Raw genomic sequence first — 115,343 nt, 5'->3', positions numbered from 1 at the left:
ACACCGTCGTGACCCTCTCCAACAACGGCACCACGGTCAACCTGCCGCACACCGTCGCCGACGACGCCTTCACCATCACGCTGCTGCCACCGGGCAACACCACCCCACCGCCCACCACCCCCGCGACGACGCCACCGACGACCTCGCCGCCACCCAACCCCTCCGGCTGTACCGCGTCGGTGTCGCTGAACTCGTGGACCGGCGGCTTCGTCGCCACCGTCCGCGTGAGCGCCGGCTCGACCCCGCTCACCGGCTGGCGGGTCACGGCCGCCCTCCCGGCCGGCGCGTCGGTCACCAACACCTGGGGCGCCACTGCGTCCGCCAGCAGCGGCACCGTCCAGTTCGCCAACGTCAGCTGGAACGGCAGCGTCGCCGCCGGCCAGTCCGTGGAGTTCGGCTTCCAGGGCAGCGGCAGCGCCGCCGGCCTGACCCCCACCTGCACCACACCCTGACCACCCCGCCCGGGATGGGCGGCGCACCCACCGCCCATCCCGCGCGATCTAGAGCCTTTTCGGAGTCGAGGTGGCGGGGCGCTAAGTTCCTTTAGGACAAAGATATGAGCTACCGCGATGTCCGTCGTGGTCCAGACCGCCGCTCCCGCGGCCTCACCCGTCCGCCGCTGGTCGCGCTCACCCCTGTTGGGCCGCCGCGACGGTCGCTGTTCGTCCACAATGTCCGTTCCCGGATCGGCGCTCTGGGAAAGCTGCGGATTTTCGTCGCCGCCGGTAACCGCCGCGACGGGGTGAGCGGCGCGAGATTCGAGATCTCGGAGAGTTAGGGCGCTATTTCAACCCCACGTCTCCTAGATCTCGAAGTCTCGTCCCCTTTGGCTGGTGACGCTGCGTCAGGATGGCGGAGGTAGGCCCCGCGAAGGCCCCCTTCGGGGCTTGTCTCGCGGACCTGGCAGTGGACGGCCGGGGGTTTCGGCGAGCGCTGCGAGCCGCCGGCCGGGAGCGGTGCCCGCGGGAGCGTACGGTCTCCAGCTGACGCGGACGGGGGAAAATCTGCCGGGGCGCCGCCACGCGCGTAACCCCGACTCCGAAAGGGCTCTAGATTGTCGGGCGCGGTCATCCGCGCGGCCCATAGGTACTCGGGTCTGCGGGAAGTTGATCGTGGACAGTAGACTCCCGGCCCGTGGCATGGTTGCGCGGTAAAGAAGAGGCCGGTCCCCGGGTGCTGCGGGTCGACGGGCGCCGTTACTCGGCGATCGGCGCGGCGGTCCGGGACGCCCGGGACGGTGACGTCGTCGAGGTCGTCGGTGGCACCTACATCGAGCAGGTGGTCGTCGACAGGGCCATCGAGCTGCGGCCGGTCGAGGGCACGGGCACCGTGGGCCTGGCCAACAACGACGGGCCGCTTACCGTGCGCGCCAATGCCGCCGTGCGTGGCATCACGATCGCCGTCGGCGACGACGGGTGGGGCAACGCCCTGGTGGTTGAGGGTCCGGGTGTGTCCCCACTCGTCGAGGGGTGCCTGATCGGGTCGGGCAGCGCGGCCGCGGTCAAGGTCGCGGCGGGCGCCGCTCCCACATTCCGGGGCTGCCGGGTCGAGGGGTCCTACCGGGCGTTGGAGATCGAGGGCGCGGGCGGGCGGTACGAGGGGTGCGAGTTCGTCGAGTCCTCCTCCGACGCGGTCGTCGCGAGCCGTGGCGCCGCACCGGAGTTCGTCGGCTGCACCGTGTCGCAGCCTCGAAACAACGGGTTGCTGTCCTCTGACGCCGGGACGGTGGTGACCCTGCGTGACTGCCTGGTCGAGCAGGCCGCCGGCTACGGGATCGAGGTCACGGGAGGTGGCCGGGTCGTGCTCACGGGCACGACGCTGCGCGACATGGACCTGGTCGCCGTCTCGGTCAGCGACCGCGAGTCCAGCGTCGAGCTGACCAGCTGCACGATCAGCGGCGAGGGCGGCGACGGCCTGGACATCCGCGCCCATGCGGCGGCGACCCTGACCGACTGCACGATCACGGGCCTGGACTGGGCGGTCAAGACGCTCGGCCGGGGCGCGACCGCGACGGTCACCGGCGGGCGCATCGAGGATGTCGACTACGGCGCGGTCGACTGTGCGGACAAGTCGCGGGTGACGCTCACCGGTGTCGCGGTGCGTCGCGGGGCGGGGCACCTCATGGTGTCGGATCGGGCCACGCTCGTCGCCGAGGACGTGACGATCGAAGACGGCGACAACACGGGGTTCGAGGTGACCGGCGGGGAAGGCCGCTTCACCCGGTGCCGGGTCACCGGGCCCGAGCGGCCCGGCTTCTGGGTGGACGGCGGTCGCGCCTTCCTCGAAGGGTGCGAGGTCAGCGGCGGCCGCAGCTCGGGCTTCTACGTCGAAGGCGGCGACACGGTGCTGACCGGCTGCGTGGCGCACGACAACGCCGAGCAGGGCTTCCAGATCTACGCCGACGCCAAGCTGACCGCCTGCGCCTCGTACGCCAACGGCGAGCCGGACGACGTCGGGATCCAGGCGGGCGCGCCGGTGTCCGCCGACGTCGCCGTCCAGGTGGCGGACGACGAGGACGCGCCGCAGCCGTTCGACGAGATGGTCGACGGGCTCGAAGACGGCCTGGACGAGGTGCGTGCCCTGGTCGACCTCAAGCGCGACGCCGAACTGTCCGATCCGGACGCGCGGGTGGCCGCCGCGCGGCTGCTGGCCGAGATCGAGGACCGCGTCGAGGCGCTGCGCGACCTCGCGGCCACGGTGCCCGGCGCGCCCCTGACCGACCCGGCCGACAAGGCGAAGGCCCTCGCGGTGGTGGGCGAGATCCGCGAGCGCCACGACGCCCTGGAAGGGCTGCTGGAGGGCCGCCCGCTCCCTGGCGAACCGGCCACTGTGGACGAGCTGCTCGGCGAGCTTGAGCGGCTGATCGGGTTGGCCGCGGTCAAGGCCGAGGTGCGCACGCTCGTCGACATCATCGTCGTCGGGCAGCGCCGCAGCGCGGCCGGCCTCAAGACGCCGCCGCTCAGCCGCCACCTCGTCCTCACCGGCAACCCGGGCACGGGGAAGACCACGGTCGCCCGGCTGTACGGTCGGATCCTCGCGGCGCTGGGCCTGCTCGCCAAGGGGCACCTTGTCGAGGTGGCCCGGGTCGACCTCGTCGCCGAGCACGTCGGCGGCACGGCGGTGAAGACGAAGGCGGCGTTCGACAAGGCCCGTGGCGGCGTGCTGTTCATCGACGAGGCGTACGCGCTGTCCCCTGAGGACAGTGGCCGCGACTTCGGCCGGGAGGCCATCGACACGCTGGTGAAGCTGATGGAGGACCACCGTGACGAGGTGGTCGTCATCGCCGCGGGATACACCGGGGAGATGGCCCGGTTCACGGCCGCGAACCCGGGGCTGCGGTCGCGCTTCGGCCAGGTCATCGAGTTTCCGGACTACAGCCCGGAGGAGCTCGTGCGGATCACCGAGATGCAGGCGAACACGCACGACTACGCGCTGTCCGACGAGACCCGCAAGGACCTGCTCGGCTACTACTCGGCCATGAGCCGGGGCGAGGGCTTCGGCAACGGGCGTACGGCGCGGCGCACGTTCGAGATCATGGTGGCCGAGCACGCGAACCGTCTGGCCGGCGCGGCGACGCCGACCGCCGAAGACCTGACCACGCTCCGGCCCGAAGACCTGCCGGACGAGTGGACCGAGCGCTGAACGCGGCGGCGGGACCGGGCCGGTGCCCGGTCCCGCCGTTTCAGGGTCGGTTCAGAAGCGTGCTCCCACGTCCGCGCCGTTCGACGGGCGCAGGAACGTGGAGGACGGGATCGAGCCGTCCGCGTTGCGCGGCCCGGTGATGGTGCTCGGGTTGGTGTTGGCCAGCGACCAGGTGCCGCCGATGTCCCAGGAGTTGCCGCTGCCGCTGGAGTTGGACCCCAGGTTGACGTTGGTGCCGTTGGCCACGGCGAGGTTGTTGGTCAGCGTGCTGTCCGACCGGTCGAACAAGAAGCCGCCCGACGGGTGGTCCCACGCCGTGCACCGCTCGATCCGGTGCTGCCCCGGGTTGTTGTTGTCGATGAAGCCGCTGCGGGCGTTGTCCCACGCCATGCTGTTGCGCACGGTGTGGTTGCCGGCGACGCCGTTGCCGCCCAGCTTGAAGCCGTTGCCGTCACCGACGTAGTCCGGCAGGTTCCACCGGTTGAAGCCGTTGCCCCACGCCAGGCTGTTTTCGACCAGGATCGGCGAGGAGAACATCCACCAGTCGAGGCCGTCGTCGGAGTTGTTCCACAGGCGGGCGCCGCGCACCACGTTGCCGGTGCCGGAGCCTTCCTTGATGGCCAGGCCGTCGGCGCTCTCCCCGTTGCTGCGCGGGTCGAAGTTGCCGTACGAGTCGAGGTTGATGATCTGGTTGTTGTTCGACGTCAGGAAGAGGTGGAAGCCCGACTCGTAGTTGTCGCGGGTGACCAGGCGCTCGTAGTAGTTGTTGCTGGAGTCGAGGCCGAAGACGCCGTACGGTCCGTGGATGATCTCCAGGCCGATCAGCCGCCACCAGTCGCCCTCGATGTGGATGGCGCCGCGCTCGGGCCGGGGGATGGAGGAGTCGACCGCGCCGGGCGTGTACGGCATGTTCTCGCCGTCCAGGACGACGCGCTCGTTGTTGTAGTTGCGCATCGTGATGGGCTGGCTCGACGTGCCGTTCTTGAGGATCTGGATGTTCGTGCTCGGCGCGTACGTGCCGCCGCGGATGTAGATGGTCTGGCCGGGCTGGACCAGGTCGACCGCCCGCTGGATGGTCAGCAGCGGCGCCGCCAGCGTGCCGGCGTTGCCGTCGTTGCCGTTGGTCGCCACGTACAGCGCGCCGGTCGGCTGCGGGGTGCCGCCCACCTCGAAGTCGAGATAGTCCACATTGGGCAGACCGGCCGCGGCGGTCGGGTTGAGCCGGATGGTGTTGCTGCCCGCGTTGACCGAAACGGTGAGGGTCTTGGTGACCCACGTCGACCAGGCGCCGGTGCCCTCGAAGGACGGGCTCTGCACGGTCGTGCCGTTGACGAGCAGGTTGGCCGGGCGGGCGCCGGTGGTGCCGTTCGCGAACCGCACGCCCAGCGTCGCCGTGCCGGCACTGGCGGCGTTGACGGTGAACTGCGCGTACCCGGCGGTGGAGTTGGTGCCGTTGCAGAAGCCGCTACCGGAGTAGCCGGCCCAGTTGGAGTCGATGGTGCCGGAGCAGACGGCCGGGGAGGTCTCGGCCTCGTACCGCGTCGGTGCGGCGCTGGCCGCGGTCGGTGGCAGGACAAGCACCGCCGCGGCCACCAGGCCGGCGGAGGCGATCGTCGATTTCATGCGCATGGCTACGTCTCCGTGGGAGTGGGTTAGAGCGTTACCGGCCTGCCGCCGAACGTGACGATGAGGCGGCCGTCCGCGGCGAAGGACCAGCCGAGCGCGCCCGTGTACGAGGAGCAGCGGGACCCGTTCGAGCCGGCGTAGAACTGGTTGGAGCTGTCGCTGTTGCCGATGATCCGGTCGTTCGAACCGCTGTCGCACGACGTGTTGTTGCGGAAGACCGAGGTGCCGCCGTCGAAGTTGAAGTTGCGCTCGGTGTTGTCGACGCCGAGGTTGTTCGACATCGTGATGCTGCCGAGGTTGCGGTTGTACGTGAAGCCGTGCTTGCCGTTGCCCACGGCGATGGTGCGCCGCACGACGTGGTTGACCGCGATGTCCTCGCCGCCGAGCTTGAAGCCGTTGCGGTCGCCGTTGCCGGCCTGGCCGCCGTTGCTGAGCGTGCCGTTGTCGTACGCGATCGAGTCCTCGATGGTGACCGCGCCGATCGCGCCGGTGTCCGACTTGGTGTACAGGTCGTAGCCGTCGTCGATGTTGTTGTGCGACACCGTGTACCGGAACACGTTGCCGGAGCCGACCGTGAGCTTGGGCGCGAAGCCGTCCGCGTCCTCGCCGTCGGAGTCGGCGTTGTCGTGCGACTCGGCGCTCAGGATCAGGTTGTTGGCCGGCCACTGGTCGCGCGGCGTGTCCGACGCGATGCGGGAGAGCTGGAGCCCGCTGTCGCGGTTGAAGCGCGTCACCGTGCGCTCGATGATGTTGTTGCTGCCGCCGACGAAGATGCCGTTGTCGCCGGCGCGCTCGACGACCAGGCCGTAGACGCGCCAGTAGTTGCCGTTGACGGCGAGCCCGCGGGCGGCGGTGTCTTCGGCCTGCGCGGAGAAGTTGAGCACCGGCCGCTCACCGGGGTAGGCGGAGAGCGTCTTGCGGGCGCTGGCGGTGCCGTTGTTGCCCGGTGCGATGGTCACCGTCTGCGCGAGGTTGTACGTGCCGCCCCGTACGTAGATCGTGCCGCCCGCCGGGATGCGCGTGATCGCCGAGGCGAGCGTGGTCGGGCTGGCCTCGGTGCCGGGTGCGCTGGCGCTGCCGTTCGCCGAGACGTAGAGCGTGTTGCCCGACGGCGGCGGCGTGGTCGGGGGAGTGGTGGGCGGCGTCGTCGGCGGTGTGGTGGGCGGAGTGGTGCCCGGCGTCGTTGGGTTTACGCCTCCCGTGCACGCCACACCGTTGACGGCGAAGCTCGCCGGGACCGGGTTGCTGCTGTTGTTCCACGTGCCGTTGAATCCGAACGAGGTCGTGGCGTTGGTGGCGAGCGAGCCGTTCCAGGTCACGTTCGCCGCCTGCACGCTGCCGCCGCTCTGGGTGAAGGTGGCGTTCCAGCCCTGGCTGACGGTCTGCCCGGCCGCGAACGACCAGGTGACGGTCCACGAGGTGAGTGGGTCGCCGACGTTGGTGAGGCTGACGTTCGCGCTGAAGCCGCCGGGCCATTGCGAGCCCACCGAGTACGCGACCCGGCAACCGGGTGCCGCCTGGGCCGCGCCGGCGGTGACCACGACCGTGGCGGCCGCGAGCGCCGCCGCCGTGCCCGTGGAAATCCACAGCGCCGCACGGCGCCGTCTGTTGTGCATGGTGCTCTCCTTAGGTCTGGTGCGCCTCCGGCGCCGGTTGCCCTGGCCGGTGTGGAGGCGGGCCTTCTCCCGCCGGGACGCGCGTCGCGCCGCAGCCCGGCGGTACGGCGACCTGGTGTGGCGTCAGGCGGGAAAGCGCTTTCCAAGATACTGACATATGACCATATAGTCAATCGTCGGTATGTGCGCGAGTACTTGGTAGACGCCCCGGGACCTCCGCGGATAACAGAAACCGCGAAACTGTTCGTGGGTTTGCTCTACCGTTCGACGCCGGCGGCTCGGATCAGCGCCTCGATCGCCGCCCGGCTCGTGCGGCGGCGGGTGTACTCGTCCGCGCCGGACGCGCTGCCCATCGCGACCCGCGGGTTGCGGTGGCGGGCCGGGCTGTCCACAGTGGTACGTGCGGTGAAGTGCACCTCGCGCACCCCGGTCAGGTCGATCAGGCGCCGCACGTTGCCGGCCGTCACGCCGCCGCCCGGCATCACGACCAGGCGGTCCCCGGCGGCCGTGACAAGCTCGGCGATCAGCGCGGCGCCGTCGAGCGCGGTCGCCTCCTGGCCGGATGTCAGCAGCCGGTCGGCGCCGAGGTCGGCGACCGCGGCGAGCGCCTCGCGGGGACGCCGGGCCATGTCGAAGGCGCGGTGGAACGTCACCGACAGGCCGTCCACATCGGACAGCAGCTCCCGGCAGGCGGCCAGGTCCACGTCGCCGTCCGCGGTGAGCGCGCCGATGACGACGCCGTGCGCACCGGCCGCCGCGACGGCCTCGATGTCGCGGCGCATCGCCCGGATCTCGTGGCGGTCGTAGACGAAGTCGCCGCCGCGCGGGCGGACGAGCACGTTGACGTCGATGGTCGCGACGTCGAGGGCGGTGGCGATCGCGCCGGCGCTGGGGGTCACGCCACCCTCGGAGAGAGCGGCGCACAGTTCGACCCGGTGGGCGCCGGCCGCCTGTGCCGCGAGCACCCCGTCAGCGCTGTCGACACAGACCTCGAAACGCACCCGCACATGCTATGCGATCTTGGCGGCGGGCCGCGTGGGGCGGCGCGCCGCGTGGGGCCGCGCACCGTGCAGAGCAGCGGGCCGCGCAAGGCGGCGCGACGCGTGGGGCGGCGCGCCGCGTAAACCGGTGGTCGTCCTCATGGCGATCGGGCACGCTACCGGGTGATGGGGATGCTGGAGAGCATGGCGAGCCGGGTCGCGCAGGGTGCGACCGTCCAGTTTCGGCCGACCGGGTCGTCGATGGTGCCGCTGATCCACAGCCGACAGCTGGTAACGGTCGCGCCGGTCGACCCGGCCAAGCTCGCCGTCGGCGACATCGTGCTGGCCAAGGTCGCCGGGACGGTCTACCTGCATCTCGTCTCGGCCCTCGACGCCGGCGCGGGCCGCGTGCAGATCAGCAACAACCGCGGCCGGGTCAACGGCTGGACGACCTACGCCCGCGTGTACGGCATCTGCACCGCGGTCGACGGCGCCGCCCGACCCCGCCTCGACGGCAAGATCCGGGCCGGTCAGCCGTAGCTGAGGCCGTGTCCGAACGGATAGAGCGCGCCCGTCCCGTCCGCCCGCGGGATCGTGACCGGCAGCCGCCCGCGCGGGTTTACCTCGCCGAAGAGCACCCGTACCAACGCCTCGATCGAGCCGGCCGTGTAGCCGTAGGTCGCCAGGTAGGTGGGCACCGTGGTGAGGCGGGAGATGTCGTACGGGTTGCGCATCCCGGAGACCACCACCGGCTTGCCGGTCGCGAGCAGCGCCGCGACAAGGGCCTGCTGGGCGGCCGCGGACGCGGTGGGTAGCCCGGTTGTGGCGTCGACGTTCGCCGCGTTGTTGGTCGACACGACCACGAGGTCGGTGGCCGCGGCCGCCGCCACCGCCGCGTCGATCCTCGCCTGGGTCGGTGTCAGACCCGTCTCCACCACCGTGACGGTCTGGCCGCGGCGGCTGATGGCGGCCCCGATGGTCGCGGTCGTCGTCACGCCCCAACCCGTCACGAGAACGTCGCGCGGGTCCGGCGCGAGCGGCAGCAGGCCGGCGTCGTTCTTGACGAGGGTGGTCGTGCGGTCGGAGATGGCCTGCGCGTCGAGGAGGTGGTCGGGCGCGCCCACGACCTTCTCCGCGAGGGCGGCGTCGACGAACGGGTCGGCGAACAGGCCGCGCTTGGTCTTCAGCCGCAGGATCCGGCGCACCGAGTCGTCGAGCCGGCGCTTGGAGATCTCGCCGCTCCGCACGGCGTCGAGCACCGCGTTGTACGCGACGTCCATCTGCGGCGCGAGCACGAGCTGGTCGGCGCCGGCCTTGAACGCCTCGACCGGCGCCACCTCGGGCGGGTAGGTGCCCGTCGCCCCGCCCATGTCGAGCGCGTCGGTGACGATGAGCCCGTCGTAGCGCAGGTCGCCGCGGAGCAGCCCGGTGAGGATGGGCTTGGACATCGTCGCGGGCGCGCCGCTGGGGTCGATCGAGCGGAGCACCACGTGCGCCGTCATGATCGTGTCGACGCCGCGGCGGATGGCGGCCCGGAACGGCGGCAGGTCGATCGCCTTGAGCTGCGCGCGGGTGTGCGTCACCTCGGGCAGGCCGAAGTGACTGTCTACTGTGGTGTCACCGTGCCCCGGGAAGTGCTTCGCCACCGCGGCCACACCGCCGTCGTGGTAGCCGTCGACCTGCGCGGCGACAAGGTCGGCCACCAGGCCCGGGTCCTCGCCGACCGACCGCACGCCGATGACCGGGTTGGCCGGGTTGACGTTGACATCGGCCACCGGCGCGTAGTTTTGGTTGATGCCGACGGCGTCGAGCTCGGTGCCGATCACCTCGGCCGAGCGGCGCGCGTCGGCCCGCGACCGCCCGGCGCCGAGCGCCATGTTGCCCGGCATCGCGGTGGCCGGTGCGGAGAGCCGGGTGACGACCGCGCCGCCCTCCTGGTCGGTGGAGATCAGCAGCGGGATGCCCGTGCGCTGCCGCGTGGCGGCCGCCTGGAGCCCGTTGGACAGCGTGGCGATCTGCCGCGGGCTCTGGAGGTTGTCCGGGCCGCGGGCCGCGGTGAAGTAGATGACCCCGCCCGGCTGGTACTTGTCGATGACCTGCGCCGGCGTGCTCACGCCATACAGCCGCTGGTTGTTGGCGGCGGCGGCCGCGCTCACGGTGTCGGCGTCCTGCCCGAACACCTCGACCACGAAGAGCTGCCCGACCTTCTCCTCCAGGCTCATGTGCCGGATGAGCCGATCGACTGGCTTGCCCGTGGCGGCCGACGGCGAGGCGGCCGAGACCACCAGCACACCCACCGTGGCGGCGGCGACGCTGACCCGACTCCACATGCGGGCGACTTTACGCAACGTGTATAGCCGCGGTAAACATCGATTAGCCTGCTTTCTTTACACATATTTCTTGCCCGGGTCCGCGTCACCCGCGGACCGTCGCTCCCGCCGGAGACCGCTCCGTCCGGCGGCTCGCCAGGGCTCGCCGACTTCCCCGGCCTCCGCTGCCAGGTCCGCGGATCCAGCCCACCGCACCCGCCCGCCCTCCTCTCCCTCCCCAAGAGGGCAGCCCTCTTGGGGACGGGCCGGCGCTAGCGGGCGGCGGCTGCCATGCGGGCGGTGACCTCGTCGAGGATCTCCGGGCTGGTGGCGAGGTTGAAGCGGGCGAAGTCGGCGCCGGCGGCGCCGAACCGGCTGCCCCGCTCCAGCGCCACGCGGCCCTTGTCGAGAAACAGCTCGCACGCCTTGTCGCCGCCGCCGAGAGCGGTGCAGTCGAGCCAGGCCAGGTAGGTCGCCTCCGGTCGGCACCAGGAGAGCATCGGCAGCCGCTCGACCAGTAGCCGGCCGAGCAGGGTGCGCCGGTCGTCGAGCGTGGCGAGCAGTCGGTCGAGCCAGGCGACGCCCTCGGTGTACGCGGCCACCGACGCCAGCACGCCCAGGTGGCCGACCCGCGCGGAGGTCTCCGCCGGGAAGCGGTCGACCACGGCCGCCATCGCCGGCGCCGCGGTCACGACGGAGGCGCATTTGAGACCGGCGAGGTTCCACGCCTTGCTGGCGGAGACCACGCTGACCGCGACCTCCGCGGCGCCCGGCAGGGTGAGCAGCGGGGTGAACGCCGCGCCGGGCAGCGCGAGCGGCGCGTGGATCTCGTCGCTGACCACCGTGACGCCGTACGCGGTGGCGAGCCGCACCACCTCGGCCAGCTCGTCGGGGGCGTGCGCGCGGCCGACCGGGTTGTGCGGGTTGCACAGCACGAACGCCGCCGGGCCGGCCGCGAACGCGCGCTCCAGGGCGGGAAGGTCGAGCCGCCAACCGGCGGCCTCGCGGGCCAGCGGCACCTCCACGATGCGGCCGCCGGCCTCGGGCACCCAGTCGTAGAACGGCGGGTACACCGGTGGGCAGAACACGACGTCGTCGCCGGGACGGCGCAGCGCCCGCAGCACCTCCACGACACCGACTCCGACGTCGGCCACCGCGGTCACCGACGCCGGGTCGACCCGCCAGCCCCACCGGTCGGCGGCGAACCCGGCCAGCGCCTCGCCGAGCACCGGCTCGGCCACCGGATAGCCGGTGTCGCCGCAGTCGATCGCCTCGTGCAGGACGGCCGTGACCGGTGGCGCCAGCGCGAAGTCCATCTCGGCGACGAACAGCGGCACCACGTCCGGCGGGTATCGCAGCCACTTCTCGCTGCGCCGCTGGCGCAGTTCGGCCAGCGGCGCTACGGGCAAAAGATCCATGCCGCCTATGATCGCGTGCCGATCAACAGGCCCAAACACATTTCGTCGCTGGTGCCGTCGCCCCACACGACGTACCGGGGCGGCAGCTGCTTGAGCTGGGGCAGCATCTTGCGCAGGCCGGCGTCGTGGGTGCAGGTGACCCGCACGACGTCGCCCTTCTTCACCTCGACCGGGCTGGCCAGGGGCCGGATCGCCTGGTCGTCGAAGTTGTACTGGGGCACGTCGAGCAGGGTCTTCGCGCCGGCGGTACCCGGGTTGAGCTCCATCTTGATGGACCGGCCGAGCAGGTGCATATGCCCGGCGGTGGCGTGGATGGTGGCACCGGCCTCCATCGGGATGTCGCAGTGCTGGGTCGGCCCGGGCACCGGCTTGCCCTTGCTGCACCACTCGACGAGCTGCGCGGCGGTGGAGCCGACGTCTTCGCCGAAGCGGCGGGTCACGTCTTTGATCGCCTCGTCGCGGTCGCACAGCGGGCCGCTCTCCTGCGCGGTGCACGGCAGCTCGATCGGCGCCGGCACCTGGAGCGTGGCCAGCGGCGTCATCGGGCTGCTGCCGTCGGCGACGCGCAACCTGATGCTCGACTGGTCGGTGTCGCCGGTCTTCTCGTCGATCGCGAGCAGGTTGTAATGCACCTGCATGACCATCTGGCTGCCCGGCGGCATCTCGTAGCCCAGGCCCTCGTCCAGCAGCACCTCGTTGGCGCCGGGCGCCCAGTGGGCCACCCACGCGTCGTCGTCGACGCCGGAGTCGCCGAAGCACTGCCAGCCCTCGCCGGGCGTGCGTTTGTCGAGCTCGTTGGCCTCTCGCACGTGCTCCGGCGTGATCCGGAAGAAGATGGCGTGGTGCACGATGGCCGAGTTTTGCGGCAGGAACTGGCTGCCCGTCAGGTAGCTCTTCGTGGACAGTCCAGGATCGACGATGAAGCAGCGGTACTCGTCGGTGCCGCCGTTCGGCGCGGCTGGCGTGTACGGCCGCGGCATCTTCAGCGTCACGAAGCGCTCGCCGTCCCGCGCCGGCGCCGGCGGTGCAGGTGGCGAACCCGAGCCGTGCGTGCTGTGTGTCGTGTCAGCCGGAGCGGCCGGGGCGTCGCCCGCGTCGTCGCCGCACGCCGCACTCACCCCTAGCAGGGCCAGGCCCATCGCCGCCGCGACAACCCGCCCACCGATCCCCGTCACGCGCATCTCCCGTGCCTCCCCTGACATAGACGCCCGTACCGTCGATGATCGAGGAAGCAGGTGCTTGCTGTATATCCGGGTTCGCCCGGATTGAACCCCGAAGATCCGTCCGCCGGACCGTGCCCCTATGGCTGCCCGCAGGTACCACCGCTTCCCGAAGGGCGCCGGTACCGTGAGGTGATGAGGGGCGGACGCGCGGAGCACGCCCGCGACCGGCCCGTCGACGAGACGCCGGCGCCCGGGCCCGCCGCCCCGCCGGTGTCCTGGGTCAGCAACAGCGCCGTGGCCCGGCTCGTCGATCGCCCCGGCCCTCTTCCGGTGGGCACCGACCGTCAGGCCGAGCGGGCCACGCCCCCGCCGCCGGAGGCGAGCCGGCAGGCGGCGCCGCCGATCGTGCACACCGGTGGGGTGGCCGACCAGGCGGCGGCCGCGGTGGGTGCCCTGGCCTTCGCCTTCGGTCCGCATGTCGTGCTGTCGTCGGTCGTCGCCGGTGCCGCGCCGCCGCTTCGCAACCGGGTGCTCGCGCACGAGCTGCGGCACGTCCGCGCGCAGACCGCGGCCGGGTACGAGTGGATCGAGCGCTACGAGCCGATGGCGCTCAACTCGTCGATGACCGCCACGGCGGCGGAGAGCCTGCCGGACGAGGAGCTGCGAGCCGAGCTCGCCGCCGCCGACGCCGCACTGTCACGGCCCGACCTGGCCAACCGCGACACCGTACGAGCCAACCGGGACCTGCTGGAAACGCAGGCGATGGCGCGCGACCTGCCCCGGGACACCCCGACCCCCGGGCCGCGCCCGTACGCCACCGCCGGGATGGAGCTCACCGAGGACGCCCAGCACGTGCGGTACGTCCTGGAGACGCTGGTGACCACGCGCGGCACCGCCTACACCGAGCGCGTCGTCGACGACGTCGACCTGATGTCCACCACCTTCGGCAAGGCCCTGTACTGGATGGGCCAGGGTGCGTCCGCGGGCGCGTACCCGATGGGCGGGCAGCCGCAGATCCCGCCGGTGTTTCCGTCGCCCGCGTTGGCCCGGCTGGTGTCCCAGCAGTGGCAGATCCTCAAGGCGGAAAACGAGACGATCGTCAGGCAGGCGGAGCAGGTCGGCAAGGCGCTGATGCTCCAGGCGCTGGCCACGAGCCTCGCCCAGACCGAGCAGGAGAGCCAGCGGTACGGCTGGGTGTCCAACCGCCACTACACGCTGCGGGACACCCGGCAGGACCACCTCCAAGAGGAGCAGCGGCTCGGGCGGGCCGCGGCGGACCTGGTCGCCAAGCGTGACCGCCTTCTCCAGGTGGCGGGGGAGATCGGCGCGCTGGAGTCCCGGTTGAACACCGCCGAGTCCGACCCCATGCTCGCCGAAAACCTCGGTGCGCGGATCAGCGCGCTGCAAGCGCAACAGGCGCAGGCGCGGGCCGACCTCCTGAACGCCGAGCTGGCGCAGACCCAGCAGTTTCCGGTCCTGTCCGCGTACGTCTCCCGCAACGAGTGGGACGACCTGCGCGACCTGGCCGAGGATCCGACCGACTGGGAGTACGGCGTCCGGATCCGGGAAACCCTCGGCAACATCCTGGACGTGAAGGAGGCGCTGCTCGCGGGCGACACCTCGATCTGGAAACAGGACGCCATCGTCGGGCTCCTTCGCCAGCTCCAGTCCATCCCGCCCGGCTCGATGCGCGCCAGGCTGTTCGACGAGGCGATCGCCGCCGCGGACGACGACCCGTGGTGGAAGACGGCGCTCACCGTGGTCGGGATCGGGCTGTCGCTGCTCGCCGCCATCCCCACGGGAGGCCAGAGCCTGGTGGTCGCCGCGGCGATCCTGACCGCCGACGCGCTGGCGATCGGCATCGACATCTACCTGCTCAGCGAGGCGTGGTCGGAGTACCAGCTGGACAAGGCCGCGGCCGGATCCGACCTCGACATCGCGAAGGCGGTGTCCAGTGTGGAGCCCTCCGCCCTGTGGCTGGCGGTGCAGATCGTGGCGACCGGGGTGGGTGCGGCGGGGACGGCCCGCACCTTCCGCGCCGCCGTCGCGAGCCGCGCCGCGGCCCGCGCGGCGACCACGTCGGACGAACTGGCCGACGCCCTCAAGGCGCTCGACCAGCAGCTCGGCGACGCCGGACTGCCGGCGGCGGCCAGAGAGCGGGCGATCAGCGAGGCCATGCCGCCCGGGTACACCCCCGACGAGATGCTCCGCGCCGCCGAGGAAGCCGGCGTCCGCCTGTCCGCCGAGTCCGCGGCGCAGGCCGCGAGCCGCGTGTACCCCGGGATCCGCCCCGAGCTCGCGAACAGGGTGTCCAGCGCTCCGCTCGAGGGCAGTCCGGTCGGTACGACCGGGAAGGCGTGGACGCACCGCGCGGTGAAGGCCGACGAGATCAAGCCGATCGAAGACGCCGTCGACGGACCGGGCTGGCAGTTCCCCGAGCTGAAGGAGGGCGAGGTGCTCGTCTTCCCGTCCGGCTACCGGGTGTGGCGGGATCCGGGCAGCAAAGCCATCGTCGAGGAGATGGCGGTCTCGGAGTCCGTCACCGCCTCGCGGGCCGTCAGCCAGGGCGAGGACTCGATCCACGGCGCCACCGACATGGGGCCCGAGTTCGCCGCCGCGAAGACCGAGCGGGCACACGGGGCCGGCTCACCCGGTCTGGGCTTCGACGCACCGTACGGGGTGGTGCACGCCCCGTTCCTCGTCAACCAGCGCTACGAGAAGTCGCTGGAGGCGTGGCTGCCGAAGCTCCAGGCCAACGCCGCGCCCGGTGTCCAGTACGTCTACACCACCATGACCGTCAAGCGGGGCATGGCCCTCCAGGAGCGGGTCTACCGGGTCAGCGCGATCGCCGACGGGGAGATGCACGACCTGGTCGAGTTCACCGTGCGGATGGACCCCGCCAAGGGGGTGGGTGACGCGGCCGTGCAGGTGCCCACCGGGCCCGACGTGATCGCCTCCCAAGAGGTCCTCGACCGGTTCATCACCGTCGATCCGGGCGCCACCCTCGGCGAGGCGCTGGGCCGGCAGGTCCGCGCGAAGGGCGCGACGCTCCACAAGGGACTACTCGAGACCCGCAAGCGCCTCAAGACGCTCAAGGAGACGGTCCGGGACAAGCTCGAACCCCGACTCGTCGAAGGCGACGTCGCCTTCGCGGACGCGCTGGACGAGCTGACCGCGACGGTCGGACGACTGGAGGACCACTTCGCCGCCGAGGCCGTCGACACCGCGGCCCTGACCCGGGTCGACGAGATCCTGACGGCCTTCCGCGCCCGCACCAGCCGCCGGCTCCACCGGGTGACCGCCCAGGATCTCCAGGCCCTCACCGAAAGCCTCGAAGACGCCCTGCGCTAGCAGACCTTTCAGGGTCAGGGTCGCCGCCCGTCGTGGCGTGGCTTCGAGGCATATTTGCCCACGTCCGCGTCAGCTGCGGACCGTTTGCGCGGGGTCCCCGGGGAAACGTGGAGCGCAGCGGAGCGTTTTCTTGGGGTGCTTTCCCGCGGGCACCGTTCCCGGCCGGCGGCTCGCAGCGCTCGCCGAAATCCCCGGCCGTCCACTGCCGGGTCCGCGAGACAAGCCCGGAAGGGGGTCTTCGCGGACCCCCTTTCTCCCCGCCGGTTGCGCGCGGGGTGAGCGCGACCGGCGGCGGACGGGTGAGGCCGCGGGAGCAGCGGTCTGGACCACGACGGACGTCGCGGTAGCTCGAATCCTCTTCTGGTCAGGGATCCAGAGGCCGGGCTCACCGGGTGACGTCGAGCCAGACCAGGCGGTGGTCCGACGTCGGGAAGGGGAACGTGCCGGTCAGGCGGGACAGCGGGTCGCTGGCGACCGGCCAGAAGACTCCGCCGCCGCGGATCCGCAGCCCGCGCGACGGCAGCACGTAGTCGGCGCGCAGGTTGCCCGGCCCGGGCACGTCGGCGAAGTCGGCGGTGTCCTGCGCCGGGTCGCTCCGGTGCGTGGTGTTGGCGCCGCCCTGTAGCGCGCTGGCCTCGGCCGCCCCGCCGCTCGTCGGGACGAACGAGGCGTTGACCCGCGGGTTGTCGAGCAGCTGCTGGGCCGCGCCCGGCATGCTGTCGCCGTCACGCGGGTCGGAGTTCAGGTCGCCGGCGATGACGAACCGCGACCCCGGCCGCAGCCCGCCGCGGCGGCCCTTGTCGTCGTAGATGTAGCGGCCGTGGCCGGGCCGCACGTAGTCGGCCCAGAAGCGGATCTCGTCGAAGTTGCGGCGGCCGTTGCGGTCTTCGGCACCGTCGAAGACCGGCGGCGTGGGGTGGCTGACCAGGAAGTGCACGGTGCGCTTGCCGACCCGCACCGGCAGGTCCCAGTGGCTCTTCGAGGAGAGCCGGAAGACGGCTTGCTCCGCAGGGGAGTACCAGTCGGCGGGTCCGGCGGTGGCCGGGTCGTCCGGCAGCAGCGCGCCCGGCATGTCCTTCCACCGGAACGTCTGGAACGTCCGCACGTCGCGCGACTCGATCGGGTATCGCGAGTAGACGACCATCCCGAACTGGCCGGGGAACGCGCCGAAGCCGAGCGCGTCGTCGCCGTAGCCCGCCACGGCCGGGTCGGTGACCGCACGCCCGTCGTTGTTGAGGTCGAACCCGGACGCGACGCCGGTGTTGCTCGGCGCGATGAACCGGTACGGGTAGCGGATCGGGGTCGAGCCGTTGCGGCCGACGGACAGGTAGTTGTCCTGGAACAGCCGCGCGGCCTCCGGGTCGTAGTCGAACTCGTTGATCAGCAGCACGTCCGGCCGGATCCGCTGTATGACCTCGGCGACCGCGCCGGCCTGCGCGTTACCGGGGGTGGACAGGTCGGCCCGCAGCGCGCCCGCGGCGCCCCTGTTGAGCGAGGCGTTGAACGTCGCGAACCGCACCGAGTCACCCCGCCCGTGCGCGGACGCCTCCGCCGTGGCGATCGGCAGCGCGGCGACGACGAGGACGGCGGCGGTGGCCAGACGGACGGCGCGGGCACGGATCGACACGGCGTTCCCCCTTCTTCCCGGCCGGAGTCTAGCCAGACGAGGTGTCCTGGCTAGGGGAACAGCCGGTAAAAACGCCATGTCGCCGTCTCGATGGGGAGCACCTCGACGGAGTGGAAGCCGGCCTCCCCGGCGTAGCGGCGCAGGGTGGCGGTGCGCATCACGGCGCCGGTGGCCGCGGTCTCCGGGTCGCCCATGGCGCCGGGCAGGCAGGTGACCACGCTCCAGCCGTAGTGGTAGCGCTCCAGGTCGGGCGCGGGCGCGGTGAACTCGTCCGCGACCTTCTCGTCGATCATCACGACCGAGCCGCCGTCGGCGAGCATGGAGCGCACCGCCCGCAGGACGTCGACGGGGCGGGCCATGTCGTGGAAGCCCTCCAGGATCGTGACGAGGTCGTAGCGGCCGGACAGCGCGGGGGCGGCGGCGTCCGCGACGGAGAACGACACCCGGTCGGCCAGCCCTTCGGCGGCGGCGTTGCGCCCGGCGTCGGCGATCGCGGCCGCGTCGAGGTCGAAACCGTCCACTGTGACCAGTGGGTAGGCACGGGCGATGGCGATGCTCGACCATCCCATGCCGCACGCCAGGTCGGCCACGCGCGCCGGCGGTTGGGCGCGGAGCCGGCGGTCGACGTCCGCGATGGCGGGCAGCCACTCGGCGCCGAGGTGGGCGAGGTAGGTCGGGCGGTTGTCGGCGGCCCGCCCTTCGGGCTCCCAGGGCAGGCGCGGGGGAGCGCCGCCGGTCCGGAACGCCTCGACAAGGTCGGGCAGCGGGCGACCGCCGCGGACGATGTCGATGGCCCGGTGCGCGGCGAACCGCACGTCGTCGCGGTCGGCCAGCACCGGGACGTGCGCGGCCGGCAGGTGGTAGCGGCGGTCGAGCGGGCCGGCGGCGACGTCGTCGACCTCCAGCAGGCCGCTGGCGGCGTGGTGCTCCAGCCACTCCCGGATGTACCGCTCGGCGGTGCCGGTGCGGTCGGCGAGCTCGGTCGAGGTGGCCGGACCGCCCTCGTGCAGGGCCCGGTAGAGCCCCAGCCGGTCGCCGAGGTAGACGGTGTAGAGCTCGAGCGCGCCGAGCGCGTCGCGAAACAGCCGGTCGGCCAGCGCCTCTGTCGGATCATCCATAGAGGCATCCTGCCGGACGTCTAGTGGCTCCAGCCGGCCGATTGGGTGGTTGGCCGCTCCTCGGCGGGGCGTTGCACGGGGCGGTTTTCGTACTGGGTGGAGAGCACGACGTGCGAGTGCATCTCGCGGTGCTCGCCGAGCCGCTCCAGCAGCCCTTCGAGGTGGGACATGGACGCGACGCGCACCTTGAGCATCGAGCAGAAGCCGCCGCTCAGCTTGTGGATCTCGACGACCTCGGGAAAGTCGCCGGCGGTGGTGGTCTTGAGCAGGCAGCGCCCGTGCTCGCAGCGGAGCTGGACGAACGCGGTCAGCGGCAGCCCGGCCTTGGCCGGGTCGACGCGGGCCTGGTAGCCGGCGATCACGCCGGACTCTTCGAGCCGGCGGACGCGCTCGGCCACCGCGGGCGACGACATGTTTACCAGGCGGCCGAGCTGGTTGTAGGACAGGCGGCCGTCGCGCTGTAGCTCGGCGAGGATGCGCCAGTCGGTCTGGTCCAGCTCCTTCATGTGGAAAGCGTCCCGCGAATCCGCCTTCCAATCAAGAGGCGGCGGGGCCGCATGGGTGTCCACAGCCTCTGTAGGCGAACCATGGTCCTTCCTACCGTAAATCCATGACCGTAATCCTCTTCGTCGCCGCCGCGCTGATGAACGCCGCGCTGGCGACGGCCAGCCCGGTGAGCACGATCGTCGCGGCGGACCAGGTCGGCGGTGCCCTGGCCGCCCTGCCCAACACGGCGGCCATCCTCGGCACCGGCTTCGGCGCGATGCTGCTGACCCGGGCGCGCCGGCGCTGGGCCTGGCGGACGAGCCTCACCTGGGGCTACGCGGCCGCCGCCGCGGGTGGGTTGCTCGCCGTCCCCGCGGTGAGCGGCGGCCACGTCGTCGCGTTGTGCGCCGCCATGCTCCTGATCGGGCTCGGCAACGCGGCCGCGCTGCTGTCCCGCTACGCCGCCGCCGAGCACCAGCCGGCGGGCCGGCACGGCTTCGCGATCGGCGTCGTCGTGTGGGCGGGCGCGCTCGGCGCGGTGGGCGGGCCGCTGCTGCTCGGCTGGTTGGCTCTCGCGGACGCGTTCCTCTTCGCGGCGCTGGCCGCCACCCTCGCCGCCGCGGCGACGCTCGCGCTGCCGCGCGCACGGCCCGAGGAGACGAGGACCCGCGTGCCGCTGCGCGTGCTGACCCGTACCCCGACCGCCCGCTCGGCCCTGGCCGTGATGGCCACCGCCCAGGTCGTGATGGGCGGCCTCATGACCGCGGCACCGCTCGGCATGCACCAGCACCACGCCCCGCTCGGCTCGGTCGGCACCGCGCTGTCCGCGCACGCGCTGGGCATGTTCGCGCTGTCACCGCTGACCGGTTGGCTGCTCGACCGGTTCGGCGCCCGCCCGATCATGCTCGCCGGGCTCCTCACCATGCTTGTCGCGACCGTGCAGCTCACGATCGCGCCCGGCGACGAGGGCCTGCGCGTCGCGGCGCTCTTCCAGCTCGGGTACGGGTGGAACCTCTGCTTCGTCGGCGGCAGCGGCAGCCTCGCCGACGGCTTCGCGGCGGCGGACCGGTCCGGCGTGGAAGGCGCCGTCGACGCGGCCGTGTGGGGACTGGCCGCCGTGGCCGCCCTCAGCTCGACCGCCGCGTTCGCCGCCGGCGGGTACACGTTGCTCGGCGCCCTCGCGGCGGCCCTGCTGGTCACGGTGGCGTTGCCACTCCGGTCGGGGATGATCCGCGAATCGCGTACCGGATGATCGGCCGTATTCCTTCAGCCTTGTAGGCATTCAATACCGTCGGTGTCCTCGTGGACACTTTTCGCATGGCGAACACCCAGCGGCTCGTCGAGCGGCAGCAGCGGCGGCGCGCCATCGTCCTGCATCGGGCCATCGCCGCCTCCCACCAGCGGGCGCAACGGGCCCACACCGCCAGCCTCGCCGTGTCGGCGCTGGCCGCGAGCCTCGGCGTCGTCGCGCGGATCGTGCCCGAGGCGGCGCCGACGGTCGCCGTCTTCGGCGCGGTCTGGGTCGTGGTCTACGCGACGGCCGTCGCGCCGTGGGCCGCGCGACACCAGCGCACCAGCGCGACCCTCCAGGAGATGCTGGCCGAGGAGCTGTTCGACCTCCCGTGGAACCAGGTGGCGGTGGGCGACCCGGTGACCGAAGACGAGGTGAGCGAGCTCAGCCGGCAGTACCGCGGCGACGAAAACCGCTACCGGACGTACTACATCGTGGCCGACGTCCCACCGCCTTACGACACGTTGTTCTGCCTTGAGCAGGACCTGGCGTGGGCGTCGCGGGTCCGGCGGCGCTATGCGCGGCTGCTGCTGGCGCTCGCGGTGCTCTGGAGCGTCGCCGGGATCACCGTCGGCATCGTCGCCCAGCTGAGCATCACCGAGCTGATGAGCAACTGGTTCGTCCCGTCGCTCGGCCTCCTCCTCGTGTGCCTCGACAGCTACCGGTCGCAGATCACGAACACCCGGGAGCGGACCCGCGTGCACGCGCTCGTGACCGAGCACGCCAAGAAGCCGCTCGCGCCGGGTCCGGAGTGGACCGAGTTCGCCCGGCGGGTGCAGGATCTGCTTTTCCAGATGCGCCGCCAGCAGCCGCGCACGCCGAGGTGGTTCTTCCTTCGCTACCACGACCGTGACGAGGCGGACTTCCAGTACCGGAAGGAGCAGCTGGAGGCCCGCTTCACGCCCGCCGCACCGTGAGCCGCGGCCGATGGATCCGGCACAGCGTGACGCCGAGTTCGCGGAGGTCCGGGCCTTCGTCGACGACGACGCCGTCGCGAACGCGTTGCGGCGGTGGGCGGCCGGCCAGGACGGCTGGGTGCGCCTGCCGAGCTTCCGCTGGGAGGCGCGGGGCTACTCCGGCTCCCGCCTGATCGCGATCTGGCTGATGCTCGCCGGCAGCGAGCCGAACCCGCACGGCCAAAAGCTCATCGCCAAGGTGTTGCCGGCCGGGCCGTACAGCGGGGAGACGGGGCGGCACCGGCGGGCGCTGACGGACCCGGCGGCCCGAGACTTCGCCCGCCGTCGACTCGTCCAGCAGTACGGCACGCGTCAGCCGGTGGACGACGGCCGCCACATCATGTTCCAGGATCCCGCCGGGAGCCTGGACGGCGCGACGACTCTGGCGAAGGTCTCGGAGGAGTTTCGGGCGGAGGCGTGCGGGCACCTCACGCGCATCCTGATCGACGAGTGGAACGTGCCGCTCTGGCCCAACGCCAACGCGCCGTTCATCCTGGCAACGGTCGCGGACGAGTACCTCCGGATCGAGCTGCGCGATTCGCTCGTGAAGATCCGGGCCGTCGCCGAGGCGCTGTGGCCCGGCCTCGACGTGGGTGTGGCTCGCTGGATCGACATGGGCACCGGACTGATCCCCAACCCGATCCGGATGGCCGAGCCGGATTCCCAGCTGCACGACTTCCGCATGGAGTACCTGGCCGGCCGCGCACACGGCGACCTGCACCTCGACAACGCGCTGGTGCCGGTCGACCCACCCGAACCGCCGCTCTTCACGGCGATGAAGCTGATCGACCTCTCCGCCTTCTCCCTGGACGCGCCGCTGACCAGAGACATCGCGACGCTGACGATGTCGGTCGCGGCGAAGGAGCTCGAACGCGCGCCGGGCGACCCCGCGACACGCGAGAGCCTCCGCCGGTTCGTGCTCGACCCACGGGCGGACCGGCCGGCGGCGCTGAACATCTGGGTCGCCGACGCGCTGCGGGAGATCCACCGGGGCTGCGGGTCCATTTCGGACGGTGTGCGGCTGGAGTGGCGGCATCAGCGCCTGCTCTCACTCGCCGCCGCGGCGCTGGCGTACCTCACGTACGACAGCGTGGATCCGGCGGACAAGCGGTGGTTCTTCCAGGTCGCCGGGCACGCCGTCCGGGAGTTCCTCCGGCTGCGCGACGTCCCGGACGTGCCGCCCGGCGAGCGGGAGCCGCGCGTGACGCCGCCCGCCGTCGAGCCGAAGGCGCCGCCCGTGGTTGGCGCCGCGGCGAGCCCGACCGACATGCCGTCGCGCCCGGCGGTCGGTGCCGCGCTGCGGTACGTGGACGAGGTACCGGTCGTGATCGCGACCGGCTTCCGGGATCGCGACGTCGAGCTGAAACGCCTCGAGGACGCGGTCGCGGATACTACGAAGGGCCTGGTGGCGGTCGTCGGCGGGCCGGGCTCGGGCAAGACGGCGTTGATCTACCGGTTGCGGCAGCAGCTCGCCCGCGACAAGTCGCCCCACGCCGTCGACGGCTTCTTCTACCTGTCCGGCGCGGGATACCAGGACATCGGAGCCGGCGTGCTGCTCGACAAGCTGGCGGCGCTCGTCGAGGACCCGGAGGCACAGGCGCGCCTGCGGTTGCGGCTGAAAGATCCGGTGCCGTGGGTGGGCAAGCTCGACCACGTGATGTCGGCTCTGTCCGGCCAGCGGGTCGTCGTGATCCTCGACGACGCCGACGAACAGCTCGACCGCGACGGTGACCTGCGCGACCGGGAGTTGCGGGAGACGCTGCTCGGCCTGCTGCACGCCGAGCGGCCCGGGTTCCAGTTCGTCGTCGTGGCCAGGCAGCGTCCGGAGGCGTTGCTGCGCGCCCTGGGCAACCGGGCGGCCGAGGTCCCGCTCGGCGACGGGCTTCCCGCGCCGTTCGCGATGGACCTGTTGCGGTCGCTGGGCATCGCGGACGCGCCCGACGACCTGCTGCGCGCCGTGCACGACCTGACCGGCGGCGTACCGCGCGTGCTGGAGCTCTTCGCCGCGGTCTGCCGTAAGGCGCCGTCCGGGTCCGTGCGCGACCTCGTGTCCGAGCTGGATCGGCGGCTCCGCGAGGACCAGCAGCCTCCCGGTGAGGTGCTGTTCGAGCGGATCTACAAAGGACTGAGCGAGGTGGAGCGCGGGGTCGTGGAGGCGCTGGCCGTCTACGAACGTGCCGTCGAGCCGGCGGCCGTCGCCTATCTGCTGCGTCCCTATGGGCCGGTTCCGGACAGCCGCGCGGTCCTGGGCGACCTGCACCGGCGCGGTGTCGTGCGGCACGACGACGGCCAGTACTTCCTGCCGCCGGAGCCGGACCAGCGCCTGGTCCTGTCGACGATGCCGCCGGGCGAGCGCGTGCCGGCGCTGCGGCTACGCGCCGCCGACTACTTCGCACACACCTCGATCGGCCGGGTCACCGGCGTGGAGGACCTGCGGCCGCGGCTCGCCGAAGTGCACCTGCGGATCCGCGCCGGCGACTACGACCGCGCGCTCGACCTCATGACCGAGCTCGACGACGAGCACCTCATCCCGTCCGGCAACAGCGACGTGCTGATCCGGTGGCGCACGGAGCTCAAGCATCTGCTGACCGACCCGGACGACCAGGCGCACAACCTGTCGTACCTCGTCGCGGCCCGCCAGCAGCAGGAGGACTACGCGCTGGTGGTCGAGGAGCTGACCACCGCCATGCGGCTGAAGGGCCGGCTGAGCGGCGATCGGATCGTGCTGCGCCTTCAGCTCGCGAGCGCCTGGTACGACGAAGGCCGGATATCCCGCGCGCTGCACCTGTATCGGCGGACCGTACGGCAGTGCCGGCTGCGCCGGATGGGGGTCGAGGAGGTGGGCGCCCGGCTGAGCCTCGGCCTGTGCCTGGCCAAGATCGGCGAGTTCCCGGCGGCGCTGCGGCAGTACACCGAGGCTCAGCGCGCGATCGATCGACTGCCGGCCAGGGAGAGCGGACCGTTGCGGTCGTTGCTCTGCCTCGACCGGGCCCTCACGCACGCCCAGCTCGGCGAGTGGACCGAAGCGCTGGCCGCCGCGCGGGAAGGACGGTCGCTGGCGAACGCCGCCGGCGAGGTCCTCCGTGAAGGGCAGTGCCTGGACCAGGAGGCTGCGGCGTTCGTCGACGACTGCGATCCCGACCGGGCGGTCGCGCCGGCGGTCGCGGCGGCCGAGATCGGCATACAGACCCGGAACCCGAAGCTGACCCGGAGCGCGTACCTCAACCTCGCGTTGGCGTACGCGGTGCTGGAGCGGACGGACGACGCCGCCGCTGCGGTCAACGCCGCGAGTCGCCTGTACGCCGGCCCGCCGAGGGCGGTCGGCGCGCTGAGCCTCCAGGGCATCGTCGCGCTGCGGCAGGGAGACCCGGACCGGGCCTACGTCGCGTTCTCGCGGGCCTACGTCAGCGCCAGCTCGCGGCTCCGGCACGACGGCCGGGACTACGCCGTCCACGAGCAACACGGTCTGGCCCTGTGCGGCCTGGCACTCACCGACAACCCCGGCCACGCCGGCGCCGCGGTCGAGGCGGTCCGACTGGCCCGGGAGATCTCGGGCGGGCGGGCACGGGGCAGCATCAGCCGCATCCGGCTGATGCTGCGGCTGCTCGGCGACCCCGAGATCCTGGCCGGCGTCCGCCGGGCGAACGAAGGCCTAGCCGCCTGATTCCTTCGACAGCATGATCAGCACCAGGACGACGATCACAAGAACGATTAGAGGGCCCAGCGAGGAACCGCGACGCGGCTTGCGGGCCTTGCGCCGGATCCGGGGACGCCAAACGTCGCCACCGTCGTTGACCATCGCAGCCCTCCCGGCGAGGGAAACCGAGCCGACCGACGACATCGTGTGACAGTGACGCTACGTGGCGTCCATCGCGCCGGTCTATGACGCATGTCGTGGCAGGGAGCTGCCATGATGGTCGGATTCATGACCGAAGTCCGCACGTGACGGTGCGTTGTGTTGCCACCCGATCAGACGGCAGCGAGCATGTGCAGCGTTCGGCGTCGACTCCCTTGGGGGCATGAAGGTCATGTCGGTCCGGATCGCCATCGTCGATCCGCTACCGATGTTTCGCGGTGGGCTCAGCGACGTCCTGGAGCGCGCCGGCTTCGCCCACGACGCCCCCGACGACCTCGCGGCCTGGGTGCGCGCGGGTGCCGGTGACCTCGTCCTGCTGACCCTGCGCCACGCCGCGGACTGGACGTTGCTGGAAGAGACGTGCCAGTCCCGGTCGCGGGTGGCCGTCATCGCGGTGCTGGACGACCCAACCGTCCCGGCGTACCTTCGCGCCCTCAACGCCGGTGCGGTCGGTGCCGTGCCACGGCACGCGGCGGCGGACGAGATCCGTGAGGTGTGCGCGGCGGTGGCGGACGGCCGCACCGTACTGCCGATCGCCGTACTGCGGGCGTGTCTCGACCCGGGCCGGCGACAGCGCCGCGAGGTGCCCTTGGAGCGTGAGATCGAGTGGCTGCGGGAGCTCGCCCGCGGCGAGACGATGGCCCAGGTCGCGAGCCGGGCGGGCTACTCCGAGCGGATGATGTTTCGGATGCTGCGCGCCCTCTACGGGCGGCTCGACGTCGGCAACCGCACCGAGGCCATCATCTTCGCGCGCGACCAGGGATGGCTCTGACACCGCGTTAATGGCTTGTCGGCCGCCGCGCGGGTCGACCATCATGCGGCATGGACGTCGCCGACCGCCGTGAGCTCGCCCGCCGGGCGCTCGAAGGCTACGTGAGTGGTCCGACCGCCCCGATCGAGGCGACGGCCCGCGCCGTGGCGAAGCTCGGCGACGCCACCACCGCCGTACTCGTCGAGGGCATCAGCGACCAGATCGCGGTGGAGACGGCGGCGGCGCGCCGTGGCCGGGATCTGGAGGCGGAGCGGATCGTCGTCGTGCCGATCGGCGGGGCGCACGCGATCGGCCGATTCCTGACCGGCTTGCGTGCCGGGATGCGGCTCGCGGGCCTGTGCGACCTGCACGAGGAGGAGATCTTCCGGCGCGGGCTTCGCGACGTCGAGCACCTCGGTTTCCACGTCTGCGTCCAGGACCTCGAAGACGAGCTGATCCGGGCCGTGGGCACCGCGGACGTCGAGGAGCTGTTCGAGTCGCAGGGCGACCTGGGTTCGTTCCGCTCGTTGCAGAGCCAGCCCGCCTGGCGCGGCCGGGAGCTCGACGCGCAGATGCGGCGCTTCTTCGGCAGCGGCGCGCGGCGCAAGTCGCGCTACGCCCGCCTCCTCGTCGAGGCCGCGGTCGACCGGGATGCCTTGCCCCGCCCGCTCGACGCGCTGCTCGCCGCCGTCTGACCCGTGCCGTACAGGCGGTAGAAGAGGTCGACGGCGTCGGCGGCGCGCCCGTCGACGACTCGCGGGGTGCTGGCGCCAAGCAAGGCGGCGATCTGCGTGTCGCGGACGGCCAGGCCGAAGAGCACGCCGAACGCCTCGGCCGGGTCGGGGCAGGCGATCTCGCCGCGTCTCGTGGCCTCGGCGAGGACCGCCTCGAACAGCGGCCCGGTGGTCGCCCGGCCGTTGGCGTGCAGCACCTGGGCCAGCTCGGGATCGCCCGGCACGCCGGCGATCGCGGCGCGGTTGAGGGCCAGTGAGCGCTCGCCGGTCAGCAGGGCCAGCAGGGCGCGGACCGCCGCTTCCAGGGCCGGGCGCACCGGCCGCGCCGGTGGCGTGTCCAGGGCCGCGCGCAGCAGCTCGTTGGTGTCGGTCGACTGGCGCAGCACGAGCGCCGCCAGCAGGCCGCGCCGGCCGCCGAAGTGGGCGTAGATTGTCTCCTTCGACGCGTGCGCCTGCTCGGCGATCCGCCGGGTGGACAGCGCCGCGATGCCGTCCCGTTCGAGGATCCGCGCGGCCGCGTCCAGGATGGCCTGCCGCCGGGCCTCGCCGCGGGACTCTGCTGGTCGCGCTCGCTGGCCGCCCCGGGCGGCCGGCTCCGAGTCGAGCCCGTCCCCGCGCGTGGATCTCGGGGGCGTTCTCGGGGGTTCACCGGATGCCGTCATAGCCGAACCGTACCGTACGGTTCGGATATGCGGAAACAACTTGCCGTCACCTGGGTGGCCGTCGTCCTGCTCGGGCTGATCGCCGGCTTCTTCTACGCGTACGCCTGCTCGGTCATGGTCGGGCTCGCCGAGACCGACGACCGCACGTTCATCGCCACCATGCAGGCGATCAACGCCAACGTCCGCAACGCCGGCTTCGCCGTCAGCTTCTTCGGCGCGCTCGCGGTGACGGCGCTCGCGGCGTTGCTGGGCCTGCGACGGTGGCGCAGCCCGGCCACGATCCTGCTCGTCCTCGCCGCGGTCACTTACGGCGTCGGCGGCCTCGCCCTGACGATGGGCGTCAGCGTGCCACTCAACGAGGAGCTCGCCGCCGCCGGTGCACCCGACGCCATCGCCGACCCGGCCCGGGTACGCGCCGCGTACGAGGGACCGTGGGTGACCTGGAACCTGGTCCGCGCGATCGCCTCCACCGTCGCCCTCGGGCTCGCCGCCGCGGCGCTACACAAGCTCGGCCACCGAAAGGTGGAGGCGCGGGTTGTCGATGGCGGCGGCGAGGAGCGCGGCGGTCTCCGCGGCGCCGGGATGGCCCCGGGCCGCCCGGTGCAGCAGTGACCTTCTGGTGTGCGGCGGCGACGTCGATCAGCGGCGACCTCCGACGGCGCTCTCTTCGGGGGCGGGTTGGCGGCCGGTCAGGAGGGCCGTGAGCAGCAGTGCCAGGGCGGCGGCGGAGACGGCGCCGGACACCGCGCGCACCCACGCCGCGCGGTTGACGATGTCTTCTAGCTCTTCCGGGGCGGCGCCGGGCAAGGTGCCGGCGAGGTGGTCGATCCACAGGTAGGAGGCGACCTGGGCCACCGCCAGCACGACGAAGCCCGCCGTCGCCAGCAGGGCCGCGCGGCCGAGCCGGCGCCGCAGCAATACCGCCGCCGCCAGGCCGACCGCGCAGACGGCCGCCGTGGTGAGGGCGTGCAGGAGGGGTAGCTGATCGGTCATCGGGCTCTGCCCGCCATCGTCGCGGCACGGCGGCCCGCGAAGAGGGCCGAGGCGAGCAGCACCAGCCCGACCAGGTAGATCATCAGCAGCGCGACGCGCACCGGCTCGTCGAGGTCTCGGGCGAGTTGGAGGCCGGTGGGCATCGGGATCGAGCCGTCCTCGGGGGCGACGTTGACCGGCGCCCACTCGCGGGACAGCACCCAGTAGGTCCAGACGACCTCGCCGGCGGTGGCCAGCGCGAGCAGGCCGACACCGCCGAACGCCGGGGCAGCCGCCGCGCCGAGCCGGCGCCGGAATGCGATCAAGACGAACAGGCCGGCCACGAGCGCGACCGCCTCGGGCACCAGTGGAAGCACCAACCGGTACACGTCGAATTTCATGCCACACACGGTCTCACCCCGCACTCGCCTGTCCAAGGTGTCCATCGGCAGTTCGTCCGTTCACCGCGCGGGTGGCGTGCCGCGGCGTTAGCGTGGCCGGGAGCCGGACGCTTGGGGGTGTGAGCATCGAGGACTACCTGCTCGAAGCACGGCAGATGCAGGCGCTGTCGCTGGCGGTGCACATCCCGCTGGTCTGTTTCGGCATCGCGCTCCCCGCGCTGGTGCTCTTCTGCGAGTGGCGCTACCTGCGCACCGGCGACCGGCTGTACCGCACGCTCGCGCGGCGCTGGTCGAAGGTGATGCTGGGGCTGTTCGCCGTCGGTGTGGTGACCGGCACGATCCTCAGCTTCGAGCTCGGGCTGCTGTGGCCGGAGTTCATGGCCCGCTTCGCCAACGTGTTCGGGCTCGGGTTCACCCTCGAAGGGTTCTCGTTCTTCACCGAGGCGATCTTCATCGGCATCTACGTGTACGGGTGGGACCGGCTGGGGCCGCGCCTGCACTTCCTGTCCGGCATCCCGATCGCCCTCGCCGGGGTCGCCGGCTCGCTGTTCGTCATCGCGGTCAACGGCTGGATGAACCACCCCGAAGGCTTCACGCTCCGCGACGGCCGGGCGGTCGCCGCGGATCCGTGGGAGGCGCTGTTCGGCAACACGTTCTTCTGGCACGAGTTCGTCCACATGTACTTCGCCGGCTACATCGTCACCGGCTTCCTGCTCGCCACCCCGTACGCCTGGGGATGGCTGCGCGGGCGCCGCGACCGCTACCACCGCACCGCGCTGACCGTCGCGCTCTCCGCGGCCGCGGTCGCCGCGCCGCTCCAGGTGGTGATCGGCGACTGGGCGGCCCGCGAGGTGTCCCACCACCAGCCGGTGAAGCTGGCCGCCATGGAGGGGCTCGGCGAAACCAGGAGCGGCGCGCCGGTGCACGTCCTCGGCTGGTACAACGGCAACGAGGTGGTGTACGGCGTCGCGATCCCGCGGCTGCTGTCCCTGCTCGCGTACCACGACCCCGGCGCGACGGTGCAAGGGCTCGACGCCGTGCCGGTCGAGGACCAGCCGCCGGTCAACGTGGTGCGGTACTCGTTCCAGGTCATGGTGGGGATCGGCCTGCTGCTCGCGCTGATCAGCGCCGTCTACCTCTACGTCCGCCTCAGACGCCGGCGGCTGCCCAGGCCGCGCTGGTTCTACTGGGCCGTCGTGGCCGCCGGACCCTTGTCGGTGGTCGCGCTCATCGCCGGCTGGATCACCACCGAGGTCGGGCGGCAGCCCTGGATCGTGTACGGGGTGATGCGCACCTCCGAAGCGGTGACCGGCGCGTCCGGCATCCCCGTCGGATACGCCACGCTCGTCATCGTCTACATCGGACTCGCTGCCGGCGTCGGGTGGATGTTGCACCGGTTCAGCAAGGTGCCGCTGGAGGCTGACTGGGATGGCTGAGCTGCCCGCGGTGTTCATCCTCGCCGGCCTGGCCGCGTACACGGTGCTGGCCGGCGCCGACTTCGGGGCCGGGCTGTGGGGGCTGCTCGCCGGCGCCGGCCGGGCCAGCCCCTCCGCCACCCGCGACCACGCCCGCCACGCGATGGGACCGGTGTGGGAGGCCAACCACGTGTGGCTCGTCTTCGTGCTCGTGGTGTGCTGGACCGCGTACCCGGTCGCGTTCGGCTCGATCACGTCCACGCTCGCGGTGCCGCTGTTCATCGCCGCGGTCGGCATCATCCTGCGCGGCGCCTCGTACGCGCTGCGCGGCCAGCTCGAAGACGCCCCCGGCCGCCGCCCGATCGAAAACCTCTTCGCGGTCTCGTCGATCCTCACGCCGTTCGCGCTCGGCACCGTCGTGGGCGGCATCGCCTCCGGGCGGGTGCCGGTCGGCAACGCGGCGGGCGACCTGGTGACCAGCTGGCTCAACCCCACGTCGATCCTCGTCGGGGCCCTCGCCGTGGCCACCGGCGCGTACCTGGCCGCGGTCTACCTGGCCGCCGACGCGCACCGCCTCCGCGAAGGCACGCTCGAACGCGACTTTCGCGCCCGGGCACTTGTCTCCGGGCTCTGCGCCGGCGCGCTGGCGCTCGGCGGGCTCGTCGTCGTCCGGCAGGACGCGCCCGAGCTGTACCACGGCCTCACCCGCGGCGGCGGCGCCCTGATGGTCGCCATCTCGGTCGCGGCGGGGGTGGCCACGCTGGCGCTGGTCTGGCGCGCCCGCTTCGAGGCCGCCCGCGCCTCGGCCGCGCTCGCCGTCGCGGCCATCGTCGCCGGCTGGGCCTTCGCGCAGCGGCCCCGCTTCCTGCCCGGCCTCACCATCGAGCAGGCCGCCGCGAGCCGTTCCACATTGGAGGCCGTCGTCACCGCGGTGGCCGTGGGGGCGGTGGTGCTGGTGCCCTCGCTGATCCTGCTCTTCCGGCTCTTCCTCCGCGGCCACCTCGACCCCGCGGAGGCGGCGGCCGACCTTCCGGTGGCGCCGGTGCACGCGCCGCGGCGCCGGTTTCCGCTGGCCGCGTTCGCCGGTGTGACGGTGCTCGCCGGCCTCGCCATGACCCTGCTCGCCGAGCCGGGCTGGATCCTCGCCGCCGGGGTGGCCTGCCTGGTCGCCGGCGCGGTCGCCACCTTCGGACTGGCCACGGCGTGATGGACCGCGCCGGTGCGGAAGGAGCCCGCTAGGCGCGAAGCGGAAGCCCCGCCGCCGTGTAGATGTCGTCGATCAGCGCCATGGTGGCGACGGAGTCGGCCGGCGGCGTGAGGTTGGTCGGCTCGCCGCGCACGGCGGCGGCGAAGGCGCGCAACTGGTGCACGTACGTCGCCTCGCCCTGAAAACGCTCGCGGCGGCGCCGGCCCTCGACGGTCACCGTGAAGCGTGACCACATGTGCGGGGCGGCGAAGTTGACGACGGTCAGCGTGCCGCGCTCGCCGAAGACCTTGGCCGTGATGCGCAGCAGCCGCGCCGACCACATCGACGTACGCACCTGGGCCGTCGCCCCGCCGGGAAGGCTGAGCTCCGCGGTCATCGCGCGGTCGACGCGCGGGTCGCGCCGGAGAGTCACGGCTTTCGCGGCGGTGACCGCCGGCTGGCCCGGGGCGAGCAGGCGCAGGCAGTGGACGGCGTAGCAGCCGGCGTCCATGAGCGCGCCGCCGGCCAGCGCGAAGTCGTACCGGATGTCGGAGAAGCGGGGGAGTGGAAAGCACATCGCCGTCTCGACGCGCCGGACCGGACCCAGCTCACCACTGTGGACGATCTCGTGCATGCGCCGCGCGACCGGATGGTAGCGGTAGTGGAAAGCCTCCATCACCTCCACAGTGGACGAATCAGCGAGGGTCGCCACCTCGCGGGCCTGCGCGGCGTTGGAGGTGAACGGCTTTTCGCACAGCACGTGCTTGCCGGCCTCCATCGCGGCGAGTGTCCACTGTGCGTGCAGGCCGTTGGGGAGCGGGACGTAGACCGCGTCGAGCGAGGGATCCGCCACGAGGTCGGCGTAGGAGTCGTGCACGACGGGCACGCCGTGCCGCGCGGCGAACGCCTCGGCCCGGCCCCGATCCCGCGCCGCGACGGCGGCGACCTCGACGCCGTCGACCACACGCGCGGGCCTGACGAGCGCCGCCGGGGCGATGCGGGCGGCACCCAGCACACCTATCCTCACGGCGTGAGCCTACTGAATCCCTCCGCCGCCGGGCTCCTCCGCGACGCCCGTCGGATCGTGGTCTTCACCGGTGCGGGGATCTCGGCCGAGAGCGGCGTGCCCACGTTTCGCGACGACCTCACCGGGCTGTGGGCTCAGTTCGACGCGCAGCGGCTGGCCACCCCGGAGGCGTTCCACGCCGATCCCGACCTGGTCTGGGGCTGGTACGAGTGGCGGCGCGCACGGGTCCTCCACACCGAGCCCAACCCCGGACACCTGGCGGCCGCGGCGATCGAGGCCCGCGTCCCAGGCACCGTGGTCATCACCCAGAACGTCGACGACCTGCACGAGCGAGCCGGTTCGCGGGCCCCGGTCCACCTGCACGGCAGCCTGTTCGCGCCCCGGTGCGTCGCGGAGGCGGCCCACCCGGCACCCGTCCCCGAGCTGGCGGCCGGCGTCGGCGAGGGCCGCAGGATCCCACCGCCCCGCTGCGCCGACTGCGGGTGGCTGGTGCGTCCCGGCGTGGTCTGGTTCGGCGAGGCGCTGCCCGAGGCGGCGCTGACCGCGGCCGTCGACGCCGCCGTAGCCTGCGACCTGCTGCTGACGGTCGGCACCTCCGGCGTCGTCTACCCGGCCGCCGAGATCCCGCGCCTCGCGGCCCGCTCCGGCGCCACCGTGATCCAGGTGAACCCCGAGCCGACGCCCCTGGACCGCGTCTGCGAGGTCAACCTGCGCGGCCCCGCGGCCGAGATCCTTCCCGCGTTGGTCGCCGCCGCCTGGAAAGAGATTTGAGCTACCGCCGCTCCCGCATCGCCGTAGCCCAGATCGGGATGCTGACGCGCGGCCGGGAGTGAGGAAGGATCGAGGCGATATGGTGACTGTCCTTTACGACGACGCGCGTCGGCATCTGAGCCTCGACAGCTTGCAGGGGCTCTCGGTCGGTGACGCGCTGGGCGCGCAGTTCTTCATGGTCGGCCGGTCGCTCGCCGACCTGAAGGCGGGCCGACCGCCGGAGGGCGTGTGGGAGTGGACCGACGACACGCACATGGCCTGCTCCGTGGTGGCCGAGCTGCACGATCGCGGGCGCATCGACCAGGACGCGCTGGCGGAGGTGTTCGCGGATCGGTGCGAGCCCTACCGCGGTTACGGCGCCGGTGCGGTCGTCATCCTGCACGAGATCCGCGACGGCAGACCGTGGCGGGAGGCGGCGGGCTCGGCCTTCGGCGGCGAGGGCTCGTGTGGAAACGGTGCCGCGATGCGGGTTCCGCCGCTGGGTGCGTACTACGCCGACAAGCCGCGGCGGGCGGCGGAGGAGGCGATCCGGTCGGCGGAGGTGACGCACGCACATCCGGAGGGGATTCTGGGCGCGGTCGTGGTGGCGGCCGCCGCAGCGCACGCCGCGGCCGCCCGGCTGTCCGGTGTGCGGCCGGAGCCGGCCCGGTTCGTCGAGATGTTGACGCCGTTCCTCGTCGACGGCCAGGTGCGGCGCGGGGTCGCGCGGGCCGGGCGGCTGGTGGGCCATTCGGTCGCGGAGGCGGCGTACGAGTTGGGCAACGGGTCGCGGGTCACGGCGCAGGACACGGTGCCGTTCGCGGTGTGGGTGGCCGCCACGTTCCTGGATGACTACCCGGGCGCGGTGACGGCCTGCGTGGAGGCCGGGGGAGACGTGGACACCACCGCCGCGATCGCCGGCGGCATCGTGGCGGCACACACCGGCGTCGGCGATCGGCCGGGCGTGACCGGCGTGCCGCTCAGCTGGCTCGCCCAGCGCGAACCGCTGCCGGAGTGGAGTGTCGTACCCCCGGCGTAGGTTGCCCGGCGTGACCACCGACGTGCTCGACCTGACCGCGGATGCCGCCTCGCTCGCCGAGGCCGCCGGCCGGATCGCCCGGCTGATGCCCGCCCGGCCGTCGCAGCCCGCGCTCGCCGGCGTGCTGTTGGGCGCCGACCGGCAGGGGCTGCTGCTCACCGCCACCGACGGAGAGCTGACCGCGCGCGCCCGCGTGTCGGCCACCGTGCACGTGGAGGGCTCGGCGGTGGTGTCGCGGCGGGCGTTCGCCGAGACGCTGGCCGCGCTGGCCACGCCGGAGGTGCGGCTGAGCGTCGAGGGGTCGCGCCTCGCGGTGCGCACCGCCACCGCCCGTTTCGCGCTGCCCCGCGTCGGCGGCGAGTATCCGCCGTGTGCCGGCCTACCGCCCCTGGTCGGCGAGGTCAGCGGCGCCGACCTGCGCCAGGTGGCACCGCCGGTGGCCGGCGCGGCCTCGCGGGAGCACGCGCTGCCGATCTTCACGGGTGTGCGGCTGCGCTCCGACGGCACACGGATCGCGTTGCTGGCCACCGATCGCTACCGCATGGCCGCGGCGTCCGTGCCGTGGCGGCCGGCGGCCGAGGGTGCCCGGGTCGACGCGCTCGTGCCGGCGGTGGTGCTCGCCGAGATGGTCAAGCAGGCGGGTCGGGCCGAGCGGGTGGTGGTGCACGCCGACGCGCGGATGTTCGGGCTGGCGTGGGCGCAGGGCAGCGTCGTGGTGCCGAGCCTCGGCACGCCGTTTCCCGACGCGCAGCTCGACCGGCTGCTCGACATCGCCCCGGAGTGCACGATCGAGGTCGAGGCCGACGAGCTGGCCGGCGCGCTCGACCGGGCCGCGCCATACGGCGGCGAGCAGAGCCGCGTCGTGATCGAGGCCCGCGACGGCATCCTCGTCGTGCGGGCGAGCGACCCGCTGACCGGCGAGGCGGAGGAGACCGTGAAGGCGTCGGTGCGCGGCGACCATCTGACCCGCTCCTACCAGGCGCGGCTGCTGACCGACGCGCTGCGCCCGTTCGCCCGGCGCACGGTGTCGATGCGGGTGCAGGAGGGCATGCGGGCGACCGCGTTCACCGCCGCGCCCGATCTCGACCTGCGCTACCTGGTGGTCCCGATGCGCACCGCCGGCGAGGAGTGACGCCGACCCCACGACATGCGTTTGCGGCGCTCGCCGTCGCGGCCCTGCTCCACACGCGGAAACGGGACCAACCCGAAGGGCCGACCGGGACAAAGCGCGCAGGGTGAGGCCGCGTCCCGGAGGGCCGGGTGAGCCCTCCGGGACACGGCGCTCAGGATTCCTTTTCGAGCAGCTCGCGCAAGCCTTCGAGGGAGGCGATCTCCTCCTCGAACGACTTGCTCACCATCGGGCTCAGGAGGCGGGACACGCCGCTCGGCTGCCATGCCAGCTTCAGCGTCAGCGAGGTGCCGCCGTTCGCCGGGGTCAGCGTGTACTCGCCTTCGGTGCGGACGGAGCCGGTGGCCTTGAACGCGAGCCGCTTGCCCGGCTCGAACTTGGTCACCTCGTAGTCGGCCGGGATGCGGGTGCCGCCGGGGCCGCGGAGGCCCTGCTTGTAGCGGGCGCCGACGCCGTCGCCGGACACGTGCTTGATGTCGAGGACGTTGGGCCGCCACCGCATGTCGTTTTCGCCCTGGGCGAGGAACGCGAACACGGTGTCGGGGGACTGGTTGATCTGCACAGTCTTCTCTGCCGATGGCACGGGAACCCTCCGTGGGCGTCAGGGGACGATCGACATCTGCGCCATCATGCCGGCCGCGGAGTGGTCGATCATGTGGCAGTGGTAGACATAGCGACCAAGGTAGTCGCCGAATGTTGCCTGTATGCGAACCGTCTCGCCGGGCGCCACCGCGATCGTGTCCTTGTAGCCGGACTCGCCGGGCGACGGCGGCTGACCGTTTCGGTCGAGCACCCGAAACTGCACGAGGTGCGGGTGGAAGTTGTGCGGGATGCCGAACATGGTGTCGCCGTTCGTGATCGACCACACCTCGGTGGTACCCCGCTTGATCTCGGTGTCGACCCGGTTGGGGTCGAACGCCTGCCCGTTGATGACGAACTGGAACGTCTGCGGGTCGAGGCTGAGGGTGAAGGCGCGCTCGTTGGTCGCGGCCCGCGGGGACGCGATCGAGCTGAGCCGGTCGGGCACCCTGCTGCGGTCGGCGGCGGTGCGGGTGACGTCGAAGCGCAGCACCGGGCCGGCCTGGGCGTCCTGGAGGAGCACCTGGCTGCCGACCGGGAACTGGCTGAAGTCGACCACGACCTCCACCCGCTCGCCGGGCGACATCGCCCACCCGCGCACCGGCGTGGGCGCGGCCAGGAGACCACCGTCGCTGGCGATCTGCGCCACCTCGGTGTCGTTGCCGAGCCGCAGCGCGAACGTGCGCAGGTTGGAGCCGTTGAGGAAGCGGAGCCGGTACTTGCGCGCGGCGACCCGGAAGTAGGGCTGCGGCTTGCCGTTCGCGAGGATCGTGTTGCGGTTTTCGAAGTCGTCGGGCTCGAAGACGAGGCTCGCGTCGTCCGCGAACCGGGCGTCGCGCAGCATGATCGGGATGTCGTAGTCGCCGGACGGGAGCCGCAGCTCGGCCTGGGCCGGGTCCTCGATCAGGTAGAAGCCGGCGAGGCCGCGGTAGACGTGCTCCGCTTCCATGTGGTGCGCGTGGTCGTGGTACCAGAGGGTCGCCGCCCGCTGCTTGTTCGGGTAGTTGTAGACGCGGCTCCGGCCCGGCACGAGCACGTCTGTCGGAAACCCGTCACTGCTCGACGGCACGTGTCCACCGTGGAGGTGCGCCGCGGTCGGCATGTCGAGCTGGTTGGTGTGCACGACGACGGCCAGCCGGCCGGTACGCACCTTGAACGTCGGACCAGGGAACTTGCCGTCGTAGGTCATCACCTCGGTGCGCGTGCCCGGCAGGATCTCGACGCTGGTCCTACGGGTGGTGACGACGTAGAAGTCCGTATTGCCCACCGAGGCGACCGGCTGCTGTACCGCCGGGATCGGCATGCGGACGGTGAAGGGTGCGGCGGCGGCCGCCAGGTGGGCGCCCCTCGCCGTGTTCTGGTGTGCCGCGGCGCCGTGCCCGGCGTGTGGGCCGCCCGCCCGCGGCGGGGTTTCGCCGCGGGCGGCGGCGGCCGTCGCGGTCGTGACGAGGGCGGCCGCACCCGCGGTCGCCCCGACGGTGATGACGCTGCGTCTGCTCACCATGGATGGAGCTCCTAACCGGTCGAAGGTCAGGCGAACTGTCGCGGAGCGTCCTCGATGGACCGTCGAGAGCTGGTCGCGTCTGCCGGAGATGGTGGCTATTAGGGCCCATAGGGCCTAATTCCCATCGAACTTGCACCATGTTTCATTAAGTTCACCTCTCGTTCTGTGTCGATTACTAGAAGCCACGGTTCGATGCTTTCGGCGGCCTAAGACGGCGCCGTAGACTCATGCGAGTACTCGGTTGAGACAACTCTCGGGGGGCTGATCGGATCAGAGTGTTCCGGTTGCCGGGTTCCTGGTGCCGGAGCTGAGCGGCGGCGAGTGGAAGTGCGCGAAGAGCGAAAACCGGGGGGATCCAGAATGGACAAGCACAGCGACACGCTGCGGGACACGGCCGCGGACTATCTCTGGCACCGGCGCCAGCCGATACTGGCGGCGTACCGGTGCCGGTTCGACGCGGCCGGCCACGACCTGGTCGGCGACACCGGCCTCACCGACCGCTATGTCGCCCACGCCGACTCGATCATCCGCCAGGTCTGTGTCGACCTCCGCGACGCCCCGCCCGACCCGCTGGCGGTGGTCCCGCCCCCGTTACCCGAGGGCGCCGAGCTGCACCCGCGGGAGTGTTTCCGCGCGGTGTCCGCGCTCGCCGACCTGGTCCTGGCCGACCTCGACAGCCGTTCCGACCCCGCGCCGCTCATCGCGCTCGTCGCCGGCGCGCTGACCCGCGTCGTGCTGACCCGCCTGCTCGACGCGAGCACCCGCCACGCCTCCGCGTTGATGAACCAGGTGCGCGAGGCGCAGGTCGGCGAGCGTTCGGTCATCGCCCGCGAGCTGCACGACCGGCTCGGTCACAGCCTGAGCGCCGCCTACCGCAACCTCGAGGCGCACGAGCTCGCGATCGAGCGCCGCCACGAGGAGGTCGACCGGCGCGTGGTCACCGCCCGCCAGGCCCTGCACGACGCGGTCGGATACCTGCGCGCCCTCACCACCGACCTCCAGCTCGCCCAGCCGCTCGGCTCGCTGGACACCGCGCTGGCCAACTTCCTGTCCACTGTCGACGCCGGCGAGACCCGCGTCGACGTGGTGATCAACGGCGACGAGTCGTGGGTGCCGCCGCCGGCGCTCGACGAGGTGTTCCTGGTGGTCCGCGAGGCCATGCGCAACGCGCTGGCGCACGCCGGTGCCACCTCGATCCGCGCGGTCGTCGACATCGCGCCACACGAGCTGCGGGCCACCGTCGTCGACGACGGCGTCGGGTTCGACACGGCCCGCGTACGCGGGGTCGGCCTGCGCGCGATGGCCGAGCGGGCGGCCGCGCTGGGCGGGCGGCTCGCGCTGGGCAGCGCCGGCACCGGCGGCACGTCGGTGGAGCTCGTGGCGCCCCTGATGGTCAGCGAAGGGGCCACCCGGTGACCGCCGTCGCGCTCGAACCGACCCGCATCGTGCTCGTCGACGACCACGTGGTGGTCCGCGACGGCCTGCGCGAGATCCTCGACGCCCAGCGCGACCTCGCGGTGGTCGGCGAGGCCGGCGACAGCGGCGCCGCCGTGGCCGCCGTCCGCGACCGGCAGCCCGACATCGTGCTGCTCGACGTGCAGATCCCGGGCGACGAGGTGACCACCACCGTCCGCCGCATGCGGGCGGTCGCGCCGGCGAGCCGCGTGATCATCCTGAGCATGTACGACGGCCCCCAGCTGCTCCGCGAGCTGCTGGCCCTCGGCATCTGCGGCTACCTGCTGAAAAACTCGACCCGCCAGGAGCTGGTGGCCGCGATCCGCAACGCCCGGGCCGACGACGCCCCGGTGCTGCTCGCCGTCTCGCGGGAGAGCCTGACCCAGGTGCAGGGCCCAGTGGCCGGCGCCCTCTCCGGCCGGGAGCGTGAGGTGCTCCAGCTGGTCGGCCAGGCGATGAGCAACGCGCAGATCGCCGGCCGGCTCTCCCTCTCCGAGGCGACCGTCAAGCGGCACCTGCGAAACATCTTCACCAAGCTCGGCGCCGTCTCCCGCATCGACGCGGTCAACAAGGCCATCGCGGCGTCGCTCATCTCGCCGCGGGTGCCCGTCCATAGTGGATAGAGCAGGGATCGATTGGCCGTTCGTCGAGCTTGCCCGCACACGGGCACTCGTGTTGGACTATTCCCGTGAATAGTACTCGCCTATTCGTGCTCGGGGCGCTGGCACGGGGTGGCCCGATGCACGGTCACCAGATCCGCCGCGCGGCCCAGATCGACCGCACCGAGCTGTGGAGCGACGTCAAGCCTGGCTCGCTCTACGGCGCGCTGCACCGGATGCAGGTCGAGGGCGTCATCGAGGCGCTGCGCACCGAGCAGGAGGGCAACCGGCCGGCCCGGACGATCTACGCGATCACCGAGTCCGGCCGGGCCGAGCTGATCAGCCACCGCGACGAGGCGCTGCGCGACACGAGGCTGCGCCCCGACCCGGTCGACCTGGCCCTGCAAAACGCGATCGACCTGGGCGAGGACGCGCTACGTGCGATCCTCGCCCGGCGCCGCGAAGATCTCGCCGCCCAGCTCGCGTCCTGGCAAGAGCTGCGCAAGGAGGCCGCGCCACACCTGCGCGGCCTGGAGTGGACCGGCTTTCGCCACACCGAGCTGCGCCTGCGGGCCGAGCTGGCGTGGCACGACGAGCTGCTCGACCAGCTCCCCGAGCTGCTGGCCGACAAAGCCACCCCGATGACCGTCAGCCCAGACTGACCGCCGCTGCCTTCGCCCGTGTCGCCCGCGGACCGCACGCGCGGGTCCTGGCAGGTGATTCGAGGCAGATTTTCCCAGGTCCGCGTCAGCTGCGGACCGTATGCTCCCGCGGGCACCGTTCCCGGCCGGCGGCTCGCCAGGGCGAGCCGAAATCCCCGGCCGTCCACTGCCAGCTCCGCGGGACAAGCCCCCGGCCACCGCCGACATCCTGACGCACCGTCACCAACATCGGGGCGGTGACTCCCGGTGACTGCGCCACCGTCCGGCCTGGCGCCCATCGCCTCGGCAAGGGACATTGTGGACAAACGACCGCCGCCTGGGCGCACGAACGGGGCAGTCTCAAAAGAGCGCTTCGGGTCCGACCCCGTGCGGGGCCGGACCCGAAAACGCCCGCGGGCGGTCAGGATGTGGCTTCGGCCGCGGCGGGGGTGACTCGCCACTCCGGGGTGCTGGCGTCCGCCCAGGGCTGGTCGGGGCGGCGGGGGAGCAGGAAGACCAGCAGGAACGTCAGGATCACGCCCACCAGCACCGCGGCCACCGTCCACTGCACGGCGCGGTTGAAGTTCGTGGCCAGGGCCGACTCCGCCGCGGCCTCGAAGGCACCGCCGTCGGGCTGGGGGCAGCCGGGCGGGGTGGCGGTGGGGTCGGACGCCCGGGACTGTCGCACGAAGCAGTCGGTGAACGACGCGGTGGCGGCCTCGGCCTGTGCCGGCGGTGCCCCGGCCGCGACGAGCGACGTCTGGAGTTGCGGGGTGGCGTCGGCGGCCGCGTTCGGCGCGTAGGAGCCGAGCGCTCCGAAGAGGACGACGCCGGCCACGGCGACGCCGATCGCCTGCCCGAGCCGCTGGGCGCCGCCGAGCACGCCGCTCGCGGCGCCGGCGTCCTGCCAGGGCACGCCGGCGAGCACGATCTCGACGCTCGGCGCGATCACCAGGCCGGAGCCGAAGCCGGCGAAGAGGAGGGCGGGTAGCAGCTCGACGTCGGAGCCCCACCAGTGGATCGTGGCGATGATGCCCACCATGCCGACGATCACGATGCCGGCGCCGAGCAGCAGCACCGCGCGGCCCATGGCCTTGGCCACGTTGTCGGAGATGGCGGCGCCGACCAGCGTGCCGAACGAGTACGGCAGCAGGATGAGGCCGGCCATCAGCGCCGACTTCTCCAGGCCGATCTGAAGGTGCAGCGAGAGCGCGAAGAGCAGGCCGATGAACCCGGCGAAGTAGCAGAGGCTGATCGCCACGCCGGCGGTGAAGGAGCGGTGCGCGAACAGCCGCATGCTCACCAGCGGTACCCGGCCGCGCCTGGCCCGGCGCAGCTCCCAGACGGCGAACGCGACGAGCGCGGGGATCGCGGCGGCCATCGAGACGAACGTCCACGCCGGCCAGTCGAGCCGCTGTCCCTCGACCAGCGGGACCGCGAGCAGCAGGACGGCGGCCGAGACGAGCAGCATGCCGATGAGGTCCAGGCCGCCGCGCCGGCCCCGTGACTCGGGCACCAGCACCGCCGCGGCGATGAACGTGGCGATGCCGATCGGCACGTTGAGCAGGAAGACCGGCCGCCAGTCCCAGCCGTTGAGGTCCCAGGCGATCAGGAGGCCGCCGAGGAGCGGGCCGCTGGCGGTGGCGATGCCGCTGATCGCGCCGTAGATGCCGTACGCCTTGCCGGTCTCCTTCGCCGGGAACGTGGACTGGATGAGCGCCAGGATCGGCGGGTTGAGGACGCCGGCCATCATGCCCTGCACGGCCTGGAAGGCGATGAGCTGTCCGGGGCTGGTCGCGGAGGCGGACGCGGCGGAGGCGGCGGTGAAGCCGGCCACGCCGATGAGGAAGAGCTTGCGGTGGCCGTAGCGGTCGCCGAGCCGGCCGGCCGGGACCAGCAGCAGGCCGTACCCGAGCGCGTAGCCCGCGATGACCCACTCCATCGTCGTGTAGGTCGCCTCCAGGTCGCGCTGGATCGGCGCGATGGCTACATTGACGATCGTCGTAGCCATCAAGATCATGAACGCGCCGGCCAGGATGACGGCCAGGACCAGCCACCTGCGCGGATTTGGCGGTGCGGCGCCCTGATCGTCGGTCCAACTCTGTGTCATCGCGGGTCCTCCAGGAGATGGGGCGAGCCGTCTCTTCGACTACACGATGTCGCGTGCGATTAGTCAAGTACGGGTATTTACGTACCCTCGTGTACCGCACACGAAGAGGGCCCGGGTCATGATGCGACCCGGGCCCTCGACGCGGAACTGCCTTTCTACGACCAGGAGCCGTCGTCTTCCCAGGCCGGACCGTCGGTCGCCGGCCAGGCCAGGTCGAACGGGAAGTCGTTGGCGGCGAGCTCCAGCGTGCTCTCCAGTACCGCGTCGGTCATCCGGTCGACGTCGGCGTCGGTGTGCGCGCTGCCCGCGAACCACAGCGGCATGCCGAGCATGTAGATGTCGCGCTTGCGCAGCAGCAGGCTGAGCATGAACGTCGCCGGGTTGAGCTCCCGCGAGTACACCCGGTAGTCCGTGTAGGAGTCGGACGGCAGGAACTGGAAGCAGCCGACGTAGTCGCCGAAGCCCACCATCCGCAGCGGGATGCCGTGCTGGCTCCGGAACTCCGCCAGCCGGGCCTGCACGCGGTCGACCTTCGCCCGCAGCTCGGTGTAGTAGCCCGGCCCCTTCGACTGCTGGAGCCGCAGCGTCGCGATCGACGCCGCCACCGACAGGTAGTTGCCGGTGTGGCTGCCCTGGAGGCCGGTCTTCTGCCCGTAGTCGGTGAACGCCTGCCCGGACGTCTGGGTGTGGTCGAGGATGTCGGCCCGCCCGCCGATCGCGGAGAGCGGGAGCCCGAGCCCGCTGATCACCTTGCCGTACGTGGTCAGGTCGGTGGGGATGTCCCACTTCTGCGCCGCGCCGCCGAGCCCGGAACGGAACCCGGTCAGCACCTCGTCCAGGATGAACGGCACGCCGAGCCGCCGGGACGCGATCGCGACCTCGCGGATCATCGGGATCGTCGTCTCCTCGAAGGGGAACGAGGATGCGGCCGGCTCGGTGAGCACGCAGGCCAGCTCGTCCGCGTGCCGTTCGATCAGCGCGACGGCCTGCGCCGTGTCGTACGGAAGGATCAGCAGGTCGCGCGGCTCGGCCGGCAGGACGCCGGTGTACGCCGAGATCAGCGGCATGGTGCCGTCCGGGTTGATCTTCGGGAACGGCAGCGCCGGGTGCCCGTGGTACCACGGTGCCGTGTTGTGCACGGCGAGGTCGTGCGAGCCGTGCAGCGTGCCCTCGAACTTGGCGACCATCCGCCGCCCGGTGTGCGCGCGGCAGAGCCGGATCGCCCCCTGCGTCGCGCCGGTGCCCGAGTGCTGGAACACGAACTTCTCGTTGTGCGGCGTGATCTCGCGCAGCAGGTTGGCCAGCTCGAGCTCCAGCTCGCTGGTGTACCCGTTGCCGGTGCCCGTGGCGAGGCGCTCGCGGACGAACTCGACGACCGGCTCCGGGTTGTGGCCGTGCAGGGCCTGCGCGCCGTACCCCATGTGGCAGTCGAGGTAGGTGTTGCCGTCGATGTCGGTCAGGGTGGAGCCGCTCGCCGACTTCGTGATGATCGGAAACGGCGGTGCCTGGAACGGCCAGAAGACGTGCGCGGCCGCGTCCACCTCGCGCAGCTCCTCGACGTGCGCCGCCGACGCCTTCTGGCGGGCGCCGATCTCGCCGAACAGCTCGTAGACCCACTTCTGCTGCAACAGGTCCATGATTACTTCGAGCGCCGAGCGCTCCTGCTGGCTTGCGCCCATCGTCTCCCTTTCCGCATGGCTACCGTTTACCGGCGGAGCGTGCACCGCGTGGCTCGAAACCCAATGGAGGCCGGGTGCACCGCGGTGGTCTGGACCCGCGTTCGAGCGGCGCTCCAGAGCGGCGGTCCAGGCTCCCCGCCATGACGGAATATCGGGTCAATCTTTACGCTCTCACCGATACGATCACGCCGTGGGCGGTGCGGGCCGCGGCCACGCTCGGCCTCGCCGACCTGATCGCCGCCGGTACCAACACGCTCGACGAGCTCGCCGTCGCGGCCAAGGCCGACCCCGACGCGCTCTACCGGCTGATGCGTTACCTCGCGGTCCGCGGCGTCTTCAAAGAGGTCGGGCCGCGCGTGTACGCGCTGACCGAAGCGGCCGAGTTTCTCAAGAAGGACCACCCCGCGGCGCAGCGGCCGTGGCTCGACGTCGACTCGATGGCGGGCCGGATCGAGGGCACGTTCAGCTCGCTGACCCACTCGATCCGCACCGGCGACGCCGCCTACCCGGAGCGCTACGGGATCGCGTTCTGGGACGACCTGGCCGCCAACCCGGACCGCGCCACCTCGTTCGGCGCGCTGATGGCCACCCACGCCAGCTACTTCGGCAAGGTCGTCGAGGGCTACGACTGGAGCGCGGCCAAGCACGTGATCGACGTCGGCGGCGGCACCGGTGCGCTGCTCACCGAGATCCTCAAGGCCAACCCGCACCTGCGCGGCACCGTCGTCGACGTGCCCGGTGTCGTGGAGCAGGGCCGGGCCCGCTTCGAGGCCGCGGGGATCTCCGACCGGGTCGAGACCGTCGCGGGCAGCATCTTCGAGCCGCTGCCCGCAGGCGCCGACGTGTACATCCTGTCGAACGTGCTGCACGACTGGAACGACGCGGGCGCCGAGAAGATCCTCGGCCGGGTCGCCGAGGCGGTCGGCGACAACGGCAAGGTGCTCGTCGTCCAGATCCTCGTGGCGGACGAGAACGACAACTTCCCGGACGACCCCGCCCGCCTGATGTTCATCACCCAGATGGACCTGCGGCTGCTCTCGCTGATGGCGGGCAAGGCGCGGACCTGGCGCGAGTACGCCGAGCTGGGCGAGAAGGTCGGCCTGAAGGTGACCGGCACGACCGTGATCGAGTCCGGTCAGACCCTGCTGGAACTCGGCCGCTGAGGCTCTCCGCCCCGGACCGTGGCTCCCGGTGAACGCCGGGGCCGCGGTCCACGGGCGGTGACCGTACTGTTGCGTCATGTTCGTCGGAGCGGGTCGCCTCCACCCGATGGCGGTCGACGCGATCCTCGCGGTCGTGGTGGCGGCGGTGGTCGCGGTCGCGATCCACACCGCCGACGAGCCCGGGGCGCGGCCGCCCGACGCGCGCGCGTACGCGATCGGCGCGGTGATCGGACTGCTGCTGCTGTGGCGCCGGCGCTGGCCGCTGTTCGTGCTGGTCGGCTCCGTCGCCGCGCTGATGATCTACTACGCGCTCGAGTACCCCGGCATCCCACCCGCGCTGCCGCTGGCCGCCGCGCTCTACGCGGTCGCCGCGGCGGGACGGCTCACCTGGGCGCTCACCGTCGCCGGGTTCTTCGTCACGCTCGAGTTGATAGTGCGATACTTCTACCTCGGCCAGGGCCTCTTCCCGGTGCTCGCGGCCACCGCCGAGGAGGGTTCGCTGCTCGCCGCCGTCGTGCTGCTCGCCGAGACGATCCGCAGCCGCCGGGAGCGCCTCGCCGAGGCGCAGCACCGGCTCGCCGTCATGCGGCAGGAGCGCGAGCACGAGGTCGCCCAGGAGCGGCTGCGCATCGCGCGCGAGGTGCACGACCTGCTCGGTCACACGATCGCCGCGATCAGTGTGCAGGCCAGCCTCGCCGACGACGTCTTCGACAGCCGTCCCGCCGACGCGCGCGCCGCGCTGCGCAGCATCCGTGGCGCCGCCCGCGACGCGATGACCGAGATCCGCTCGGTGGTCGGCATGCTCCGCGACGCCGGCACCGTCCCCGACCTCGCCCGCGTCTACGCGGTGGCCGAGCAGTCGGGCGTCACGGTCCGGCCGGTGGTCACCGGCGAGGCGCGCCCGCTGCCGACCGCGGTGGCGCTGTCCGTGTACCGGATCGTGCAGGAGTCGCTGACCAACACGGTCAAGCACGCACAGGCCACCACCGCCGACGTCCGCATCGCGTACACAATGGACGCCGTCGAGGTCGAGGTGGTCGACGACGGCGTCGGCGCGACCCTGGTCGAGCCCGGCCACGGCATCGCCGGCATGCGCGAGCGCGCCGAGGCGGCCGGCGGCACACTGACCGCCGCGCCGGGAGAAGCGGGCGGCTTCCGGGTGTTCGCCCGGCTGCCGATCGAGGAGGAGTCACCGTGACCATCCGCGTGGTGCTGGCCGACGACCAGACGCTCGTCCGGGCGGGCTTCCGCGGGCTGCTCGACCACAGCGACGACATCGAGGTGGTCGGCGAGGCCTCCAACGGCGCGCAGGCGGTCGAGACCGTCGCCGCGACCCGTCCCGACATCGTGCTCATGGACGTCCGCATGCCGGTCATGGACGGCGTCAAGGCCACCGCGGCCATCGTCGCCAGGTTTCCGGCGACGCGGGTGGTCGTCCTCACGACCTTCGAGCTCGACGAGTACGTCTTCGAAGCGCTCCGCGCCGGCGCCAGCGGCTTCCTGCTCAAGGACATCGAGCCCGAGGAGCTGCGGCAGGCCGTGCGCGTGGTCGCTGGCGGCGACATGCTGATCTCGCCCCGCATCACCAGCCGCCTGGTCAGCGCCCTGGTGAGCCGAGCCCCCCACGCCCCGGCCGACCACGCCCGGCTCGCCGTGCTCACCGACCGCGAACGCGAGGTGATGAGCCTCGTCGCCGGCGGCCTGACCAACGAGGAGATCGGGCAGCGGCTCTCGATGAGCCCGGCGACCGCCCGCACCCACGTACACCGCGCGATGGCCAAGCTCCGGGTCCGCGACCGCGCCCAGCTCGTCGTGCTCGCCTACCAGACGGGCCTGGTCGCACCCGGCTGACACCCCTTTTGCCCACGTCCGTCTTGGATCGCGGCCCGTATGCTTCGGAGTCGGGGTTCGACCGCCCTATTTAGACAGAGATTTTGAGCTACCGCGACCAGCGGCGGACGGGTGAGGCCGCGGGAGCAGCGGTCTGGACCACGACGGACATCGCGGTAGCTCAAATCTTTGTCCTAAAAGGAACTTAGCGCCCGGCCGCCTCGACTCCGAAAAGTCTCTAGATTCGCCCCTGGGGTGGTGACGCTGCGTCAGGATGGCGCAGGGGCCGCGAAAGAGCTGGGCGCGCTCGCAGGTGGCGCGGACCGGGGCTACGGCGGGTGTTTCGGTGTAGCTGGGTATGTACGGCGATCGCCGTATGGGGCTGCCGGTCGTCGCCGGATGCCCCTTGACCGCGCGCGTCCATACCGTAGCCCTGCGGCTATTTCGATGGGGGAAGCGCGTGTTCGAAATCGGGGAGAATCTGGACGGGATCCTTGCTGGTGTCCTGTTCCTGATCTGGCTACCGGCGGCGATCTTCGCCACGCGGCTCGCGTGGCGGCCGTCCCGTCGGGCGTTGCGGCGTAGCGCCCGCGCGCTCTCGCGGCTGCTGATCGCCGCGCTCGTGGTGTTGGTGATCAAGTGTGTGGCGATCGGGCTGATGCTGTCGGTCGACTGGATCTTCGCGGACAACCGGGTGATCGTGCAGATGCCGCTGCTGCTCCTGCCGATGCTCGCCGTGGCTGTCTGGTCGGTGCCGCGGCTGCGGGCGCTGGCCCGCACCGAGCCGGCTGACGTGGAGGCGCCGGACGCCGCCGTCCGGGCCGCCGCGGCGGACCCGGTGCTCGTGGTGCCGTTCCAGGTTACGGCCGTCGCCACCGTCGTCGGGGTCTACTTCGCCTACATCTCGCGGCCGGTGCCGTCCTATGTCGACGATGTTCTCACCCACGGGCTGCCGATCGTCTTCGCGGCGGTGCTCCTGTGGATCTGGCAGGGATACCGCCTGCGCGCGGTCCGCGCCGACGGCTTCGCCCGCCGGGGCCCGGGGGCGCGGGCGCTGCGGGCCGCGGTCCAGGTCGCGGTGGTGCTCGTCGTCCTCGTGGGCACGGTGGTGTTCGTCGCGCGCAGCAGCCGGCTGCCCGACACGATGAGCATGAACGCGCACGGCAACGTCGACTACGGCGGCGGCACCGCGCTCAGCCACGGGGCCGCGGGACCGGCCGGGCGGGTGGTGTCGGTCGACGAACTGCGTGGGCCGCAGACCGGCACGCCCGACAAGACGTACACGTTGACCGCGCGGAAGGCGAAGGTGCGGCTGGCGTCGGGCACCGAGATCGAGGCGCTCACCTACAATGGACAGTCGCCGGGCCCGGAGATCCGGGTGCGCCAGGGCGAGCTCGTCGAGGTGACCCTGCGCAACGAGATGCCGGACGAAAACGTCACCATCCACTGGCACGGGCTCGACGTGCCCAACGGCGAGGACGGGGTGGCCGGCGCCACGCAGGACGCGGTCGCGATGGGCGGCAGCCACACCTACCGCTTCGTGGCCGAGCAGGTCGGCACGTTCTGGTACCACACGCACCAGAATCCGCTGGAGGCCGTCCGGCGTGGGCTCTTCGGGGCGCTGATCGTCGAGCCCGCCGCCGGGCCGCCGGCGGGGGAGCGCGACGTCGTCGTGATGCCGCACGAGTGGCGTACGCCCGACGAGAACATCGTCGCGTTCGGCACCAGTGACACGCTCCAGCGGCAGGAGATCGCGCCGGGTACGCCGGTGCGGCTGCGGCTGATCAACACCGACAACAACCCGGCGACGGACAGCCGGCCCCGGCAGCTCGTGGTCAACGGCGCCCCGGTGCGGGTCGTCGCGATCGACGGGGTCGACGTGTCCGGGCCGACGCCGCTCACCGACCCGCGGCTGGGGCTCGCGGCGGGCGGGCGGTACGACGTGACGTTCACGATGCCGTCGCACGCCGTCCGGGTCACCGACCTCGCCCGCGAGGACCGCGGCCTGGTGCTCGCCCCGCCGGGCGACTCGTCGACGCCCGAGGTGGTCGGCGACGGCCCGACCTTCGACCCGCTCACGTACGGCTCCGGTGGCGAGCGCCCGTTCGACACCGGCTCGCGTTTCGACCGGACCTTCACCCAGCTGCTCGACGACCGGCTGTCCTTCTTCGACGGCGGGCTGCACCTGGTGCCGATCATCAACGGGCACAGCTTCCCGGACACGCCGACGTTGATGGTGCGCGAGGGCGAGCTGGTGAAGGTGAAGATCGTCAACCGGAGCCACCAGAACCACCCGATGCACCTGCACGGCCACCACGCCCTCGTGCTGTCCCGCAACGGGGTGGCGGCGACGGGTTCGCCGTGGTGGATAGACAGTTTGGACATCATCCCGGGCGAGGTGTACGAGATCGCCTTCCGTACGGACAATCCGGGCATGTGGATGGATCACTGTCACAATCTCGACCACGCTGCCAACGGCATGGTGATGCACCTGATGTACGAGGGTGTCTCCACGCCGTACCAGCTGGGCCGCGGCACGCCGAACCAGCCGGAGTAGCCGCACCCGCCCAGCGCCGCCGTCCCACGCTCCCCCGACGTCGGACGGCGGCCGGACGGGCCGGGGCTCTCGCCGACGCGTGAGCCCTGGCCCGTCGAGCCTGCCTCCATCCGCCCTTGAGGCGGCGCCGTCAGCGTCGTTCGCGTCCACACCCCGCATGCTGAGGAGAACCCATGCGCAATGCGATGCGGCGCACGCTGCTGGTGGCCCTACCGGCGGTGCTTATCGCCGGCGCGGCCGCGCCCGCCGCCGCCGCGGCCACCTCTCAATCCGGGCGGCTGACCGTCGTCGCCCGTAACCTCGACAACCCGCGCGGCGTCGTGATCGACCGCGCCGGCACCGTCTTCGTCGCCGAGGCCGGACTCGGTGGCGACGACGTCTGCATTCCGGGCACCTTCGGGACCGACCTCTGCTACGGCGCGACGGGGGCGATCACGGCCGTACGGTACGGCCGCCAGAAGCGGGTGGTCACCGGCCTGCCGTCGCTGCGCAGCACCGGCGAGGGCTTCTCGGTCTACGGCGCGCACGACCTGGCGTTCGACCGGGCCGGCAAGATGCTCGTCGCGATGGGCTTCAGCACCGCTCCGGAGTACCGTGACCTGCTCGGCCCGGCCGGGGCCGCGATGGGCACGATCCTGGAGATCCAGGGCCCCAACCGCTGGCGTATCCTCGGCGACCTCAACGCGCACGAGGGCGCCCACAACCCCGACGGTGTCATCCCGGAGAGCCAGCCGTACGCGGTCGTGAGTGACGGCTGCGACCTGCTGGCGCTTGACGCGGCGGCCAACGACGTGCTCCGGATCCGTCCCGGCGGCTCGGTCACCACCGAGCACGTCTGGCCGGAGGAGCAGGTGCCGGCGCCGCCGGAGTGGGGCCTGCCGCCGGGGGCGACGGTGCCGATCCAGTTCGTGCCGGTCACCATCACCCGCGGCCCGGACGGTGCGTTCTACATCGGACAGTTGACCGGTCACCCGTTCCCCCGCGGTGGGGCCCGGGTGTGGCGGCTGAAGCCGGGCTCGGCGCCGACCATCTACGCGACCGGGTTCACCAACATCATCGACATCGCGTTCGACAAGCGGGGCCGGCTCGTCGTGCTGGAGATCGCCAAGAACGGTCTGGACTCCGGTGACCCGACCGGCGCGCTGACCCGGATCGAGCGCGATGGCAGCCGGACCCTGCTCGCCAGTGAAGGTCTGGAAAGTCCTATGTCGTTTGCGATCGCCCGGGATGGTGGCATCTTTATCGCTAACAAGGGATTGGGTACCGGCGAACTGCTCCACCTCGCGCCGCCCGCATGAAATTCGCCACGTAAAGGTGTGTGGCGCCCCTCATGTCGTGGGAACGATATGAGGGGCGCCACGGCGCACGTTAACGTGGCAGCGGCGGCGTGGGCCCGCGAAGCAGACGGGTTGGGGGAGGTCGCCATGGCGCGGTCCGAAGACGGGTCCTCCCTCTGGCCCATCTCCGTCCTGCTCGTCGACGACCATGTGCTGGTCCGCGAGGGCCTGCGGGCCGTGCTCGACGCGCATCCCGACCTCGGCGTCGTCGACGAGGCCGGCGACTCGACCGCCGCGGTGGCCAAGGCGGCGCGGCTGCGACCCGACGTCGTGCTGCTCGACGTGGCGATACCCGGCGACGACCCGGTGGTCACGGTGCGCCGCATCCGCGAGGCCTCGCCGAGCACCGCCGTCGTCATCCTCAGCATGTACGACAGCCCCGACCTGCTCCGCCGGCTGATCGCGGAGGGGGTGCGGGGCTACCTGCTCAAGAGCGTCGGCCGCGAGGAGCTCGTCGCCGCGATCCGCAAGGCGCGCGACGGCACCGGCTCGATCCTGCTCTCCGTCTCCGGCCAGAGCCTGGTGCAGGTGCAGAACGCCGAGCCGGCGATCCTCTCCCAGGCCGAGCTGGACATCCTCCAGCTCGCCGCCGAGGCGATGACCAACGCGCAGATCGCCCGCCGGCTCAAGCTGAGCGAGGCGGCGGTGAAGAGCCACCTGCGGCGCATCTTCGCCAAGCTCGGTGCGGTGTCGCGGATCGACGCGGTCAACAAGGCGGTGGCGGCGTCGCTGGTCACCCTGCCGCACGACCGGCTCAACAGCAAGCCGAGCCCGCACTGATACACCCCGCAAGGATCATTCGCCGTACAACTTTCGACACCTTCTGGATTCGGAAGGAGGCGGGTGGTAGCGCCTTGGGAACGTTACGTGTGACCCCGCTATCTCCATAGCTTGAGAGCGTGTCGAGAAGCGCTACGAGAGCGGGGGAGCGCCATGGTCAAGTACGAGATTCTAGGTTCTTTGGAACTGGTCCATGAGGGACGGATCTGCACTCCGACGCCACCAAAAGTTCGCACTGTGCTCGCTTTGCTTGTGTTGCGCGCCAACCGGGTCGTGCTGGGCGAATCGATTATCCGCGAGCTTTGGGGCGACAACCCGCCGCGGAGCGCGGCCACCACGGTTCAGACGTACATCTACCACCTTCGAAAGCTCTTCGCCCGAGAAGGTATAGAAGGCCCGGGTCGAACCTTGCTCGAGAGCCGGGCCCGCGGCTACCTGCTCAAGGTGGAGCCCGGCCAGCTCGACGCCGAGATCTTCGAGGCCCTGCTGGACGAGGGGCGCAACCACATGAAGGCCGGCCGCCACGAGGAGGGCGCCGCCGTGCTGCGCCGGGCGCTCGCGCTGTGGACCGGGCCGCTGGGCGCCAACGTCGAGTTCGGTCCGGCGCTGGAGGCGCACGCGACTCACCTCGAGGAGGAGTGGATCCGCGCGGTCGAGCTGCGCATCGAGGCCGACATCGCGCTCGGCCGCCACCGTGAGCTGATCGGCGAGCTGCGCTACCTGGTGGGCACGTACCCGCTCAACGAGTGGTTTCACCGCCAGCTGATCATCGCGTTGAGCCGGTCCGGGCGGCGTGGCGAGGCGCTCCAGGCGTACCACCACTACCGGCGCGTGCTCAGCGAGGAGCTCGGCCTGGACCCTTCGCCGGACCTCCAGCGGCTTCAGCGGGAGGTCCTGTCCGCCGGCGTGCCGAGGCCGCTCCAGCTGACCCGGGCCTCATGAGACCGCGGCCTCGACCGCCGCTCCAGCATCGTTCGACGCCCCGTCCCTAGCGTCCTGCAACGCAGGCCATGAGGGCGCGACCGCGTCCCGCGGACCGTGCGGAGGCGGACATCGCGGCCAGGAGGATCGTCAATGCCGAACACATCTGACCGTCGGGTGGTCATCACCGGAATGGGCGTCATCGCGCCCGGTGGGCTGGGCGCGAAGGCGTTCTGGGAGCTGCTCACAAGCGGCCGCACGGCCACCCGCACCGTCTCGTTCTTCGACCCGAGCCCGTTCCGCTCGCGGGTGGCGGCGGAGGCCGACTTCGACCCGGCCGCCGAAGGCCTTTCGCCGCAGGAGATCCGGCGGATGGACCGGGCCGCCCAGCTCGCGGTCGTCTGCACGCGGGAGTGCCTCGTGGACAGTGGCTTCGCCACCGACGAGCACGACCCCACCCGGGTCGGCGTCAGCGTCGGCACAGCGGTCGGCGCCACGATGAGCCTCGAGGAGGAGTACGTCGTGGTGAGCGACGGCGGCCAGCAGTGGCTGACCGACCACCGCTACGCCAGCCCGCACCTCTACGACTACCTGGTGCCGAGCTCCTTCGCCCGCGATGTGGCGTGGGAGGTCGGCGCCGAGGGGCCGGCCACGGTGATCTCCACTGGCTGCACCTCCGGCCTCGACGCGGTCGGGCACGCGATGGAGCTGATCCGGGAGGGCTCCGCCGACGTGATGATCGCCGGCGCCACCGACGCACCGATCTCGCCGATCACGCTCGCCTGCTTCGACGCGATCAAGGCGACGACCGCCCGCAACGACGACCCCGAGCACGCGTCGCGGCCGTTCGACAACAGCCGGGACGGGTTCGTGCTCGGCGAGGGCGCGGCGATGTTCGTGCTGGAGGAGCTGGGCCACGCCCGCCGCCGCAACGCGCAGATCTACGCCGAGCTGGTCGGGTTCGCCTCGCGCTCCAACGCGTTCCACATGACCGGCCTGCGGCCCGACGGGCGGGAGATGGCCGAGGCGATCCGGGTCGCGCTCGGCGACGCGCGGCTGCCCGCCGACTCGGTCGACTACGTCAACGCGCACGGCTCCGGCACCAAGCAGAACGACCGGCACGAGACGGCGGCGTTCAAGCGGAGCCTCGGCGACCATGCCTACCGGACGCCGGTCAGTTCCATCAAGTCGATGGTCGGGCACTCGCTCGGCGCGATCGGCTCGATCGAGATCGCCGCGTCCGCGCTGGCCATCCGGCACGGCGTGGTGCCGCCCACGGCCAACCTCCACGAGCGCGACCCGGAGTGCGACCTCGACTACACGCCCCTCGTCGCCCGCGAGAAGCGCCTCGACGTGGTGCTGAGCGTCGGCAGCGGGTTCGGCGGGTTCCAGAGCGCGATGATCCTGGCGCGTGGCGAATGAGCGGGAGTCGCGAGGCTACGGGCCTCGACCACGACGGCGAAGGAGCGGCGCGCGCACCTCGCGCTGTCGTCGTCACCGGTGTCGGAGTCGCGGCTCCCAACGGGTTGGGGCGCGACGCGTTCTGGGCCGCCACCGTCGAAGGGCGCGGCGGGATCGGGCCGATCACCCGGTTCGACCCGTCGAGCTACCCGGCGCAGCTCGCCGGGGAGGTGCCCGGCTACGACGCGGCCGCGCACATTCCGAGCCGGCTGCTCGCGCAGACCGACCACATGACCCGGCTCGCGCTCAGCGCCGCCGAGTGGGCGCTCGCCGACGCCGGCGTCGACCCCAAGGAGCTGCCCGAGTTCGGCATGGGCGTGGTCACCGCCAGCGCGTCGGGCGGCTTCGAGTTCGGCCACCGCGAGCTGGAGAAGCTCTGGAGCAAGGGTTCCGAGCACGTCAGCGCGTACCAGTCGTTCGCCTGGTTCTACGCGGTCAACACCGGGCAGATCTCGATCCGGCACGGCATGCGCGGACCGACCGGGGTGCTCGTCACCGAGCAGGCCGGCGGGCTCGACGCGGTCGCCCAGGCGCGCCGCCAGGTACGCAAGGGCATCCCGCTCGTGGTGACCGGCGGGGTGGACGCGTCGCTGTGCCCGTGGGGCTGGACCGCGCAGATCCCCAACGGCCGGCTGAGCACCTCGCGCGAGCCGGACGCCGCCTTCCTCCCGTTCGACGCCGGCGCCACCGGCTACGTGCCGGGCGAGGGCGGAGCGATCCTGGTACTGGAGGACGCCGCGGCCGTCCGCGGCGAGGTCTACGGGGAGATCGCCGGCTACGGCGCCACCTTCGACCCGCGGCCAGGTTCGGGACGGCGGCCCGGGCTGCGGCGCGCCGCGGAGATCGCGCTCGCCGACGCCGGCCTGGAGCCGCGCGAGGTCGACGTGGTGTTCGCCGACGCGGCCGGCGTCGTGGAGCTCGACCGGATCGAGGCCGAGGCGATCAGCGGGATCTTCGGGCCGTTCGGCGTGCCGGTCACCGCGCCCAAGACGATGACCGGCCGCCTCTACTCCGGCGGGGCCGCGCTCGACCTTGTCTCCGCGCTGCTGTCGATCAGGCACAGCGTCATCCCGCCCACCACCAACGTCCAGCGGCTCGCCGAGGGCATCGACCTCGACCTGGTCCGCGACGCGCCACGGGAGGCGCCGGTGCGGGCCGCACTTGTACTCGCCCGTGGATACGGCGGCTTCAACGCCGCCATGGTCGTCCGCCGCCACACTCCGGAAAGGACTCCCCGATGACTGACGCGAGCCTCGCGGCCGTCGCGAACTTCGACCAGAAGCAGGCGCTCGACCTGCGTGAACGGCAGATCGCCGTGCTGGGCAGCGCGAAGCAGATCGCCCACGTCATCTACGTGGTGACCGAGCTCGGCATCGCCGACCGCCTCGTCGACGGCCCGCAGCCGGTCGGCCGGCTGGCCGCCGACACGGAGACGCACGAGGACGCGCTGCGCCGGATCCTGCGCGCTGCCGCCGCGTTCGGCATCTTCGCCGAGCAGGAGGACGGCACGTTCGCGATAACGCCGCTCGGCGAGGGCCTGACGTCGGCCCGGATCGGCGGGCTGCGGCCGATGGTGCAGTTCAGCTTCCACGACTTCAACCGGCTGCCGTACGCGGAGATCATGCACAGCGTCCGCACCGGTGAGCCGGCGTTCAACAAGGTCTTCGGCATGGGCTTCTACGACTACCTACAGACCCACCCCGAGGTGAACCGGTTCTTCGAGGGCTTCATGGCGCACTGGAGCCGCCGCCTCGCCGACCGGTTCGCGGCCGAGCTGGCGCCGGAGCGGTTCGGGCGGATCGCCGACATCGGCGGCAGCAACGGCTACTTCCTGGCCAAGATGCTCCAGCGCCACCCGGCCGGCACCGGTGTGCTCTTCGACCTGCCCGAGGTCGTCGCCGACGCCGAGCCGCTACTCAAGGAGCACGGCGTGGCGGAGCGGGTCGAGGTGGTGGGCGGCGACTTCTTCAGCAGCCCGCTGCCGGTCGGCGCCGACGCGTACATCCTGAAGTCGATCGTCCACAACTGGCCGGACGACACCTGCGTCGCCCTGTTGAAGCGGATCCGCGCGGCGATCGGCGAGGCCGACGCGCGCCTGATCGCGATCGACCAGATCGTGCCGCCGCTCAACCAGTGGGACCACTCCAAGATCATCGACATCGACATGCTCGTCCTCTTCGGCGGCAAGGAACGCGATCTGCGCGAGTGGAAGGCGATTTTCGGCGCCGCGGGGTTCGAACTGGTCAACACGCCCGCGGCCTACGGCTGGGCGCTGCTCGAAGCCCGTCCGATCTGAAGGGGAGCCATGGCACACATCAGCATCGACCAGCCCGTCGTGACGATGGTCAACGTCTTCACGGTGGATCCCGCCAACCAGCAGAAGCTCGTGGACATCCTCGTCGAGGCCACCGAGTCGGTCATGTCCAAGGTGGACGGTTTCGTCTCGGCGAACATCCACGCCAGCCTCGACGGCACCCGTGTCGTCAACTACGCGCAGTGGAAGAGCGAAGAGCACTTCAACCGGATGTACCAGAACCCCGACGTTCACCCGCACTTCGGCCAGGTACGCGCGATCGCGACGCCGGAGCGCCACCTTTACAAGGTCGTCTACACGGAGGACGCGAAATGAGTGACGAGAGCACCGACGTCCTGGTCATCGGCGCCGGCCCGGTCGGACTGTCCACGGCACTCTTCCTGGCCCGCCGCGGCGTCGCGCCGCTCGTGGTCGAGCGCCGCGCCGCACTGTCGTCGATCCCGCGGGCCACCGGCCTGCACGCCCGCACCGTGGAGATCTTCCGCACCGTCGGCCTGGAGCCGGCCGTGCAGGAGGTCGGCATGAAGATCGTCGGTCCGGGCAAGGACCTCGAGCTGGTCCGCTCCGGCCGCGCCACCCCGCTGGTGATGCTCGGCGCGTCGTCCCTGGCCGAGCTCGACAAGTCGTTCGTGATGGAGGCGCACGACGTCGACTACGACCAGTTCACGCCGAGCTGGCCGATCTGGTGCGGGCAGGACCACTACGAGCCGCTGCTGTACGAGTCGGCGAAGCGGCACGGCGCGGAGATCCGCTTCGGTACCGAGGTGGTCGCGCTCGACCAGGACGCCGACGGCGTCACGGCCACGGTCCAGGACCGCGCGACGGGCGCGACGAGGACGATCCGCGCCAAGTACGTCGTGGGGGCGGACGGCGTCAACAGCCCGACCCGCGAGATGCTCCACATTGGAAATCGGAGCAACGGCGCCGCCGGAAACTTCGTCAGCATCATCTTCCGCGCCAAGGTCGACCTGCCCGAGACCGCACCCCGCTTCACGCTCATCTACCTGATGAACCGGCTCGCGCAGGGCCTGCTGCTCTTCATCGAGCCGGGCCGCTGGATGTTCGGCGTCAACTACTACCCGGAGCGCGGGCAGTCGCCGGCCGACTTCACCGAGGAGCGCTGCGTCGAGCTGGCCCGGATCGCCGCCGGCGACCCGGAGCTCGACGTCGAGGTCGAGTCGCACATGCCCTGGGAGGCGCGGCACATGGTGGCCGACGCCTACCAGGTCGGGCGGGTGTTCCTCGCCGGCGACGCCTGCCACGCGCACCCGCCGGCCGGTGGCTTCGGCGTCAACGCGGGCATCCAGGACGCGCACAACCTGGCCTGGAAGCTGGCCGACGTGCTCGCCGGCCGGGCCGACGCCAGCCTGCTCGACACCTACGAGGCGGAGCGGCGGCCGGTCGGCGCGGCGACCGCCGACCAGGCGTGGATGCTCTTCCGCACCCGCGGCCAGCTCGCCGACGAGGACAAGGCCGCGTACCGCGACTTCGTCATCGTGACGATGGGCTACCGCTACTACTCCCAGGCGGTCGTCGGCGCGGCGGAGAACGGCGAGGTGCTGCCCCGCGACCTCACCTTCCCGGGCCAGCCGGGCAGCCGGGCCGCGCACGGGTGGGTCACCCACAAGGGCGCCAAGATCTCCACGATCGACGTGCTGACCGACGGCTGGTCCCTGGTCACCGCGCCCGGAAACCAGGCGTGGCTGGACGCGGCGGCCAAGAGCGGCGTGCCGCTCAAGACGTTCACCGCCGGACCCGGCGGCGACCTCGCCGACGACGGCTCCTGGCTCGCCGCCTGCGGCGTCACCACGGACGGGGCGCTGCTGGTGCGGCCGGACGGCATCCTCGCGTGGCGTAGCCCGGGCGCGGTCGCCGACCCCGCCGCCGCACTCTCCACTGTGCTCACCGGCATCCTGCGGGGTGCGTGAGATGTCGTACCGCGGGCTCATGGTGATGCGGATGGAGCCGCAGCACGCCGGGGCCGTCGCCGAGCTCTTCACCGAGCACGACAAGGGCGACATGCCGCACGTCGTCGGCATCTCCCGGCGCACCCTCTTCCGCTACCAGGACCTCTACATGCACCTGATCGAGGCCGACACCGACGTCTACGACAAGCTGCTCGCGGCCCGGGCCCGGGACGACTTCCAGGACGTCAACCGGCGGCTGGCCACCTACCTCCAGCGGTACGCGCCGGAGCGGATGAGCGAGCTGCGCGACTCGACGGCCACGCCCTTCTACACCTGGACCCCCGAGACAGGGAGCATCTCGTGAAGACCGCGCTCGCCCGCCATGATCTCATGGACATGATGCAGGCCTACAAGAAGACGAGCCTGCTTCGGACCGGCGTCGAGCTGGGCGTCTTCGACGCGCTCGCGACCGCTCCCGCGACCGCCGGCGCGCTGGCGAGCACCCTCGGGATCCACCCGCGCGGCGCCCGCATCCTGCTGGACGCGCTGACCGCGATCCGCCTCGTCGACCGGACCGGCGAGCACTTCTCGCTGACCCCCGTCGCCGCCGAGCACCTCGTCCGCGACCGCCCCGACTACCTGGGCGGCATGGTCAAGGTGATGTCGAGCGACTGGGAGTGGGACGCGCTGCGCGACCTCAGCGCCGCGGTCCGCGCCGGCGGCACCGTGCTCGACGTGCACGCCGAGACCCCGGAGTACACGTACTGGGAGGACTTCGCCGCCTACGCCACGAAGGTGGCCCACCCGACCGCCGAGGTGATGGCCGAGGCGCTCGCGCCGTGGGCCAAGGAGCAGCCCGAGCTCAAGGTGCTGGATGTCGCGTGTGGACACGGCGTCTACGGCTACACGCTGGCCCAGCACCACCCGCAGGCGGTCGTGACCTCGCTCGACTGGCCCAACGTGCTCGCCGTGACCGAAAAGCACGCCGAGCGCCTCGGCGTACGCGACCGCGCGCGGTTCCTGCCCGGCGACATGTTCACCGCCGAGCTGGGCGGGCCGTACGACGTCGTGCTGCTCACCAACGTCACCCACCACTTCTCCGAGGAGCGGGTGCACGAGCTGGTGGGCCGGCTCGGCACCGCGGTCAAGCCGGGCGGCCGGCTGGTCATCGTCGGGTTCACCACCGGTGACGAGTCGCCGGCGCTCGACCCGGCGCCGTACCTGTTCTCGGTGCTGATGCTGGTCTGGACCCACGAGGGCGAGTCGCACTCGGTGGCCGCCTACAACCGGGTCCTCTCCGCCGCCGGCTTCGGCCCGGCCACCGTCCACCCGACCGACCTGCCGTTCCGCGTCCTCGTCGCCGAGAAGGAGTGAGCCATGCACCGCCAACCGATCGTCAAAGTGGCCGCCACCGACGTGCCGGGCATCAACCGCATCGGCGGCGAGGTGCGGATCCTGCTCAGCCCGAAGACCGTCGACGCGACCGCGGGCTTCATGGGCACCGTGCGGCTCAAGCCGGGTGAGTTCCTGGCCGAGCAGTACAACCCGTACTCCGACAAGTTCTGCTACCTGGTGCGGGGAGAGGTCCTCATCCGGATCGACGGCACCGAGGTCAAGCTCGCCGCGGACGAGGCGCTGATGGTGCGCCGCGGCCAGCGGCACCGCATCGAAAACCCGGGCTCCCACGACGCCCTGATCGTCTTCCAGATCAGCCCCCTCGCGCCCCGCCCCGAGCTGGGTCACGTCGACACCGAGGAGGTGCCGCACCCCGAGTCGCCGGTACCCCAGGTCGGCGGGGTGCGCGACGGGTGGCAGCGACCGACGGGAGGAAACTCATGAGCGCCCTGAGCATCGAAGACCTTCGCCGCGTCCTGGAGAGCAGCGCCGGCGTCGTGGAGGAGACCGACTGGTCCGACCCGGCGACGCTCGACGAGTCGTTCGAAAACCTCGGCTACGACTCGCTCGCCCTGCTCGAACTGGCCGCCAAGATGCAGCAGGAGTACCAGGTCAAGATCCCGGACGACGCGGTGTCGATCATGAAGACGCCGCGGATCGCCGTCGACTACATCAACCAGCGAATCGCGGAGCAGTGACCTCATGGCCGGACACACGGACAACGCCGTCGTCATCAACGCGCCTTTCGAGCTCGTCTGGGACATGACCAACGACGTCCCGGGCTGGCCGAAGCTGTTCAGCGAGTACGCCAGCACCGAGGTACTGTCCGAAAAGGACGGTGCGGTGCTCTTCCGGCTCACCATGCACCCGGACCCGCAGGGGCGGGTGTGGTCGTGGGTCTCCGAGCGGGTGCCCGACCTGGCCGACCGGGTCGTGCGGGCCCGCCGCATCGAGACCGGCGCCTTCAAGTACATGAACCTGTTCTGGGAGTACACCGAGGTCGACGGCGGCGTGCGGATGCGGTGGGTGCAGGACTTCGAGCTGCGCGCCGGCGCGCACACCGACGACGAGGGCATGACCGCCCACCTCAACCGCGCGACCCGCGAGCAGCAGGCGCGCATCAAGGAGATCGTCGAGGCCGCCGCGGCGGAACGCGTGCCGTCATGACGGCGACGCTCACGGCGCCGGTCGGCAAGAGCTGGTTACTCTGCCCGGGCTGCCAGACGCTGCTCTACCACCGGCGGGTCGAGCGCAACCTCGGTGTCTGCCCGGAGTGCAACCACCACGAGCGGGTGACCGCGCACCAGCGCATCGAGCAGATCTTCGACACGGACTCGGTGGAGGAGCTGCCACCGGTCGGCGCGTCCGGCGACCCGCTCGGGTTCGTCGACACCCGGCCGTACCCGCACCGGATGGAGGGCGCGCGCCAGCGCACCGGCCTCGACGAGGCGGTGGTCTGCGTCCGCGGCACGGTGGAGGGGCACGCCCTGGTCGCCGCCGTGATGGACTTCAGGTTCCTCGGCGGCAGCCTCGGCGCCGGCGTCGGCGAGCGGATCACCCGCGCCGCCGAGGAGGCGCTCGCCACCCGCACTCCGCTGCTGCTGGTCAGCGCCAGCGGCGGCGCGCGGATGCAGGAGGGTGCGCTGTCGCTGATGCAGATGGCCAAGACGTCCGCGGCGCTCGGCGCGCTCGACGCGGCGGGCGTGCTCACCATCTCGCTGGTGACCGACCCGACCTACGGCGGTGTCGCCGCGTCGTACGCCACGCTCTGCGACGTCATCCTCGCCGAGCCGCGCGCGCGTCTCGGCTTCGCCGGGCCGCGGGTCATCCAGCAGACGCTGCGCCAGCCGCTGCCCGACGGGTTCCAGACCGCCGAGTTCCTCTTCGCCCGGGGCATGCTCGACGACCTGGTGCCCCGGTCGGCCCTGCGGGCCACCATCGGCCGGTTGCTGGCCTTCGCGGCCGCGGACCGGTCCGCGCCTGGTGCGGCCGTGACGGACGACGTGGTACGCGACGCGGAGGCGCTGCCCGACGACGCCGCCTGGGACGTGGTGGCGAGGTCGCGCGACCTCGGCCGGCCGACCACGTTCGACTACATCGGACACTTCGTCGACGGCTTCGTGGAGCTGCACGGCGACCGGCTCGCCGACGACTGCAACGCGATCGTCGGCGGCGTCGGCATCCTCGACGGCCGGCCGGTCGTGGTGATCGGCCACCAGAAGGGGCACACGGTGGCCGAGGTCGCCGACCGCAACTTCGGGATGGGCACGCCGGCCGGCTACCGCAAGGCGATGCGGCTGATGCGCCTGGCCGACAAGCTCGGCGTACCCCTCGTCACGCTGATCGACACGCCCGGCGCCTACCCCGGCGTCTCCGCCGAGGAGAACGGGCAGGCGATCGCCATCGCCGAGAGCATCCGGCTGATGGCCGGCCTCACGGTGCCGGTCGTCGCGGTGGTCACCGGCGAGGGCGGCAGCGGCGGCGCGCTGGCACTGGGCGTGGGCAACAGGGTGCTGATGCTGTCGAACGCGACGTACTCGGTGATCAGCCCGGAGGGTTGCGCGGCGATCCTCTGGAACGACGCGGCGCGCGCCGACGAGGCCGCGGTGCAGCTGCGGCTGCGCGCCCGCGACCTCGTCACGCTCGGCGTGGTCGACGGGGTCGTGCCGGAGCCGGCCGGCGGCGCGTCCGCCGACCCGGGCGGCACGGCCGCGGCCGTACACCGGGCGGTCACCGGGGCGCTGGCCGAGCTCGCCGGCGCCGACCGCGAGGAGTTGCTGGCCCAGCGCCGGGCCCGCTTCCGAAGGATGGGGGGACGGACGGATGGATGACAGCCACCCGCTGGAGGCCGCCTGCCGGAGCGTTGCCCGGCTCGTCGGCGCGACGCCCGGGCCGGTGCGCCGGGTCCGGGTGCAGCACGCCGACGTGGTGGTCGAGGTCGAGTGGCCGGAGGCGGCGGCGGTGGTGGCGGGACCCACCGCCGCCGAGCCGCCGGCGCCCGCCGCCGATGACGACGACGCCGGCATCCACTACATCCGCTCCTCGCTCGTGGCCACGCTGTACCACGCGCCCGAGCCGGGCGCCGAGCCGTTCGTGCGCGAGGGCGACCGGGTCAAGGTGGGGCAGCAGGTCGCGATCCTCGAAGCGATGAAGATGATGATCCCGGTCGAGGCCGACCAGGCGGGCGAGGTCGTGAAGATCCTCGTGCCCGACGGGACCCCGGTGGAGTACGGCGAGCGGCTCATCGCCATCGCACCAGCGGAGGTGTAGCCGTGTTCGAGACGATCCTCATCGCCAACCGGGGCGAGATCGCGCTGCGGATCGCCCGGACCTGCCGGGAGCTCGGCATCCGCACCGTCGCGGTCTACTCGACCGCCGACCGTGACTCGGCGGTCGTCCGGTTCGCCGACGAGTCCGTCCACATCGGACCGCCGCCGAGCCGGCGCAGCTACCTCAGCGCGCCGGCCATTATCGAGGCGGCCCGCCGCACCGGCGCCGAGGCGATCCATCCCGGATACGGCTTCCTCTCGGAGGATCCCGACTTCGCGGAGATCTGCGAGGCGGCCGGCATCACGTTCATCGGGCCGCCGCCCGCGGTGATGGCGGCGCTCGGCGACAAGGCGCGCACCCGCGGCATCATGGCGGACCTCGGCCTGCCGGTGCTGCCCGGCACCACCGACGCGGTGGAGTCCACCGGCCGGGCCCGCGAGGTGGCCAGGGAGGTCGGCTTCCCGCTGATCATCAAGGCGGTCGCGGGCGGCGGGGGCCGGGGCGTGCGCATCGTCCGCGACCCGGCCCAGTTTCCCGCCGCGTTCGCCGCGTCCCGGGCCGAGGCACAGCTGCTCTTCGGCGACAACCGGGTCTACATCGAGCGCTACCTGGAGTCGGCCCGCCACGTCGAGGTGCAGGTGCTCACCGACCGCTACGGCAACGGCGTCCACCTCGGCGAGCGCGACTGCTCGGTGCAGCGCCGCCACCAGAAGCTCGTCGAGGAGTCGCCGGCGCCCGGCCTGCCGCCGCAGCTCGTGGAGCGGATGACCGCCGCCGCGGTCACCGGCGCGCTCGGCGTGGGGTACGTCGGCGCCGGTACGTTCGAGTTCCTGGTCGGCGACGGCGACTTCTACCTCATGGAGGTCAACTGCCGGCTCCAGGTCGAGCACCCGGTCACCGAGCTGATGACCGGCGTCGACCTGGTACGCCAGCAGATCCTCGTCGCGGCGGGGGAGCGGCTGGCCCTGACCCAGGCCGGCGTGGTGCCGCGCGGCGCGGCGATCGAGTGCCGGATCAACGTGGAGGACCCGGAGCGGGGCTTCGTGCCGACGCCGGGGCGGCTCACCCGCTTCGAGCCGCCGGCCGGCCAGTTCGTGCGCGTCGACACCCACGCGTACCCCGGCTACCAGGTCCCGCCCGACTACGACTCGCTGCTCGCGAAGGTGGTCGTGTGGGCGCCCGACCGGGCGCAGGCGCTGGCCCGGATGGGCCGCGCGCTGGACGAGTGCGTGGTGGAGGGCGCGGGCGTGCACACCACCCGGGCGTTCCTGCGGGCGACGCTCGACCACCCGCTGTTCCGCACCGGCAAGCACGACACGTCGCTGGTCGACGCGATGCTCGCTCACTGACGCGCGGTTGGCTCTCCATCGGGTCTCGAGGGCGCCGGCCCACACTGCCGCCATGGCTTTACACAACCCAAGCACCAGCGGCATCAGCCGGCGCCGGCTCATCGCCGGCATGGGTGCCGGCGCCCTGGTGGCCGGCACCGGGGGAGCCCTGCTCGGCGCGTCACCCGCGTCCGCGGCCTTCTCCGATCGGTTCGGGCGGATGTTCCCGTCGCTGCCGCCGTTCGGTTCGGCGACCACGCAGATGCGTAACGCGCTCGTCGACATGGCGCGCGTCGGCGGTCCGATGGACGCCCGCGACCCGATGAGCGTGGGCGCCCAGGCGCTCGCCGACCTCCAGCAGCACAGCGTCAACAACCCGGACAACTTCTCGATCCCGCAGGGCATGACCTACTTCGGGCAGTTCGTCGACCACGACCTGACGCTCGAGAACAGCGCGCCGCTCGGCACCCCGGTCGACCCGACCACCGTGCCCAACAGGCGCACGCCCGCCCTCGACCTCGACGCCCTGTACGGCAACGGCCCGACCGGGAGCCCGCAGCTCTACGACTCGGCCGACCCGGCGAAGCTGCGGATCGAGTCGGGCGGCCGGTTCGAAGACCTGGCCCGCAACGCCAACGGCACCGCGGTCGTCTTCGACCCGCGCAACGACGAAAACCTGGCGATCGGGCAGATCACGGCGGCGTTCATCCTCTTCCACAATCGCGTCGTCGACCTGGTGCGCGCGCAGGGCACACCGGCCGCGCAAGTGTTCGCCGCCGCGCGCCAGCTCGTCACCTGGCACTACCAGTGGATCGTGCTCAACGAGTTCCTGCCGCTGATCGCCGGTCCGGGCGTGGTCTCGACGGTCCTCAACGGCGGCCGCCAGTTCTACCGCCCGGAGCCCGGGCCGACCTTCATCCCGGTCGAGTTCGCCGCCGCGGCGTACCGCTACGGGCACAGCCAGCCGCGGCCGTCGTACCTCGTCAACAGCACCGGCAACAGCGGCGGCAACCCGTTCTACGCCCTGCTCTTCGACGCGGGACAGAACGGCAGCGCCGACCCCTCGGACATCCGCGGCGGCAAGCGGGCCGCCCGCCGGTACCTCGACTACGAGTTCTGGTTCCAGTTCTTCGACGGCCAGGTCCGCTGGAGCAAGTGGATCGACGTGCGCCACTCCACGCCGATCTTCGGCTTTCCGCTGCCACCCCCGCCGGCCGGCTCGCCCGGCGGCAACCTCATCGCGCGGGACCTCCTGCGCCAGCTGACCTTCGGCATCCCGTCGGGCCAGCGGATCGCCGCCGCCATCGGCGCGCCGGCGCTCGGCGCCTTCAACTTCACCGAGCTGGCCGGCTACGGCCTCGGCCTGGACGCCAACACGCCGCTGTTCTACTACATCCTCAAGGAAGCCCAGCTCCAGGCCGGCGGCGGCATGCTCGGCGCCGTGGGCGCCCGGATCTGCGCCGAGGTCTTCATCGGCATCGCGCAGCTCGACCCGGGCAGCTACCTGAAGGTGCAGCCGGGCTGGCGCCCCACGCTCCCGGCCCGCTTTTCCGGGCAGTTCACGATGGCCGACCTGCTCACGTACGCGCGGGTCGACCCGGCCAGCCGCAACACCTGACGCGCGCCACTTCCCGGCCGCCGCCGCGATGTCCACCCACCGCGGCGGCGGCCCTCACCAGATCGCCCCGGTGACGTACGCCGAGGCGGTCGGTCGATCGGTAGCGGCGGACCAGCATCCCACTCTCGACACCGGGATCGTGTAGACGGAGCTCCATCCGACGATGTGGCAGTGCGCGTCGGAGGAGCCGGCCGCATATGCCACGACCTGGTAGGCGTCGTCGCTCCGCTGCCACCAGATGTCGCGAAACAGCCCGGTTTCGAGGCTCTCGCGATCCGTCCCGAGGTGCAGGTGTTCGTAGGGTCGATCCGCGCGGCCGACGAAGCTTGTCAGCCAGGAGAAGCTCAACGCGAACCGCGCGTCGACCGGCTTGCCCGACGGATCCCGGCAGTCGACGCCCTGTACACCAGAAGGGGACGGCAGGGCGGACAGCTTGCAGTGCGCCGCCGCGCCGACGGCGCTGACCTGATAAAACTGCGAACCGCCGGGAAGGCCCGCCGACGCGGGCACGAACACCTCGTACCGGCCGGTGGCCCGACGTTCGACCCAGCCCGTCCGTCCCGTGGAGTCGTACCGGTGGTGGCGGTCGGGCTGGTGCCGCTCGTCCGTGGGCCGGTCGGCCAGCAGGTAGGACATCCGGCCGGTGCCGGCGGGGCCCGCGGCGAAGTTGGCCACAAACCGCGTGTCCGCGGGCTCTCCTGTCGGGCCGTAGCACCGCACCCGGACCACTTCCGCGTCGTCTTCCGGTGCCCAGCCCGCCACCGCGCAGAAGTTGCTCGTGTCGCCGTAGGCGGTCGCGTGGGCGATGCCGCCGGCCGTACCGAGTCCACCGAACCTGACCCGGTAGCTTCCGGCACCGTCGCGGCGGACCTCCACGTCCCCCGAGGCGGCCGAGTTGTAGAGGTAGTAGGCGGCGGGCCGGTACCGGGCCGCGGTCGGGAGCTCGGCCCGGACGAAGCCGGCCGCGCCTCCCGCCGACGGGGGCGCGGCGCTGGCCGTGCTGGCCGCCGCGAGAAGCACCAGCAGCGCACCCACGGCGGCCCACCGCCAACGCCTGATCGACCTGAACGCCCGCCGGAACCCGGCGGCGAGCACCGGGTCGTGGACGTCGGCGTAGAACGGGATGGCCCGCCGCAGGCAGTACTCGGCGAGGCTGTCACCACGCGACCGCCAGGCCGCCGCCAGGTGGATCCAGGTCAGTCCCTCGCGGTACGGGTCGCCGATCCGGCGGTAGCGGACCAGGGCCCGTTGGTAGTAGTCGATCGCCGGGCCGATCCGGCGGCGCCGGCGCCAGGACGCGCCCCGGTCGAAGCAGACGCGTCCGAGGCTGTGCAGCGCTTCGGCTTGGCCTTCCAGGTCGCCGGCGTCCTCGTACAGCGCCAGTGCCCGCTCCAGATCGGCGGCCGCCTCGTCGAACCGGTGCAGTTCCCGATGTGACACGCCGAGGACGAGGAGGGTATTGGCCTCGTCGCGAGTGTTGCCGGCGTCGCGTAGGAGCGGCAACGCCCGTTGGAGGTGGGTGACCGCGGCTTCGTACTCACCCAGCCGCCAGTAGCCGACTCCGCGGCGGGCGATCTCCACGCCACCGACATGGCCGGCGGTCATGGCGGACCTCGCCAGCGCCTGCTGGAGCCGGTCGTTCATCACCTGTGGCTTGCCGGCGTCCCGGTGGATCTGTCCGAGGTAGGTCAGCACGTTCGCTTCGCTGGCCCAGTCGCCGGACTCCCGGTAGAGGTCGGCCGCCTGCTCCAGAGCCGCGACCGCCTCGGTCTGGGCCGTGCCCAGACGGGCAAACCCGATGTTGACCAGCGCGTGCGCCACCGAGTGGGGATCACCGGCCTCCCGGAAAGCGTCCAGGGCCAGCTGGAAGTGCTTCAACGCCTCGTCACGCCGGTACTGGTCGCGGTAGGCGTAGCCCAGGTACAGCAGCGTCCCGCCCTCGCCGTGCCGGTCGCCGGTCTCCCGGTACAGCGCCAGCGCTTGCCGGTGCAGGCCGACGGCGGACCGGTCCGTGCGGGCGAGCCCGAGGGTGTTGAGCGTGCGGGCCTGGCGGTGCGGGTCGCCGGTCTCCCGGTACAACGCCAGTGCCTGTTCCAAGTGGACGGTCGCGTCCGCGCGGTGTCCCAGGTACAGGCTGGCCCTGCCGAGGCAGTCCAGGGCCGCGGCCTCCCGGTCCCGATCCGCCAGCCGCCGGGCCGCGGCGAGGGCCAGCCCGCCGGACTCCAGCAGGTCGCCGTAGTAACCCCGCCGCTCGTGCAGCGCCCACCAGAGCACCGGTACCAGGTCGCACGCCACCGCGTCGTGGCCGTGCGCGGACGCCTGACGGGCGGCGGCGAGAAGGTTCTCCCGCTCGGCCTCGCACCAGTCCAGGGCCGCGACCGGGGTGGCGAAGACCGGTACCGGGTGGGCCGGCGTCCCCAGGGCACGGCGCCGCGCGTGCGGGGCGACGGTCGCGGCGGCGGCGTCGGCGGCGTGCAGGTACCAGCTGAGCATCCGGGCCACGGCGGCCGCGCGTTGCTCGGCGCTCTCCTCCGTCGCGACGCGTTCGGCGGCGTACGCGTCCAGCAGGTCGTGCATCTCGTACCGACCGGGGGAGACCTCTTTCAGCAGGGCCACGCCGGCGAGGGTGTCGAGCAGCCGCCGGGTCTCGGCCGGCGGGACGTCGCCGAGCGCCGCCGCGGCGGGCACGCCGATGTGCGGGCCGGCGTGCAGTCCCAGCAGCCGCCACATCCGTGCCACATCCGGGCGCAGCGTGCTACACGACCAGGAGAAGACGGTCCGGATCTGGTCGGCGGGGTCCCCGGCCAGTTCGAGCGCGGCCAGCCGACCCTCCTGGGCCAGCTCCTCGACGAGCTCGGCGAGTCCGCCTCGGGGACGGGCGGTCACCCTCGCCCCGGCGATGCTCAGTGCGAGCGGGAGCCGGGCACAGGCCGTGGCCAGGCGGTCCACGGCCGCCGGCTCGGTCGACGCCCGCTCGGCTCCGATGACCCGCTCCAGGAGCGTGACAGCCTCCTCCTGGGACAGCAGGTCCAGGTCGAGCCGGGTGGCACCGTCCCGGGCGACGAGCCCCGCGAGGCGCGCGCGGCTGGTCACCACCACCGCGCACGACCCCGAACCGGGCAGGAGCGGCCGTACCTGCTCCTCGCTCACCGCGTCGTCCAGGACGACGAGGAACCGCCTCCCGGCCAGCCGGGAGCGGTACCAGACGGCGCGTTCCTCCACTGTGGCCGGGATGTCGCCGGCCTTCTCGCCCAGGTCCCGGAGGAGCCGATCCAGGGCATCCGCCGGCTCGACGGGTGGTGCCGACCCGTGAACGTGCAGGTCCAGGTAGAGCACGCCGTCGGGGAACCGGGCCCGCATCCGGTGCGCCCAGTGCACGGCGAGGGCGGTCTTGCCGACGCCCGCCATCCCCGCGATCACCGTCGTCGCCGGCGCGCCGGCGGGGTGCTCGACGAGCCGGTCCAGCGTCGCCAGGTAGTCCTCACGACCGGTGAACCTGGACACGTCCCGCGGTATCTGCTCGAGCACCGTCAGCCGCGCGGCCGGATAGGGCACCTCGGACGGGAGGCCGTACCTGCCGGACGTGAGCCGGGCGAAGACGGCCAGCGCCAGGACGCTCCCGATCGCGGCTCCCGCCAGCCAGCCGCTCGGGACCGACTCCCGCGCCAGGTAGGCGACCACGGCGAGGATCGGCACCAGGACGGCGAGTGGCCACAGGCGGCTCAGCGCTCGCCATCCCGCCGCCGGCCGGTCCCGCCGCGCCGGCTCCGCCGGGCCGGGCGGAGCCCCCGGAAACGGCGATGCCGCCGGCCGGCCGGGAAAGCCGGCGGGCGCCAGCCGGGGCCGCACGGGGTCGACCGCGGCGAGCAGTCTGTCCCGCGCGACGGCCTCGTCGGCCTCGACGAGGTCGACGTACACCCGAGCGGCCAGCAGCCGCGGCGGCGCGCACGGCTGCACCCGGACCGGGATGAGCAGACCCTTGTCACCCGTGGGGTCCTGGGTGAACGCCGCGTGCCACTCCGCCGAGGTGAACGCCGAGGCCAGGTATGCCGGCGACAACACCGCGATCGTCCGCCGCGCCGACTCCGACGCCTTCTGCATCTCGTGTACGAAATCGTGACCCGGTCGAATGTCCGCCGCCTGGTACACGGTCGAATACCCGGCCCGCTCCAACTCCGCGGCGATCCAATCAGCCCATACGCGATTGTCGCGCGCGTAGCTGATGAAGAAATCCTTGCCTGCCACGTCTTCGCCCACCCGGTCTCCCATCCGGCGCGGGCAATCATACAAACCGGGCCGCCATTTCCGACATGACCCGACCAGCCACAATCCCCCTCTCGGGGGTACGGGCGGAACCGAAACAAGCGATCATGACGGTGAATTCGTGTTCCGGTGTCAATGACGCGACAGCTCGCGTTCTCGGCCGGGCCCGGCTCGTACGTTACGGGGTCACCCGGATGATCAGGTCGTAGTCGGGGGCGGCGTGGCCGTTGGTCAGCACCCACAGCGACCCGTCCGGCGCCGGCGTCACCTGCCGCAGCCGGCCGTACTCGCCGGTCAGCAGCTGCTCCGCCGACGAGCCGTCGGTGTTGATCCGGTAGAGCCGCTCCCCGCGCAGGCAGGCGACCCAGATCTTGCCGCCGTGGTAGGTGATGCCGCTGGGTGACGCGTCGGCGGGTTTCCAGGTCGCGACGGGGTCGGTGAACTCGGGCTCGCCACCCGTGCCCTCCAGCTCGGGCCAGCCGTAGTTGCCCCCGGGCACGATGTGGTTGAGCTCGTCGAGGTTGTGGTGGCCGAACTCGGAGGCGTACAGCTCACCCTTGTCATCCCAGGCGATTCCCTGCGGGTCGCGCAGGCCCCACGCGTAGACCGGGGAGCCCTCGTCCGGGTTGCCCGGCGCGGGTTTCCCGTCCGGCGTGACCCGGAGGATCTTGCCGCCCAGGTCCTTGCGATCCTGCGCCTTGGGGCGGTCGTCGGCCTCGCCGGTGGTCACGTAGAGCATGCCGTCCGGGCCGAACCTGATCCGTCCTCCATTGTGGATCTCGCCGGGAGTGATGCCGGTCAGGACCGGCTCGAGGGGAGCCTGCGAGTCCAGCCGCAGGCGGCTCACCCGGTTGTCCCGCGCGGTGGTGTGGAAGACGTAGATCCAGCCGTCCCGCTGGTAGGAGGGGGAGACGGCGACCCCTTGCAGCCCGCCCTGCACGGGATGGGCGAGGTCGGCGATCGTCCGGACCTCCGTGACCTGCCCGTCCGCGGTCACCTTGCGCAGGCGGCCGCTCTCCCGCTCGGTGACCAACGCCGACCCGTCGGGCAGAAACGCCATGTCGAACGGCATGCGCAGCCCGCTCGCGACCGTCTCGACGGACGCCGGCTCGGCCTTGGGGGCGTCGCGCACGGTGGGCTGGGCCCACCACCCGTAGAAGGCACCGTAGGAGTAGCCCGCGGTGACGGAGGCCACCACCAGCACCGCCGCAATGCCATACACGAGGAGCCGTCGCCACCGCACGCGGTGATCTTAGGAGCCCCCTTATATGAATCTTGACGTCGAACCGGTAACCGTTGGTTGAAGAGTTGCCATCTGCTTGGATCCGGAACCATCTGGAACAGGCACGTGTCGTCCATGCGTGGACAACGTGGCGGTACTGGCGGTTGTGGTGTGCGGATTGTTGACAACCGGCTGCTCGGACGCCGACGAGCCGAAACCCCCGGCCGTGCCGTGCGCCCACGATCTCGGCGGCACCCCGCCGACCGATGACGCCTATCGGATCGTGCTGGACGCGGTCGCGCTGCCGGCCGGCACGCTCACCCCGCAGGAGTCGGGCGAGCCTGGCCGCCTCTTCGCCAAGCAGGGGCTTGTCGTCCGCGCCAACACCGAGGTCGACATCACGATCGCGCCGGAGGCGGCCGCCGGCACCCGGATCGGCTGGGGCAGCCCCGCCCCCGAGGCCACCGCGGTCCACGTGCCCGCGTGCCCGAGCGGCAGCGGATGGCTCGCCTTCGCCGGCGGCTACACAGTGCGCGCGCCGACCTGCGTGCCACTTGTCGTCGAGGCACACGGACGCCGCGAACGCGTCGAGGTCAGCGTCGGCGCCGACTGCTGACCCGTGCGCCCACACCGCCCCAAGAGGGCAGCAGGGCTCCCGTTTCGGGGTGAGGGTCGCGCTCGTCGTGGCGTTTTCTTCGAGGCATATTTGCCCATGTCCGCGTCAGCGGCGGACCGTATGCTCCCGCGGGCACCGTTCCCGGCCGGCGGCTCGCAGCGCTCGCCGAAATCCCCGGCCGTCCACTGCCAGCTCCGCGGGACAAGCCCCGCCGGGGTCTTCGCGGGGCCTACCTGCGCCATCCTGACGCAGCGTTACCAGCTCATGGGTCGAGACTTCGAGATCTAGGAGGCTTAGGGTTGAAATAGCGCCCAAACTCTCCTAGATCTCGAAGCTCGCGCCGCTCACACCCTCGTGGCGGTTACCCGCGGCGACGACAACCCCGTTGCTTTCCCGGATCGCCGATCCGGGAACAGACATTGTGGACAAACGTCGACCACCGCCCGGCGCGAGCCCCGTCACCCCGCCCCCTTTCCTGCCGGCCGGTCGCGCGCAGGGGTGAGCGCGACCAACGGCGGACGGGTGAGGCTGCGGGAGCAGCGGTCCGGACCACGACGGACATCGCGGTAGCTCAAATCTCTGTCTAAATAGGGGGATTCAGGGGTCGAAGCCACCCCCCAACTCCGGGCGGTCTCTAGATCGCCAGGCAGATCTCGGTGCGGAGGGCGGGGGCGCCGTCGACCGGGGCCGGGTCTTCGGGGGTGGGTGCCACGCCGCCGGCGGCGACGCGGTCGAGGGTGCGCAGGCCGAGCGGGCGCACGCTGCCGAAGATGGTGTAGTTCGGCCGCAGTGCCGAGTCGGCGAAGACCAGGAAGAACTGGCTGCCGTTGGTGTCCGGGCCGGCGTTGGCCATGGCCAGCACGCCGCGGGCGTAGACCTTGCGCGCGCCGGTCGGGTCGGTGGGCGCGGGTGGCAGGTCGGTGGGCAGCTCGTCCTTGTAGCGGTATCCGGGGCCGCCCGAGCCGGTGCCCGACGGGTCGCCGCACTGAAGCACCTTCAGCGTGGGGTAGGTGGTGAGGCGGTGGCAGATCGTCCGGTTGTAGAAGCCGTGCCGCACCAGGTGGCGGAAGCTCTGCACGGTGCACGGCGCCTGCTCGCGGTCGAGGGTGAGCGGGATGAGGCCGAGGTTGGTGATCAGCGTGGTCGTGACCGTGCCGCGGTCCGGCGTGTGGCGGGGGTCGGGCGGCAGCGGGACCGGTCGCGCCGCGGGCTCGTCCGGGGTCTTCGTGTACTGGCAGGGGCCCTTCGTCACGTCGGGTGGCGTCGTGGCGGCGTGTGCCGGAGTGGCGGCGGCGGCGAGGAGCAGGCCGGCGGTGAGCACCGTGACGGCGATGCGGCGTGGGACCACGTTGTCCTCCATGTGACCGATGCGAGTCTCCCCAAACGGTCTAACGGACATCGATGTTTCCGTCAAGCGCGGTTATCGGTCGACGCACCATGTCGTGCGATCACGACGAACACCCGAAACCGGTGACCGGCCCGGCCGGCCGGTCACCGGTGCGGTCAGGACGCCAGTGTCCGGGTGAGCCAGTCGGTGCGGGCGCGCCGGGCCGCGGCCGAGATCGCCGCCTTGGGATACAGCGCGTCGAACCCGTGGAAGCCGCCGGCCCACACGTGCAGCTCGGCCTGGCCGCCGGCCGCCCAGATCCGGGTGGCGTAGGTGACGTCCTCGTCGCGGAAGACCTCGGCCGAGCCGGCGTCGATGTAGGTGGTGGGTAGGCCGGTGAGGTCGTCGGCCAGCGCGGGCGAGACGTACACGGGCACGTCCGTTCCGGTCGCCTCGCCGAGCACCGAGCGCCAGCCGAAGTCGTTCATCTCGCGGGTCCAGACCCCTGGCTCGCCCGAGTACTGGCGGCTGGACGTGGTGACGTTGCGGTGGTCGAGCATGGGTCCGATCAGGACCTGGGCGGCGATCGGCGGGGTGCCGCGGTCGCGGGCCATGAGGGTGACGCCGGCCGCGAGGCCACCGCCGGCGCTGGCACCCGCGACGACGACGCGGGCCGGGTCGATGCCCAGCTCGGCGGCGTGCTCGGCGACCCAGAGGAGGCCGGCGTAGCAGTCGTCGACGAGCGTGGTGCCGCCGACCTCCGGCGCCAGCCGGTAGTCCACCGAGACTACGACCGCGCCGAGCAGGTCCAGCCACTCCAGCGGGATGTCGATCTGGGAGTACCGGTCTCCCATCACCATCCCGCCGCCGTGGATCCAGTAGACGCACGGGGCCGGGGTGGCGCGGCCGGCGGGGCTGAGGATCGACAGTGGAACGCGCGCGCCGTCCGGGCGGGGGACGGTGACTTCGCGCCGGTCGATGGCGCGGCCGTCGAGCAACGGTTCGACCGGCGTCGACGAGAAGGGGCGGATCTGCGCGAGCGCTTCGGTGTCGAGCCGCGGCACGAGCGGCATGCCGGCGAGGAGGGCGCTCAGCTCGGGGTCGAAGCCAGGGCGTGGCGACGTCATCGTGGTTGCCTCTCTCAGAAAGCGGGCTTGCCGCCGACCGGCAGCTCGTCGGTGTACCGGGATTCGCCGGCCATCAGCGGCTGGAGCTTCGCGACGAGCGCCTGTGCCGGCTCGGTGGCGAAGAAGGCGCTGTGCGCCTCCGGGCTGGTCCACCCCTCGGTGACGTACACGACGTCGGGGTTGCTGGCCGAGCGGCCGACGAGGAAGACGACACAGTCCACATTGGCCAGCGACGGCGCGTCGAGCAGCAGCGCGATCACCTCGTCGCCCTTGCCCGGCAGCGCGGTCATGGTGGCGTGGAAGCCATGCTTGACGGTCATGGGTTGTTCTCCTGAGGTCTGGGATATCGACCAACCCATGCAATCACCGTGAACAGGCAAAACGTTAGAACGATGCTCCCGGCGCCTTGCCTGATCCTCTCAGTGTGGCGAGGATCGCCGTCAGCGTGGCGGGACGCGGCTGACCACGATGGGCACGGACGCCGCACCCAACGCCAGGACCAGCAGCGCACCCAGCACGCGTATCCACCAGGCTCGGTCCCAGATACGCGTGAGTGGCACTATCGCGAGCAGGCCGATCACGACGCTGACCCGTTGAAGAATCGTATAAACGGATGGTTCTTTTTTCTTGACGCCCCCCGAATCGTCCTCCGGTGTGTTGCCTGAGGCCGAGTCGCTTTCCAACAACGGCGAGCCTTTCCGTCGAGCGCGGTCGTTGGAGGGTACGAAACCGGCCGCCCGCACCGCAATCAGATCACGGGCACATTGGGGAACCGACAAGTGGTGGCGCGCGGCCGAAGCCTAAATCTGTGCAAAGTCGACGGCGGATTCGTTGTCCGGGACTGTTCGAGGCATTTGAATGCCGGAAAGCCATCTGGCGCCCGCGTACGCGAAGGAGACCACGATGCTGCGACGAAATCCGCTCATAGCCGGCCTAGTGGCACTCGTGGTGGGGATCTCGCTGACGGCGGGTTCGCCGCCGTCCGCGTCCGCGGCACCGGATCCCGGGCCGGCGGCACCGGGGCTGGACTGGCGGGCGGCCGCGGCGGACGCCCGGAGCGGCGAGCCGGGCTCGCCGCCGGTGAAGGCGACGGGTTCGGCGCCGCTCGTGCGCAGCCGGCCGGGCACCGCGCCCACCGCGACCGCCTTGCCGGCTCCGGGGGCGAGTGAGGTTTCCCTGACCGCGCGCGCGACGCGGGCCGGCACGTCGCCGGTCGCGCTGAGCGCGAAGTCGGCGGCGGCGGCCGGGCGGCGGCTGCGGGTCGAGGTGCTCGACCACAAGCTCGCGGCCCGTGCGGGGGTCTCCGGGTTCGCCTTCCGCGTCTCGGGGCCGGGTGGGGCGGCCCTGGGCGCGGGAGCGCTGCCGGTCGAGGTCTCCGTCGACTACTCGTCCTTCGCCGAGCGTTACGGCGGCGGCTACGCGGACCGGCTGCGGGTGGTCGCCCTGCCGGCGTGCGCGGTCGCCGCGAAGGCGCCGCGCGGCTGCGCGCGGGGCGGCACGGCGGTGCCCTCCCGAAATCTTCGCGACCAGCGCCGCCTGGTCGCGGACGTCCGCGATTTGACCGCGCTCGCCGCCGACGCCCCGGTCCTGGCGGTGACCGCCGCGCCGGAAGGCGAAGAGGGATCGTTCAAGGCGACCCCGCTCGAGCTTTCCGGCGACTGGCAGGTCAGGACGGGGTCTGGTGAGTTCACGTACCGCTATGACATCCCGATCGCCGAGGCACCGTCGGGCCCCACGCCGGAGGTGCGGCTCAACTACTCGTCCGGCGCCGTCGACGGCATGGTCTCCGGCCGCAACACGCAGCCCGGCCCGAACGGTCTGGGCTGGAGCGACTTCGCCGACTCCTTTGTGGAGCGTCGCTACACCTCCTGTCTGGACGACGGACAGGTCTACGCCGACCTGTGCTGGAAGTCGGACAACGCCACGATCTCGTTGAACGGCAAGGCCTCGGAGCTCGTGCCGGTGCCCGGCTCCAGCCCCAAGCAGTGGCGGATGCGCGACGACCAGCGGTGGAAGGTCGAGCAGCTCACCGGGGCGCCCAACGGCGACAACGACGGCGAGTACTGGAAGGTCACCACCCCCGACGGCGTGCGGTACTTCTTCGGCAGGGGCGAGAATCCCGACGTCGGCGTGGAGACCAACTCGGCGTGGACGGTGCCGGTGTTCGGCGATGACGCGGGCGAGCCGTGCAGCACCGTCACACCGGTGTCGTGGTGTTCACAGGCGTGGCGCTGGAACCTCGACCTCGTCATCGACCCGAACGAGAACGTGCAGCAGTTCGAGTACGAGAAGGAGATCAACCACTACTCCGCCCTCAACGGCTGGCCCGGGTTCGAGCACACCGAGTACGTGCGGTCCGGCGTGCTGAAAATGATCAAGTACGGCAAGCGCCGCGCGCCGCTGTCGGCGACCGAGCCTTCGGCGGAGGTCAAGTTCGACACCGGGTTCAGGTGCCTGGCGCTCGACCACACGTGTCAGGAGCCCACGGCGGCGACGGCGAGCGACTTTCCCGACACGCCCGTCGATCTCATGTGCTTCGCCGCGCCCTGCGCGGAGCACACGCCGACGTTCTTCACCGCCCTGCGATACAGCGAAGTCGTGGCGAGCGTGAACGACGGTGACAGGTTCATCGACGTCGACAAGTTCCGGTTGGCGCACGGCCTGCCCGACCCCGACCCGGGCCGCACCGGTGACCAGAAACTCTTCCTGACGGCCGTCCAGCGCACCGGGCTGACCGCGGCATCCGCCCTGACGATGCCCGAGACCACGTTTTCGCCGGTGCGGCTGGACAACCGGATCGACACCGGCGGTGGCCTGTCGGCGATGCCGCACTACCGCGTGGGTGTCGTGACGAACGAGTACGGCGGGCAGACCACCGTGACCTACGGCCGGCCGCACCCCTGCCCGAGCCCGCTGCCCGATCCGCCCAACTGGCATCTCAACACGCGCAACTGCTTCCCGCACTGGCACAAACCCGAGGGCGGCGCCGGCGGTTTCGCGGTCTTCCACAAGTACCTCGTGACGAGGATCGACGAGCGCGACCCGCTCGGCGGCGGCACGCCGATGGTCACCGAGTACCGGTACGGCGACCAGGTCGCGGCCGGCCTGCCCAACGGCGCGTGGCACCACGACCGCGACGAGTTCGTCCCCAACAGCGTGCAGAGCTGGTCGGAGTGGCGCGGCTACCAGGACGCGCTGGTGAGCCAGGGCAGCACGCGCACCCGGTTCCGCATGTACCGCGGCATGCACCGCGACCGGCTGGCCGGAGACCCGTTCCCCGGCCCCGGTTCGCGGGTGGCCACGATCTCCAGCATCGACGGCACGGTCGCCAACGTCCCCGACGAGAACTGGCTCGCCGGCGGTGTCCTCGACAAGGTGTCCCTGCGCGCCGACGGCACGGTCGAGTCCGGCGTGGTGCAAGGGTTCCACGCACATAGGACGGTCGACGTCACCGCCACACCGGACCCGCTCGACGACGCCTGGTTCGTGGTGCCGAACGACAGGGTGGACAGGCGTCGAAATCCGGCCGACGGCGGCTACCTGCGCCGCCGCACGCAGACGGTCGTCAACGGCCTGCTGGGTACGCCGGACCAGCTCGTCGAGCACGGCTGGACCAACGTCAGCGGCGACGAACGGTGCACCCGGACGGTCCCCGCGTTCAACACCGACCTGTGGCTGCTGGACTTTCCGGCGTCGGTGACCCGCTACGCCAACGCCACGTGTACCGGCGCGGAAGTCAAGCGCACCGAGTACGCCTACGACGGCGGGGCCTTCGGCGGCGCGCCCACGAAGGGCAACCAGACCGGAAAGCGCGACAAGATAACCGCCGCGCCCACGTGGGCGGCGACCACGACGACGTTCGACGCGCTGGGCCGCCCGCTCACCGTCACCGACCCCAACGGTCACACCATGACGACGACGTACACGCCGGCGATCCGCTACCCGGAGACGACGACCGTCAAGAACCACCTCGGGCACACGAAGCGCACCGACTGGTTCGTCCTGCGGCGCGCGCCCGGCGTGGAGACCGACGCCCGCGGCAAGAAGACGACACACACGTACGACGCGCTGGGCCGGTCGCTGACCGTCCGGCGCCCCACCGAGCAGGCCGCCGGCGCACCCGCCTCGTTCCAGTTCTCCTACGACATCGCGATGGACAAGTCGCGGGTGCCGGTGGTGCGCACCCGCCAGCTGCTCGACTCCGCCGGTGGCTCGCCGCGGTACGTCGACGGTTGGGTCGTGTACGACACCATGCTGCGCGAGCGGCAGACCCACAAGCAGTCGCCGGAGGCCGGCAAGGTGCTCGTCTCCGAGACGGTCTACGACGACCGCGGCCTCGTTTCCGTGGTGTCGCCGCCGCAGGCGGTCGCCGGCGCACCCGGCTCCGGGATACTTCCGGCGCCGGCCGGCGGATGGGCCAACGACACCCTCACCGCCTACGACGAACTGCGCCGGCCGGTGTGGGAGATCCACCGGGCCGGCGGCGCGTACCGCTGGTCGGTCGCGACCGAGTACACCCACGACACCATCCGGAAGACGCCGGACCCGCCCACCGGGGGAGTGGTCCGCACGGTAAAGGACGCCCACGACCGCATCGTGCGGGCCGAGGAGCTCGACGGCGCGTCGTGGCGCACCACCGCCTACGGGTACGACGCGGCCGACCGGCTCACCACCGTACGCGACCAGGCCGGAAACACCATCACGAACACATACGACATGGCGGGTCGCAAGGTCGGCGTGGCCGATCCCGACATGGGCACCTGGTCGTACGCCTTCGACGGGGTCGGCAACGAGATCCGCTCCACCAACGCGGCCGGCGTCCAGCTGCACACCCGCTACGACGCGCTCGACCGCAAGACCGAGCGTCGCAGAGACTCCGCGTCCGGGCCGCTGCTGGCCCGATGGGAGTACGACGCACCGGGCGAGGAGGGGCTGCTCAACCGGTCCACCCGCTTCGACGCCAGCGGCGACTGGGTGGTGGACGTCGCGGGCTACGACGACCGGTCGCGGGAGACCGGCCGCACCTGGACCGTGCCCGCGGGAATCACCGGCCTGTCCGGCGGCTACACCGTCGGCTACGGCTACGACTCCGCCGACCATCGCACCCGTCTCACGTACCCGGCCGTGGGCGGGCTGGCGGCCGAGACGGTCACCACGACGTACAGCGCGACCGGCCTGCCCAGCACGATGGTGGGTGCCGAGGAGTACGTCTGGGGCGCCGCGCGCGACGACCGGGCGCGGCCGGTGTGGTTGCTGTCCGGCCCGCGGGCGACGCCGTTCAGCCGGGTTTTCGACTACGACGGCGACCAGCGGCTCGCCCGGCTGCGCAGCGGCGCGGGCAGCACGACCATCCAGGACATCCAGTTCCGCTACGACCTCGCGTTCGGCAACGTCGTCGAACGGAACACCACATTGGACACCCAGGCCTGGCGGGAGTGCTTCGACCACGACGACCGGCAACGGCTGACCCGCGCGTTCACCACGAGCGGGACGTGCGCGGCCGGCACGCCGGGCACCGGGACCAACCCGTACAACCACACCTACGAGTACAGTGTGGACGGTAACCTGACCAGGCGCGTCGAGGGCGCCACCCCGGTCGCCTACACCTACCCGGCCGCCGGCACGGCCCGGCCGCACGCGCCCACCGCCGCCGGCGCGGGCACCTACACCTGGAACGCCACCGGCGACCTCGCCACCCGGACGGCCGGCGGCCAGACCGAGACGCTCACCTGGGACGCCGAGCGGCGGCTGACCCTGGTCGACGACCCGGACGGCGACTCCTCTTTCGTGTACGACGCGGACGGGGCGCGGCTGCTGCGCCGCACCCCGCAGGGCGCGACCCTGTACATCCAGGACCACGAGGTCACCAAGCCGTCCTCCGGTTCGGCGAGCGCGGTGCGCACGTACGCGTTCGGCGGCAACCAGACCGCGATCCGGACCACCGGCGGGGTCGAGTACCTTGCCACCGACAACCAGGGCTCGGTGCAGCTCACCGTGCCCAGCGGCGGGGCGGCGCCGAGCAAGGTCCGGGCCTACCAGCCCTACGGCAGGCCGCGCACGGCGGACACGACCGCCACGGATCGCGGCTTCATCGGCCAGGTCGAGGACAAGGCCACCGGTCTCAACTATCTCAACGCCCGCTACTACGACCCCGGACTCGGCCGGTTCATCTCGCCGGACCCGCTCTTCGAGATCGCGAACCCGCAATCCATCAACCCGTACGCGTACGGGCTCAACAACCCGGCGGCGTTCTCCGACCCGAGCGGGCTCATCCCGCTGGAGTGCGCGACCGGCGAGATCGAGTGCCAGAACAGCGGCGGCACGTGGATCAACGCTCCGTCCGCGACGTCGGCGGCCAGCCAGGTCGGTGCGGCGGTCGGCGCGATGATCGCCGACATGCAGGCGTCGCCGAGCCAGGAGGGTGCGGGCACGCCGCCGCTGGAGGGCTCGGTCCTCGACGCGATCAGGCAGGCGTACGAGGACCTGAAGAACGGCACGGACGTACCGGGCATCGGCGTCTGCGCCACGGCCGCGTCCCGGCTGCTGCGCACCTCCATCGACGGCTGCTACCTCGTGACGGCCGAAAACTACGGCCAGCTCGTCACCCTGTCCGGCGGCCGGATCAATAGCGACGCGCTCACGCTGGAAGGCCTCATCACCAACGCGCAGAGCCTCCAGGAGCTGGAAGGCCCCGGGGTGTGCCTGGGCGGCGGATCCGGCGGCATCGGGGGCGCCTCGGTCACCGTCTGCGCGAGCCTGAGCGAGGATCGCGAGACCGGCGTCCTGAGTTTCCGCGGCACGGTCGCCATCCTGCCCGGAGTCTCCGTCGGCCCGCCTGGCGCCGGCTGGTGGTTCACGATGGGCAACACCTGGATCGCCGAGCGGGGAGCCACTCCGGGCGTGGCCCGCGACGTCCTCAACGGCCTGTCCTGGATCGCACAGCAGGACTATCCCGAGATGTACAACTCGCTGGTCGAAGGGCTGGCCGACGGCTCGATCATGGACGCGCCCGGCGAATGGCTCGCCGACCAGATCCCGGAACCGGAAGAGTTCGAGTGCGCTTGCCCCACCCCGGAAGGAGGCGAGCCGATCAGCGGTGAGCTGACCTGACCGACGTGGACCGACGCCGGATGCCGGGCACCCGAACGCCCGGCATCCGGGGCGGCTGTTGATCGGGTTACCCATTCACCATCGCCCACTTGTACAGTGATGTCCGTCATTGGGACGGCAGGCACTGACCCGGAGGGCAGTGGGTGGAGTTCCGCATCCTGGGGCCGCTGCAAGTGATCGGCGAAGCGGGCCCGGTGGCGTTGGGCGGCCGCCGGCCGCGCACGCTGCTCGCGATGTTGCTGACCCATCCGGATCAGGTGGTCTCGCTCGACCACCTGATCGACGCCATCTGGGACGGGCGCCCGCCCGCCACCGCGCGGCGGCAGGTGCAAAACGACATCTCGGCGCTGCGCCGCCAGCTGGGGGAGGCCGGCGCCACGATCGTCGCCGACGGCCGTGGCTACCGGGCCCAGCCGCGGCCCGGTGAGCTCGACTCCCAGGTCTTCGAAGACGGGGTCGCGAGGGCGGCGGCGCTGGCCGCCGACGACCGGCTCGCCGAGGCGGTCGACGCGCTGCGGTCGGCGCTCCGGCTGTGGCGGGGGCCGGCGCTGCTGGGCCTGGCCGGTCAGGCCGTCGAGGCGGCGGCGGCGCGGCTGGACGAGCAACGGCTGACGGCGATCGAGCAGCGCTGCGAGCTGGAGCTGCGGCTCGGTCGCCACGACGAGGTGGTCGGCGACCTCACCGAGCTCGTGGCGGCCAACCCGCTCCGCGAGCGGCTTGTCGGGCAGCTCATGCTCGCGCTGCACCGCGGCGGCCGGCAGGCCGACGCCCTTCAGGTGTACCACCAGCTGCGGACCCTTCTCGCCGAAGAGCTGGGGCTCGACCCGGCACCCGCGCTCCAGCGGCAGTTCACCGCGATCCTCAACAACGACACCACGGTCGCGCCGGCACCGGCCGCGCCGACTCCCCGCCAGCTCCCCGCCGACGTGGCCGGGTTCACCGGTCGCCGCGAGCACCTCAAGCAGCTCGACGAGCTGCTGCCCGGAGGCGACCGCCGGGAGACCGCGATGGTGATCTCGACGATCACCGGCACGGCCGGCATCGGCAAGACCGCGCTGGCGGTCCACTGGGGACACCGGGTCGCCGAACGCTTCCCGGACGGGCAGCTCTACGTCGACCTGCGCGGCCACGCCGAAAGCGAGCCGGTGCGGCCGATCGACGCGCTGGCGCAGTTTCTGACCGGCCTCGGCGTGCCGGCCGGCGACATCCCGGCGGAGGAGAGCACCGCGGCCGCCCGCTACCGCTCGTTGCTGGCCGAACGCCGCGTGCTCGTGTTGCTCGACAACGCGGCCGAGCCCGCGCAGGTCCGCCCGCTGCTGCCGGCCAGCCCGGGGTGCCTGGTGCTGGTCACCAGCCGGCACCGGCTGTCCGGCCTGTCCGCCCGCGACGGCGCCCGGCGGCTGAGCCTCGACGTGCTCGGCGCCGACGAGGCGCAGCTGCTGGTGGAGCGGATCGTCGGCGGCGAACGGATGGCGGCCGAGCCCGGCGCCGCCACCGAGCTGGCCCGGATGTGCTCCTACCTGCCGCTCGCGCTGCGCCTCGCCGCGGCCACGCTGCTCGACCATCCAGAGTGGCGGGTCGAAGACCTCGTCGCCGAGCTGCGCCGCGACCCGCTGTCCACACTGGAGGCCGATGACGAGGAGTCCGGTGTGCGGGCCGCTTTCGAGCTGTCCTACCGGGCGCTGGCGCCGGACGCGGGGCGCCTCTTCCGGCTCGCCGGCCTGGCGCCGATGCCCGACCTCACCGCAGACGCCGCCGCCGCGCTCGCCGGCACCACGGCGGAGGCGGCCGGCCGCCTCCTGGAACGGCTCGCCGCCGCGCATCTGTCCACCGAGCACCGGGCCGGCCGCTACACCAGTCACGACCTGCTCCGCCAGTACGCGGCCGGCCGGTCGCGGGTCGAGGACACCGCCGAGGCGCGGCAGGCGGCGCTGCGGCGGCTCTTCGACTGGTACCTGGCGGGCGCCGACGCCGCGGCGAAGCTGCTCTACCCCGACCGCCTCCGCCTGCCCGTGCCGCCCGTCGACGTACCCGGCCCCGACTTCGCCTCGGACAAGGCGGCACTCGCCTGGCTGGACGCCGAGCGGGCCAACCTGGTCGCCGTGATCGTGTACACCGCCGAGCACGGGCCCCGGCCGACCGCCTGGCTGCTCGCCGACACGCTGCGCGGCTACTTCCTGCTGCGCCTGCACTCGGTCGACCTGGCCCGCGCGACACGGGCCGGGCTCCGCGCCACCGAGGCCGAGGACGACCTCCGCGCACGGGCCATCCTGCTGCTGACCCTCAGCAACCTCGAACACCGCGAGTACCGGTACCCGGAATCGATCGAGCTCTGCCTCAGGGCACTCACCCTCGCCGAACGCGCCGGCTGGGTGCAGGGCCAGGCCACCGCCCTCGGGGTACTCGCCACGGCGTACCGGGACTCCGGCAAGATCGAAGAGGCTCCCCAGGTCTACGAGCGGGTACTGGCCCTCTACCGGCGGGGCGGCTGGCTCAACGGCGAGGCCCTCACCCTCCACCACCTCGCCCGCACCTATTGGTACCTCGGCCGGCTCCCCGAGGCCATCGAGTCGGCCGCCCAGGCGGTAAACCTGCGCCGGCGGGCCGGATCGCGCGAGGGCGAGGCCGCGTCGCTGGACGCGCTCGGCCTGATCTGCCACGCCGCCGGCCGGCTCGACGAGGCGCTCGACCATCTCAGCCGGGCCCTCACGATCGCCCGGGAGATCGGCGACCGCGGCGTGGAGGCGACCACCCTGCGCGATCTGGCCGAGGTGCACCGCGATCGCGGCGCACCCCGGCGGGCGCTCGACCTGGCCCACGCCGCACTCACCCACGCCCGCGAGCTCGGCGACATCCGGATCGAGGTGGACGCGCTCAACACGCTGGCCTCCGTCCACCACCGCCTCCACCAGGACCGCGAGGCGATCGCGCTGCACCGGCGGGCACTGGAGCGGGCAGGCACGGACCAGGAACGCTACCCACATATCGAGGCGTTCATCGGCCTCGCCGCGGCAAGTCACGGCCTCGGCCGCAGCGAGCAGGCCGTCGAGTACGGCCGGCGCGCGCTCACCGCGGCCGATCGCATCGGGTTACGGATACTCCAGGAGCGCGCCCGGACCGTCCTGGCGGCGATGAACGATGTCATGCCGGATCGATGAAGCCACTCATCCACGATGGACGGATGAACCCCAAACCGAGTAGACGCCGGGCGCTCGCGCTGCTGGCCGCCACCGCGACGCCGACGCGGGCCTCACCACGGCCTGGTCGGTGGTCGCGCAGGCGATCTGCGGCCCGCACGTGGAGGGCATGCACCGCGAGCTCAAGCAGGTCGCCAAGAGCACCAACCGCAGCCAGAGCGCCCGCGTCGAGTGCGCGAGCGGCCAGGCCTACGGCGGCGGCTTCTTCCTCGACGGCGCGGCGGGCAACGCGTTCGTCAACAGCGTCGTCCTCGACACCGCCCACAAGGGAGTGACGGTGGCGGCCACCTTCGACCGGAGCGCCACCATCCCGGCGGCGGGCTGGGGCATCACGGCGTACGCCGTCTGCGGGCCGCCGGCACCGACCATGGCGATGCGCCAGACGCAGGGCTTCGAGCAGAGCTCCGCCTCGCCGAAGGACGAGGACGCCCAGTGCCTGACCGGCACCCGCGCGCACGGCGCCGGGATGGTGGCCGGCGCCAACACCGCCGCCGACCTCGGCGACATCGTGGTCGACCAGATGCGGCTCACCACCCCGGCGCTGCCGCTCACATCGCACGTGCAGGCGTACGAAAACAACGCCACATCCGGCACGTGGTGGGTGCGGGCACAGCTGATCTGCGCCAACTGATCCTCAGCGCACCTCGAACCAGCGGTCCGTGAGGACGGGACCGCCGCGGCACTCGGCCCTGGAGATCGCGCCGACGCCGACCCACCGACCGAGGTGCAGGGTGCTGATCGGATCCCGGCCGGGCGGGAAGATGGTGCACTCGACCACCACGCGCACTTCCCCCGTGCCGGACGTGCACTGCACCGCCGCCGTGTCCGCCGGCTGCCCGGTCAGAAACGAGCAGCCGGTGGGCACCGCGTGCGCCGCGCTGGCCGTGCCCAGGACCCCGGCCGCGACGACCGCGGAGCCCAACAGCAGGCGCGAAACCCGTGTTCTCATGTTGCCTCCAGGTGACTGGCCTTGCGTTGTCGGGGCCAGTTTCCAGGGCGCCGTTCATCAAGACCGCACGGATCCGTCCCTAGCGGAGCTTCCGGAGGGGAGCCGGGTCCGCCGTTCAATCCCACGTCGCCGCGGCGGCCTGAAGCTGACAGATCTTGCTGGGGTCGGTGGTGCGAGTGGACAGCGGGGCCACGACCTCGCCCGTCCGCGAGCGGTGCCCGCGGGAAACACTCCAAGAAGACGCTCCGCGGCGCTCCACGTTTCCCCGGGGAACCCCGCGCATGCCGTTCGCAACTGGCGCGGACGTGGGCAAATCTGGACTTCAGCGGGCGATGACGACGCCTCCCGTCAGGGGGCCGCGGGCCTCGTGGACGGTGCGGCCGGTGCGGGCGTCGGTGAGGGTCACGGTGACGCGGCCGGCCTCGGTGAGCGTCACCGTGTAGGCGTAGCCGCCGGCGCCGTCGATCGTGCCGGTGCCGCGGTACTCCGCGCGGGTGCGGGTGAGTGCGAGCCGGTCGTACGACGTGGCGGCGAACTCCTTGCCGCGGAAGGCTAGCCGGAGCGCGATCGGGGCCGGGCCCGCCGCCGTGCCGGCCGCCAGGCCGAACGCCTCGCCGCAGCCGCGCGGGTCGATCACGCCGGCGGCGGCGACGTGTGGCGTGCCGGAGTCGTAGACGGCGGTGTACCCGGCGGCGGTGGTGGCCGTGCCGCCGCGGCCGTCGGTGACCGTGACCGTCGGGCGGTAGACACCGGCCGTCTCGTAGACGCGGGACGCCGTGCACGTGCCGGTGGTGACGGTGCCGGCCGAGACGCGGCCGTCCTGCCAGTCCACTGTGCACGCGTGCCGGTCGGCACGGTTGCCGTCGGCGAAGCCCGCGGTCACCGTGACCTCCGCCCCGAGCGCGACCGGGCCGACCGGTCCGGCCGCCTGTGTGATGGTGGGTGCCAGGTTGACCACCGGGTCGATGCTCTCCAGTGTGGGCACCACCTTCTCGATGGCGCCGTCCGCGTCGAACTCGAGCCGGTCGATCGTGGTCTCCCGGTGCGTGCCGTCGCCGCCGGGGATCGCGAAGCGGTGGTAGACGATGTACCACTCGTCGGTGCCCGGCACCTGGATGATCGAGTGGTGGCCGGTGCCCTTGATGCCGAGCGCGAGGTCCTTCTGGAGGATGACGCCCTTGCGTTCGCTCCACGGGCCGAGTGGGGAGTCGCCGGTCGCGTACGCCACCTGGTAGTTCTCGTCGCGGGTGTCGTTTTCCGACCACATGAAGTAGTAGACGCCGTCACGCTCGACCACGAACGAGCCCTCGTTGTAGTTCGCGGGGTGGTACGTGCGGACCCGCGCCGGGTCGAACGACACCATGTCGTCGTCGAGCGGCACCTGGTAGGAGTTGCCGTTGCCCCAGTACAGATAGGACTGTCCATCCTGGCCGGTGAAGACCGCGGGGTCGATCATCTGGCCGCTGTAGGTGCCGGCCGGGACGAGCGGGCGTCCCAGCGCGTCGTGGAACGGGCCGGTGGGGGAGTCGGCGACCGCCACGCCCAGGTGCTTGCGGGTGTCGCCGGTGGCCATGCCGCCGCTGAAGTAGAGGTAGTACTTGCCGTTTCGCGCCGCTACCGCCGGTGCCCAGGCGCTGTTGTCCGCCCAGGTGACGTCCGGGCCGAGGTCGAGCACGACGCCGTGGTCCTCCCAGTGCACCAGGTCGGTCGAGGAGAACGCCTTGTACTGGGTGCCGCTCCACCCGGCGAAGCCGTCCGTGGTGGGGTAGATGTAGTAGCGGCCGTCGAGGTAGGCGATGTTCGGGTCGGCGTAGAGGCCCGGCAGCACCGGGCTGCGCATCACCGTGGCGGTCACTGTCCACGTGCGACTGCGGCCGTCGGAGCCGGTCACCGTGTACGTGACCGGCTTGTGGAAGTCGCGCACCTTCCCCGACTTGGGGCTGATCTTCGCACCCCGGGCCAGCACGAAGTGCGGCGCCAGCGCACGCAGATCGGTGCCGGGCTTGACGGGCAGCACCACCCGGCTCGCCGCGTCGTCGACGAGCGCGTCGACCTTCAGCTCCGGCAGCGTGACCGCGGCGATCCCGGTGGTGTTGCCGGCCAGCTCCAGCACCTCCGACGTCGGCAGCGCCCGGCGGTAGATCCGGAAGTCGTCGACCTCGCCGGCGAAGTACGGGTCGGCGCCGTACAGCGACCGTCCGATGTAGCCGGAGTACGGCTTGGCCGGGTCGTACAGGTCGGCGGGCTTCGCCGGCACGTCTGCCGCGCGCGCCACGGGCACGCCGTTCAGGTACAGGGTGGCGGCGCGGGCCGCCCCGTCGACCACTACGGCGACGTGCTGCCAGCTGCCGGACGGGAACGCCGACCCGCTCAGCTTCGACTCGGCCTGCCAGCTGCCGGTGGTGATGGCGGAGTAGAACGCCCGGCTGCCGTTGGACGGCGAGACGAACAGGTACTTGTCGCTGTCCGGCCCGAGCCCGAAGAGCCACTGGTTGACGGTCGTGGACGCGGGCCACTTGACGTACGCGGAGACCGTGACGCTGTCGGCGTCCTTCAGCACGCCGTTCGGAATGCTGACGTACGGCGAGCTGGCTCCACCTGACATGACGAACGATCCACCGTGGACACCGGCGCCCCACGCGGGCGGGCGGGCGTACGTGCCGTGGTAGCCGTGGCCGGAGGAGTCACGCGCGACGCGCCCGTCCGTCTCGTCGAACTTGTAGTGGACCACCAGGTCGTTCGGCGTCTCCGGCGCGCGCCGGGTCACCGTGACGGTGGCCGTGGCGCGCACCGTGTCGCTGCCGGCGACCGCGCCGCCGACGGTGAACGTGCGCGGCTTCGCGTACGCCGCCGGCGGCACCGCGTCCCAGGTCACCGCGGCCGGGCGGGACACGCCGTCGGCGTACCGGGCCACCACGGTCGCGGGCAGGACCGGCGCGGTGCCCACCTTGGTCCGCACGGCCACGTCTTCGACGCTTTCCACGAGCTGGTCCGCCGCGTAGGCGCGCAGGAGCCGGTCGTACTCGGCCTGGGTCACCGGCAGCACCGTGCCGTGCCGGGGCCGCGACGGCAGGCTGTAGCCCGTCGACATCGTCCAGACCCCGGACTCCAGGTCGGTCGACTCGAACGGGATGTAGCCCCGCCCGCCGAACTCGTCGACGAACAGGTACCACTTGTCTTCGGTGTTGGACTTGAAGATGGTCGGGCCCTCGCCCTGGCTGATCGAGCCCTTGCCGATGCAGTCGGCCACGAAGCTCCAGCTCAGGTCGAGCAGCGTCGTCGACTTCTCCTCCAGGACGAACTTGCTGCACGGGGTGCTGGAGGTGTTGTTTCGCTCGTCCTTGGTAAACCTGTAGTACGTGCCGCCGTGTTTGACCACAGTGGAGTCGATGACCGAGTATCCCGGGTCGACCCACACCTTCGGCTCGCTGAAGGTGTGGAAGTCGCGCGTCGTCGCGTACATCATCTTGTTGTAGGTGTCGCCGGTGTGGCCCGGGTCGTTCGCCGCGTAGATCTTCGACGCCCAGAAGACCACGTACGCGCCGAGGCTCTCGTCGTAGTATGCCTCCGGCGCCCACGTGTTGCCGGCGGTGTCGGGGGAGACCTTCACGAGCCGCTGGTCGGTCCAGTGCACGAGGTCCGTCGACTCCCACACCATGATGGACTTGCTGCCGGTCCGCTGCGCCGCGTCCCAGTCGCCGTTACCGAAGATCCGCAGGTCGGTGGCGATCTGGTAGAACTTGTCGCCCTCCGGCGAGCGGATGATGAACGGGTCGCGCAGCCCCTTCTCGCCGAGGGTGGAGGTGAGCACCGGCTCGCCGCCGTTGAGCTCACGCCAGCGCAGCGGGTCGTTGCCGTGGCTCAGTCCGAAGTAGACCTGCTCGCCGTTGGCCGTGCCCTCACCGGTGAAGTAGCTGAACATGTACCCCTTGAGGTCCTGCCGGGGTGGCAGTGGCGGCACCACGGCGGTGAACGTGCGCGCGGTCTCGGCCCCGTTGAGCGTCACCGTCGCGACGAGGCGCACCGAGGCGGCCGGCGCGCCGGCGGCCGGACGGTGCACCTCGCCGGTCGGCGAGACGACGTCGGGCCGGTCCGACGACCACGTGACGGCGGTGCCGTAGTCGCCGCCCGCCGGGAGCGTGAGGTTTCCGCGTACGTCGTCGAGGTTGTGCACGGTGAGCGCCGCGGCGGCGCGGGCGACCTTCGTGGCGTCGTCGAAGTCGGCGAGCACGGTCACCTCGAACGTCTTGGTGTCGCTGACCCCGCCCCGGGTCAGCGTGGCGGTGAGCGTGACCCGCGCGTCCTGGCCGCCCGCCGGCGGCCGGCTGACGGCACCGGTCTCCGACACCACTGAGGTGTCGCTGCTGGCCCAGGTGATGCGCGACCCGTAGCGGCCGGTGGCCGGCAGCGCGAGGTCGCCGGTGACGCCGCTGGTGTCGCCCAGGCTCAGGGCCGCGGTGTCGTCGGCGACCGCGCGGGTGTTGGCCGGGGTGGCGAGCTGGTCGACCTCGGTGGCGCTGATGGCCCGCTCGTACACCCGGAAGTCACGGACCTTTCCGCGGAAGTAGCGGTCGCCGGAGTAGAGCGAGCGACCGATGTAGTTTGCCGTGGTGAGGCCGGCGCCGATCGAGCCGGGCGTGATGGTGACGCTGGAGTTGCGGCTGACCTCCACGCCGTCTTCGTACAGCACGCCGGTGGTGCCGGTCTGCGTGTAGGCGAGGTGTTTCCATGCGCCGCGGAAGAGGTTGCGGCCGGCGGCGGGCCGGGTGTTCTGCTCGGTCGACCAGTTTCCGGAGGCGATCGCGGTGCGCAGCTGGTCGCCGGTGGCGAAGAGGTAGCCGTTGCCGTTGGCGCCGCTGGAGTTTCCGAAGCCGTAGATGAAGTACGGCGTGGCCTGAGCCGGGTCGACGAAGACGTCCATCGCGACGGTGATCGAGTCGAGCCCGCCCACGACGTTGTCGGGCAGCCGCACGTAGGTGTCGGTGCCGTTGAAGCCGAGCCCGTCGCCCCAGGCCGCGGTGCCGTTGACCGTGCCGTGCCGGCCGTGCCCGGACGAGTCGGTTGCGGCACTGCCGGAGGTGGCGTCCAGCTTGTACCAGAGCGCGAGACCGTCCGTGACGTCGGCGGCCCGAGCGGCGGGCGGCGCCGTGACGAGGGCAGCCGCCGCCACGACGGTGGCAACGAGAACGCGCATGTCGACCGTCCTGCTGTTAGCGTGAACATCGATTTCCGGTTTGGGCAGTGTCAACCACGCCGCCCGCCCCCGTCAAGGGCCCGGCGCCGCGCTGTCCGAGGCCGGGCTCAGGCCGCGGTCACCGTCCGCTCGAACATGTCGGCCTCGTACACCGCTGTCAGGCCCACCGCGTGGTAGAGGCGGGCCGCCTCGGTGGGGTTTTCCAGGTCGACGCCGAGCCCGACGTTCGCCCGGCCCTTGGCCGCGTAGAGCGCGAACGCCCGGCGCAGCAACGCCTCTCCGATGCCACGGCGGCGGTGCTCGCGCGCCACGGCCAGCATCTTGACCCAGCCCTCATCGTCCTCAAGGGACTGGTTGGAGGACTGGAGGATGCCGGCGGGCGTGCCGTCGGCGGTGGCCACGAGCCATTCGTCCCAGGCCACCGAGGGCTGGCCGTCGACCCATTCGCGCCACTGCTCGTACGTGCGGGGCCGGTAGTCCGGCGTGTCCCGGAACGCGGTGTCGAGGATCCGGTGGAACAGCCGCATGTCGCCGTCGTCGCCCGGGTCGACCGGCCGGATCGACACCCCGTCGGGCGTGGGCGGCGGCGTGGCCGGCACGTCCGCGAGGGAGCGCTGCATCCGCGCGTACCGCTTGACGAACTCGAACCCGGCGTCGCGCAGCGTCGCGATGTACCCCTTTTCCGTAGGGATCGCGCCGGCCCGCACGGTCATCGCGGCGTGGCCGAACTCGCGGGCCCGCTCCGCCACCCGGGCGAGCGTGAGCGCGAGTAGCGGCGCCTGCGCCGCCTGCCCGGTCTCCGGATGCGTGTACACCTCGACGAACTCGTGGTCGCCCCCGTTGTCGTTTTCCAGGTAGGCCCAGCCGCCGAGCGCGCCGTCGGGCGCGTACGCGAGCAAGGAGTCGCGCGAGGGGGAGATGTAGGCGCTGCCCACCAGGGCTTCCCGCACGTCGTCGGCGCTGAAGTCGGGCTCGCCCATGGCGGCCAGGTCGCTCGCGTGCACCAGAGCCAGGATCTCGGCGACGTCGTCGAGCGTCGGCCGGCGGATGGTCCATCCAGCGGGTAGCGTCATGTATCCGGATTCAACCCGGTCGAGCGGTGTGACGCGCGGCATTTAACGCGCGGCTAGACCTGAAGCGAGGTTGAGGTCCTACGTTCAGAGCCGTGACCCGATCGACGATGGAACAGCCCGGTAGCTGGCGGGAGCTGCTCGGCCCGCGCTTCGCGCCGGTCGCGACCGTGCTGGCCGGTGGCGTGCTGCTCGAGGCGAGCAACGTCTACCTGACGACGAGCCTGCTACCCACGATCGTCGACGACATCGGCGGCGCCGACTACTACGCCTGGACGATGACCACGTTCCTGGTCGCCTCGGTGATCACGTCGATGTTGGTGAGCCGCACGCTGACGACCCGCGGCGCCGTCTCCGCGTACACGCTGGCTTTCCTGCTCTTCGCGGCCGGATCGGCGGTCAGCGCGCTGAGCCCGTCGATGGCCGTGCTGCTGGTCGGGCGCGCGATCCAGGGCCTCGGCGGCGGGCTCCTGGCCGGCCTGGGCTACGCGCTGACCCAGCGCGCGCTCCCGGAACGGCTGTGGGCCCGCGGTGCCGCGCTCGTGTCCGCGATGTGGGGCGTCGGCAACGTCGCCGGCCCGGCCGTCGGCGGACTGTTCGGTCAGTTCGGTGCGTGGCGGCCGGCGTTTGTCGTACTCGTGGTGGTCGCCCTCGCACTGACGCTGCTGGTCCGCCGCGTGATCCCGGACACCGGCCGCAACCGCACCGACGCGCGGGTCCCCGTTCCCTCGCTGGCACTGCTCACCGCCGCCGTCGCCGCGGTCAGCCTCGCGAGCGTGCTGCCGCAAGGACTCGCGACGGCGGCCGCGCTCGCCGCCGGTGCCGGCCTGGTGGCGTGGTTCCTGCGGCACGAACGCACGGCGCGCACGCGCGTGCTGCCCGCGGTGACGTTCGCGCCCGGCTCGCGCCTGGTGTGGGTGTACGTGACGGTCGGCGTGCTCGCGTTTGGCATCGGCACCGAGGCGTTCATCCCGCTGTTCGGCCAGGAGCTGGGCGGCATGGGCCCACTGGCCGCCGGCTTCCTCGGCGCCGCGCTGTCGCTGGGCTGGTCGCTCAACCAGATCTGGTCCGCGAACGCGACCCGCCCGACCACCGTGCGCGCCCTCGTCGTCGCCGGCCCGCTGCTGCTGGCCGCCGGCCTGGTCGGATACGCCGCCCTCCAACGCGAACTGCCCGGCGGCTGGGTGATAGCGGCATGGGTCGCGACGCTCTTCGCCGCCGGCGCCGGGATCGGCATCGCCTTCCCACACCTGACGGTGGCGGCGATGGCGAGCGCGGACGGCGAGGAGGAGGGCGCCAAGGCCGCGGCCGGCATCAACACCGTCCTCATCATCGCGAACGCCTTCAGCGCCGCCCTCGCCGGCGTGCTGGTCAACCTCGGCGCGCCAGACCTGCTGACCTCCGCCCACTACCTGCTGTTCGGCTTCGCGGCGGTGGTCGCGCTAGGTGTCCTGCCCGCCCGCGCCGTGCACCGCCCCGCCCGGGCCGAGGCGATGGCTCACCCCCAACACCGGTAAAACAAAGGGATCCGCGCTACCACGACGCCTGCGTGGTCCAGACCATTGCCACTCACCGTAGGTCGACCGTGGTCTGGTCCGCTCCCGCGGCTCGCCCTCGGGTTTGGCCGCGGTCGCCCGTTGCTCGGCGGATGCGCGGCCCGCGGTGCAGCGGTGTTTGTCCCACAATGCCCGCTGCCGAATACGCGGCGAGATCGCAAACAGGGGCATCCGAGGCCGGCCCACCGGCCGCCGCCGGGCGCACGAACGGGGCAGCTCGACAGCAACTGGTAACCGCGACCAACAGCGGACGGGTGAGGCCGCGGGAGCAACGGACAGCGACCACGACGAACGTCGCGGTAGCTCAAATCTCTCGAGGGCGTCAATGTGTGGAAACGTGTCGCGGCCTAAATCCGACGTTTTGGGTGGGATGATGCGGCGGTGCCGCGAACGCTTGTCGCTGTTTTCGCCCATCCCGACGACGACGCCTATGGGATCGCCGGCACGGTCGCGCTGCACGCCGACGACCCGGACTTCAGGTTTGTGCTGGTGCTCGCGACCGACGGCGGCGCCGGTGACATCCGGGAAGGGTTCGCGGCGACCCGGGAGACGCTCGGCGCCATCCGGAGGGGCGAGGACGAGGCGGCGTGGCGGGCGCTCGGCCGGGTGCCCGACCGGCACGAGTGGCTGGGCTATGAGGACGGGGCGGTGAGCGGCGTGCCGCCCGAGGAGCTGGCCGACCGCGTCGCCGCCATCCTGGCCGAGGAGCGGCCCGACGTGGTGGCCACGTTCGGACCGGACGGCATCTTCGGGCATCCCGACCACATCGCGATCGGGGCCGCGACCGACACCGCCTTTGACCGGCTCGCGGCGCGGGCCGACCGCGGCTTCCGGCGGCTGTGTCACGGCGCGCTGCCCGAATCCGTCTTCCGGCGGTGGAACGCACAGCGGGCGTCGATGGGGCTGTTCGTCTTCGACCCGACGCGGACCTACCACATGCGCGGCGTGCCGGACGAGGAGATCGGCATCACCGTCGACTGCCGGCCGGTGGCCGACCGGGTCGTCGCCGGCCTCGGCGAGCACCGCAGCCAGCACCACGTCATGTCGGACGACCCGGCGGACCTCGAGCGCTGGAAGCGGCTCGTCAGCCGCGAGTGGTGGGTCGTCGCCCGGCCCGAGCGGCCGGCCGGGGCGCCGATGCTCACCGACATGTTCGAGGCGCTGGACTGACGGCCCTCCGTCAACCGGCCGCGGGATACGCGCGCGTCTCGGCGGCTTTGACCGCGACCCACACCGGCTGGCCCGGGACGAGCCGCAGGTGGGCGGCGGCGGCCGGCGTGATGTCGGCGGCCACGCCGATCGGGCCGTCGAGCTGGATGCGCAGGTTGTCGCCGTGGCGCTGGATGCCGGCGATGGTGGCCGGCCAGACGTTGCGCGGGCTGCCGTCGGGCCGCTCGGGGTGCAGGGCGACCGCGGCGGGTGCGAACGCGACGAAGGCGTCTCCGTCGAGCCGGTCGGCGGTGGCGAGCGCGAAGTCGTCGCCGACGTGGACGGTGTGCCCGTCGGCGGTGCCGCGGTAGAGGTTGAGGCCGACGAGACGGGCGACGTAGTCGGTGCGGGGCTGGGCGGTGATGGTGGCGGCGTCGCCTTCCTGCACCACCCGGCCATGCTCGACGATGACGAGCCGGTCGGCCAGGACCAGCGCGTCGAGCGGGTCGTGGGTGACCAGGAGGGTGGCGCCGGGGTGTTCGGCCAGGTGGCGGTGCAGCTCGGCGCGGGTGTCGAGGCGGGTGCGGGCGTCGAGGGCGGCGAGCGGCTCGTCGAGCAGCAGCAGCGCGGGGTCGACGGCGAGGGCGCGGGCCAGCGCGACCCGCTGCGCCTGGCCGCCGGAGAGGTGGCGGGGCTTGCGGGAGGTGTGGTCGGCCAGGCCGACGCGGTCGAGCCAGCGGGCGGCCCGCGCGCGGGCGTCGTGGCGGCCGACACCCTGCCGGCGCGGGCCGAACGCGACATTGTCCAATGCGGACAGATGCGGGAAGAGCAGGTAGTCCTGGAAGACGACGCCGATCGGCCGGCGCTCGGTCGGTGTCCACACGCGACGGTCCGGGCGGTCGAGGTCGAGCCCTTCGAGGGTGATGTAGCCGGCGGTGAGGGGCTGGAGGCCGGCGAGCGCGCGCAGTGCGGTGGTCTTGCCGGCGCCGTTGGGGCCGAGCAGCGCGACCACCTCGCCCTCGTCGATGGCGAGGCGGATGTCGAGCCGGAACCCACCCCGGTCGACGACGAGGTGCGCGTCCAGCAGGGGGCCGGTGGTCATGGGCTCGTGATCCACTTGTCGCGCAGGCTGGCCAGGATGGTGACGGACACCGCGAGCAGGATGAGGCTGAGCACGATCGCCGCCTGGAGGTCGGTCTCCAGCGCGAGGTAGACGGCGAGGGGCATGGTCTGCGTGCGGCCGGGGAAGTTGCCGGCGAAGGTGATGGTCGCGCCGAACTCCCCGAGCGCGCGGGCCCAGCACAGCACCGCCCCGGCGGCGACACCGGGTGCGACCAGCGGCAGGGTGACGTGGGTGAAGGTGGTCCAGCGGCCGGCGCCGAGCGTCGCGGCCGCCTCCTCGTAGCGGGTGTCGGCGCCGCGCAGAGCGCCCTCGACGGCGATGACGAGAAACGGCATCGCCACGAACGCCTCGGCGAGCACGACGCCGGTGGTGGTGAACGGCAGCGTGACGCCGAACGTGGAGTCGAGCCAGCCGCCGACGATGCCGCGGCGGCCGAAGACCAGCAGCAGCGCGACACCGCCGACCACCGGTGGCAGTACGAGGGGGACGGTGACGAGCGCGCGGACCACCCGGCGGCCGGGAAACTCGACTCGGGCGAGCAGCCACGCGAGCGGCACACCGAGCACCAGGCAGAGCAACATGGCCAGCGTGGCCGTCTGGAGCGACAGGCGCAGCGCGGTGAGCACGCCCGGCTCGGTGAGCCGCTCGGGCAGCGTGGTCCACGGTGCCCTGATCAGCAGCCCGGCCAGCGGCAGCACCAGGAAGAGCAGACCCAGGCCGGCCGGCACGACGAGCGGCAGCGGCGCCCGCCCGGCGACCCGGCGAGGCGTGGCGACGGTCATCGCGGCGCCTGGAACCCCGCCGCGGTCAGCACCGCCATGCCCTCGTCCGACCGCACGTAGGCGACGAACGCCTGCGCGGCCGCCTTGTTGGGCGCGTCTTCGAGCACCACCATCGGGTAGTCGTTGACGGCGCCGGCCGACTCGGGAAACTCGATACCGTCCACATCGGACGCCGCTGCCTTGGCGTCGGTGCGGTAGACCAGCGCCGCGTCGACCTCGCCGAGCTTCACTTTGGACAGTGCCTGCTTGACGTCCTGCTCCAGCGTCACCGGGGTGAGCTGGACGCCGGCCGCGTCCAGCGCCTTCTTCGCGGCGGCGCCGCACGGCACCTGCTCCGCGCAGAGCGCGACCTTTACCCCGGACCGGGTCAGGTCGGCCAGGCCGGTCACGCCCTTCGGGTTGCCCTCGGGCACGGCGATGACGAGCTGGTTTCGCACGAACGTGACCGGGGTGCCGTCGCCGTTGCCGGCGTCGGTGACCGTCTTCATGGTGGCGGGGGAGGCGGCCGCGAAGACGTCGGCGGGTGCGCCCTCGTTGATCTGGGTGGCCAGCTGCGAGCTGCCGGCGTAGCTGAACGTCACCTTCGTCCCCGGATAGGCCGCCTCGAAGTCTTCGCCGATCCGGTCGAACGACTCGGTCAGGGACGCCGCCGCGAAGACGGTGACGCCGCCCGTGACACCGGGAGCGGCCGCCGGCGCCGCCGGTGCGTCACCGTCGCCGCAGCCGGCCAGGCCCAGCAGCGCCACGGCGGTCAGCGCGGACAGGATCCTCACGAGCTGGTCCTCCCTCTGGGTGCGACGGCGGGGGCGGAGCGCTCCACCACGACCGTCGTCGACTTGATCACCGCGACGGCCACCGACCCGACCCGCAGGTCGAGGTCGTCGACCGCCTCCCGGCTCATCAGCGACACCAACCGGAACGGCCCGGCCTGGATGTCGACCTGCGCCATCACCGTGTCCTTGACCACGGCGGTGACGATGCCGCGCAGCCGGTTGCGCGCCGACGACTCCTCGGGCCGCTCGTCCGCGCCGGAACGCACGAACGCGGCCAGGTCGACGCCCTCGATCACCCGGTGGCCGTGCTCGTCGCGGCCCGCGGCGACCCGGCCCGCGTCGACCCAGCGGCGCACCGTGTCCGCGCTGACCCCGAGCAGCTCGGCGGCCTCACCGATCCGAAACACCGTCACAGCGGTAGCCTAGCCACACGCACTTGCGATGTGAAACCGCACTCTTGTCTTGCATCCGCCTGTCATTGGCGGTCAGCCCCGCCGCATATGCGCGACGTAGCCGTCGCGTTGCCGTGGTGAAACCGGGCCCGGGGACCGTTCGGGCATGACAGCAAACCTGAACCGGCCCGCGATCGCGGTGCGCGGGCTGCGCAAGTCGTACGGCGAGAAGGTGGTGCTCGACGGCATCGACCTGTCCGTCGCCGCGGGCACGACCTTCTCGCTGCTCGGCCCGAACGGTGCCGGCAAGACCACGATCGTGCACATCCTGTCCACGCTCATCGGCGCCGACGCGGGCGAGTTCGAGGTCGCCGGCCACGACGTGCGCCGCGAGCCCGACGCGGTACGCGCCGCGATCGGCATGACCGGCCAGTTCTCCGCGGTCGACAAGCTGCTGACCGGCGAGGAGAACCTGCGGCTGATGGCGGACCTGCACCACCTGGGCCGGCGGGAGGGCCGCCGGCGGGCGGCGGAGCTGCTGGAGCGGCTCGACCTGGTGGAGGCGGGCGGCAAGCTGGCCGCCACGTACTCCGGCGGCATGCGGCGGCGGCTGGACCTGGCGATGACGCTGGTGGGCGCGCCGCGGGTGATCTTCCTGGACGAGCCGACCACGGGACTGGACCCGCGCAGCCGCCGCGAGCTGTGGCAGATCATCCGGGAGCTCGTGGCCGACGGGGTGACGATCTTCCTGACCACGCAGTACCTGGAGGAGGCCGACCAGCTCGCCGACCGGATCGCCGTGCTGGACCAGGGCCGGGTGGTGGCCGAGGGTACGCCGGACGAGCTGAAGCGCCGCATCCCCGGCGGGCACATCAACCTGCGCTTCGCCGACCGCACCGAGCTCGACCTGGCCGCCCGCACGCTCGGGGCGGTGAGCCGCGACGACGAGGCGCTCCTGCTCCAGGTGCCGCACGACGGGGCGGTCCACTCGCTGCGGGCACTGCTGGCCCGGCTCGACGACGCCTCCATCGAGGTGGCGGAGCTGACCGTGCACACCCCCGACCTCGACGACGTGTTCCTGTCCCTGACGGAGAAGAAGATGGAGGCCGTTCGATGAGCACGATGTCCTATGCGCTGGCGGACTCGGCCACCATGGTGCGCCGCCAGCTCACGCACATGCGGCGCTATCCGGCGCTGACCCTCCAGCTGCTGGCCGTGCCGGTGCTGATCCTGCTGCTGTTCGTGTACGTCTTCGGCGGCACGCTCGGCAACGGTCTGGGCACCGGTTCGGGCGGTCGCGGCGCGTACGTCGACTACGTGACCCCGGGCATCGTCATGATGGCGGTCGCCGCCGTGTCCATGGGCACCGCGATATCCGTGGCGATGGACATGACCGAGGGCATCGTGGCCCGGTTCAAGACGATGGCCATCGCCCGCGTCTCGGTGCTGACCGGCCACGTCGCCGGCGCGATGGTGCAGACCTTCGTGGCCGTCGTGGCGGTCGTCGGCGTCGCGCTCGCGATCGGGTTCCGGCCGAACGCGACCGTGGTGGAGTGGCTCGCCGCGGTCGGCGTCCTCGCGATGTTCGCCTTCGCCCTCACCTGGCTCACGGTGGCCCTGGGCCTCGCGGCGAAGACCGTGGAGAGCGCCAGCAACACCCCGCAGCCGCTGGTGTTCCTGCCGTTCCTGGGCAGCGGCTTCGTGCCCACCGACTCGATGCCGGTGGGGCTGCGCTGGTTCGCCGAGTACCAGCCGTTCACGCCGAACATCGAGACGGTCCGCGGGCTGCTGCTCGGCACCGGGATCGGGGCGAGCGCCGCCGTCGCGGTCGGCTGGTCGGTCGGGATCGCGCTGCTCAGCTACCTGTGGGCGAAGAGGCTGTACAACCGTCAGGCCTGAGGTCGCTCCCGCAGCGCGGCCGTGGCGGCCGCGGGCAGCTCGTCGGGGGGCACGGCGGCGTAGGTGGAGACAGCTTCCGCGTACGCCGCCTTGTCGGCCTGCTCGGCGGTCCGGCGTGCCTCCTCGGGCGACATGGCAGGCCGGAAGCCACGCAGGTAGTGGAACCGCTCGGCCAGCGCGGTCAGGCGTATCCCGGAGGCGGTCGCGCCCCGATCCAGGTCCACTGTGGCCAGTGCGAGCAGCAGCGCGCCGCCGAGCGGAAAGCCGGTCAGGGACGACCGTTTCGCGGCGAGCGCCGCCAGCAGCGTGGACAGCCGCGCCGGCAGCGCGGCGACGAGCGGTGCGACGAGATCGACCTTGCCGTGCCGGACGTGGGCGATGACGGCCGCCGCCTCCACCTCCAGCGCCCAGCTCTCGATGCCGGGCAGGTGGTCACGCTCCACCGCCTCGCGCACCATCCCGGCGATCCGCCGCCACACCCGCAGGCCCGCCTCGCTCTGGCCGCGGACCAGCATGATCTCGGCGCGCACGACGAGGTTGAACGAGCGCAGCTCCACCGCGTCTTCGGGCTGATCCGGCTCGACCAGGGCCAGCTGCCGCTCGGCCAGGTCGATGGCGCCGCGCTGGAGGTTGGCCAGCACGATGCCGAGCCGGATGCCCAGCGTCTCGTGCTGGATGCCCACGTCGTCCAGGATCCGCATCGCGGCCTCGAGGTGGGGCAGGGCCAGCGCGCCCCGCCCGGCCTGCATGTGCAGGTCGGCGACCCGGGCGTGGGCGACGAGCCGCGCCCACGGCACCGGCTGCACGCGGAGGACCGCGAGCGCGCGCTCGGCCGTGGACAGCGCGCGGTCGGGATCGCCTTCGTACTCCCACATGTAGGCGGCGACGGCGTTGGCGATGCCGGCCAGCAGCGGCTCGTCGCTGCCGCACATCTCCTTGAGCCGCGGGTCCGCCGCCACCAGGTCCGGCACCGCCGCCAGCACGAGCGCCGCGGCCCGGACCAGGGTGTCCGGCGGTGCGGGCGGGAGCCGGCGCAGCGTCACCAGCGAACGGACCGCCCGCGGCCCCTCGGCGCTGAACGTGAACCCGGTGCACAGCGTCGCCGCCGTCCGGGTCGCCTCCACGAGCTCCGGGCCGGGCCGGTAGTGCGACAGCACCCAGGCTGACTCGCTGGTCAGCGCCAGCATCCGGGCGTAGTCCGACTCGATCAGCCACAGGGCGCCGAGGACCGCGGTCGTCGCCGCCACCGTGGCGCCGTCGGCCCGCGCGACCGCCTGGTGCAGCGCCAGCTGGAGGTTGTCCCGCTCGGCCCGGACCTGCTCCACAGTAGACGCCGGGTCGGGCCCGAACGCCGCGTCGTGCCGCGCCAACCCGAAATCCCGCGCCCAGTCGAGGAAACCGGCGGCGACACCGTCGTCCTCGCCGGCCGCGGCCCGCTGCGCCGCGCTGAACTCCCGTACCGTCTCCAGCATCGTGAACCGCGCGCCGTAACCGGTGTCGAACACCTTGAGCAGCGACTGGTCGACGAGGTCTTCGAGCGTGTCCAGCACGTCGCCGCCGAGCAGGTGCCGGCCGGCGTCGGCGGTGAACCCGCCGGGGAAGACCGACAGCGCGCGCATCGCCGCCTGCCCGGCCGGGTCGAGCAGCGCCCAGCTCCACGCGACGACGGCGTGCAGCGTCCGGTGCCGGGACGGCGCGTCCCGCGGGCCGCCGCGCAGCAGGCCGAACCGGTCGTCGAGGTGGGCGGCGATGTCGGCCACCGTCATCACCCGGACCCGGGCCGCCGCCAGCTCCACCGCCAGCGGCAGCCCGTCCAGGTGGCGGCACAGCTCGGCCACCGTGTCGGCGGGCAGGTCGACGCCGGGGCGGGCCGCCTTGGCCCGCTGCGTGAACAGCTCCACCATCGCCGGCAGGCTCAGCTCCGGCAGCGCGTACACCGACTCCGACGACAGGCCCAGCGGCGTGCGGCTGGTGGTCAGCACGTGCAGCTGGGGCAGCGCCGACACCAGTTCGCGCACAAGCTCGGCGACGCCACGGATCACGTGCTCGCAGTTGTCGAGGACCAGCAGGGCGGGTCCGGTGCCCAGCGCGGACGCCAGCTCGGGCTCCGCGGCGCCCAGCACGGAGGCCACCTGCCGGGCGACGTCGTCGTCGGTGGTGACGCCGGCCAGCGGCACGACGTGGACCACCCGCTGCTCGGCGTCCCGGCCGACCGCGTTCGCGAGGCGGGTCTTGCCCAGACCGCCGGGCCCGACGATCGACGTCACCCGCGACCGCCGCACCATCGCGGCCACCGCGGCCAGGTCTTCGTCGCGCCCCAACAGCTGGTTGGGCTCGGCCGCCACACCCCGCCGGACGGCCGGCGCGTCGCCCCGCAACAGCCGCTGATGCGCCTCCCGCAGCGCCGCCCCCGGGTCGGTGCCCAGCTCGTCGCGCAACGACCGGCGGTAGGCCTCGTACCGGGCCAGCGCCGCCGGCGGCCCGGCGGTGGCCGCCTCGCAGCGCAGCAGCTCCAGCAGCACCTCCTCGTCACGCGGCAGCTCGGCGGCCAGCCCGGCGAGCGCGTCGACCGCCTCGGCGTGCCGCCCCAGCCGGGCCAGCGCCAGCGCCCGTGCGCGCACCAGCGACCGGTACGCCGCCATCCGCTCGACCCGCAGCGCGCCCACCGGGTCGTCGAGCCCGGCGCCGTCCGCGAGGGCGCCGTCCCACAGCGCCAGGCCCGCCTCCGCGTGCGCGAGCGCGGCCGCGTGGTCGCCGGCCCGCAGCTGGCGGGCGCCCGCCGCCGCGCGCACCAGCAGCGCGCCGCTGTCCACCTGGTCTTCGGCGAGGGCCAGCCGGTATCCCGTGGGAGTGCTGGCGATCAGCCCCGCACCGAGCTGCGAGCGCGCCCGCGACACGAGGACCTGGAGCGCCTTGACCGGGTTGGCGGGCGGCTCCTCGGGCCAGAGCCCGTCGACGAGCCGGCTCGTGCTGCACCCGGTGCGCAGGTCGCCGGCGAGCAGCGCGAGCAGCCCCCGCATCCGCTGCCCGGTGACCTCCTGCCCCCGGTAGGAGACGCCGCGCAGCAGAACCAGGTCGACACTCACGCCACCAGGTTAGTTACAAAGCGGATTCGCCCGCCCCGCACCCGCCCCGCCCCAAGAGGGCTGCCCTCTTGGGGCGCTGGGGGCGCCTGGGGGCGGTGAGGGCGTGGGTGGTTAGCGGCGGCCGTAGGTGACGCGGCGGGTGAGGACCTCGAAGGGGCCGCGGTATCCGGCGCGGCGCATGTGGTCGGCGAGGACGACGGTGACGGTCCAGGTCGCGGTCGCCAGGAGGGCGGTGCCGGCGACGGTGAGCGTGCCGGACATGTCAAGCAGAAACGGCGTGAAGACCGCGGCCCACACCAGCGACTGCGCCAGGTAGCAGGTCATCGAACGCTGGCCGGTGGCCGCGATCGCCTCGACCACCGCGCCGCGGCGGTCGCGCAGCCGGAGCGCGATCAGCGACAGCAGGGCCGCGTAGCCGATGCCGCCCAGGACGCCGGTGCTGTCGTGCAGGGGGCCGAGCAGTTCGAGTGCCGACCGGTCCGGGATGCTCAGGACGCCGGCGTGGATCAGCGACAGCGGCTGGGCGCCGACCACCGCGGCGCCGATCCCGACCGTGGCGGCGACGGTCAGCAGGGCGCGGTGCCGCTCCGGCTCCTCCAGGACGCGGCGGCGGCCGGCCAGCAGGCCGATCACGAACGGGCACATGAAGCCGATGGGTCCGCCCAAGGCGACGAACAGCGCCACCGGCAGCCGGTCGGCGAACATCGTGTCCGCGTTCGCCAGCATCGACGCGTCCGGGCCCTCGCGGCTGATCGCGAGCGAGCCTTCGCCCGGCAGCGAGACGAGCACGAAGAACAGGATGCCGGTCAGGAGCAGCCAGCGGTCCTTCCAGCGCACCATCCAGGCGCCGACGAACAGCAGCACGCCGTACGCGGTGAGGATGTCGCCGACGAAGAACAGCATCGCGTCGATCAGGCCGACCACGACGAGCACCGCGCCGCGCCGCCACAGCAGCCGCCGCACGTCACGCGGCCGGCGCCCCTCCTGGCGGCGCACGATGTGGGCGACGCCGTAGCCGAACAGCAGCCCGAACATCGGAAACGCCCGGCCGTCGACGAAGGTCGAGATCAGCCACGCGACCGCCGAGTCGACGGCGGAGCCGTCCAGCGGGTAGCCGCCCAGCACCGGGGAGCCGCGCAGGAAGTAGTGCGAGTTGGCCAGCGCGATGAACAGCAGCATGAAGCCGCGCGCCAGGTCGGGACCCAACGCCCGCGCGGTCGGGGCGGTGGGTCCCGCTGGTGGCGTCCGCAGATCGGCAGTCACGACCTCAAGCTATGGGCGTGCCACCGCCCTTCCACAGCGGCCAAAGACGGTCCACGCCGTACTTTCGGCTATACCCCGCTCTACCCACGGATCTAGAGACCTTTCGGAGTCAGGGTCCCTTTCGAGACAGGTTTCCCGGGTTCGCGTCAGCTGAGCGCACCGCCGCGTTCACGCCGTCGTGCGTACGGCGCCAGAGCCGTAAGGCTCAGCGCAGCCGCCGGGGTGGGCGCGACCAGCGGCGGACGGGTGAGGCCGCGGGAGCAGCGGTCTGGACCACGACGGACGTCGCGGTAGCTCAAATCTCGGTCCTAACAGGAATGTGGATCCAAGCCACCGCGACTCCGAAAGGTGTGGGGCGCCCGAAAATCTCTATCCCGCGGGCTAGGCGTCGTCGTCCTGGACGGTCAGCACGCCGTAGACGTCGCCGGCCGACGCGCCGCTGATGGCCTTGGCGGCCACGATGTACGTGCGGCCGTCGCCCGGCTGGGTGTTGCCGGTGACCTGGATGGGGATGGCGATGCTGGTGCTGCCCGGCGGCACCGGGACCACGCTCGCCGTCGCCGTGCCCGTGACCGGGTCTACGACGAAGACGCGTACCTGGCCGTTGCCGCTGCCGGTGACCCGGGCCGGCACCTGGTGGGTGACGGTGCCGGAGTCTCCTTCTTGGACGGTCAGCTCGCCGAGGTCGACGCGGGGCAGCGAGGCCGCCTGCGGCGCCGGCAGGCCGGGGCGCCAGCCCCAGGCGTCGATCAGCCAGACGCGGGCCCACGTCTCGCCGGCGCGTGGCACGATCTCCAGCGTCGCGATCTGGGCGAGGTTGAGCCCGGCGGCCGTGGCGTTGGTCAGCGGCATCCGCACTTCCTGCGCCCAGTCGTACGACGTCTGGGTCGGCGACGGCATCGGGTCGAGCGTGGTGGTGCCGAGCGTGGCCCGCCGGCCGGCGCTGTCGGTGATCGCGACGTCGAACTGGGTGCCGGGCGAGCCGGCCGGCACGACCACCCGCAGGGCCACGGCCTGGGCGTTGGACAGCGAGACCGCCGCCGGGGGCCGGAGGCTGACCGGGGTGCCCGGCGCGGTCCAGTGCACCCGCACCGCGTAACGGCCGGCCTCGGGGCGGACCGGCCCGAACTGGTCGAAGTGCGGGGCTCGCGAGTTGTCGCAGGTCGTCACCTGCTCGCACAGCACGCCGCCCGTACCACTGACCACTGTGGACGCTTCAGGCACCAGGAGCGGCGTGCGGTTGCCGCCGATCGCGTGGCTGAGCACGACCGCCGGGTCGACCGACGGGGCCCGGAACCCGGAGCCGTCGAGCAGCGGCCGCACCTGGTCGTTGCCGGCCACGAAAGTCGCGGCCGCGGCGGCGGCGTAGGTGGCGCCGACCTTCTGCTGCTGGTCGGGCGTCAGCCGGGTGGGGGAGACCGAACGGCACACCGGGTCGTGCGGGCTGGGGTAGTCGTCGAACGACGGCGCCGCCGACAGGCCGGGCGTCCACTCGGTGTTGAAGTAGTTGTGGTTGGCGCCGATCGCGAAGACCGCGCTGTGCAAGGCGAAGCCGCGGCCGACCCGGCGGGTCGCGTCCACGTACTGCTGGCCTTCGAGGTCGGCGACGTCACCGTCGCAGCTGGGCAGGATCGTCATCGACGGCACGTCGGGCGCCGGGTTCTGCGAAAGGGCAGTCGGTCCGACCAGCGCGAGCCCGCGGATCTGCCAGCGCACCGTGCCGGTGTACCCGTCCTGGCCGGCCGGCGGCGGGGTGAGGCTGTCGACCGCGGCCCGGCTGGCGCCCTCGCCACCGCGCGAGTGGCCGAACAGCAGCACCCGCGTCATGTCGGTCACCGGCGCCGACCGCACGATGGCGGGCGCGCTCGGGCGGCCGGTGCCGGCCCAGTCGGCCCAGCGCGCCAGGTGGGTGCGGACCAGCGACGAGCGGGCCTGCGCGCCACCGTCGCGCGGCGCGGCGATGACACCGTCCTGCGCGTTGACGCCGTTGGCGGAGATGGACACGGTCACGTACCCCTGCGAGGCGAGCAGCTGCTGGGCCCGCTGGTAGCCGCGGTAGCTCGGCACCGGCGTCCAGCCGGCCGGGCACGGCCAGTCGAGTGTCGGCTCCGCCGTGCCCTGGTAGCAGGTGGCGTGCCGGCCGTGCAGGAAGAGCACCAGCGGGCGCTGGCCCGACGCGCCCTGCGGCGCCACGACGAGCCCGCGCATCTCCACCGGCGCGGTGTAGCCGGGCAGCTGGATGTCCGGCAGCGTGTACTCGCCGGAGATCGTGGCGAACGAGCCGGGCGTGCCCGGGTCGACCGGGTTGGGCGGCAGCTGCGCCGCCGCGAAAGCCTTCCCGGCGACCGCGCCCGGACGGTCGGCGACCGGCACGTCAAGGCGGCGGCCCCCGGCCCGGACCTGGAGACCGGCCAGGTCGCGCGCCGCCACGCCGTCGACGGCGAGGCGGAACGTGCGCTGGTCGCGCGCCGCCACCGGCTGCCCCAAGAGTCGGTCACCGGCGTGGAAAGTGACCATCGCGTCGCCGATCGGCACCCGCTTCGGTGCGTGCCAAATCAGCTCGAACCCTTTGTCGCCGCGCTTTACCCGCCAGCCGTCCGGTGTGGCCGGATCTGCCCGCGCGGCCGCACCACCGCCCAACGCGAGCGCGAGCGACACCACCGCCGCGAGCACGCTTCTACCGACGCGCATCGACGTCCTCCCCCGTGTATTCCGTTGTGGTGGGCGCGCCTTGGGAGCGCTCCCATAGACCAGGAGTCTAATGTGCCCGCGTTAACGTGTCCATCGTGGACGATCATCGCTGGTGGGGGCGGCCGTCTTCTCGATGTTTGTCGATGCGCGTAACACTGTGACGGCTGGGTCGCGCGGTTTGGCACCGGTCGGCGGCAACCGTCGAAGGGCTTTCCGGCGTCAGGGGTGGCGCAAGAAGATGAGTCACCCCGACGCCGGACATCGGAGAGCCGCGTGACCTGGGAACTGTCCGCAAAAGAGGAGATCAGGCTGCCTGCGGCGGCGGAGGTGCGAGACTTCGACGCGTTCGTCAAGGTGCGCACGCCGGCCCTGCTGCGCGCCGCCTACCTGCTGACCGGCGACCAGCACCTCGCCGAGGACCTGGTGCAGACGAGCCTCGCCAAGGCGTACCGCCGGTGGCGCCGGCTCCGCGATCCGGCCTTCCTCGAGGCGTACACGCGCAAGGTCATGTACCACAGTCAGATCTCCATCTGGCGGCGCCGCCGCGTCCCGGAGTGGGTGACCGCCGAGCCGCCCGAGCCGCGGGGCGGCGCGTACACCGACGCGATGGCCGCGACGGACCTGCGCCTGTCCATGCGGGCCGCCCTCCTCAAGCTCTCCGCCCGGCAGCGTGCGGTCCTCGTGCTGCGGTTCTTCGAGGACTGCACCGAGGCGGAGGCCGCCGCCCTGCTCGGCGTGACGATCGGCACCGTCAAGTCGCAGACCTCGAAGGCGCTGGCGCGCCTGCGCGTCGTGGCTCCCGAACTCAGCTCCCTCACGGAAAGGCGCGAACAGTGACCGACCTCCTGCGCCACGCGCTCGACACGCTGGCCTCGGACGTGGAACTCGTCGACCTGAGCGACCGGGTACGCGCGACGGCCCGCCGGCTCGCGATGCGCCGGGCGGCCGCCGCCGGTGCCGGTGCCGCGGTGCTCGTCGGTGCGACGATCTTCACCACCGCACGCGTGTTCGCCCCGGCCGGGGGAGACGCGCCCCTGCCGGGCACCGTCGAAGCCTCGACGAGCTGCGCGGTCGCCGAGCAGCGGCCCCCCTGGCGCGACCCGGAGGGCTGGGCCACCCACACACCGCAGCCGACCGTCGACGAGCTCTTCTACCTCGCGCGGCACCCGGACCTGGCCACCGGCAAGTATCGGCTCGTCTCCTGGCAACCGGGCATGGTCCGACCGGTTTACCGCTGCGAACTACCACCCGAGGCGGCGCGCAACGCCACCGTCTCGCCGGACGGCAAGTGGGTCACCTGGGTCACCGGGGACGGCGCGCTGCACATAGCCGACCTGGCCGGGCGGGAGAACGACCGGATCCTGCGGCGCGGCGTCGATGGCGACCAGCTCGCCCCGGCCTGGTCGCCGGACGCGCGCCAGCTCATCGTCCGCGACGTCGGCGCCGGCGCGAAGCGTGCCGTGGTCGGCGTCGTCGACCTGTCGGACGGGCGCTTCACCCCGCTGCGGCGCAACCTCCCCGACGCCCGGCACCTGGTCTGGTCCGCCGACGGCACCGCCATCGCGTTCGTCACGCCGGCCGGTGCGGTGATCGTGGCCAGGCCCGACGGCTCGCAGCCCCGGGCCGTGCCCAACCTCGACCGGATCACCGAGGACGGTCGCCGGATCACGGGCGTGCAGAGCCTGTCCGGCCCGACCGGGCCCGACGGGTGGCGGTGGCTGGCGATCTCGGTGGACGGCGGCCGCGCGGGGCAGGACCCGCCGCGCTCGTCGACGAGCAACGCGATGATCAACGGCAAGGACGGCAAGGAGGTCGCGGCCGTCGGCGGCGTGGGCGGGTACGCGGAGTTCCAGGCGTTCTTCCGGCACGAGCCCGGCCAGAGGGCGTTTACCCACCTGCTGCGCCGGGTCGGCGGCAACCACGGCATCGAGCTCGTCGGCGGCAACGGCGAGTACTGGGGCGGCGGAGAAGAGCCGCCCGCGCTGGGCGACTTCGTGCTCCTCGGCTCGTAGCCCGCCGGCCCCCGGAAAGCTCTATTAGGGTGAGCCGCATGGACGCGGGCATCCACTTCCGACACTTCACCAACCCCGGCGGCGACGCGGTGATCGCGCCCTTGCTGGCCGACACCGCGAAGGTCGCCGACGAGGCCGGCTTCGCGCTGTTCACGGTCATGGACCACTTCTTCCAGATGGAGAAGATGTGGCCGGCCGAGGAGCCGATGCTGGAGGGCTACACCGCGCTCGGCTTCGTCGCCGCGCACACCTCCCGCATCCAGTTGGCGACGCTCGTGACCGGCGTGACCTACCGCCACCCGGGCCTGCTGGCCAAGACCGTGACGACGCTCGACGTGCTGTCCGGCGGCCGGGCCGTGCTCGGCATCGGCGCGGCGTGGTACGAACGCGAGCACCTCGGGCTCGGCGTGCCGTTTCCGCCGCTGGCGGAGCGGTTCGAGCGGATGGAGGAAGCGGTCCAGGTCTGCCTCCAGATGTGGAGCGACGACGACGGGCCGTACCGCGGCCGGCACTACACGCTCGCCGAGACGCTCAACCGGCCGCGGTCGCTGCGCCGCCCACGCCCGCCGATCCTCATCGGCGGCAACGGCGAGCAGAAGACGCTCCGGATGGTCGCCAAGTACGCCGACGCCTGCAACCTCACCGTCACCGGGATCGACGAGGTGCGCCACAAGATCGACGTGCTGCGCCGCCACTGCGAGCGCGAGGGGCGCGACATCGCCGACATCCGGATCACGGTGCAAAACGACATCGACCCGATCCAGGACCGCGACGAGTTTCTCCGCAACGCCGAAAAGCTCGCCGCGCTCGGCGTGCGTCACGTCCATCTCCGCGTGCCGCAGCCCGATCCGGTCGGCTTCGTCACCGGCGCCGCCGAGTCGGTGCTGGCACCGCTCGCGCAGATCGAGCCGGCCCACTAGCGCGGTGGCCCACGGCCTTCGGCAGCCGCTCACCCGGGCCGGCCGATGTTTGTCGCCGCCGCGCCAGCTACCAGCAGCCGCCGCACGCGGGGCGAACGTCGCCGTCCTGCATGGTGACGTCGCGGCTGTACGTCGCGTCCTTCTCGAGCAGCCGTGTCACCTCGACCGCCGGCGCCGAGAGGTCACGCGACACCTGCACGCAGTCGATGACCACGTCGTAGTCGGTGACCACGCAGGCCATGAAGTTGACGGCACCGTGCTTGACGTACCGACCCTCCGAGAAGGGCGTCAGCGACGCGTGTCGGTAGCGCCGCAGATCGTTGCGACTCAGGGTGCCCACCTGCTCGTCGCTTTCGTAGTGGGCCCACGCGAAGCTGGCCCGCTTGTCGCCGGAGCCGCAGTCGAGATGCCCGCTGAGCGTCAGAAACGCCTGGCCCCGCTGTGTGGCCTGCACCGTCAGCTCGATCGAGTCGATGGCCCCGCCGAAGCACGTCGCGCGGTGCCACTCCGGCTCGTCTGCCACCGCCATCGCCGGGCCGGGCGTGAGCGCCCCGACGACGACGGCGGTGACCAGGGCCGCCAAGGCTCGAACCACCACCGAACTCACCTCCCCCGTAACACCGACCGATCCAAGCACAGGAAGGAGTGACTGTCTGCCTCCGCGACGTGATCGACAACTTTCCTTGCTAGATCACGCAATCGTCAGGTCGGCCTCGATGCCGTAGTGGTCGGACAGGTACGCCGTGCGCCCGCCGGGCAGTGCCACCGCGTCCTGGAAGACGAGCCGCGCCCGCGCGTCCAGCGACCGGTCCGGTGTGGACCGGACCAGCACCTGGTCGAGCGCCGGCGGCGCCGGAAACCGTGCTGTGGGCCGGTAGGTGGGCGCCGTGTCACCGGCGAGCACGTCGCGCAGGCCGGCCGCCGCGGCGAAGGCGGTGAAGACCGGCGAGTCGCGCGGCACGTTGAAGTCGCCGGCCACGACCACCGGCAGATCCGGGTCAAGCGCCGCGACAAGTCCGGCCAGCGCGTCCATCTCGCGACGAGCGATCCGCGTGTACCGGTTGTCCGGCGCCCAGTCGCCGTCGCGGTTGGCGGACAGGTGGGTGTTGACCACCGCGAGCGTGCCGCCCGGGGTGTCCACGACCGCGACCTGCGCGCCCTTGCGCATCAGCAGCTCCGGGCGCGGCGGGCCGCCCATCGGGTACCGGACGAAGCGCCGGCGCACGAGCGGCCAGCGGGAGAGCAGCAACAGTCCACCGTGGAGCAACGGGAAGCCGCTCGCGTAGCCGTGGCCGAAGGCGGGCGTGAGCCGGCGCAGCAGCCGCACGCTGCCGGGGTGCAGCACCTCCTGGAGGCACACGATGTCGTAGGCCGACTCTTCGAGGATCGCGCCGAGCGCGCGCAGCCGGGGCCGGACGTGCCCGCGGATGAGCGCGTTGACGGTGAGCAGGCGGACGCGGGTCACCGGCACATTGTGTGACAGGTCGGCGAAAGGGTGGTGACAGGCCCGCCCGCCTACCCTTCGCTACGTGCGCCACCAGGGCATCGACGCGATGGGACGGGTCCGCTCCTACCTGACCGGGCCGGTCACGGTGGAGGGTTATCTGCGCGCCTGCGCGGAGCTCGACGAGTACACGCGGCGCGCGGGCGGCAGCAGGTGGTCGCTGCGCGGCCTCGTCGACAGCGCGGTGCCCGCGCGGGAGCTGGCCGACCGGCTGGCGTTCGACACGGCGATCGAGGTCAGCCAGGCGCCCGCGGTCGTCGACGGGCGCGGCCTCACCTGCCTCTGGATCGCCCGGAACACGCCGGACCGGCTGCCGCCACGGGAGATCCGCGACGAGGTGTTCCAGCAGATCCAGCAGGCCCGGATGTACCAGCGGGAACTGGAACCCGTCTTTCACGAGCGCGCCCACGCGCGGCTGGAGCGGGCCCGCGGGCACGGTCTGCGCCTGGTGTGCAACGACCCGTTCGGCGACTGGGGTTTCGGCGGCGTCGACGTGCCGATGTTCGTGCGGCTGCTGACCCACTTCTTCTACCTGGACGCCGGGACCGCGCGCGACATGGCGCACGGCCACGGGTATTCGACCGGCGGCAACTACGTCTTCGGGATGAACGGCCCGGACGGGCGGCTGATGTGCGTGTTCGTCATGGCGGTCTGGCCGTGGGGGCTGGAACCCACCTACACCATCATCGACCGCAAGCAGCTCCAGCCGATCGTCGACCTGAGCGTGGCGTCGGTGCTCATGCTCTTGGCCAACGCGCTGATCGTCGACCGCCACGGGCGGGACGCGCTGGTCATCGGCGAGGCGAACGCGCTCAACGCGCGCCCCTGCGTGCAGGCCGGCTTCGAGCCGCTCCCGCCCGTTTTCGACGACGGCCACCATCCCGTGCATACCAACGTGGTGTGGGCGGACAACCCGTTGGGCGACTTCGGCGCGCCCTACGGCTCCGCGACCCGCGTCCCCGGGTATCGCGAGGTGCCGTACACCAACTACGGGATCGGCGTGCTCGCCCCGCACAAGGTCGAGCGCTACCGCGACGCCGCACTGGACTTCCTGGCCTGACGGCATCGGTAGCGACTTTTATCTGTACGGATAAAAGTTTGAGATTATCGCTCTAAAGATCTGGCGGTGTCGAAAAATGTGGCCGATGATGTCCACTGCCGCCACGATCGAGGTTCACTCTCCGCTACCGGGCTGGCACCCTCGGCGCGGGGCTCGACGGCGGCTCCCACCGAGCACCGTCCAAGGAGGCACACTCCCGATGAGCCACCGAATGCCCCGCCCCGCGAGAGTGAGACGCCTGGCCGCGCTCCTCGGCTTCGCGCTCCTCGGCCCACTCACCGCCGCCGGCATCGCGCCGGACGCCGCCCGGGCCGCGGATCTGCCACCCCAGGAGCCGGGCGTCACTTTGCGTACGTATGACGTACGGGTGCCGCTCTCCACCATCTGCACGCTCAAGCCCGGACAGACCCCCAACGTCGACAAGCTGATGCCGGTCGTCGACTGGACCAGTGCGGCCGACTTCGGTTTCGAGGACAACTTCCTCACCCACGTCGTCGGCAACGTCAACATCCCCGCCGACGGCGCCTACACGTTCCGGCTGACCAGCGACGACGGCTCCCGGCTGTACCTGGACGACGCACTGGTGATCGACCACGACGGCCTGCACGGTGCGACGTCGAAGGACGCCACGATCACGCTGACCCAGGGTTATCACGCCCTGCGCGTCGAGCACTTCGAGGCGGGCGGGGGCCAGCAGCTCACCCTGTCGTGGCAACCGCCGGGCGCCACCGGGTTCGCCGTCGTGCCCACCTCCGTGCTGAGCACCGACGCCGGCGTCGTGCGGGTGACCGCGCCCGGCTACAAGGCGTGCCAGGGGGTCGACGACGCGCCGGGAGACGGCCTCCCGCTCGACTCGGTGCACCCCGACTACACGCTCACCGACCTGCGCCCCGCCGGCTTCGAGCCTCAGGTGTCCGCGATGGACTGGACCGCCGACGGCCGGCTGGTCATCGCCACCTGGGGCGGCAGCGACAAGCTGCTCGGCGAGGTGTACATAGTGGACAACGTGACCGGGCAGACCAGCGCCGGCCAGGTCACGTACAAGAAGGTCGCCGGCGGCCTCAAGGAGCCGATGGGCCTCGCCGTCGTCGACGGCACCATCTACGTCTCGCAGAAGCACGAGCTGACCGAGCTGCGCGACACCAACGGTGACGAGGTCGCCGACGAGCACCGCACGGTGGCGACGTGGCCGTTCGGCGGCAACTTCCACGAGTTCGCCTTCGGCATGCTCTACAAGGGAGGCAACTTCTACCTCAACCTGTCGGTCTCGATCAACCTCGGCGGCGCCACGACCGACCCCCAGCCGGCGAAGAACCGGGGCACCAGCATCGTGGTCAACAAGCGCACCGGCAAGGTGACGTACGTGGCCGGCGGCCTGCGCACGCCCAACGGCCTCGGGTGGGGCCCGGACGGCGAGCTCTTCGTCACCGACAACCAGGGCGGCTGGCTGCCCTCGTCGAAGCTCGTGCACATCCAGCAGGACCGCTTCTTCAACCACTACACCAACCCGGACGGGCCGTTCGACGCCAACCCGGTCACCAAGCCGGTGCTGTGGCTGCCGCAGAACGACATCGCCAACTCGCCGAGCACGCCGGTGCTGCTCAAGAAGGGACCGTTCCGCGGGCAGATGCTCATCGGCGACGTGACCTACGGCGGCTTGCAGCGCGCCTACCTGGAGAAGGTGCACGGCGAGTACCAGGGCGCGGTCTTCCGCCACACGCAGGGCCTGGAGGCCGGCGTCAACCGGGTCACCATCGGCCCCGACGGCGCCATCTACGTCGGCGGCCTGGGCTCGGACGGCAACTGGGGCCAGGCCGGCAAGCTCCGCCACGGCCTCCAGAAGCTGACTCCCAACGGCACCAACGCCTTCGACATGAAGTCGATGAGCGCCACCCGGGACGGGTTCAAGATCGAGTACACCCGGCCGCTCTCCACCGCCACCATCCAGAACATCGCGCAGGGCTACCGGCTCTCGCAGTGGCGGTACGCGCCGACGCCGCAGTACGGCGGCCCGAAGGTCGACGAGGAGACGCTCGCGGTCACCGGGGTGCGCGTTTCGCAGGACCGCAAGACGGTCACGCTGACGGTCGACGGCCTCAAGCGCGACCGCGTCGTCCACCTGCGCTCGCCGCGCCCGTTCACCGCCGCCAACGGTGACGAGCTGTGGAACACCGAGGCCTGGTACACCCTCAACAACATCCCCGGCCCGCAGCCGGACCAGGTCTTCTACGAGGCCGAGGAGAGCAACCGCGAGGGCGGCGCCAGCCTCGCCACCGACCACCGCGGCTACTCGGGCGTCGGCTTCGTCGCCGGGTACGGCAACCTGAACGCCTCCACCACCATCCACACCGAGGTGAGCGAGGCCGGCGAGTACGAGGTGGGGCTGCGCTACAGCAACGGGCCGAACCCGTTCTCGGGGGAGAAGAGCGTGAGCGTGTACGTCAACGGCCGCAAGGTCAAGCAGACCCTGCTGCCGTCCACGGTGACGTGGGAGGAGTGGGCGACCAAGACCGAGCGGCTCACGCTGCGCCGGGGCGTCAACGCGATCCAGTACCGGGTCGACGCCACCGACACCGGCCACGTCAACCTCGACCTGATCTCGGTGCGCAAGCCGAGCGAGCGGCTCGTGCTCTTCGCCGGCGGCGACCTGTCCGAGTGGCAGCACACCGACGGGCGGATGGCGTCGTGGGCCCGGGTCGAGGGCGGTGCGATGGAGGTCCGCAACGGCGATCTGCGCACCAAGCAGGCCTTCGGCGACTTCCGGCTGCACGTCGAGTTCAAGGTGCCGCTGCTCCCGCCGGAGGTCACCGGGCAGAACCGCGGCAACAGCGGCGTCTACCTCCAGGAACGGTACGAGATCCAGATCCTCGACTCGTACGGCGACCCGACCCGCGACAACAACGAGGCGGGCGCCATCTACCTCCAGAAACCGCCGGACGTCAACGCCGCGACCGCGCCGGAGACCTGGCAGAGCTACGACATCGAGTACCGCGCCGCCCGCTACGACAGCGCCGGCAACAAGACGGAGAACGCCCGCGTGACCCTGGTCTGGAACGGGGTGCGCGTGCACGACGACGTCGCCATCACCGGCCCGACCGGCGGTAG

At 72.1% G+C, this 115,343-nt stretch carries 88 protein-coding genes (2 of these 88 running past the window's edge); 52 read left to right on the top strand and 36 right to left on the bottom strand.

The features are described from left to right. Nucleotides 1–452: the 3' portion of a cellulose binding domain-containing protein gene (locus ACTMTJ_RS27540; protein WP_441220913.1), read on the top strand. 1,273 nt of this gene lie to the left of the window's left edge; the window shows 452 of its 1,725 coding nt (coding positions 1,274–1,725); its start codon lies beyond the left edge, outside the window; its stop codon occupies nucleotides 450–452. Between the two features lie 682 nt (nucleotides 453–1,134). Next, nucleotides 1,135–3,642, top strand: coding sequence for a right-handed parallel beta-helix repeat-containing protein (locus ACTMTJ_RS27535; RefSeq protein WP_441220912.1), 2,508 nt, complete (start codon nucleotides 1,135–1,137; stop codon nucleotides 3,640–3,642). Nucleotides 3,643–3,693: 51 nt separating this feature from the next. Here ACTMTJ_RS27535 and ACTMTJ_RS27530 read toward each other — a convergent pair whose 3' ends face one another. The 3 genes from ACTMTJ_RS27530 to ACTMTJ_RS27520 all read right to left on the bottom strand — a co-directional run bounded on the left by ACTMTJ_RS27530 (nucleotide 3,694) and on the right by ACTMTJ_RS27520 (nucleotide 7,885). Beyond that, entirely contained in the window at nucleotides 3,694–5,271 is a 1,578-nt protein-coding gene (locus ACTMTJ_RS27530) for a right-handed parallel beta-helix repeat-containing protein (protein WP_441220910.1), read from the bottom strand. A 23-nt stretch (nucleotides 5,272–5,294) separates the two neighbouring features. Beyond that, nucleotides 5,295–6,884 (bottom strand): cellulose binding domain-containing protein, encoded by a 1,590-nt coding sequence (locus tag ACTMTJ_RS27525; protein WP_441220908.1) that lies wholly within the window; start codon nucleotides 6,882–6,884, stop codon nucleotides 5,295–5,297. Between the two features lie 257 nt (nucleotides 6,885–7,141). Next, on the bottom strand, nucleotides 7,142–7,885 hold the full coding sequence (locus ACTMTJ_RS27520; protein ID WP_441220906.1) for a copper homeostasis protein CutC: 744 nt from the start codon (nucleotides 7,883–7,885) through the stop codon (nucleotides 7,142–7,144). A gap of 165 nt (nucleotides 7,886–8,050) precedes the next feature. Here ACTMTJ_RS27520 and ACTMTJ_RS27515 point away from each other — a divergent pair, with 165 nt between their 5' ends. Further along, a complete protein-coding gene (locus ACTMTJ_RS27515; protein ID WP_441220904.1) occupies nucleotides 8,051–8,404 on the top strand; it encodes a hypothetical protein in 354 nt (117 codons plus the stop codon). Here the strand turns inward: ACTMTJ_RS27515 and ACTMTJ_RS27510 are convergent. The 3 genes from ACTMTJ_RS27510 to ACTMTJ_RS27500 all read right to left on the bottom strand — a co-directional run bounded on the left by ACTMTJ_RS27510 (nucleotide 8,395) and on the right by ACTMTJ_RS27500 (nucleotide 12,766). Then, nucleotides 8,395–10,194: a glycoside hydrolase family 3 protein gene (locus ACTMTJ_RS27510; protein ID WP_441220902.1), complete on the bottom strand. Its 1,800-nt coding sequence runs from the start codon at nucleotides 10,192–10,194 to the stop codon at nucleotides 8,395–8,397. The two genes, ACTMTJ_RS27515 and ACTMTJ_RS27510, sit on opposite strands and share 10 nt — an antisense overlap. A gap of 251 nt (nucleotides 10,195–10,445) precedes the next feature. Beyond that, a complete protein-coding gene (locus ACTMTJ_RS27505) occupies nucleotides 10,446–11,591 on the bottom strand; it encodes a MalY/PatB family protein (RefSeq protein ID WP_441220900.1) in 1,146 nt (381 codons plus the stop codon). Between the two features lie 5 nt (nucleotides 11,592–11,596). Then, nucleotides 11,597–12,766, bottom strand: coding sequence for a monooxygenase (locus ACTMTJ_RS27500; protein WP_441220898.1), 1,170 nt, complete (start codon nucleotides 12,764–12,766; stop codon nucleotides 11,597–11,599). 180 nt (nucleotides 12,767–12,946) lie between these two features. On the opposite strand from ACTMTJ_RS27500, the gene ACTMTJ_RS27495 reads away from it, so the two are divergent. Further along, on the top strand, nucleotides 12,947–16,105 hold the full coding sequence (locus ACTMTJ_RS27495) for an eCIS core domain-containing protein (RefSeq protein ID WP_441220896.1): 3,159 nt from the start codon (nucleotides 12,947–12,949) through the stop codon (nucleotides 16,103–16,105). 385 nt (nucleotides 16,106–16,490) lie between these two features. Here ACTMTJ_RS27495 and ACTMTJ_RS27490 read toward each other — a convergent pair whose 3' ends face one another. From ACTMTJ_RS27490 to ACTMTJ_RS27480, 3 genes are read right to left on the bottom strand one after another with little or no spacing between them, the layout of a single operon-like run. After that, nucleotides 16,491–17,732: an endonuclease/exonuclease/phosphatase family protein gene (locus ACTMTJ_RS27490; protein WP_441220894.1), complete on the bottom strand. Its 1,242-nt coding sequence runs from the start codon at nucleotides 17,730–17,732 to the stop codon at nucleotides 16,491–16,493. Nucleotides 17,733–17,782: 50 nt separating this feature from the next. After that, nucleotides 17,783–18,850: an SAM-dependent methyltransferase gene (locus ACTMTJ_RS27485; protein ID WP_441220892.1), complete on the bottom strand. Its 1,068-nt coding sequence runs from the start codon at nucleotides 18,848–18,850 to the stop codon at nucleotides 17,783–17,785. Between the two features lie 20 nt (nucleotides 18,851–18,870). Then, nucleotides 18,871–19,356, bottom strand: coding sequence for an Lrp/AsnC family transcriptional regulator (locus ACTMTJ_RS27480; RefSeq protein ID WP_441220890.1), 486 nt, complete (start codon nucleotides 19,354–19,356; stop codon nucleotides 18,871–18,873). A gap of 104 nt (nucleotides 19,357–19,460) precedes the next feature. Between ACTMTJ_RS27480 and ACTMTJ_RS27475 the strand changes: the two genes are divergently transcribed. From ACTMTJ_RS27475 to ACTMTJ_RS27465, 3 genes are all read left to right on the top strand, one after another. Then, nucleotides 19,461–20,588 carry an MFS transporter gene (locus ACTMTJ_RS27475; RefSeq protein ID WP_441220888.1) on the top strand — a complete coding sequence of 376 codons (1,128 nt, stop codon included), beginning with the start codon at nucleotides 19,461–19,463 and terminating at the stop codon, nucleotides 20,586–20,588. 65 nt (nucleotides 20,589–20,653) lie between these two features. Continuing rightward, nucleotides 20,654–21,544 carry an S-4TM family putative pore-forming effector gene (locus ACTMTJ_RS27470; RefSeq protein WP_441220886.1) on the top strand — a complete coding sequence of 297 codons (891 nt, stop codon included), beginning with the start codon at nucleotides 20,654–20,656 and terminating at the stop codon, nucleotides 21,542–21,544. A gap of 10 nt (nucleotides 21,545–21,554) precedes the next feature. Next, a complete protein-coding gene (locus tag ACTMTJ_RS27465) occupies nucleotides 21,555–25,247 on the top strand; it encodes an NACHT domain-containing protein (protein WP_441220884.1) in 3,693 nt (1,230 codons plus the stop codon). On the opposite strand, the gene ACTMTJ_RS27460 is transcribed toward ACTMTJ_RS27465, so the two are convergent. Continuing rightward, the gene (locus ACTMTJ_RS27460) at nucleotides 25,236–25,424 is read right to left on the bottom strand and encodes a hypothetical protein (protein WP_441220882.1); all 189 of its coding nucleotides are present in this window, start codon (nucleotides 25,422–25,424) and stop codon (nucleotides 25,236–25,238) included. The two genes, ACTMTJ_RS27465 and ACTMTJ_RS27460, sit on opposite strands and share 12 nt — an antisense overlap. Nucleotides 25,425–25,602: 178 nt before the next feature. Between ACTMTJ_RS27460 and ACTMTJ_RS27455 the strand changes: the two genes are divergently transcribed. Both ACTMTJ_RS27455 and ACTMTJ_RS27450 read left to right on the top strand, forming a co-directional pair. Beyond that, complete coding sequence (locus tag ACTMTJ_RS27455) at nucleotides 25,603–26,211, top strand: DNA-binding response regulator (RefSeq protein ID WP_441220880.1); 609 nt, start codon at nucleotides 25,603–25,605, stop codon at nucleotides 26,209–26,211. A 50-nt stretch (nucleotides 26,212–26,261) separates the two neighbouring features. Then, nucleotides 26,262–26,885, top strand: a complete 624-nt coding sequence (locus ACTMTJ_RS27450) for a TOPRIM nucleotidyl transferase/hydrolase domain-containing protein (protein ID WP_441220878.1) — start codon at nucleotides 26,262–26,264, stop codon at nucleotides 26,883–26,885. On the opposite strand, the gene ACTMTJ_RS27445 is transcribed toward ACTMTJ_RS27450, so the two are convergent. Beyond that, nucleotides 26,804–27,586: a TetR/AcrR family transcriptional regulator gene (locus ACTMTJ_RS27445; RefSeq protein WP_441220876.1), complete on the bottom strand. Its 783-nt coding sequence runs from the start codon at nucleotides 27,584–27,586 to the stop codon at nucleotides 26,804–26,806. The two genes, ACTMTJ_RS27450 and ACTMTJ_RS27445, sit on opposite strands and share 82 nt — an antisense overlap. A 27-nt stretch (nucleotides 27,587–27,613) precedes the next feature. Between ACTMTJ_RS27445 and ACTMTJ_RS27440 the strand changes: the two genes are divergently transcribed. Next, nucleotides 27,614–28,198 (top strand): anthrone oxygenase family protein, encoded by a 585-nt coding sequence (locus tag ACTMTJ_RS27440; RefSeq protein ID WP_441220874.1) that lies wholly within the window; start codon nucleotides 27,614–27,616, stop codon nucleotides 28,196–28,198. A 27-nt stretch (nucleotides 28,199–28,225) separates the two neighbouring features. Here the strand turns inward: ACTMTJ_RS27440 and ACTMTJ_RS27435 are convergent, their stop codons facing one another. After that, nucleotides 28,226–28,579 (bottom strand): hypothetical protein, encoded by a 354-nt coding sequence (locus tag ACTMTJ_RS27435; protein ID WP_441220872.1) that lies wholly within the window; start codon nucleotides 28,577–28,579, stop codon nucleotides 28,226–28,228. Continuing rightward, complete coding sequence (locus ACTMTJ_RS27430; protein WP_441220870.1) at nucleotides 28,576–28,959, bottom strand: hypothetical protein; 384 nt, start codon at nucleotides 28,957–28,959, stop codon at nucleotides 28,576–28,578. The genes ACTMTJ_RS27435 and ACTMTJ_RS27430 overlap by 4 nt, the downstream gene beginning before the upstream one ends. Nucleotides 28,960–29,078: 119 nt before the next feature. Between ACTMTJ_RS27430 and ACTMTJ_RS27425 the strand changes: the two genes are divergently transcribed. Together ACTMTJ_RS27425 and ACTMTJ_RS27420 are read left to right on the top strand one after the other, a co-directional pair. Continuing rightward, on the top strand, nucleotides 29,079–30,395 hold the full coding sequence (locus tag ACTMTJ_RS27425; protein ID WP_441220868.1) for a cytochrome ubiquinol oxidase subunit I: 1,317 nt from the start codon (nucleotides 29,079–29,081) through the stop codon (nucleotides 30,393–30,395). Then, nucleotides 30,388–31,581, top strand: coding sequence for a cytochrome d ubiquinol oxidase subunit II (locus ACTMTJ_RS27420; RefSeq protein WP_441220866.1), 1,194 nt, complete (start codon nucleotides 30,388–30,390; stop codon nucleotides 31,579–31,581). Before ACTMTJ_RS27425 ends, ACTMTJ_RS27420 begins: the two co-directional genes overlap by 8 nt. A 28-nt stretch (nucleotides 31,582–31,609) precedes the next feature. Here the strand turns inward: ACTMTJ_RS27420 and ACTMTJ_RS27415 are convergent, their stop codons facing one another. Beyond that, nucleotides 31,610–32,587, bottom strand: a complete 978-nt coding sequence (locus tag ACTMTJ_RS27415; protein WP_441220864.1) for a Gfo/Idh/MocA family protein — start codon at nucleotides 32,585–32,587, stop codon at nucleotides 31,610–31,612. Between the two features lie 3 nt (nucleotides 32,588–32,590). Between ACTMTJ_RS27415 and ACTMTJ_RS27410 the strand changes: the two genes are divergently transcribed. The 3 genes from ACTMTJ_RS27410 to ACTMTJ_RS27400 all read left to right on the top strand — a co-directional run bounded on the left by ACTMTJ_RS27410 (nucleotide 32,591) and on the right by ACTMTJ_RS27400 (nucleotide 35,508). Further along, complete coding sequence (locus tag ACTMTJ_RS27410; protein ID WP_441220862.1) at nucleotides 32,591–33,358, top strand: SIR2 family NAD-dependent protein deacylase; 768 nt, start codon at nucleotides 32,591–32,593, stop codon at nucleotides 33,356–33,358. Between the two features lie 79 nt (nucleotides 33,359–33,437). Continuing rightward, complete coding sequence (locus ACTMTJ_RS27405; protein WP_441220860.1) at nucleotides 33,438–34,376, top strand: ADP-ribosylglycohydrolase family protein; 939 nt, start codon at nucleotides 33,438–33,440, stop codon at nucleotides 34,374–34,376. Between the two features lie 10 nt (nucleotides 34,377–34,386). Next, on the top strand, nucleotides 34,387–35,508 hold the full coding sequence (locus ACTMTJ_RS27400; RefSeq protein ID WP_441220858.1) for a DNA polymerase III subunit beta: 1,122 nt from the start codon (nucleotides 34,387–34,389) through the stop codon (nucleotides 35,506–35,508). A gap of 151 nt (nucleotides 35,509–35,659) precedes the next feature. Here the strand turns inward: ACTMTJ_RS27400 and ACTMTJ_RS27395 are convergent, their stop codons facing one another. Together ACTMTJ_RS27395 and ACTMTJ_RS27390 are read right to left on the bottom strand one after the other, a co-directional pair. Continuing rightward, nucleotides 35,660–36,088, bottom strand: coding sequence for an SRPBCC family protein (locus ACTMTJ_RS27395; protein WP_441220856.1), 429 nt, complete (start codon nucleotides 36,086–36,088; stop codon nucleotides 35,660–35,662). Nucleotides 36,089–36,106: 18 nt separating this feature from the next. After that, nucleotides 36,107–37,588, bottom strand: a complete 1,482-nt coding sequence (locus ACTMTJ_RS27390; RefSeq protein ID WP_441220854.1) for a multicopper oxidase family protein — start codon at nucleotides 37,586–37,588, stop codon at nucleotides 36,107–36,109. A 360-nt stretch (nucleotides 37,589–37,948) separates the two neighbouring features. On the opposite strand from ACTMTJ_RS27390, the gene ACTMTJ_RS27385 reads away from it, so the two are divergent. The 3 genes from ACTMTJ_RS27385 to ACTMTJ_RS27375 all read left to right on the top strand — a co-directional run bounded on the left by ACTMTJ_RS27385 (nucleotide 37,949) and on the right by ACTMTJ_RS27375 (nucleotide 40,304). Then, nucleotides 37,949–39,004: a sensor histidine kinase gene (locus tag ACTMTJ_RS27385; RefSeq protein ID WP_441220852.1), complete on the top strand. Its 1,056-nt coding sequence runs from the start codon at nucleotides 37,949–37,951 to the stop codon at nucleotides 39,002–39,004. Beyond that, nucleotides 39,001–39,666 (top strand): response regulator, encoded by a 666-nt coding sequence (locus tag ACTMTJ_RS27380; RefSeq protein ID WP_441220850.1) that lies wholly within the window; start codon nucleotides 39,001–39,003, stop codon nucleotides 39,664–39,666. The genes ACTMTJ_RS27385 and ACTMTJ_RS27380 overlap by 4 nt, the downstream gene beginning before the upstream one ends. Before the next feature lie 65 nt (nucleotides 39,667–39,731). Then, the gene (locus tag ACTMTJ_RS27375; protein WP_441220848.1) at nucleotides 39,732–40,304 is read left to right on the top strand and encodes a PadR family transcriptional regulator; all 573 of its coding nucleotides are present in this window, start codon (nucleotides 39,732–39,734) and stop codon (nucleotides 40,302–40,304) included. 400 nt (nucleotides 40,305–40,704) lie between these two features. On the opposite strand, the gene ACTMTJ_RS27370 is transcribed toward ACTMTJ_RS27375, so the two are convergent. After that, entirely contained in the window at nucleotides 40,705–42,393 is a 1,689-nt protein-coding gene (locus ACTMTJ_RS27370) for an MFS transporter (protein ID WP_441220846.1), read from the bottom strand. A gap of 155 nt (nucleotides 42,394–42,548) precedes the next feature. Next, entirely contained in the window at nucleotides 42,549–44,072 is a 1,524-nt protein-coding gene (locus ACTMTJ_RS27365; protein ID WP_441220844.1) for an aminotransferase class III-fold pyridoxal phosphate-dependent enzyme, read from the bottom strand. A gap of 140 nt (nucleotides 44,073–44,212) precedes the next feature. Here ACTMTJ_RS27365 and ACTMTJ_RS27360 point away from each other — a divergent pair, with 140 nt between their 5' ends. The 21 genes from ACTMTJ_RS27360 (at nucleotide 44,213) to ACTMTJ_RS27260 (ending at nucleotide 65,953) form a co-directional block, all read left to right on the top strand. Further along, a complete protein-coding gene (locus ACTMTJ_RS27360; RefSeq protein ID WP_441220843.1) occupies nucleotides 44,213–45,235 on the top strand; it encodes a methyltransferase in 1,023 nt (340 codons plus the stop codon). A gap of 76 nt (nucleotides 45,236–45,311) precedes the next feature. Continuing rightward, nucleotides 45,312–46,433 carry a sensor histidine kinase gene (locus ACTMTJ_RS27355; protein WP_441220841.1) on the top strand — a complete coding sequence of 374 codons (1,122 nt, stop codon included), beginning with the start codon at nucleotides 45,312–45,314 and terminating at the stop codon, nucleotides 46,431–46,433. Continuing rightward, a complete protein-coding gene (locus ACTMTJ_RS27350; RefSeq protein WP_441220839.1) occupies nucleotides 46,430–47,086 on the top strand; it encodes a response regulator in 657 nt (218 codons plus the stop codon). The genes ACTMTJ_RS27355 and ACTMTJ_RS27350 overlap by 4 nt, the downstream gene beginning before the upstream one ends. Nucleotides 47,087–47,525: 439 nt before the next feature. Further along, entirely contained in the window at nucleotides 47,526–49,622 is a 2,097-nt protein-coding gene (locus ACTMTJ_RS27345; protein WP_441220837.1) for a multicopper oxidase family protein, read from the top strand. A 173-nt stretch (nucleotides 49,623–49,795) separates the two neighbouring features. Continuing rightward, nucleotides 49,796–50,920 (top strand): ScyD/ScyE family protein, encoded by a 1,125-nt coding sequence (locus ACTMTJ_RS27340; RefSeq protein WP_441220835.1) that lies wholly within the window; start codon nucleotides 49,796–49,798, stop codon nucleotides 50,918–50,920. A 126-nt stretch (nucleotides 50,921–51,046) separates the two neighbouring features. Continuing rightward, nucleotides 51,047–51,739, top strand: a complete 693-nt coding sequence (locus tag ACTMTJ_RS27335) for a response regulator transcription factor (RefSeq protein ID WP_441220833.1) — start codon at nucleotides 51,047–51,049, stop codon at nucleotides 51,737–51,739. Nucleotides 51,740–51,892: 153 nt separating this feature from the next. Beyond that, on the top strand, nucleotides 51,893–52,681 hold the full coding sequence (locus ACTMTJ_RS27330; RefSeq protein WP_441220832.1) for an AfsR/SARP family transcriptional regulator: 789 nt from the start codon (nucleotides 51,893–51,895) through the stop codon (nucleotides 52,679–52,681). A gap of 132 nt (nucleotides 52,682–52,813) precedes the next feature. Next, nucleotides 52,814–54,082, top strand: coding sequence for a beta-ketoacyl-[acyl-carrier-protein] synthase family protein (locus ACTMTJ_RS27325; RefSeq protein ID WP_441220830.1), 1,269 nt, complete (start codon nucleotides 52,814–52,816; stop codon nucleotides 54,080–54,082). Then, the gene (locus tag ACTMTJ_RS27320; RefSeq protein ID WP_441220828.1) at nucleotides 54,079–55,362 is read left to right on the top strand and encodes a ketosynthase chain-length factor; all 1,284 of its coding nucleotides are present in this window, start codon (nucleotides 54,079–54,081) and stop codon (nucleotides 55,360–55,362) included. The genes ACTMTJ_RS27325 and ACTMTJ_RS27320 overlap by 4 nt, the downstream gene beginning before the upstream one ends. Next, nucleotides 55,359–56,417, top strand: a complete 1,059-nt coding sequence (locus ACTMTJ_RS27315; protein ID WP_441220826.1) for a methyltransferase — start codon at nucleotides 55,359–55,361, stop codon at nucleotides 56,415–56,417. The genes ACTMTJ_RS27320 and ACTMTJ_RS27315 overlap by 4 nt, the downstream gene beginning before the upstream one ends. 9 nt (nucleotides 56,418–56,426) lie before the next feature. Continuing rightward, the gene (locus ACTMTJ_RS27310; protein ID WP_441220824.1) at nucleotides 56,427–56,750 is read left to right on the top strand and encodes an antibiotic biosynthesis monooxygenase family protein; all 324 of its coding nucleotides are present in this window, start codon (nucleotides 56,427–56,429) and stop codon (nucleotides 56,748–56,750) included. Beyond that, entirely contained in the window at nucleotides 56,747–58,363 is a 1,617-nt protein-coding gene (locus ACTMTJ_RS27305; protein WP_441220822.1) for an FAD-dependent oxidoreductase, read from the top strand. Before ACTMTJ_RS27310 ends, ACTMTJ_RS27305 begins: the two co-directional genes overlap by 4 nt. A gap of 1 nt (nucleotide 58,364) precedes the next feature. Further along, the gene (locus ACTMTJ_RS27300; RefSeq protein ID WP_441220820.1) at nucleotides 58,365–58,706 is read left to right on the top strand and encodes a TcmI family type II polyketide cyclase; all 342 of its coding nucleotides are present in this window, start codon (nucleotides 58,365–58,367) and stop codon (nucleotides 58,704–58,706) included. After that, nucleotides 58,703–59,716 carry a methyltransferase gene (locus ACTMTJ_RS27295; RefSeq protein WP_441220819.1) on the top strand — a complete coding sequence of 338 codons (1,014 nt, stop codon included), beginning with the start codon at nucleotides 58,703–58,705 and terminating at the stop codon, nucleotides 59,714–59,716. The genes ACTMTJ_RS27300 and ACTMTJ_RS27295 overlap by 4 nt, the downstream gene beginning before the upstream one ends. A 3-nt stretch (nucleotides 59,717–59,719) precedes the next feature. Then, the gene (locus ACTMTJ_RS27290; RefSeq protein ID WP_441220817.1) at nucleotides 59,720–60,181 is read left to right on the top strand and encodes a cupin domain-containing protein; all 462 of its coding nucleotides are present in this window, start codon (nucleotides 59,720–59,722) and stop codon (nucleotides 60,179–60,181) included. Beyond that, nucleotides 60,178–60,435, top strand: a complete 258-nt coding sequence (locus ACTMTJ_RS27285) for an acyl carrier protein (protein WP_441220815.1) — start codon at nucleotides 60,178–60,180, stop codon at nucleotides 60,433–60,435. Before ACTMTJ_RS27290 ends, ACTMTJ_RS27285 begins: the two co-directional genes overlap by 4 nt. 4 nt (nucleotides 60,436–60,439) lie before the next feature. After that, a complete protein-coding gene (locus ACTMTJ_RS27280; protein ID WP_441220813.1) occupies nucleotides 60,440–60,904 on the top strand; it encodes an SRPBCC family protein in 465 nt (154 codons plus the stop codon). After that, complete coding sequence (locus ACTMTJ_RS27275) at nucleotides 60,901–62,568, top strand: acetyl-CoA carboxylase carboxyltransferase subunit alpha (protein WP_441220811.1); 1,668 nt, start codon at nucleotides 60,901–60,903, stop codon at nucleotides 62,566–62,568. Before ACTMTJ_RS27280 ends, ACTMTJ_RS27275 begins: the two co-directional genes overlap by 4 nt. Then, a complete protein-coding gene (locus ACTMTJ_RS27270; RefSeq protein ID WP_441220809.1) occupies nucleotides 62,561–63,007 on the top strand; it encodes an acetyl-CoA carboxylase biotin carboxyl carrier protein in 447 nt (148 codons plus the stop codon). Before ACTMTJ_RS27275 ends, ACTMTJ_RS27270 begins: the two co-directional genes overlap by 8 nt. Nucleotides 63,008–63,009: 2 nt before the next feature. Next, nucleotides 63,010–64,356 (top strand): acetyl-CoA carboxylase biotin carboxylase subunit, encoded by a 1,347-nt coding sequence (locus ACTMTJ_RS27265; protein WP_441220807.1) that lies wholly within the window; start codon nucleotides 63,010–63,012, stop codon nucleotides 64,354–64,356. A gap of 52 nt (nucleotides 64,357–64,408) precedes the next feature. After that, on the top strand, nucleotides 64,409–65,953 hold the full coding sequence (locus ACTMTJ_RS27260; protein ID WP_441220805.1) for a peroxidase family protein: 1,545 nt from the start codon (nucleotides 64,409–64,411) through the stop codon (nucleotides 65,951–65,953). A 54-nt stretch (nucleotides 65,954–66,007) separates the two neighbouring features. On the opposite strand, the gene ACTMTJ_RS27255 is transcribed toward ACTMTJ_RS27260, so the two are convergent. Continuing rightward, nucleotides 66,008–70,198, bottom strand: a complete 4,191-nt coding sequence (locus ACTMTJ_RS27255; RefSeq protein WP_441220804.1) for a TIR domain-containing protein — start codon at nucleotides 70,196–70,198, stop codon at nucleotides 66,008–66,010. 196 nt (nucleotides 70,199–70,394) lie between these two features. Continuing rightward, nucleotides 70,395–71,459 carry a PQQ-dependent sugar dehydrogenase gene (locus ACTMTJ_RS27250; RefSeq protein WP_441220803.1) on the bottom strand — a complete coding sequence of 355 codons (1,065 nt, stop codon included), beginning with the start codon at nucleotides 71,457–71,459 and terminating at the stop codon, nucleotides 70,395–70,397. A 118-nt stretch (nucleotides 71,460–71,577) separates the two neighbouring features. Here ACTMTJ_RS27250 and ACTMTJ_RS27245 point away from each other — a divergent pair, with 118 nt between their 5' ends. Continuing rightward, the gene (locus ACTMTJ_RS27245; RefSeq protein WP_441220801.1) at nucleotides 71,578–72,054 is read left to right on the top strand and encodes a hypothetical protein; all 477 of its coding nucleotides are present in this window, start codon (nucleotides 71,578–71,580) and stop codon (nucleotides 72,052–72,054) included. 634 nt (nucleotides 72,055–72,688) lie between these two features. Here the strand turns inward: ACTMTJ_RS27245 and ACTMTJ_RS27240 are convergent. The 4 genes from ACTMTJ_RS27240 to ACTMTJ_RS27225 all read right to left on the bottom strand — a co-directional run bounded on the left by ACTMTJ_RS27240 (nucleotide 72,689) and on the right by ACTMTJ_RS27225 (nucleotide 75,089). Further along, nucleotides 72,689–73,414, bottom strand: coding sequence for a peptidylprolyl isomerase (locus tag ACTMTJ_RS27240; RefSeq protein WP_441220799.1), 726 nt, complete (start codon nucleotides 73,412–73,414; stop codon nucleotides 72,689–72,691). Between the two features lie 143 nt (nucleotides 73,415–73,557). Next, nucleotides 73,558–74,508 (bottom strand): alpha/beta hydrolase, encoded by a 951-nt coding sequence (locus ACTMTJ_RS27235; protein WP_441220797.1) that lies wholly within the window; start codon nucleotides 74,506–74,508, stop codon nucleotides 73,558–73,560. A 14-nt stretch (nucleotides 74,509–74,522) separates the two neighbouring features. Further along, nucleotides 74,523–74,828, bottom strand: a complete 306-nt coding sequence (locus ACTMTJ_RS27230; protein ID WP_441220795.1) for a putative quinol monooxygenase — start codon at nucleotides 74,826–74,828, stop codon at nucleotides 74,523–74,525. 120 nt (nucleotides 74,829–74,948) lie between these two features. After that, nucleotides 74,949–75,089 (bottom strand): hypothetical protein, encoded by a 141-nt coding sequence (locus tag ACTMTJ_RS27225; RefSeq protein WP_441220793.1) that lies wholly within the window; start codon nucleotides 75,087–75,089, stop codon nucleotides 74,949–74,951. Between the two features lie 322 nt (nucleotides 75,090–75,411). Here ACTMTJ_RS27225 and ACTMTJ_RS27220 point away from each other — a divergent pair, with 322 nt between their 5' ends. The 3 genes from ACTMTJ_RS27220 (at nucleotide 75,412) to ACTMTJ_RS27210 (ending at nucleotide 85,446) form a co-directional block, all read left to right on the top strand. Continuing rightward, nucleotides 75,412–81,618, top strand: a complete 6,207-nt coding sequence (locus ACTMTJ_RS27220) for an RHS repeat domain-containing protein (RefSeq protein ID WP_441220791.1) — start codon at nucleotides 75,412–75,414, stop codon at nucleotides 81,616–81,618. Nucleotides 81,619–81,761: 143 nt separating this feature from the next. After that, entirely contained in the window at nucleotides 81,762–84,776 is a 3,015-nt protein-coding gene (locus ACTMTJ_RS27215) for a BTAD domain-containing putative transcriptional regulator (RefSeq protein ID WP_441220789.1), read from the top strand. Nucleotides 84,777–84,885: 109 nt separating this feature from the next. Continuing rightward, entirely contained in the window at nucleotides 84,886–85,446 is a 561-nt protein-coding gene (locus ACTMTJ_RS27210; protein WP_441220787.1) for a hypothetical protein, read from the top strand. A gap of 3 nt (nucleotides 85,447–85,449) precedes the next feature. Here ACTMTJ_RS27210 and ACTMTJ_RS27205 read toward each other — a convergent pair whose 3' ends face one another. From ACTMTJ_RS27205 to ACTMTJ_RS27195, 3 genes are all read right to left on the bottom strand, one after another. Beyond that, nucleotides 85,450–85,764 (bottom strand): hypothetical protein, encoded by a 315-nt coding sequence (locus ACTMTJ_RS27205; RefSeq protein ID WP_441220786.1) that lies wholly within the window; start codon nucleotides 85,762–85,764, stop codon nucleotides 85,450–85,452. Nucleotides 85,765–86,086: 322 nt separating this feature from the next. Then, nucleotides 86,087–90,958: a family 43 glycosylhydrolase gene (locus tag ACTMTJ_RS27200; protein WP_441220784.1), complete on the bottom strand. Its 4,872-nt coding sequence runs from the start codon at nucleotides 90,956–90,958 to the stop codon at nucleotides 86,087–86,089. Between the two features lie 107 nt (nucleotides 90,959–91,065). Beyond that, complete coding sequence (locus ACTMTJ_RS27195) at nucleotides 91,066–92,031, bottom strand: GNAT family N-acetyltransferase (RefSeq protein WP_441220782.1); 966 nt, start codon at nucleotides 92,029–92,031, stop codon at nucleotides 91,066–91,068. A 92-nt stretch (nucleotides 92,032–92,123) separates the two neighbouring features. On the opposite strand from ACTMTJ_RS27195, the gene ACTMTJ_RS27190 reads away from it, so the two are divergent. Together ACTMTJ_RS27190 and ACTMTJ_RS27185 are read left to right on the top strand one after the other, a co-directional pair. Further along, the gene (locus ACTMTJ_RS27190; protein WP_441220780.1) at nucleotides 92,124–93,545 is read left to right on the top strand and encodes an MFS transporter; all 1,422 of its coding nucleotides are present in this window, start codon (nucleotides 92,124–92,126) and stop codon (nucleotides 93,543–93,545) included. A gap of 420 nt (nucleotides 93,546–93,965) precedes the next feature. Continuing rightward, nucleotides 93,966–94,754: a PIG-L deacetylase family protein gene (locus tag ACTMTJ_RS27185; RefSeq protein ID WP_441220778.1), complete on the top strand. Its 789-nt coding sequence runs from the start codon at nucleotides 93,966–93,968 to the stop codon at nucleotides 94,752–94,754. A 10-nt stretch (nucleotides 94,755–94,764) separates the two neighbouring features. Here ACTMTJ_RS27185 and ACTMTJ_RS27180 read toward each other — a convergent pair whose 3' ends face one another. From ACTMTJ_RS27180 to ACTMTJ_RS27165, 4 genes are read right to left on the bottom strand one after another with little or no spacing between them, the layout of a single operon-like run. Then, on the bottom strand, nucleotides 94,765–95,835 hold the full coding sequence (locus ACTMTJ_RS27180; RefSeq protein WP_441220776.1) for an ABC transporter ATP-binding protein: 1,071 nt from the start codon (nucleotides 95,833–95,835) through the stop codon (nucleotides 94,765–94,767). After that, the gene (locus ACTMTJ_RS27175; protein ID WP_441220774.1) at nucleotides 95,832–96,638 is read right to left on the bottom strand and encodes an ABC transporter permease; all 807 of its coding nucleotides are present in this window, start codon (nucleotides 96,636–96,638) and stop codon (nucleotides 95,832–95,834) included. Before ACTMTJ_RS27175 ends, ACTMTJ_RS27180 begins: the two co-directional genes overlap by 4 nt. After that, on the bottom strand, nucleotides 96,635–97,411 hold the full coding sequence (modA, locus tag ACTMTJ_RS27170; protein WP_441220772.1) for a molybdate ABC transporter substrate-binding protein: 777 nt from the start codon (nucleotides 97,409–97,411) through the stop codon (nucleotides 96,635–96,637). Before modA ends, ACTMTJ_RS27175 begins: the two co-directional genes overlap by 4 nt. Continuing rightward, nucleotides 97,408–97,824 carry a TOBE domain-containing protein gene (locus ACTMTJ_RS27165; RefSeq protein WP_441220770.1) on the bottom strand — a complete coding sequence of 139 codons (417 nt, stop codon included), beginning with the start codon at nucleotides 97,822–97,824 and terminating at the stop codon, nucleotides 97,408–97,410. Before ACTMTJ_RS27165 ends, modA begins: the two co-directional genes overlap by 4 nt. A 145-nt stretch (nucleotides 97,825–97,969) precedes the next feature. Between ACTMTJ_RS27165 and ACTMTJ_RS27160 the strand changes: the two genes are divergently transcribed. After that, on the top strand, nucleotides 97,970–98,920 hold the full coding sequence (locus ACTMTJ_RS27160) for an ATP-binding cassette domain-containing protein (protein WP_441220768.1): 951 nt from the start codon (nucleotides 97,970–97,972) through the stop codon (nucleotides 98,918–98,920). Further along, the gene (locus ACTMTJ_RS27155) at nucleotides 98,917–99,702 is read left to right on the top strand and encodes an ABC transporter permease (RefSeq protein WP_441220766.1); all 786 of its coding nucleotides are present in this window, start codon (nucleotides 98,917–98,919) and stop codon (nucleotides 99,700–99,702) included. Before ACTMTJ_RS27160 ends, ACTMTJ_RS27155 begins: the two co-directional genes overlap by 4 nt. Here the strand turns inward: ACTMTJ_RS27155 and ACTMTJ_RS27150 are convergent. The 3 genes from ACTMTJ_RS27150 to ACTMTJ_RS27140 form a co-directional block, all read right to left on the bottom strand. Next, nucleotides 99,693–102,788, bottom strand: coding sequence for an ATP-binding protein (locus ACTMTJ_RS27150; RefSeq protein WP_441220764.1), 3,096 nt, complete (start codon nucleotides 102,786–102,788; stop codon nucleotides 99,693–99,695). The two genes, ACTMTJ_RS27155 and ACTMTJ_RS27150, sit on opposite strands and share 10 nt — an antisense overlap. Before the next feature lie 111 nt (nucleotides 102,789–102,899). Further along, complete coding sequence (locus ACTMTJ_RS27145; RefSeq protein WP_441220763.1) at nucleotides 102,900–104,051, bottom strand: DUF418 domain-containing protein; 1,152 nt, start codon at nucleotides 104,049–104,051, stop codon at nucleotides 102,900–102,902. 381 nt (nucleotides 104,052–104,432) lie between these two features. Next, a complete protein-coding gene (locus ACTMTJ_RS27140; protein WP_441220761.1) occupies nucleotides 104,433–106,742 on the bottom strand; it encodes an alpha/beta hydrolase family protein in 2,310 nt (769 codons plus the stop codon). A gap of 273 nt (nucleotides 106,743–107,015) precedes the next feature. On the opposite strand from ACTMTJ_RS27140, the gene ACTMTJ_RS27135 reads away from it, so the two are divergent. The 3 genes from ACTMTJ_RS27135 to ACTMTJ_RS27125 are packed head-to-tail and all read left to right on the top strand — an operon-like array spanning nucleotide 107,016 to nucleotide 109,674. Beyond that, the gene (locus ACTMTJ_RS27135; RefSeq protein ID WP_441220759.1) at nucleotides 107,016–107,579 is read left to right on the top strand and encodes a SigE family RNA polymerase sigma factor; all 564 of its coding nucleotides are present in this window, start codon (nucleotides 107,016–107,018) and stop codon (nucleotides 107,577–107,579) included. Then, nucleotides 107,576–108,754: a hypothetical protein gene (locus ACTMTJ_RS27130; RefSeq protein WP_441220757.1), complete on the top strand. Its 1,179-nt coding sequence runs from the start codon at nucleotides 107,576–107,578 to the stop codon at nucleotides 108,752–108,754. Before ACTMTJ_RS27135 ends, ACTMTJ_RS27130 begins: the two co-directional genes overlap by 4 nt. Before the next feature lie 38 nt (nucleotides 108,755–108,792). Then, nucleotides 108,793–109,674: an LLM class F420-dependent oxidoreductase gene (locus tag ACTMTJ_RS27125; RefSeq protein WP_441220755.1), complete on the top strand. Its 882-nt coding sequence runs from the start codon at nucleotides 108,793–108,795 to the stop codon at nucleotides 109,672–109,674. A 67-nt stretch (nucleotides 109,675–109,741) separates the two neighbouring features. Here the strand turns inward: ACTMTJ_RS27125 and ACTMTJ_RS27120 are convergent, their stop codons facing one another. Both ACTMTJ_RS27120 and ACTMTJ_RS27115 read right to left on the bottom strand, forming a co-directional pair. After that, nucleotides 109,742–110,272: a hypothetical protein gene (locus tag ACTMTJ_RS27120; RefSeq protein ID WP_441220753.1), complete on the bottom strand. Its 531-nt coding sequence runs from the start codon at nucleotides 110,270–110,272 to the stop codon at nucleotides 109,742–109,744. 93 nt (nucleotides 110,273–110,365) lie between these two features. Next, nucleotides 110,366–111,139 (bottom strand): endonuclease/exonuclease/phosphatase family protein, encoded by a 774-nt coding sequence (locus tag ACTMTJ_RS27115; RefSeq protein ID WP_441220751.1) that lies wholly within the window; start codon nucleotides 111,137–111,139, stop codon nucleotides 110,366–110,368. 64 nt (nucleotides 111,140–111,203) lie between these two features. Between ACTMTJ_RS27115 and ACTMTJ_RS27110 the strand changes: the two genes are divergently transcribed. Continuing rightward, complete coding sequence (locus ACTMTJ_RS27110) at nucleotides 111,204–112,238, top strand: hypothetical protein (protein WP_441220749.1); 1,035 nt, start codon at nucleotides 111,204–111,206, stop codon at nucleotides 112,236–112,238. Nucleotides 112,239–112,437: 199 nt separating this feature from the next. Next, on the top strand, nucleotides 112,438–115,343 hold the 5' portion of the coding sequence (locus ACTMTJ_RS27105) for a family 16 glycoside hydrolase (protein WP_441220747.1). 94 nt of this gene lie beyond the right edge of the window; 2,906 of the gene's 3,000 nt are visible here — the first part of the coding sequence; it begins with the start codon at nucleotides 112,438–112,440; its stop codon lies beyond the right edge, outside the window.

The sequence above is a fragment of the Phytohabitans sp. LJ34 genome (assembly GCF_052068095.1).
Taxonomy (GTDB): Bacteria; Actinomycetota; Actinomycetes; order Mycobacteriales; family Micromonosporaceae; genus Phytohabitans.
This window is presented reverse-complemented; position numbering and strand designations above follow the sequence as displayed.

Bases quoted from the DNA above. Each gene is read 5' to 3' on its own strand.
- ACTMTJ_RS27530 (WP_441220910.1), bottom strand. From the start codon at position 5,271: ATGCGCATGAAATCGACGATCGCCTCCGCCGGCCTGGTGGCCGCGGCG.
- ACTMTJ_RS27525 (WP_441220908.1), bottom strand. From the start codon at position 6,884: ATGCACAACAGACGGCGCCGTGCGGCGCTGTGGATTTCCACGGGCACG.
- ACTMTJ_RS27515 (WP_441220904.1), top strand. From the start codon at position 8,051: ATGGGGATGCTGGAGAGCATGGCGAGCCGGGTCGCGCAGGGTGCGACC.
- ACTMTJ_RS27510 (WP_441220902.1), bottom strand. From the start codon at position 10,194: ATGTGGAGTCGGGTCAGCGTCGCCGCCGCCACGGTGGGTGTGCTGGTG.
- ACTMTJ_RS27505 (WP_441220900.1), bottom strand. From the start codon at position 11,591: ATGGATCTTTTGCCCGTAGCGCCGCTGGCCGAACTGCGCCAGCGGCGC.
- ACTMTJ_RS27495 (WP_441220896.1), top strand. From the start codon at position 12,947: ATGAGGGGCGGACGCGCGGAGCACGCCCGCGACCGGCCCGTCGACGAG.
- ACTMTJ_RS27485 (WP_441220892.1), bottom strand. From the start codon at position 18,850: ATGGATGATCCGACAGAGGCGCTGGCCGACCGGCTGTTTCGCGACGCG.
- ACTMTJ_RS27480 (WP_441220890.1), bottom strand. From the start codon at position 19,356: ATGAAGGAGCTGGACCAGACCGACTGGCGCATCCTCGCCGAGCTACAG.
- ACTMTJ_RS27475 (WP_441220888.1), top strand. From the start codon at position 19,461: ATGACCGTAATCCTCTTCGTCGCCGCCGCGCTGATGAACGCCGCGCTG.
- ACTMTJ_RS27470 (WP_441220886.1), top strand. From the start codon at position 20,654: ATGGCGAACACCCAGCGGCTCGTCGAGCGGCAGCAGCGGCGGCGCGCC.
- ACTMTJ_RS27465 (WP_441220884.1), top strand. From the start codon at position 21,555: ATGGATCCGGCACAGCGTGACGCCGAGTTCGCGGAGGTCCGGGCCTTC.
- ACTMTJ_RS27460 (WP_441220882.1), bottom strand. From the start codon at position 25,424: ATGTCGTCGGTCGGCTCGGTTTCCCTCGCCGGGAGGGCTGCGATGGTC.
- ACTMTJ_RS27455 (WP_441220880.1), top strand. From the start codon at position 25,603: ATGAAGGTCATGTCGGTCCGGATCGCCATCGTCGATCCGCTACCGATG.
- ACTMTJ_RS27450 (WP_441220878.1), top strand. From the start codon at position 26,262: ATGGACGTCGCCGACCGCCGTGAGCTCGCCCGCCGGGCGCTCGAAGGC.
- ACTMTJ_RS27445 (WP_441220876.1), bottom strand. From the start codon at position 27,586: ATGACGGCATCCGGTGAACCCCCGAGAACGCCCCCGAGATCCACGCGC.
- ACTMTJ_RS27440 (WP_441220874.1), top strand. From the start codon at position 27,614: ATGCGGAAACAACTTGCCGTCACCTGGGTGGCCGTCGTCCTGCTCGGG.
- ACTMTJ_RS27435 (WP_441220872.1), bottom strand. From the start codon at position 28,579: ATGACCGATCAGCTACCCCTCCTGCACGCCCTCACCACGGCGGCCGTC.
- ACTMTJ_RS27430 (WP_441220870.1), bottom strand. From the start codon at position 28,959: ATGAAATTCGACGTGTACCGGTTGGTGCTTCCACTGGTGCCCGAGGCG.
- ACTMTJ_RS27420 (WP_441220866.1), top strand. From the start codon at position 30,388: ATGGCTGAGCTGCCCGCGGTGTTCATCCTCGCCGGCCTGGCCGCGTAC.
- ACTMTJ_RS27405 (WP_441220860.1), top strand. From the start codon at position 33,438: ATGGTGACTGTCCTTTACGACGACGCGCGTCGGCATCTGAGCCTCGAC.
- ACTMTJ_RS27390 (WP_441220854.1), bottom strand. From the start codon at position 37,588: ATGGTGAGCAGACGCAGCGTCATCACCGTCGGGGCGACCGCGGGTGCG.
- ACTMTJ_RS27385 (WP_441220852.1), top strand. From the start codon at position 37,949: ATGGACAAGCACAGCGACACGCTGCGGGACACGGCCGCGGACTATCTC.
- ACTMTJ_RS27370 (WP_441220846.1), bottom strand. From the start codon at position 42,393: ATGACACAGAGTTGGACCGACGATCAGGGCGCCGCACCGCCAAATCCG.
- ACTMTJ_RS27365 (WP_441220844.1), bottom strand. From the start codon at position 44,072: ATGGGCGCAAGCCAGCAGGAGCGCTCGGCGCTCGAAGTAATCATGGAC.
- ACTMTJ_RS27360 (WP_441220843.1), top strand. From the start codon at position 44,213: ATGACGGAATATCGGGTCAATCTTTACGCTCTCACCGATACGATCACG.
- ACTMTJ_RS27355 (WP_441220841.1), top strand. From the start codon at position 45,312: ATGTTCGTCGGAGCGGGTCGCCTCCACCCGATGGCGGTCGACGCGATC.
- ACTMTJ_RS27340 (WP_441220835.1), top strand. From the start codon at position 49,796: ATGCGCAATGCGATGCGGCGCACGCTGCTGGTGGCCCTACCGGCGGTG.
- ACTMTJ_RS27335 (WP_441220833.1), top strand. From the start codon at position 51,047: ATGGCGCGGTCCGAAGACGGGTCCTCCCTCTGGCCCATCTCCGTCCTG.
- ACTMTJ_RS27330 (WP_441220832.1), top strand. From the start codon at position 51,893: ATGGTCAAGTACGAGATTCTAGGTTCTTTGGAACTGGTCCATGAGGGA.
- ACTMTJ_RS27325 (WP_441220830.1), top strand. From the start codon at position 52,814: ATGCCGAACACATCTGACCGTCGGGTGGTCATCACCGGAATGGGCGTC.
- ACTMTJ_RS27320 (WP_441220828.1), top strand. From the start codon at position 54,079: ATGAGCGGGAGTCGCGAGGCTACGGGCCTCGACCACGACGGCGAAGGA.
- ACTMTJ_RS27315 (WP_441220826.1), top strand. From the start codon at position 55,359: ATGACTGACGCGAGCCTCGCGGCCGTCGCGAACTTCGACCAGAAGCAG.
- ACTMTJ_RS27310 (WP_441220824.1), top strand. From the start codon at position 56,427: ATGGCACACATCAGCATCGACCAGCCCGTCGTGACGATGGTCAACGTC.
- ACTMTJ_RS27305 (WP_441220822.1), top strand. From the start codon at position 56,747: ATGAGTGACGAGAGCACCGACGTCCTGGTCATCGGCGCCGGCCCGGTC.
- ACTMTJ_RS27300 (WP_441220820.1), top strand. From the start codon at position 58,365: ATGTCGTACCGCGGGCTCATGGTGATGCGGATGGAGCCGCAGCACGCC.
- ACTMTJ_RS27290 (WP_441220817.1), top strand. From the start codon at position 59,720: ATGCACCGCCAACCGATCGTCAAAGTGGCCGCCACCGACGTGCCGGGC.
- ACTMTJ_RS27285 (WP_441220815.1), top strand. From the start codon at position 60,178: ATGAGCGCCCTGAGCATCGAAGACCTTCGCCGCGTCCTGGAGAGCAGC.
- ACTMTJ_RS27280 (WP_441220813.1), top strand. From the start codon at position 60,440: ATGGCCGGACACACGGACAACGCCGTCGTCATCAACGCGCCTTTCGAG.
- ACTMTJ_RS27275 (WP_441220811.1), top strand. From the start codon at position 60,901: ATGACGGCGACGCTCACGGCGCCGGTCGGCAAGAGCTGGTTACTCTGC.
- ACTMTJ_RS27270 (WP_441220809.1), top strand. From the start codon at position 62,561: ATGGATGACAGCCACCCGCTGGAGGCCGCCTGCCGGAGCGTTGCCCGG.
- ACTMTJ_RS27260 (WP_441220805.1), top strand. From the start codon at position 64,409: ATGGCTTTACACAACCCAAGCACCAGCGGCATCAGCCGGCGCCGGCTC.
- ACTMTJ_RS27240 (WP_441220799.1), bottom strand. From the start codon at position 73,414: ATGGAGGACAACGTGGTCCCACGCCGCATCGCCGTCACGGTGCTCACC.
- ACTMTJ_RS27235 (WP_441220797.1), bottom strand. From the start codon at position 74,508: ATGACGTCGCCACGCCCTGGCTTCGACCCCGAGCTGAGCGCCCTCCTC.
- ACTMTJ_RS27230 (WP_441220795.1), bottom strand. From the start codon at position 74,828: ATGACCGTCAAGCATGGCTTCCACGCCACCATGACCGCGCTGCCGGGC.
- ACTMTJ_RS27220 (WP_441220791.1), top strand. From the start codon at position 75,412: ATGCTGCGACGAAATCCGCTCATAGCCGGCCTAGTGGCACTCGTGGTG.
- ACTMTJ_RS27205 (WP_441220786.1), bottom strand. From the start codon at position 85,764: ATGAGAACACGGGTTTCGCGCCTGCTGTTGGGCTCCGCGGTCGTCGCG.
- ACTMTJ_RS27200 (WP_441220784.1), bottom strand. From the start codon at position 90,958: ATGCGCGTTCTCGTTGCCACCGTCGTGGCGGCGGCTGCCCTCGTCACG.
- ACTMTJ_RS27195 (WP_441220782.1), bottom strand. From the start codon at position 92,031: ATGACGCTACCCGCTGGATGGACCATCCGCCGGCCGACGCTCGACGAC.
- ACTMTJ_RS27180 (WP_441220776.1), bottom strand. From the start codon at position 95,835: ATGACCACCGGCCCCCTGCTGGACGCGCACCTCGTCGTCGACCGGGGT.
- ACTMTJ_RS27175 (WP_441220774.1), bottom strand. From the start codon at position 96,638: ATGACCGTCGCCACGCCTCGCCGGGTCGCCGGGCGGGCGCCGCTGCCG.
- ACTMTJ_RS27160 (WP_441220768.1), top strand. From the start codon at position 97,970: ATGACAGCAAACCTGAACCGGCCCGCGATCGCGGTGCGCGGGCTGCGC.
- ACTMTJ_RS27155 (WP_441220766.1), top strand. From the start codon at position 98,917: ATGAGCACGATGTCCTATGCGCTGGCGGACTCGGCCACCATGGTGCGC.
- ACTMTJ_RS27140 (WP_441220761.1), bottom strand. From the start codon at position 106,742: ATGCGCGTCGGTAGAAGCGTGCTCGCGGCGGTGGTGTCGCTCGCGCTC.
- ACTMTJ_RS27125 (WP_441220755.1), top strand. From the start codon at position 108,793: ATGGACGCGGGCATCCACTTCCGACACTTCACCAACCCCGGCGGCGAC.